This window comes from Cellulomonas sp. Marseille-Q8402 (genome assembly GCF_965119525.1).
Map to the genome: position 1 here is coordinate 676,632 of NZ_CBCPLX010000001.1, position 115,045 is coordinate 791,676.

At 75.8% G+C, this 115,045-nt stretch carries 98 protein-coding genes and 1 tRNA gene (2 of these 99 only partly in view); 47 read left to right on the plus strand and 52 right to left on the minus strand.

The genetic code is table 11. The features are described from left to right. On the minus strand, positions 1–22 hold the beginning of the coding sequence (locus ACWPWW_RS03235; RefSeq protein ID WP_454048906.1) for a DNA/RNA non-specific endonuclease. Its footprint begins 2,090 nt before the window's first position; 22 of the gene's 2,112 nt are visible here — the first part of the coding sequence; its start codon is at positions 20–22; the stop codon falls past the left edge of the window. A gap of 326 nt (positions 23–348) precedes the next feature. Here ACWPWW_RS03235 and ACWPWW_RS03240 point away from each other — a divergent pair, with 326 nt between their 5' ends. The 6 genes from ACWPWW_RS03240 (at position 349) to dhaK (ending at position 6,508) form a co-directional block, all read left to right on the plus strand. Beyond that, positions 349–2,181, plus strand: coding sequence for a hypothetical protein (locus ACWPWW_RS03240; RefSeq protein ID WP_454048907.1), 1,833 nt, complete (start codon positions 349–351; stop codon positions 2,179–2,181). Continuing rightward, on the plus strand, positions 2,178–3,056 hold the full coding sequence (locus ACWPWW_RS03245; RefSeq protein WP_454048908.1) for a hypothetical protein: 879 nt from the start codon (positions 2,178–2,180) through the stop codon (positions 3,054–3,056). Before ACWPWW_RS03240 ends, ACWPWW_RS03245 begins: the two co-directional genes overlap by 4 nt. Before the next feature lie 130 nt (positions 3,057–3,186). Then, positions 3,187–4,065, plus strand: coding sequence for a class II fructose-bisphosphate aldolase (locus ACWPWW_RS03250; protein WP_454048909.1), 879 nt, complete (start codon positions 3,187–3,189; stop codon positions 4,063–4,065). Beyond that, positions 4,062–4,853, plus strand: coding sequence for an HAD-IA family hydrolase (locus ACWPWW_RS03255; RefSeq protein ID WP_454048910.1), 792 nt, complete (start codon positions 4,062–4,064; stop codon positions 4,851–4,853). The genes ACWPWW_RS03250 and ACWPWW_RS03255 overlap by 4 nt, the downstream gene beginning before the upstream one ends. Next, positions 4,850–5,476: a dihydroxyacetone kinase subunit DhaL gene (gene dhaL, locus ACWPWW_RS03260; protein ID WP_454048911.1), complete on the plus strand. Its 627-nt coding sequence runs from the start codon at positions 4,850–4,852 to the stop codon at positions 5,474–5,476. Before ACWPWW_RS03255 ends, dhaL begins: the two co-directional genes overlap by 4 nt. A 36-nt stretch (positions 5,477–5,512) precedes the next feature. Beyond that, complete coding sequence (dhaK, locus tag ACWPWW_RS03265; RefSeq protein WP_454048912.1) at positions 5,513–6,508, plus strand: dihydroxyacetone kinase subunit DhaK; 996 nt, start codon at positions 5,513–5,515, stop codon at positions 6,506–6,508. A gap of 57 nt (positions 6,509–6,565) precedes the next feature. Here the strand turns inward: dhaK and ACWPWW_RS03270 are convergent, their stop codons facing one another. Further along, on the minus strand, positions 6,566–9,010 hold the full coding sequence (locus ACWPWW_RS03270) for a TIM-barrel domain-containing protein (RefSeq protein WP_454048913.1): 2,445 nt from the start codon (positions 9,008–9,010) through the stop codon (positions 6,566–6,568). Between the two features lie 131 nt (positions 9,011–9,141). On the opposite strand from ACWPWW_RS03270, the gene ACWPWW_RS03275 reads away from it, so the two are divergent. After that, a complete protein-coding gene (locus tag ACWPWW_RS03275) occupies positions 9,142–10,203 on the plus strand; it encodes a LacI family DNA-binding transcriptional regulator (protein WP_454048914.1) in 1,062 nt (353 codons plus the stop codon). 12 nt (positions 10,204–10,215) lie between these two features. Next, on the plus strand, positions 10,216–11,493 hold the full coding sequence (locus ACWPWW_RS03280; RefSeq protein ID WP_454048915.1) for an MFS transporter: 1,278 nt from the start codon (positions 10,216–10,218) through the stop codon (positions 11,491–11,493). A gap of 16 nt (positions 11,494–11,509) precedes the next feature. Here ACWPWW_RS03280 and ACWPWW_RS03285 read toward each other — a convergent pair whose 3' ends face one another. The 5 genes from ACWPWW_RS03285 to ACWPWW_RS03305 all read right to left on the minus strand — a co-directional run bounded on the left by ACWPWW_RS03285 (position 11,510) and on the right by ACWPWW_RS03305 (position 18,521). Further along, positions 11,510–12,199, minus strand: a complete 690-nt coding sequence (locus ACWPWW_RS03285) for a M23 family metallopeptidase (RefSeq protein ID WP_454048916.1) — start codon at positions 12,197–12,199, stop codon at positions 11,510–11,512. Between the two features lie 25 nt (positions 12,200–12,224). Next, positions 12,225–12,761, minus strand: coding sequence for an adenylyl-sulfate kinase (locus ACWPWW_RS03290; protein ID WP_454048917.1), 537 nt, complete (start codon positions 12,759–12,761; stop codon positions 12,225–12,227). Between the two features lie 87 nt (positions 12,762–12,848). Further along, the gene (locus ACWPWW_RS03295; protein WP_454048918.1) at positions 12,849–16,220 is read right to left on the minus strand and encodes an ATP-binding protein; all 3,372 of its coding nucleotides are present in this window, start codon (positions 16,218–16,220) and stop codon (positions 12,849–12,851) included. Continuing rightward, positions 16,217–17,053: a DUF4194 domain-containing protein gene (locus ACWPWW_RS03300; protein ID WP_454048919.1), complete on the minus strand. Its 837-nt coding sequence runs from the start codon at positions 17,051–17,053 to the stop codon at positions 16,217–16,219. Before ACWPWW_RS03300 ends, ACWPWW_RS03295 begins: the two co-directional genes overlap by 4 nt. Then, positions 17,046–18,521: a DUF3375 domain-containing protein gene (locus ACWPWW_RS03305; RefSeq protein WP_454048920.1), complete on the minus strand. Its 1,476-nt coding sequence runs from the start codon at positions 18,519–18,521 to the stop codon at positions 17,046–17,048. The genes ACWPWW_RS03300 and ACWPWW_RS03305 overlap by 8 nt, the downstream gene beginning before the upstream one ends. A gap of 80 nt (positions 18,522–18,601) precedes the next feature. On the opposite strand from ACWPWW_RS03305, the gene ACWPWW_RS03310 reads away from it, so the two are divergent. Next, entirely contained in the window at positions 18,602–19,423 is an 822-nt protein-coding gene (locus ACWPWW_RS03310; protein ID WP_454048921.1) for an SseB family protein, read from the plus strand. Between the two features lie 21 nt (positions 19,424–19,444). Here ACWPWW_RS03310 and ACWPWW_RS03315 read toward each other — a convergent pair whose 3' ends face one another. After that, the gene (locus ACWPWW_RS03315) at positions 19,445–20,677 is read right to left on the minus strand and encodes a GNAT family N-acetyltransferase (protein ID WP_454048922.1); all 1,233 of its coding nucleotides are present in this window, start codon (positions 20,675–20,677) and stop codon (positions 19,445–19,447) included. A gap of 421 nt (positions 20,678–21,098) precedes the next feature. Between ACWPWW_RS03315 and ACWPWW_RS03320 the strand changes: the two genes are divergently transcribed. After that, entirely contained in the window at positions 21,099–22,094 is a 996-nt protein-coding gene (locus ACWPWW_RS03320; RefSeq protein WP_454048923.1) for a ScyD/ScyE family protein, read from the plus strand. Positions 22,095–22,102: 8 nt separating this feature from the next. On the opposite strand, the gene ACWPWW_RS03325 is transcribed toward ACWPWW_RS03320, so the two are convergent. Further along, positions 22,103–22,489 (minus strand): VOC family protein, encoded by a 387-nt coding sequence (locus ACWPWW_RS03325; protein ID WP_454048924.1) that lies wholly within the window; start codon positions 22,487–22,489, stop codon positions 22,103–22,105. Between the two features lie 331 nt (positions 22,490–22,820). Continuing rightward, positions 22,821–22,903 (minus strand) — tRNA-Leu (locus tag ACWPWW_RS03330). 175 nt (positions 22,904–23,078) lie between these two features. Here ACWPWW_RS03330 and ACWPWW_RS03335 point away from each other — a divergent pair. Beyond that, positions 23,079–24,317: an AI-2E family transporter gene (locus tag ACWPWW_RS03335; protein ID WP_454048925.1), complete on the plus strand. Its 1,239-nt coding sequence runs from the start codon at positions 23,079–23,081 to the stop codon at positions 24,315–24,317. A gap of 56 nt (positions 24,318–24,373) precedes the next feature. Beyond that, positions 24,374–24,775, plus strand: a complete 402-nt coding sequence (locus tag ACWPWW_RS03340; RefSeq protein WP_454048926.1) for a RidA family protein — start codon at positions 24,374–24,376, stop codon at positions 24,773–24,775. Between the two features lie 101 nt (positions 24,776–24,876). Here the strand turns inward: ACWPWW_RS03340 and ACWPWW_RS03345 are convergent, their stop codons facing one another. The 4 genes from ACWPWW_RS03345 to ACWPWW_RS03360 are packed head-to-tail and all read right to left on the minus strand — an operon-like array spanning position 24,877 to position 32,165. After that, positions 24,877–25,788: a dihydrodipicolinate synthase family protein gene (locus ACWPWW_RS03345; RefSeq protein WP_454048927.1), complete on the minus strand. Its 912-nt coding sequence runs from the start codon at positions 25,786–25,788 to the stop codon at positions 24,877–24,879. A gap of 32 nt (positions 25,789–25,820) precedes the next feature. Then, complete coding sequence (locus tag ACWPWW_RS03350; protein ID WP_454048928.1) at positions 25,821–29,531, minus strand: PHP domain-containing protein; 3,711 nt, start codon at positions 29,529–29,531, stop codon at positions 25,821–25,823. After that, positions 29,524–31,149, minus strand: coding sequence for a DNA polymerase Y family protein (locus ACWPWW_RS03355; protein WP_454048929.1), 1,626 nt, complete (start codon positions 31,147–31,149; stop codon positions 29,524–29,526). Before ACWPWW_RS03355 ends, ACWPWW_RS03350 begins: the two co-directional genes overlap by 8 nt. Further along, on the minus strand, positions 31,146–32,165 hold the full coding sequence (locus ACWPWW_RS03360; RefSeq protein ID WP_454048930.1) for a hypothetical protein: 1,020 nt from the start codon (positions 32,163–32,165) through the stop codon (positions 31,146–31,148). The genes ACWPWW_RS03355 and ACWPWW_RS03360 overlap by 4 nt, the downstream gene beginning before the upstream one ends. 262 nt (positions 32,166–32,427) lie before the next feature. Here ACWPWW_RS03360 and ACWPWW_RS03365 point away from each other — a divergent pair, with 262 nt between their 5' ends. After that, entirely contained in the window at positions 32,428–32,964 is a 537-nt protein-coding gene (locus ACWPWW_RS03365) for a YbhB/YbcL family Raf kinase inhibitor-like protein (protein WP_454048931.1), read from the plus strand. 57 nt (positions 32,965–33,021) lie between these two features. On the opposite strand, the gene ACWPWW_RS03370 is transcribed toward ACWPWW_RS03365, so the two are convergent. After that, entirely contained in the window at positions 33,022–33,501 is a 480-nt protein-coding gene (locus tag ACWPWW_RS03370) for a GNAT family N-acetyltransferase (protein WP_454048932.1), read from the minus strand. Positions 33,502–33,599: 98 nt separating this feature from the next. Here ACWPWW_RS03370 and ACWPWW_RS03375 point away from each other — a divergent pair, with 98 nt between their 5' ends. From ACWPWW_RS03375 to ACWPWW_RS03400, 6 genes are all read left to right on the plus strand, one after another. Next, positions 33,600–34,181, plus strand: coding sequence for a YbaK/EbsC family protein (locus tag ACWPWW_RS03375; RefSeq protein WP_454048933.1), 582 nt, complete (start codon positions 33,600–33,602; stop codon positions 34,179–34,181). A 152-nt stretch (positions 34,182–34,333) separates the two neighbouring features. Continuing rightward, positions 34,334–35,389 (plus strand): iron-containing redox enzyme family protein, encoded by a 1,056-nt coding sequence (locus ACWPWW_RS03380; protein WP_454048934.1) that lies wholly within the window; start codon positions 34,334–34,336, stop codon positions 35,387–35,389. Further along, positions 35,386–36,393, plus strand: a complete 1,008-nt coding sequence (locus ACWPWW_RS03385; protein WP_454048935.1) for a glycosyltransferase — start codon at positions 35,386–35,388, stop codon at positions 36,391–36,393. Before ACWPWW_RS03380 ends, ACWPWW_RS03385 begins: the two co-directional genes overlap by 4 nt. Then, a complete protein-coding gene (locus ACWPWW_RS03390; RefSeq protein WP_454048936.1) occupies positions 36,390–36,683 on the plus strand; it encodes a CDGSH iron-sulfur domain-containing protein in 294 nt (97 codons plus the stop codon). The genes ACWPWW_RS03385 and ACWPWW_RS03390 overlap by 4 nt, the downstream gene beginning before the upstream one ends. Next, positions 36,680–37,423 carry an MBL fold metallo-hydrolase gene (locus ACWPWW_RS03395; protein WP_454048937.1) on the plus strand — a complete coding sequence of 248 codons (744 nt, stop codon included), beginning with the start codon at positions 36,680–36,682 and terminating at the stop codon, positions 37,421–37,423. Before ACWPWW_RS03390 ends, ACWPWW_RS03395 begins: the two co-directional genes overlap by 4 nt. Before the next feature lie 194 nt (positions 37,424–37,617). Further along, complete coding sequence (locus ACWPWW_RS03400; RefSeq protein ID WP_454050386.1) at positions 37,618–39,096, plus strand: phytoene desaturase family protein; 1,479 nt, start codon at positions 37,618–37,620, stop codon at positions 39,094–39,096. On the opposite strand, the gene ACWPWW_RS03405 is transcribed toward ACWPWW_RS03400, so the two are convergent. Further along, positions 39,086–40,129 carry an App1 family protein gene (locus tag ACWPWW_RS03405; protein WP_454048938.1) on the minus strand — a complete coding sequence of 348 codons (1,044 nt, stop codon included), beginning with the start codon at positions 40,127–40,129 and terminating at the stop codon, positions 39,086–39,088. The genes ACWPWW_RS03400 and ACWPWW_RS03405 overlap by 11 nt on opposite strands. A 167-nt stretch (positions 40,130–40,296) precedes the next feature. Here ACWPWW_RS03405 and ACWPWW_RS03410 point away from each other — a divergent pair, with 167 nt between their 5' ends. Then, positions 40,297–41,127: a DUF1684 domain-containing protein gene (locus ACWPWW_RS03410; RefSeq protein ID WP_454048939.1), complete on the plus strand. Its 831-nt coding sequence runs from the start codon at positions 40,297–40,299 to the stop codon at positions 41,125–41,127. A gap of 31 nt (positions 41,128–41,158) precedes the next feature. Here the strand turns inward: ACWPWW_RS03410 and ACWPWW_RS03415 are convergent, their stop codons facing one another. Then, positions 41,159–41,593 (minus strand): transferase, encoded by a 435-nt coding sequence (locus ACWPWW_RS03415; RefSeq protein WP_454048940.1) that lies wholly within the window; start codon positions 41,591–41,593, stop codon positions 41,159–41,161. A gap of 238 nt (positions 41,594–41,831) precedes the next feature. Between ACWPWW_RS03415 and ACWPWW_RS03420 the strand changes: the two genes are divergently transcribed. The 6 genes from ACWPWW_RS03420 (at position 41,832) to ACWPWW_RS03445 (ending at position 51,328) form a co-directional block, all read left to right on the plus strand. Then, complete coding sequence (locus tag ACWPWW_RS03420) at positions 41,832–42,593, plus strand: DeoR/GlpR family DNA-binding transcription regulator (RefSeq protein WP_454048941.1); 762 nt, start codon at positions 41,832–41,834, stop codon at positions 42,591–42,593. Positions 42,594–42,612: 19 nt separating this feature from the next. Next, entirely contained in the window at positions 42,613–43,653 is a 1,041-nt protein-coding gene (locus ACWPWW_RS03425) for a zinc-dependent dehydrogenase (protein WP_454048942.1), read from the plus strand. 99 nt (positions 43,654–43,752) lie between these two features. Further along, positions 43,753–45,378, plus strand: coding sequence for a PTS mannitol transporter subunit IICB (locus ACWPWW_RS03430; protein WP_454048943.1), 1,626 nt, complete (start codon positions 43,753–43,755; stop codon positions 45,376–45,378). Continuing rightward, complete coding sequence (locus ACWPWW_RS03435) at positions 45,375–45,812, plus strand: PTS sugar transporter subunit IIA (RefSeq protein ID WP_454048944.1); 438 nt, start codon at positions 45,375–45,377, stop codon at positions 45,810–45,812. Before ACWPWW_RS03430 ends, ACWPWW_RS03435 begins: the two co-directional genes overlap by 4 nt. Before the next feature lie 124 nt (positions 45,813–45,936). Then, the gene (locus ACWPWW_RS03440; protein WP_454048945.1) at positions 45,937–48,957 is read left to right on the plus strand and encodes a DEAD/DEAH box helicase; all 3,021 of its coding nucleotides are present in this window, start codon (positions 45,937–45,939) and stop codon (positions 48,955–48,957) included. 49 nt (positions 48,958–49,006) lie between these two features. Then, entirely contained in the window at positions 49,007–51,328 is a 2,322-nt protein-coding gene (locus tag ACWPWW_RS03445; protein ID WP_454048946.1) for a glycoside hydrolase family 65 protein, read from the plus strand. 82 nt (positions 51,329–51,410) lie between these two features. Here the strand turns inward: ACWPWW_RS03445 and ACWPWW_RS03450 are convergent, their stop codons facing one another. From ACWPWW_RS03450 to ACWPWW_RS03480, 7 genes are all read right to left on the minus strand, one after another. Continuing rightward, positions 51,411–52,175 (minus strand): L-rhamnose mutarotase, encoded by a 765-nt coding sequence (locus ACWPWW_RS03450; RefSeq protein WP_454048947.1) that lies wholly within the window; start codon positions 52,173–52,175, stop codon positions 51,411–51,413. A gap of 10 nt (positions 52,176–52,185) precedes the next feature. Next, positions 52,186–53,229: a rhamnose ABC transporter substrate-binding protein gene (gene rhaS, locus ACWPWW_RS03455; protein WP_454048948.1), complete on the minus strand. Its 1,044-nt coding sequence runs from the start codon at positions 53,227–53,229 to the stop codon at positions 52,186–52,188. 36 nt (positions 53,230–53,265) lie between these two features. Then, positions 53,266–54,318 carry an ABC transporter permease gene (locus ACWPWW_RS03460; protein WP_454048949.1) on the minus strand — a complete coding sequence of 351 codons (1,053 nt, stop codon included), beginning with the start codon at positions 54,316–54,318 and terminating at the stop codon, positions 53,266–53,268. After that, a complete protein-coding gene (locus ACWPWW_RS03465) occupies positions 54,315–55,346 on the minus strand; it encodes an ABC transporter permease (protein ID WP_454048950.1) in 1,032 nt (343 codons plus the stop codon). The genes ACWPWW_RS03460 and ACWPWW_RS03465 overlap by 4 nt, the downstream gene beginning before the upstream one ends. Continuing rightward, the gene (locus ACWPWW_RS03470; RefSeq protein WP_454048951.1) at positions 55,343–56,866 is read right to left on the minus strand and encodes a sugar ABC transporter ATP-binding protein; all 1,524 of its coding nucleotides are present in this window, start codon (positions 56,864–56,866) and stop codon (positions 55,343–55,345) included. Before ACWPWW_RS03470 ends, ACWPWW_RS03465 begins: the two co-directional genes overlap by 4 nt. Before the next feature lie 166 nt (positions 56,867–57,032). Beyond that, complete coding sequence (locus ACWPWW_RS03475) at positions 57,033–57,914, minus strand: LysR family transcriptional regulator ArgP (protein WP_454048952.1); 882 nt, start codon at positions 57,912–57,914, stop codon at positions 57,033–57,035. Positions 57,915–57,962: 48 nt separating this feature from the next. Further along, positions 57,963–59,396 carry an outer membrane protein assembly factor BamB family protein gene (locus ACWPWW_RS03480; RefSeq protein WP_454048953.1) on the minus strand — a complete coding sequence of 478 codons (1,434 nt, stop codon included), beginning with the start codon at positions 59,394–59,396 and terminating at the stop codon, positions 57,963–57,965. Between the two features lie 132 nt (positions 59,397–59,528). Between ACWPWW_RS03480 and ACWPWW_RS03485 the strand changes: the two genes are divergently transcribed. Then, positions 59,529–60,146, plus strand: coding sequence for a LysE/ArgO family amino acid transporter (locus tag ACWPWW_RS03485; protein WP_454048954.1), 618 nt, complete (start codon positions 59,529–59,531; stop codon positions 60,144–60,146). Here the strand turns inward: ACWPWW_RS03485 and ACWPWW_RS03490 are convergent. Beyond that, the gene (locus tag ACWPWW_RS03490) at positions 60,124–61,530 is read right to left on the minus strand and encodes an amino acid permease (RefSeq protein ID WP_454048955.1); all 1,407 of its coding nucleotides are present in this window, start codon (positions 61,528–61,530) and stop codon (positions 60,124–60,126) included. The genes ACWPWW_RS03485 and ACWPWW_RS03490 overlap by 23 nt on opposite strands. Before the next feature lie 101 nt (positions 61,531–61,631). Then, positions 61,632–63,401, minus strand: a complete 1,770-nt coding sequence (locus ACWPWW_RS03495; RefSeq protein WP_454048956.1) for a BCCT family transporter — start codon at positions 63,399–63,401, stop codon at positions 61,632–61,634. A gap of 109 nt (positions 63,402–63,510) precedes the next feature. Between ACWPWW_RS03495 and ACWPWW_RS03500 the strand changes: the two genes are divergently transcribed. Continuing rightward, on the plus strand, positions 63,511–63,732 hold the full coding sequence (locus ACWPWW_RS03500) for a DUF3072 domain-containing protein (RefSeq protein ID WP_454048957.1): 222 nt from the start codon (positions 63,511–63,513) through the stop codon (positions 63,730–63,732). Positions 63,733–63,753: 21 nt separating this feature from the next. Here ACWPWW_RS03500 and ACWPWW_RS03505 read toward each other — a convergent pair whose 3' ends face one another. The 10 genes from ACWPWW_RS03505 to ACWPWW_RS03550 all read right to left on the minus strand — a co-directional run bounded on the left by ACWPWW_RS03505 (position 63,754) and on the right by ACWPWW_RS03550 (position 76,382). Next, positions 63,754–65,796 (minus strand): beta-galactosidase, encoded by a 2,043-nt coding sequence (locus ACWPWW_RS03505; protein ID WP_454048958.1) that lies wholly within the window; start codon positions 65,794–65,796, stop codon positions 63,754–63,756. 10 nt (positions 65,797–65,806) lie between these two features. Then, positions 65,807–67,900 (minus strand): beta-galactosidase, encoded by a 2,094-nt coding sequence (locus ACWPWW_RS03510; protein WP_454048959.1) that lies wholly within the window; start codon positions 67,898–67,900, stop codon positions 65,807–65,809. Beyond that, positions 67,897–68,841, minus strand: coding sequence for a carbohydrate ABC transporter permease (locus ACWPWW_RS03515; protein WP_454048960.1), 945 nt, complete (start codon positions 68,839–68,841; stop codon positions 67,897–67,899). The genes ACWPWW_RS03510 and ACWPWW_RS03515 overlap by 4 nt, the downstream gene beginning before the upstream one ends. After that, on the minus strand, positions 68,838–69,791 hold the full coding sequence (locus ACWPWW_RS03520; RefSeq protein ID WP_454048961.1) for a carbohydrate ABC transporter permease: 954 nt from the start codon (positions 69,789–69,791) through the stop codon (positions 68,838–68,840). The genes ACWPWW_RS03515 and ACWPWW_RS03520 overlap by 4 nt, the downstream gene beginning before the upstream one ends. Positions 69,792–69,876: 85 nt before the next feature. After that, positions 69,877–71,241 (minus strand): ABC transporter substrate-binding protein, encoded by a 1,365-nt coding sequence (locus ACWPWW_RS03525; protein WP_454048962.1) that lies wholly within the window; start codon positions 71,239–71,241, stop codon positions 69,877–69,879. A 90-nt stretch (positions 71,242–71,331) separates the two neighbouring features. Then, positions 71,332–72,330, minus strand: coding sequence for a LacI family DNA-binding transcriptional regulator (locus ACWPWW_RS03530; protein ID WP_454048963.1), 999 nt, complete (start codon positions 72,328–72,330; stop codon positions 71,332–71,334). Between the two features lie 108 nt (positions 72,331–72,438). After that, a complete protein-coding gene (locus tag ACWPWW_RS03535; RefSeq protein WP_454048964.1) occupies positions 72,439–73,671 on the minus strand; it encodes an RNA polymerase sigma factor in 1,233 nt (410 codons plus the stop codon). Beyond that, positions 73,668–74,090 carry a YciI family protein gene (locus ACWPWW_RS03540; RefSeq protein WP_454048965.1) on the minus strand — a complete coding sequence of 141 codons (423 nt, stop codon included), beginning with the start codon at positions 74,088–74,090 and terminating at the stop codon, positions 73,668–73,670. The genes ACWPWW_RS03535 and ACWPWW_RS03540 overlap by 4 nt, the downstream gene beginning before the upstream one ends. Before the next feature lie 112 nt (positions 74,091–74,202). Beyond that, on the minus strand, positions 74,203–75,051 hold the full coding sequence (locus ACWPWW_RS03545) for a TrmH family RNA methyltransferase (protein ID WP_454048966.1): 849 nt from the start codon (positions 75,049–75,051) through the stop codon (positions 74,203–74,205). A gap of 35 nt (positions 75,052–75,086) precedes the next feature. Then, the gene (locus ACWPWW_RS03550) at positions 75,087–76,382 is read right to left on the minus strand and encodes an amidohydrolase (RefSeq protein ID WP_454048967.1); all 1,296 of its coding nucleotides are present in this window, start codon (positions 76,380–76,382) and stop codon (positions 75,087–75,089) included. A 150-nt stretch (positions 76,383–76,532) separates the two neighbouring features. Here ACWPWW_RS03550 and ACWPWW_RS03555 point away from each other — a divergent pair, with 150 nt between their 5' ends. Further along, positions 76,533–79,454 carry an AfsR/SARP family transcriptional regulator gene (locus ACWPWW_RS03555; protein WP_454048968.1) on the plus strand — a complete coding sequence of 974 codons (2,922 nt, stop codon included), beginning with the start codon at positions 76,533–76,535 and terminating at the stop codon, positions 79,452–79,454. Here the strand turns inward: ACWPWW_RS03555 and ACWPWW_RS03560 are convergent. From ACWPWW_RS03560 to ACWPWW_RS03595, 8 genes are all read right to left on the minus strand, one after another. Further along, positions 79,392–80,498, minus strand: coding sequence for a class I SAM-dependent methyltransferase (locus tag ACWPWW_RS03560; protein WP_454048969.1), 1,107 nt, complete (start codon positions 80,496–80,498; stop codon positions 79,392–79,394). The two genes, ACWPWW_RS03555 and ACWPWW_RS03560, sit on opposite strands and share 63 nt — an antisense overlap. 113 nt (positions 80,499–80,611) lie before the next feature. Further along, positions 80,612–81,892 (minus strand): MFS transporter, encoded by a 1,281-nt coding sequence (locus tag ACWPWW_RS03565; RefSeq protein ID WP_454050387.1) that lies wholly within the window; start codon positions 81,890–81,892, stop codon positions 80,612–80,614. A 62-nt stretch (positions 81,893–81,954) separates the two neighbouring features. After that, positions 81,955–83,874: an ABC transporter ATP-binding protein gene (locus ACWPWW_RS03570; RefSeq protein ID WP_454050388.1), complete on the minus strand. Its 1,920-nt coding sequence runs from the start codon at positions 83,872–83,874 to the stop codon at positions 81,955–81,957. A gap of 59 nt (positions 83,875–83,933) precedes the next feature. Beyond that, positions 83,934–85,667, minus strand: coding sequence for an ABC transporter ATP-binding protein (locus tag ACWPWW_RS03575; protein WP_454048970.1), 1,734 nt, complete (start codon positions 85,665–85,667; stop codon positions 83,934–83,936). Between the two features lie 71 nt (positions 85,668–85,738). Then, the gene (locus tag ACWPWW_RS03580; RefSeq protein ID WP_454048971.1) at positions 85,739–86,449 is read right to left on the minus strand and encodes a TetR/AcrR family transcriptional regulator; all 711 of its coding nucleotides are present in this window, start codon (positions 86,447–86,449) and stop codon (positions 85,739–85,741) included. A 276-nt stretch (positions 86,450–86,725) separates the two neighbouring features. Then, positions 86,726–87,943 (minus strand): SPFH domain-containing protein, encoded by a 1,218-nt coding sequence (locus ACWPWW_RS03585; protein WP_454048972.1) that lies wholly within the window; start codon positions 87,941–87,943, stop codon positions 86,726–86,728. A gap of 72 nt (positions 87,944–88,015) precedes the next feature. Continuing rightward, entirely contained in the window at positions 88,016–88,504 is a 489-nt protein-coding gene (locus tag ACWPWW_RS03590; RefSeq protein ID WP_454048973.1) for an NfeD family protein, read from the minus strand. Between the two features lie 129 nt (positions 88,505–88,633). Beyond that, on the minus strand, positions 88,634–89,419 hold the full coding sequence (locus tag ACWPWW_RS03595; RefSeq protein ID WP_454048974.1) for an ABC transporter ATP-binding protein: 786 nt from the start codon (positions 89,417–89,419) through the stop codon (positions 88,634–88,636). A 55-nt stretch (positions 89,420–89,474) separates the two neighbouring features. On the opposite strand from ACWPWW_RS03595, the gene ACWPWW_RS03600 reads away from it, so the two are divergent. Further along, a complete protein-coding gene (locus ACWPWW_RS03600; protein WP_454048975.1) occupies positions 89,475–90,290 on the plus strand; it encodes a hypothetical protein in 816 nt (271 codons plus the stop codon). Positions 90,291–90,336: 46 nt separating this feature from the next. On the opposite strand, the gene glgA is transcribed toward ACWPWW_RS03600, so the two are convergent. Continuing rightward, positions 90,337–91,566 (minus strand): glycogen synthase, encoded by a 1,230-nt coding sequence (glgA, locus tag ACWPWW_RS03605; protein WP_454048976.1) that lies wholly within the window; start codon positions 91,564–91,566, stop codon positions 90,337–90,339. 70 nt (positions 91,567–91,636) lie between these two features. Here glgA and glgC point away from each other — a divergent pair, with 70 nt between their 5' ends. Continuing rightward, on the plus strand, positions 91,637–92,878 hold the full coding sequence (gene glgC, locus ACWPWW_RS03610) for a glucose-1-phosphate adenylyltransferase (RefSeq protein WP_454048977.1): 1,242 nt from the start codon (positions 91,637–91,639) through the stop codon (positions 92,876–92,878). A gap of 97 nt (positions 92,879–92,975) precedes the next feature. Further along, complete coding sequence (gene serB, locus ACWPWW_RS03615) at positions 92,976–93,620, plus strand: phosphoserine phosphatase SerB (protein WP_454048978.1); 645 nt, start codon at positions 92,976–92,978, stop codon at positions 93,618–93,620. Positions 93,621–93,746: 126 nt separating this feature from the next. On the opposite strand, the gene ACWPWW_RS03620 is transcribed toward serB, so the two are convergent. The 3 genes from ACWPWW_RS03620 to fabG all read right to left on the minus strand — a co-directional run bounded on the left by ACWPWW_RS03620 (position 93,747) and on the right by fabG (position 95,859). Further along, a complete protein-coding gene (locus ACWPWW_RS03620; RefSeq protein ID WP_454048979.1) occupies positions 93,747–94,268 on the minus strand; it encodes a SixA phosphatase family protein in 522 nt (173 codons plus the stop codon). Positions 94,269–94,287: 19 nt separating this feature from the next. Further along, positions 94,288–95,055, minus strand: coding sequence for an enoyl-ACP reductase FabI (gene fabI, locus ACWPWW_RS03625; protein WP_454048980.1), 768 nt, complete (start codon positions 95,053–95,055; stop codon positions 94,288–94,290). 63 nt (positions 95,056–95,118) lie between these two features. Then, positions 95,119–95,859, minus strand: coding sequence for a 3-oxoacyl-ACP reductase FabG (gene fabG / locus ACWPWW_RS03630; protein ID WP_454048981.1), 741 nt, complete (start codon positions 95,857–95,859; stop codon positions 95,119–95,121). A 261-nt stretch (positions 95,860–96,120) separates the two neighbouring features. Between fabG and ACWPWW_RS03635 the strand changes: the two genes are divergently transcribed. From ACWPWW_RS03635 to ACWPWW_RS03645, 3 genes are read left to right on the plus strand one after another with little or no spacing between them, the layout of a single operon-like run. Continuing rightward, on the plus strand, positions 96,121–96,495 hold the full coding sequence (locus tag ACWPWW_RS03635; RefSeq protein WP_454048982.1) for a DUF3099 domain-containing protein: 375 nt from the start codon (positions 96,121–96,123) through the stop codon (positions 96,493–96,495). Continuing rightward, on the plus strand, positions 96,492–96,764 hold the full coding sequence (locus ACWPWW_RS03640; RefSeq protein WP_454048983.1) for a hypothetical protein: 273 nt from the start codon (positions 96,492–96,494) through the stop codon (positions 96,762–96,764). The genes ACWPWW_RS03635 and ACWPWW_RS03640 overlap by 4 nt, the downstream gene beginning before the upstream one ends. Continuing rightward, positions 96,761–97,648 carry an SURF1 family cytochrome oxidase biogenesis protein gene (locus ACWPWW_RS03645; RefSeq protein WP_454048984.1) on the plus strand — a complete coding sequence of 296 codons (888 nt, stop codon included), beginning with the start codon at positions 96,761–96,763 and terminating at the stop codon, positions 97,646–97,648. Before ACWPWW_RS03640 ends, ACWPWW_RS03645 begins: the two co-directional genes overlap by 4 nt. Positions 97,649–97,651: 3 nt before the next feature. Here the strand turns inward: ACWPWW_RS03645 and ACWPWW_RS03650 are convergent, their stop codons facing one another. Then, a complete protein-coding gene (locus ACWPWW_RS03650) occupies positions 97,652–99,157 on the minus strand; it encodes a PucR family transcriptional regulator (protein ID WP_454048985.1) in 1,506 nt (501 codons plus the stop codon). 67 nt (positions 99,158–99,224) lie between these two features. Here ACWPWW_RS03650 and ACWPWW_RS03655 point away from each other — a divergent pair, with 67 nt between their 5' ends. The 8 genes from ACWPWW_RS03655 to ACWPWW_RS03690 are packed head-to-tail and all read left to right on the plus strand — an operon-like array spanning position 99,225 to position 109,437. Continuing rightward, positions 99,225–100,322 (plus strand): DUF917 domain-containing protein, encoded by a 1,098-nt coding sequence (locus tag ACWPWW_RS03655; RefSeq protein WP_454048986.1) that lies wholly within the window; start codon positions 99,225–99,227, stop codon positions 100,320–100,322. Next, a complete protein-coding gene (locus tag ACWPWW_RS03660) occupies positions 100,319–101,911 on the plus strand; it encodes a hydantoinase/oxoprolinase N-terminal domain-containing protein (RefSeq protein WP_454048987.1) in 1,593 nt (530 codons plus the stop codon). The genes ACWPWW_RS03655 and ACWPWW_RS03660 overlap by 4 nt, the downstream gene beginning before the upstream one ends. Before the next feature lie 16 nt (positions 101,912–101,927). After that, a complete protein-coding gene (locus ACWPWW_RS03665; RefSeq protein ID WP_454048988.1) occupies positions 101,928–103,511 on the plus strand; it encodes an ABC transporter substrate-binding protein in 1,584 nt (527 codons plus the stop codon). A gap of 3 nt (positions 103,512–103,514) precedes the next feature. Beyond that, on the plus strand, positions 103,515–104,540 hold the full coding sequence (locus ACWPWW_RS03670; protein ID WP_454048989.1) for an ABC transporter permease: 1,026 nt from the start codon (positions 103,515–103,517) through the stop codon (positions 104,538–104,540). A gap of 1 nt (position 104,541) precedes the next feature. Further along, on the plus strand, positions 104,542–106,284 hold the full coding sequence (locus tag ACWPWW_RS03675; RefSeq protein WP_454048990.1) for a dipeptide/oligopeptide/nickel ABC transporter permease/ATP-binding protein: 1,743 nt from the start codon (positions 104,542–104,544) through the stop codon (positions 106,282–106,284). Beyond that, positions 106,281–107,069, plus strand: a complete 789-nt coding sequence (locus tag ACWPWW_RS03680; protein WP_454048991.1) for an ABC transporter ATP-binding protein — start codon at positions 106,281–106,283, stop codon at positions 107,067–107,069. Before ACWPWW_RS03675 ends, ACWPWW_RS03680 begins: the two co-directional genes overlap by 4 nt. Then, on the plus strand, positions 107,066–108,592 hold the full coding sequence (locus tag ACWPWW_RS03685; protein WP_454048992.1) for an amidohydrolase: 1,527 nt from the start codon (positions 107,066–107,068) through the stop codon (positions 108,590–108,592). Before ACWPWW_RS03680 ends, ACWPWW_RS03685 begins: the two co-directional genes overlap by 4 nt. After that, positions 108,592–109,437: an alpha/beta fold hydrolase gene (locus tag ACWPWW_RS03690; protein WP_454048993.1), complete on the plus strand. Its 846-nt coding sequence runs from the start codon at positions 108,592–108,594 to the stop codon at positions 109,435–109,437. Before ACWPWW_RS03685 ends, ACWPWW_RS03690 begins: the two co-directional genes overlap by 1 nt. An 18-nt stretch (positions 109,438–109,455) precedes the next feature. Here ACWPWW_RS03690 and ACWPWW_RS03695 read toward each other — a convergent pair whose 3' ends face one another. After that, complete coding sequence (locus ACWPWW_RS03695) at positions 109,456–111,054, minus strand: ABC-F family ATP-binding cassette domain-containing protein (RefSeq protein ID WP_454048994.1); 1,599 nt, start codon at positions 111,052–111,054, stop codon at positions 109,456–109,458. Between the two features lie 354 nt (positions 111,055–111,408). Between ACWPWW_RS03695 and ACWPWW_RS03700 the strand changes: the two genes are divergently transcribed. Genes ACWPWW_RS03700 through ypfJ form a run of 4 tightly spaced genes read left to right on the plus strand, consistent with a single transcriptional unit; the run spans position 111,409 to position 114,230 of the window. Further along, a complete protein-coding gene (locus ACWPWW_RS03700) occupies positions 111,409–111,948 on the plus strand; it encodes a biotin transporter BioY (RefSeq protein WP_454048995.1) in 540 nt (179 codons plus the stop codon). Continuing rightward, positions 111,945–112,673: an energy-coupling factor ABC transporter ATP-binding protein gene (locus ACWPWW_RS03705; protein WP_454048996.1), complete on the plus strand. Its 729-nt coding sequence runs from the start codon at positions 111,945–111,947 to the stop codon at positions 112,671–112,673. The genes ACWPWW_RS03700 and ACWPWW_RS03705 overlap by 4 nt, the downstream gene beginning before the upstream one ends. Continuing rightward, the gene (locus ACWPWW_RS03710) at positions 112,670–113,272 is read left to right on the plus strand and encodes a CbiQ family ECF transporter T component (RefSeq protein WP_454048997.1); all 603 of its coding nucleotides are present in this window, start codon (positions 112,670–112,672) and stop codon (positions 113,270–113,272) included. Before ACWPWW_RS03705 ends, ACWPWW_RS03710 begins: the two co-directional genes overlap by 4 nt. A 52-nt stretch (positions 113,273–113,324) precedes the next feature. Next, positions 113,325–114,230 (plus strand): KPN_02809 family neutral zinc metallopeptidase, encoded by a 906-nt coding sequence (gene ypfJ / locus ACWPWW_RS03715; protein ID WP_454048998.1) that lies wholly within the window; start codon positions 113,325–113,327, stop codon positions 114,228–114,230. A 211-nt stretch (positions 114,231–114,441) separates the two neighbouring features. On the opposite strand, the gene ACWPWW_RS03720 is transcribed toward ypfJ, so the two are convergent. Continuing rightward, a complete protein-coding gene (locus ACWPWW_RS03720; protein ID WP_454048999.1) occupies positions 114,442–114,813 on the minus strand; it encodes a metal-sulfur cluster assembly factor in 372 nt (123 codons plus the stop codon). Continuing rightward, positions 114,810–115,045, minus strand: partial view of a Fe-S cluster assembly sulfur transfer protein SufU gene (gene sufU, locus ACWPWW_RS03725; RefSeq protein WP_454049000.1) — the final stretch only. The gene runs 283 nt beyond the window's last position; only the last 236 of its 519 coding nucleotides appear in the window; the start codon falls outside the window, past its right edge; it ends in the stop codon at positions 114,810–114,812. The genes ACWPWW_RS03720 and sufU overlap by 4 nt, the downstream gene beginning before the upstream one ends.

Consider the following 115,045-nt stretch of genomic DNA (forward strand, 5'->3'; position numbering starts at 1 on the left):
CCGGTGCGGCGACGGTGCCCATGGCCTCGGCCCCCTCGAGCCGGTCGATCCCGGAAGGCCTGGAACGGCCTGGAACGGCCTCGAACGGACGACCTCGTGCGCGGTCGAGCACGGGCGGGTGGTCGGACGGGAGCGGGCGCCCTTGCCCGCCGGCCCCGTCCGACGTCTGTGTCGCGAAACGGACGAATCCGACGCTAGCAGCGCGCCTCGCCGGGCACCAGGACCCGCCCGGTCGAGCGGGCGGCACCTTGACGTGCACCACCGCCGGTGCTCCACTCGGAGGACCTGGAGCCTGGACGACGGAGTCCTGATGGCCGACGACGCACGCCCGTGCCGCACGGGTCTCCCGTGCCGTGGCACGGCGCCATGCCGCGGCACGGTCCCGTGCCCCGGCCGGTGCGGGTGAGCCACGTGGCGCGGGCCGTGGTGCTGATCGGCGTCGCCCGGACGGGTGGCCGGTTCCCCGAGCTGCCCGCCGTCCCGGGCGCGGTCGCGGTCGTCCGGGAGTGGGCCCGCGCGCAGGGGGTGCCGGACGACCTGGTGCGGACGTTCGCGGACACGGACGGCGGCAGCGTCACCGTCGGCGACGTGCTGGGCGGGGTCCGGGCGCTGGTCGACCGCGGTGACGTGGACCAGCTCGTCGTCTACTTCAGCGGGCACGGGATCAACACCGGCAACGCCGAGTTCTGGTTGCTGCCCGGCGCGCCCGAGGACGGCAGCCAGGCGGTCAACGTGTCGCTCACCTCCTGGTACGCCGAGCGGCTGCCCGTCCGGCACGTCGTCCTGGTGTCCGACGCCTGCCGGACCGCCGCGAGCACGGTGCAGGAGCTGAGCATCCAGGGTGCCGCCGTCGTGCCGAACCTGCCGCCGCGCGGGGCGGCCGCCGCCGTCGACGTGTTCTACGCCTGCGCGCTCGGCGACCCCGCGTACGAGGTCAAGGACCCCGCCACCTCGGGCGCGGCCTACCAGGCGCTGTTCACGACCGTCCTGGTCGCCGCGCTGCGCGGGGACCACCCGGCGCTGGTCACCGGCGGCGACGGGGCGGGCGGCGACGGCGTGGTGGGTGGCGGCACGGGCGGCGCCGGCGGCCCGGGGGGCACGGCGTTCGGGCTGGTGCAGCCGTGGCCGCTCAAGCGCGCGCTGCCCGGGCTGGTCGCCGAGCGGCTGACCGCGCTGCACGCGCCGCTCGACCTCAGCCAGACCCCGGACGCGCGGCTCTCGTCGGACCCGGCGGTGGCGTGGCTGTCCCGGCTCGAGCCGTGGCCCGCACCCGGCGCGGCGACCGAGGCCTACCTCCCGGACACGCCCGACGCCGGGGCGCGGCCCGACCGGACCACGCTGCCCGACCAGCCGACGCTGCCCGTCCTGCCCACGCTGCCCGCCGCCGCGGAGGCCGCGGACCGGCTCGCCGTGAGCCTCGCGGTCGGGGCGGCCGCACCCGCCGCACCGGTCACGGCGGGACCCGGCCTGGAGGTCGCGACGGTCGCCGCACCGGCCGTCGTCGTGCACGGCGACCGGGTGGTCGCGGTCGAGCAGGTGACGTCCGGTGCCGCCGTCGTCACGCTCGCCTCGGGCGGCTGCGCGGTGCTGCCCACCGTGCCCGGCCGGGTGACGCTCGCGACGGTCGAGGACGGCTCGCTCGTCGACTGCTCCCTGCCGCGCGACCCGTCCGCCAGGTCCGACGGGTCCCGTGACGGTCCCGGGCCGTCGGGTGGCACGGGACCGGTCGCCCGTCGCGCCCTCGCCGCGGCGTGGTCCCGGTTCGGCCTGAGCCGCGACGACGAGGACGACCCCGACGACCCCGACGTGGACGCCGACCCGCTCGCCGCGGTGTACCGGGTGTGGGAGCACCACGACCGCGGCCGTCGCGATGCCGTCACCGCGCTCGCCCGCCCGGGTGCGCCCGGGGCGGACCTGTTCGACGTGCTGCTGCTCGCCGGTGGCGCGGCACCCGACGGGGCCGGGCCGCGGTGGGGCACGGTGCTGACCCCGGTGCCGCTCCTCGCGCGCGGGTGGGCCCTGCTGGCCGCCGCGCCCGCGCCGGTCCGGGCCCGCGCGCTGGCGTTCCCGCCGCGGCGGCCGTCGCACTGGACCCTGTTCGCCGCCGCCGACGCCCCGCGGGTCGTCGCCGCCGTCGCCGATGCTGCTCGTCCTGCCGATCGAGCCGAGGAGTCGCCATGAGAACGCTGGTGCTGGTGCACGGCCGCGCCCAGGAGCACAAGGACCCGTCGGCGGTGAAGGACGAGTGGATGTCCGCGCTCGACGTGGGCGCGCACCACGTCGGGCGCCCGCTCGACCTGCCCGACGACCGCGTCCGCCTGCCGTACTACGGGCAGACGCTGTTCGACCTCGTGTCCGGCGATCCCGAGCGCGCCGCCGAGGTCGTGGTCCGGGGGTCGGAGGACGGGCCGAGCGCCGAGGACGCGTTCGTGCGGGAGGCCCTGCTGGAGATCGCCGAGCACGCCGGCATCACCGAGGCGGACGTGCTGGCGGAGGCCGGCGAGGACGTCGTCGAGCGAGGGCCGCTGAACTGGCGCTGGGTGCGCGCGACGCTCACCGCGCTCGACAAGCTGCCCAACGTGAGCGCCTGGTCCGTCGCGCTCGCCACCCGCGACGTCTACCAGTACCTGAACAACGTCCGGGTCCGGGACACGATCGAGGACGGCGTCCGGCACGCCCTCGACGGCAACGAGGAGTCGGTGGTCGTCGCGCACTCCCTCGGCACCGTGGTCGCCTACAACCTGCTGCGCCGGGAGGCCGCGACCCGGGGCTGGAAGGTGCCGCTCCTCGTCACGCTCGGGTCGCCGCTGGCCGTGACCACGATCGCGCGGACGCTGCGGCCGCTGACCCGGCCCGGGCCGACCGGCACCTGGTTCAACGCGTTCGACCCGCAGGACATCGTGGCGCTGCACCCGCTGACCGCGCCGTGGTTCGCCGTCGAGGGCATCGAGAACTACGGGAAGGTCGACAACCCGACGTCGAACCAGCACGGGATCTCCGGGTACCTGTCCGACCCGCGCGTCGCCGCCACGATCCTGGACGCTGTGCACGCCTGAGCCGGGCGACGACCCGCGGCGACGACGGGTGATCCTCGGGCGCAGCCCTGGTGGCGGGCGCTCCGACCGCCCTAGAATCCGGACATCTCGGACAGCACGCCAGGAAGGTCCGAGGCCGAGGGGATCAACGATGATCGCATCGACGGCGGCACTCGCCCGGCACGGCCGCGAGCACGGGTACGCGGTCCCGGCCGTGAACGTCCTCGACGACCTGAGCCTGCGCGCCGTGGTCGCCGCCGCGGTCAGCGCGTCGGCGCCGCTCATCGTCCAGCTGTCCGTCAAGACCGTGCGGTCCACCGGCACGGAGCTGCTGACCACGATGTTCCGGCTCGCCACCCGGGACGCGCCCGTGCCGGTCGCGCTGCACCTGGACCACTGCCCCGACCGGTCCGTCGTCGACGAGGTGGTCGCGGCCCGGTGGTCGTCCGTGCTGTTCGACGCCTCCGACCGCGACCTGGCCACCGCGGAGCGCGAGACGGCCGAGGTGGTGGCCCAGGCCCACGCCGCGGGGCTCGACGTCGAGTCGGAGATCGAGAACATCGTGGGGGTCGAGGACGGCGTCGGGTCCGACGTCGCCCTGCACGCCTACTCCGTCCGCGAGCTCGCCGAGGTCGCCGACCGCACCGGCGCCGACCTGATCGCCCCGCAGCTGGGCACCGCGCACGGCGAGTACCGCGCCCGCCCGGTGCTGCTGCCGGAGCGGGTGCGGGAGCTCGCCGCACTCACGGACCGGCCGATCGTGCTGCACGGCGGCACCGGCCTGGCGGCCGGGGACTTCGACGCGTTCATCCGCGCGGGGGTCTCCAAGATCAACATCTCCACCGCCGTGAAGGTCGCGTACATGCGCTCCGCCGCCGCCCACCTCGACGGCGCACGGGAACGCGACCGGTGGGACCCGCCCAGCATGTTCCGCGACGTGTCCGCCGCTGTGCAGGCCGCGATCGTCCCGCTGGTCGAGCAGTTCGGTGCCGCGGGCCAGGCCCGCGGCGTGGTGAGGGCCGCGCGGTGAGCCCGGGGCTGCTCCTCGACTGCGACGGCGTGCTCGCCGACACCGAGCGGGACGGCCACCTCCCCGCCTTCAACGCGACCTTCGCGGACGCCGGGCTGCCGGTGCGGTGGTCGCAGGAGGAGTACGGCCGGCTCCTGGCGATCGGCGGCGGCAAGGAGCGGCTGGCCACGCTGCTCTCCCCCGGCCTCGTCGCCGAGGCGGGGCTGCCCACCGACCCGGACGAGCAGCGGGAGGTCGTCGCCCGGTGGCACCGGGCCAAGACGGCGCGCTACACGGCGCTGGTCCGCTCCGGCGCGCTGCCCGGCAGGCCCGGGGTGGCCCGGCTGGTGGCGGAGGCCGACGCGGCCGGGTGGCGGCTCGCCGTGGCGTCCACCTCCGCGGAGGAGTCGGTGCGGGCGGTGCTCGAGCACGCCGTCGGCCCGGACCTGGCCGCGCGGTGCGCGGTGTTCGCCGGGGACGTCGTGCCGCACAAGAAGCCCGCACCGGACATCTACCTGCTGGCCCTGCGGGAGACGGGCCTCGACCCGCGGGACGTCGTCGTCGTCGAGGACAGCGCGAACGGGCTGCGGGCCGCGCTCGCCGCCGGGCTCACGACCGTCGTCACGGTGAGCAGCTACACCCGCGACGAGGACTTCACCGGGGCGGCGCTCGTCGTCAGCTCGCTCGGCGACCCGCCGGGCGAGCCGGCCGTCGTGCTCGCCGACCCGCACGACCTGGGCGTCGACGGCGCCGTCACCCTCGCCCACCTCCAGCGCCTGGTCGGCCCGCAGCAAGGAGCGACACCGTGACCGATGGCTCCGCCCGCGTCGAGCGGGTCGTCCGCACCGTGGCCGAGACCTGCGTCGAGAACGAGCAGTACTTCGGAGAGCTCGACTCCGTCGTGGGCGACGGCGACTTCGGGTTCTCGCTCGCCCGCGGGTTCGAGAACGTCCTGGCCGCCTGGGACGACTACGACCGCGCCGACGCCGGCACGTTCCTGCAGAAGGTCGCCGTCACGATGAGCGGGCGGATCGGCGGGACGTCGGGCCCGATCTGGGGCACCGCCTTCCTCCGTGCCGCGGGCGCGGTGAAGGGCAGGCCGGACGTGACCGGCGACGACGTCGTCACCATGCTCCGGGCCGCCGTCACGGGGATCCAAGCCCGCGGCGGCGCGTCGCTGGGCGAGAAGACCCTGCTCGACGCGCTCGTGCCGATGACCGACGCGATCGAGCAGCAGCTGGCCGCCGGCGCCGAGCCGGCCGAGGTCGCGAAGGCCGCCGCCACGGCCGCACGCGCCGCGGCGGAGGCGACCCGGCCGATGCAGGCCCGGCGTGGCCGGGCGTCCTACACCGGCGAGCGCAGCATCGGGTCGCTCGACCCGGGAGCCGTCGCCGTGGCGGTGCTCGCGGAGCGGGTCGCCACCACCTGGTGAGCGACCGAGGACCGGACCTCCCGGAAGGCGATCGAGATGAAGAAGTTCGTCAACGACCCCAAGACCTTCGTGCCCGACATGCTCACCGGCCTCGCGCTGGCCAACCCCGGCACGCTGCGCTACGTGCCGGAGTACAACCTGATCATGCGGGCCGACGCGCCGCGGCACGACAAGGTGTCGATCCTCCAGGGATCGGGGTCGGGCCACGAGCCGGCGCACGTCATGGTCGTCGGCAAGGGGATGCTCGACGGCGCGTGTCCCGGCGACGTGTTCGCCGCGCCGCCGATGGAGTACGTGCTGGAGTCGGCCAAGCTGCTCGCCTCCGACAAGGGCGTGCTGCTGCTCGTGAACAACTACACCGGCGACAAGATGGCGTTCGAGATGGCCTCGGAGCTCGCAGAGGCCGAGGGCCTGGCGGTGCGGACCCTGTTCATCGACGACGACGTCGCGGTGCAGGACTCGACGTGGACCGTCGGCCGGCGCGGCGTCGCGGGCAACTTCTTCGTCATGAAGGCCGTCGGCGCCGCCGCCGAGGCGGGTGCCGACCTCGACGAGCTGGTGCGGGTCGGCGAGCACGTGAACTCCGTGACGCGGACGATGGGCATCGCGCTCACCCCCTGCACCCCGCCCGCCAAGGGCTCGCCGCTGTTCGAGCTCGGCGAGGACGAGATGGAGGTCGGCGTCGGCATCCACGGCGAGCCGGGACGCCGACGCGCGCCGCTGGTGTCGGCGGACGAGATCGTCGACGAGCTGCTCGGCGCCGTCGTGCCGGACCTGCCGTACCGCTCGGGCGACGACGTCGCGCTGATGATCAACGGGCTGGGCGGGACGCCGATCAGCGAGCTGTACCTGCTGTACGGGATCGCGCACGCGAGGCTGGCCGCGCAGGGGATCACGGTGGGGCGCAGCTACGTCGGCGAGTACTGCACCTCGCTCGACATGGCGGGCGCGTCGCTGACGCTGGTGCGGCTCGACGACGAGATCCGCGGGTTGCTCGCGGCGCCGGCGGAGGTGGCGGTGCGGGTGTTCTGAGCCGGTCGCACCGGGGCGGGGCCGCCGCCGTGGAGGCGCGGCCCCGCTCCGGCCGCGTCAGCCGAGCAGCTCCAGGAGCGCGCCGAGCACCGTGCCCGGCAGCCCGAGCGCGTGCCAGGCGGCGGGGAGCAGCTCCGGCTCGGTGCTGCGGGCTGCGGCGAGCGCGCGGTTCTTCTGCGCGACGGGGATGCGCATCGGGTCCAGCAGATCCGCGACCTCCCGCGCGAGGTCCCGGCGCGGCACCTCGAGACCGGAGACCTCGAGGCGCAGCCCGGTCGCCAGATCCACCTCGCCGAGGTCGACGACGGCGCCGGCCGGGGGCACGTCGTCGCGGTTGCTGGTGCCCTCCGGGGCGGGCAGCGCCTCCACCGCGACGGCCGGCGAGCCCGCCCCCGGCGTGGCGGCGCTCGCCGGGGTGGGGACGAGCCCCACCAGCTCCACGCGCAGCCTCCGCCGCGTGCGGACGCCCGGGCCGGTCGGCGGGTCGACGGTGACCTCGACGTCGCCGGTGCCGGTCGCCGACCAGGAGATCCGGGTGGTCTGCGGCTCCGGCGCTGCACCGCCGTCGTCCTCGACCAGCGTGGCCTCGCCGGCGGTGCCCGGGTAGATCCGGACCGTGAGCGCCTCGGGGGCGTCGGACACGTCGGCCATCGGGTCGGTCGCGAGCGGCAGCACCGCCCCGGCACGGGCGAGCACCGGCACGCCGTCCAGCCGGCGGTGCAGCCGCACGCGCCGCCCGCCGCGGTACCGCCGGCCCGTGACGGCGTCGTACCAGTCACCGGCCGGCAGCCAGACGTCGGTCGCGGCGAGCCCGGAGCCGGGCTCGACCGGCGTGGTCACCGGCGCGACGAGCAGGTCCGGCCCGAGCAGGTACTGCCCCGGCACGTCGTAGGCCTCGGGCTGCTCGGGGTGGTCGTGGTACATCGGCCGCACCGGCCCGACGCCGTCGGTGTGCGCCGCCCACATCGCCGAGTACAGGTACGGGACGAGGGCGTGCCGAGCCCGCAGGGCGCGGGTCATCGCGCGCTCGGCGACCGGGTCGAACCGCCACGGCTCCTTGGCGACGAACTCGTCGCTCGAGGAGTGCAGCCGGTTCACCGGCGACAGGGCGCCGAGCTGGAACCACCGCACCATCAGCTCGGGGTCGAACGTCGCCCCGAAGTGCCCGCCGATGTCGTGGCTCCACCAGAAGTAGCCGACGTTGGCGGCGGTCGCGGTGAACTCCGGCTGGAACGCCAGCGACTCCCACGTGGCGTACGTGTCCCCGGAGAAGCCGATGGGCTGGCGGTGCGAGCCGAGCCCGGCGTACCGGGAGAACGTCAGCGGCCGGCGCCCGCCGCGCCCGGAGTCGCGGTAGTGCACGTCGTTGAGCATCCAGAGCGGGTCGAGGCCGGGGACCCGCGAGGTCTGCCCGGACTGCCAGTCGAGCCACCAGAGGTCGACGCCGATCTCCTCGTGCGGGTGGTGCAGCCGGCGCAGGTAGGACTCCGTGAACGCCGCGTCCGTGATGTCGAACGCGATCGGCAGCCCGTCCGCCGGGTCCAGCCCGAGGTCCCGCGCGACGTCCGCGTAGGCGTCCTCGTGGGCGCGCACGCCGTCCGCCGGGTGCACGTTGACCGCCACCCGGAGGCCGCGGCGGTGCAGCTCCGCGAGGAACGCGGCCGGGTCGGGGAACAGGTCGGTGTTCCAGGTGTAGCCGGTCCACCCGCTGCCCAGCGCCGGGTCGATGTCCACCAGGTGCCAGTCCATGTCGAGCACCGCGACCGACAACGGCACGCCCGCGGCGGCGAACCGGTCCATCAGCGCCAGGTACTCGGCCTCGTCGTAGCGGTGGAACCGGCTCCACCAGTTGCCGAGGGCCCAGCGCGGCACCAGCGGGCTCGGCCCGGTCAGCGTGAACCAGGCCCGGAGCGCCGCCCGGTGGTCCGTGCCGTAGCCGAGGAAGTACAGGTCCTGCCCGACGCCTGCCCGCGGCACGGGGCGGCCGGCGCCGTCCAGCGCGAGCGACGGCGAGTCGTCGACCACGGCGAACCCGTCGCGCGAGAGCAGCCCGGCCCCGAGGTCGGTGGCCCCGTCGACGTCGTCGAGCGTGCGCGCGGTCCCGCCGAGGTTGCTGCCGCCGACGCCCTCGGCGGGGTCACCGAACCGCCACTGCGTCCGGTGCCCGCCCTGCGCGCGGGTCCGCATCGTGACGCTCAGGCCCGACGGCGTGAACGGTCCGCCGTCGTACCGGACGTGCAGGTGCTCCGTCCACAGGTCGAGCCCGTCGTCGTCCCGGCGGACGGTGAGCTCCGGCACGGGCAGCCGGCGCCGCCGGACGAGCTGCGTCGGCCGGTCCTCGAAGTCCCCGTCCGCCTGGTGCTCCAGGCGCAGCAGCCTGCTGGTCAGCACCGTGATCCGGTAGCCCGGGCCGGTGACGACGGCCGCCGGGTCGGCGGACGCGACCTGCGCGCCCTCGTCTGCCGTCTCGGTCGTCTCGGTCGGGGCGGGCTGCTCGGTCAACGGGGGTCCTCGATCCGTGCGACGTCGGCGTCATTGCGGTTTACCGCTATACCTGGATGGCGGCGATGCTAATCTCGGCGTCGCCGACGGGTCAATCCGCCGTCCGCCGGCTGTGGACGACGGGAGCCGGCATGGCGACGATGCGCGACGTGGCCCAGGCCGCCGGCGTCAGCCCGATGACCGTGTCGAACGTGCTGAACGGCCGCCGCGCCCGCGTCTCCCCCGCCACCGTCAGCCTGGTCGAGGAGGCGATCGCCCGGCTCGGCTACGTCCCGAACGGGGCGGCGCGCGCGCTGTCCGCGCGCAGCTCCGGGATCGTCGCGCTCGTGTACCGCAGCGACGGCGGGGACGGCCCGGCGCTGGCGAACCCGCACGACTCGGTCCTCGTCGGAGAGGTCGAGCGCTGGGTGAGCCGCGCGGGCCGGCACCTGATGATCCACGCCGCGGAGGACGTCGTGACGACCGCGGGCAGCCTGCGCACCTGGAACGTCGACGGCGCGATCGTCCTCGGCGTGCTCGCGCACGAGGTCGCCGAGCTGCGCCGCCTCTCCGACGTGCCGATGGTCCTGGTCGACGCGACCGGCCACGACGCGATCGCCGCTGTCGGCGTGGACGACGTCGCGGGCGGGCGCCTCGCCGGCGCCCACCTGGCCGGGCTCGGGCACCGCCGGATGGCGTTCGTCGGGCCGGACGCCACCATCGGCGGCGTCGTCGAGGACCGGTACCGCGGCTGGCGTTCCGCCCTCGCGGAGCACGACGTGCCCGACGAGGTCGTGCTGCGCACCACCACCAGCTCGTTCGAGGCCGGCCTCGACGCAGCGGCGCGGCTGCTGGCCGCGCCGGAGCTGCCGACCGCCGTCTTCTGCACCGCCGACATCCTGGCGGTCGGCCTGCTCAAGGGCCTGCTCGGTGCCGGGGTCCGGGTGCCGGAGGACGTGTCGGTGATCGGGTTCGACGACCTGCCCGAGTGCCGGCACCTCACCCCGGCGCTGACCACCGTCCGCCAGGACGTGCGCGCGAAGGGCCGGTCCGCGGTCGAGCTGCTCACCCAGGTCCTGGGCGAGGACGCCGCCGCCGCACCGGCGACGGCGCGCCGCACCACGCTGCCGGTGGAGCTGGTCGAGCGCGAGACGGTCGCGCCGCCGCGCTGCCGTGAGCAGACGGCCCGGCCGCCCCGGGACCCGAGCGACTAGCATCTCGCCCTTGTGAGCCGCCTCGTCGAGACCGTCGTGCCCCGCCGCCTGGGCACCCCGTTCCGGTGGCTGCTCGCGTCGTCGTGGGTGAGCAACCTGGGCGACGGCATCGCCATCGCCGCGGCGCCGCTGCTCGTCGCGTCCCTGACCCACGACGCCCGCCTGGTCGCGCTGGCCGCCACGCTGCAGTGGCTGCCGCCGCTGCTGTTCGGCCTGCTGGCCGGCGCGCTCGCCGACCGGTGGGACCGGCGCAGGATCGTCCTGGTGGTCAACACGGTGCGCACCGTCGTCCTCGGTGCCCTCGCCGTGACGATCGGCACGGGGAACGAGTCCATCGCGATCGTCCTCGCCGCGATGTTCCTGCTCGGCACGGCGGAGGTGTTCGCCGACAACGCGACGCAGACCTTCCTGCCGATGCTCGTCGCCCGCGACGACCTGGTGGTGGCGAACGCCCGGGTGCAGACCGGCTTCATCACGGTGAACCAGCTGGCCGGCCCGCCGCTCGGCGCGGCGCTGTTCGCGGTCGGCGCGCTCTGGCCCTTCGCCGCGCAGGCCGTCGTCGTCGCCGCGGCGGCGCTGCTGGTCGCCCGGATGGTGCTGCCGGCCCGCGAGCCCGACCCCGGGCCCCGGCGCCACATCGGCCGGGACATCTCGGAGGGCTTCCGGTGGGCCATGCACCACGCCGCCGTGCGCACCCTGGTCCTCACGATCTTCATCTTCAACATCACGTTCGGCGCCGCGTGGTCGGTCCTGGTGCTGTACGCCACGCGGCGCCTGGGCCTGGGCGAGATCGGGTACGGCCTGCTGACCACCGTCATGGCGGCCGGCGGGCTCGCGGCGATCCCGGCCTACGGCTGGATCACCCGACGGATCTCCCTCGGGAACCTCATGCGCGTGGGGCTGGTCGTCGAGACGCTGACGCACCTCGGGCTCGCGCTGACCCGGCAGGCCTGGGTGGCGACCGGCATCTTCTTCGTGTTCGGCGCGCACGCCTTCATCTGGGGCACCACGTCCGTCACCATCCGGCAGCGCGCCGTGCCCGTCGCCCTGCAGGGCCGGGTCGGCAGCGTCAACACGGTGGGCGTGTTCGGCGGCCTGGTGATCGGCTCCGGGATCGGCGGCGTCCTCGCGGAGCGCTGGGGCGTGACGGCACCGTTCTGGTTCGCGGCGATCGGGTCCGCGCTGTTCGTGGTGCTCATCTGGGGCCAGCTGCGGCACGTGGCGCACGCCGACGAGGCGCCGGCCCCGCTGGACGAGGACGAGCCGCAGGACGCCCGCGACCCCGCGTGACGCGGTCGGGGTCCCGTCAGGGCGACGCGGCCACCCGCTCGACGACCGCGCCCTCCGGCGGCACCGCCTCGCGCCGCAGGACCGGCGCGGCCGGCCCGCGCACGCGCTCCCGGTAGGCGCGGAACAGCACCGGGACGCCGCGCGCCACGGCGAGGTCGGCGACGTCCATCGCCTGCAGGTGGAGGTGCGGCTGGGTGGAGTTCCCCGAGCTCCCGCACTCCGCGATCTGCTCGCCCGCCCGCACCCGCTGCCCGACGGCGACGCGCACCGAGCCGGCGCGCAGGTGCACGACGGCCACCACGGCGTCGCCCTCGGTGCGCGCGACGACGACGTGGTTCCCGGCGACGGCCCCGACGCCCCGCCGCAGCCGCGCGGCCTGGCCGAGCGCGTACGGCACGAGGGTCAGCGGCGATCGCCGGGCCGCGTGGTCCGGCTCGCCGTCGTGCACGGCGACCACCGTGCCGGCCAGCGGCGCGAGCACCGGCCGCCCGAACGCCACGAAGGCCTCCGGCGGCTCGGTGGCCAGCACGGCCCGCCACCCGGTCGACGTCGCCGAGCGGCCGCGGTCGTCGACGCCGACGAAGTCGATCGCGTAGGTGCTGCCCAGCAGGTGCGTCCCGTGGCTCGGGACCCGGCTGGCGGGGCTGTTCTCGACCCGCCACAGGCCGTCGAACGGCAGGTCGAGGACGACCGGGCGGGGCTCCACGCCACCGAGTGTCCCGGCGGGCGGCTCAGCGGTCCAGCGCCTGCTCCCACCCCGACGCCGCCGCGACGTCCCGGGCGACCTCGGCCACCGGCCGGCCGTCCGTCGGCACGCGTGCGACCCACGGTCCCGCCGCGCGGTCCAGGAGCTCCGCGGCGGCCGCGCTGCGGTCCAGGTGCGCGCGCAGCTCCGACCCGATCTCGCGCGGGCCGAGCCGGTCCCGCACCGTCCGCGCGGACGCGGTGAGCAGCACCCCGGTGACGGCGGCGCGCCCGCCCAGCGCCCGCGTGACCAGCTCCCGCTCGAGCACGCTGACGGTGTTCACGTAGACGAGGCGCCGGTAGCCGGCGGCCGCGTAGGTCGCCCAGACGGCGCGCAGGTTCGCCTCGGTCAGCGCGCTGCCGTGGGGGTCGGACGGCGGCTTCGGGTAGGCGGCGCACAGGTTGTCGCCGTCGACGAGGCAGTGCGCGAGGCCGTCGCGCGCCCACACCGCCGAGAGCTCGAACGCGACGGACGACTTGCCGGAGCCGGAGCGGCCGGCGACGAGCAGCACCTGAGGTTCCACCCCCGGGAGTCTGGCGCGGTTCGGCGCCCCGGTCACGCGCGGCGCGCGGGCCGCCGCCGCCGCGACCTCGGGCGGTCGCGAGCGACGCTAGCCCGCCGGGACGCCGTCCGGCACGCCGGCGACCGCCTTGGTGCGCGACCGGCCGGTGTCGTCCTTGAGCACCACGTACTTGACGTCCACGTGCGGCTCGAGGGCGCTGAACTTGTCGTTCGGCGCACCGATGACCAGCTGGAAGCCCAGGCCGCGCCAGGCCCCGACGGCCCGGCCCGTGAACCGGGCGTCGGCCTTGATCAGCGCCTCGTCCAGGAACACCGGCGCGTACCGCGGCCGCGCGGCACCGGCGTCGCCCAGCTGGTACCGCAGCGCCGCACCGACGATGAACGCCACCAGCTCCTGCGACTCGCCACCGGACTTCTCGCCGATGTGGTCGTAGAGCGCCACGTGGTTCCCGTCGAGGTCGACCTTCTCGGCGCTGAGGCGCACGTGCCGGCGGACGTCCACCAGGTCGGCGAAGTCGGGCGCGGTCCGGCGGATCCGGTCGATCACCGAGGCCATCCGGTGGTAGCGGCGCTCGCGCTCGGCGTCGGTGGCCTCGGTGGCCAGCACCTCCTGCAGGTCGCGCAGCTCCTTGCGGAACCGGGCGACGACGGTCGACTGCGTGTCGCGGGCGTCGATGCGCAGCCGGTGGTGGTCATCCGCGAACGGCAGGTCCGCGAGGATGTCGTTGACCGGCCGGATGCGCTCCTTGATCTCCCGCACCGACCGGCCGAGCGCGTGGTGCAGGTCCGTGAGGTCGTTGCCCGACAGCCGCAGCAGGCTCTTGCGCCAGTCGGCCTCGAGCTCGTGCAGCCCGCTCGTCTCCAGGGCGGTGAGGATGCGCTCGAAGTCCGCGTAGGCGGCGTCGGGGTCGGTGCCGAGGTTCGGGTCGGGCCAGCGCTCGACGAACGTCTCGAAGGTGCGGGCCAGCGCGGTCCGGGCGCCGTCGACGGTGCGCTCGGCGGCCTGGCGGTCGGCGCGCAGGATCTCGTTGGCGCGGGCCACCGTGTCGTCGAACGCGGCGAGTGCGTCGACGGGCGCGACGTCGGACGCGGCGGACGGCGTGCCGCCGCCGAGCAACGCGTCGAGGTACGCCTGCTGGTCCTCCCCCACGACCGTGCCGGAGTCCTGCGCGTCGTCGATCGCCTGCTGCGCCACGTCGACCTGGTCGGTGATCGAGGACCACCGCGCCCCGAGGCCCTCGGCGGCGCCCTTCGTCCGGCCGACCTCCTCGGTCAGCGAGCGGATCGTGGCCTCGAGCTCCGCGGTGCGCGCCTGCAGCCGCGTGACCTCGGGGTTGCCGGCGGTGACGTCGTCGACCACCTGGCGCCAGCGGGCCTGCTCGGCCTCGACGGCGGCCACGTCGACCTGGTCCCAGCCGATGGCGTCGATCTGCTCGTAGGCGCGCAGCTCGACGTCGTGGTCGTCGAGGTGCCGGTCGGCGGCGACGACCTTCCGCTCGGCGGCGGCGAGGCGCTCCTCGGCGCGGGCGATCTGCTCGTCCAGGTCGGCCAGGCGCCGGGTGTTGGTGAACCCGAGCACGTTCGCGCGGCCCTGCCCGCCGTGCGCGCCGCGGCGGCCCTCGGACACCTGCCCGGACCGGGTCAGGGCCTTCGGGTGCTGCGACAGCTCACCGGCGGTGTCGACGCAGACGTACGCGAACCTGCTGGCGAGCTCGCTGCGCAGCCAGCCCGTGAACGGCCCGCCGCGGAAGTCGAGCCGCCCGGGCAGCGTCCGGGGGTCCAGCGCGACGTCGGACCCCAGGCCGGTGGGCACGCCCTCGAACCGGATGCGGCGCGCGGTGGGCACGGTGTCGATCGCCTTGCGGAAGGCGCCGAGGTGCGCGGAGTCGATCAGCAGGAGCGTCGCGAACCCGCCGAGCGCCTGGTTGAACGCCTCCCGCCACGGCTCGTGCTCGGTCCGGACCTCGACCAGCTCGGCGACGAACGGCAGCTGCTCCGGAGTCAGGCCGGCGGCCTCGGCCAGCGCGGCGCGGGCCCGGTGCAGGTCGCCGGGGATGTTGTCCTGCCGCCGGGCGACGGCGGCACGGTCGGCCCGCAGGTCCGCCAGGTCCAGGCCGGCGGCCTTCTTCTCGGACATCGCGGCGCCGAACGCCTCGCGCGCCGCCGACTTGGCGTCGGTGTCCCGCTGCATCGCCTGGCCGCGCTCGGCCAGCTCGTCGAACTCGGCCTCCGTGCGGACGGCGACGCCGAGCGCCGTGCGGAGCAGGTCGTCCAGCCGGGCGCGGGCGCGCTGCACGCGGTCCAGCTTCTCCTGGGTCGCGGACAGCTCGCGCTGGGCGGTGGCGAGCCGGTCGCCGCCGGAGGACCACAGGGTCTCCCGGACGCCCTCGAGCTCCGACCTCGCGGCGGTGATCCGGCTCGCGGTCTCGACCGCCTTGCGCTCGGCCTGCTGGTGACCGCGCTGCAGCTCGGACTCGACGGCGCGCAGCAGCTCCAGCCGGTGCTCGTGCCGCCACAGGGCCGCCGCCGAGCTGCCGTCGTCGAACGCGCCGACCCGGTCGATCACCTCGAGCCGGGCGAGCGCCTCGTCGGCCGCGGCCCGGTGCGCCCGGATCGGCTCCAGGGCCTTCACCTGCCGGCGGGCCGTGATCATCTGCTCACGGGTGCCGGTGAGCTTGTCGAACTGCTCGACGACGGCGTCGGCGGTGGCGAACGTGCTCGGCTCCTCCAGCACCATCGCCTTGTAGAGGGCGTCGACGGTGGTGATCTGCTGGCCGGCCTGGATGCGGCCGAGCAGGGCGACGGCCTTGGTGCCGTCGCCCGTCGCGCCGATGCCCAGGGTGGAGTGCAGCCGTGCGGTGAACTCGCGGTCGGTGTCGAACGGCGTCAGCCCGGCGGCGACCAGCGCGGACCGGCCGAACCGGTCGGCGGCCGCGGCCTCGAGGTCCCGCAGGTCGACCGGGCCGTCGCAGGTCGCGCGGACCGCGACCACGTCCTCCAGCGTCCGCGCGGCTGCCGGGACGTACCAGGCGCGCACGCCGGTGAACTCGCGCCCGGCCTGGTCGGCCCAGGTCATCGCGATCGCCGACCACGTGTCCCGGCCGTCCCCGCGCAGCACCCGCTCGCGGGTGCCCTCGTCCGTGCGCGACTCGTCGAGCTTGCCGCGGGCGTAGGACAGGATGTTCCGCTGGTCCTTGCCGCGCGGGCGGCCGACGACGCCGCCGTTGGACGCGCCGTTGAACGGGGTGGTGTGCGGCATCAGCAGCGCGATGTACGCGTCCATCAGCGTGGACTTGCCCGACCCGGAACCGCCCGAGAGCAGCGTGGCCGTCGACGCCAGCCGCACCCGGTGGTGGCCGTCGTAGCCGCCCCAGTTGACCAGCTGCAGGTCGCGGGCGACCCACTGCTGGCCCGTCGACGCGGCGGGGACCAGGCCGAAGAGCGTGTCGACCATCGTCATCGTGCGACCTCCTCGGCCTGGTCGGTGCGTGCTGCGTCGTCGGCGAGCCCCGCGTCGTCCGCGAGCGCCGCCGCCTCCTCGAGCGTCGGGCCGAGGTCCTCGGCGGCTTCGGGACCGGGCTCGGCGTCCTGCGCGGGGCCGCCCGCTTCGTCCTCGTCGGTCAGGACGGGCTGCCGGCCGGTGCGGACCTGCTCGCGCAGCCACTCCCGGAGCTCGCCGAGCCGCTCGTTGCTGAGCACGACCTCGACCAGCGGGGTGACCCGGAACCGGCCCTCGGACTCCTCGTCGACCAGCCCCTCCTTGGCGAGGCGGGCGACGGCGGTGCGGATCTCGCGCTGCCGGGCGGCGATGTTCGTGTCGTCGGGGTCGAAGTAGGTGAGCGCGGTCTGCTCGATCTCCTCGACGTCGACGCGCACCGAGGTCTCCCCCGCGCCCTGGCTGCGCTGGAACACCGAGCGCAGGTGCACCAGGACGAGCGTCTCCGCGCGGCTGTAGGCCTCGTCGCGCAGCAGGACGGGCACGTCGAGCTCGGCGGACCGGACCTGCTTCTTGTAGGCGACGCCGCGCTCGTGGTCGACCACCAGGTGCACGAACAGGTCGTGCAGGCGGGACTCGATCACCTGCTGGTTGTCGAGCAGGGTGCGCCACTGCGCGGCGTTCTTGTCGGCGAGCAGGAACCGGCGCTGCAGCAGCCGGACCAGCACGCGCCGGACGTCGGCGTCGAGAGTGCCGGAGTCGCCCGCGAACAGCTCGGCCGGGTCCTCCTCCATGGAGACGGGGGCGATGAACGCCTCGACGTCCTCCCCGGGAGCGGTCGCCGTCGGCTCAGTCATCGTCCTCGTCCTTCGTCACTGTCGTCACGCCCCCGAACGCGAACCGGCGGCGGGTGCCGTCCGGCCGGACCGCGTCCACGTAGGCGACCTCGTCCATCTCGACCATGCCGCGCTGGTGCGCGATCTCGAGCAGCCCCAGCAGGTCCACCGGGCGCCGGAGCACGTCCGGCGCGGCGTTGAACGCGGCCGCCACGTCCACCGCCGCGTGCCCCCCGGCGTACCGGGCCAGGTGCCGGCCGAGGTCGGCGTAGTGCGGCCCGCCCCACGCGAGCGCCTCGTCCTGCGGGCCGTCGGCGTCGTCCTCGTCCCACGCGGTGAGCGGGCTGGGCGGCTGCGACGGCCGCAGGTCGCCCGCGGTCTGCCGGAGGTGGTCGACCTCCGCGACCGGGAGCCGGCGCAGCGGGTCGACGGCCTGGCCGCGCCGCGCGTCGGGCACCCAGGCCTGCAGCCCGGTCATCACGTCACGGAGCAGGTCGTCGACCTGCCGGTCGCGCAGCGGGTCGTGGTTCCGCACCTGGGCGGTGATGACGTACGACGCCTCGCGCTGGGCGGTGAACACCTGCTCCAGGCCCTGCTCGATGCGCCGACCGATCTCCTGCAGCTCGACGCGCTGCTGCGCGGGCAGCCGCCGCGTGAAGCGGTGCCGCAGCACGACGTCGAGCTGGTTGGCGAGGTGGTCCAGCCGGTCGGGGTCGCCGATGAGCCGCAGCGCGCCCGCGAACGCGCGGCCCTCCGCCGTGGACTCCATCACGTGCTCGCCGCGCTCCAGGTACTCGCGGAGCACCGCTCCCGTCGGCCGCTCGTCCTGCCGCAGCGCCGTGACGACGTCGCGCTGCATCGACTTGATCGACTCCGCGACCCGCGCGAAGTCCGCCGGCAGCTCCCGCACCAGGTGCAGGACGTTCTCGGCCTCCTCGAGCAGCTGCTCCTCGCCGACCTGCTCGACGGTGCCGGTCCGCTGGATCCGGTCGAGCTCGGCCTTGAGCCGGGCGATCTCCGCGTCGAGCCGCGCCATCCGCATCAGCACGTCGGGGTCGGCGTCCTCGGCGAGCCGGCCGACCGCGTCCAGCAGCGTCCGCACGCGGGACTGCGACACCTTCGACCGGACGCCGCCCGCGCGGCCCGCGACCTCCAGCGCGCCGACGGCGTGCGCCGACAGCCGGTAGACCTCGACGTCGTCGTCCTGCACCTGGCGGACCAGCCAGCCGGCGTCCGCCCACTGCCGGCACAGGTCCCGCGCCGTGCCGACGGGGAGGTCGTCGTCGTAGCCGGCCGCGCGCAGCTGGTCGAGGGCGTCGCCGACCTCGGTGTGCGCGTCGGCGACCGGCACCTGCGGGCGCTCGGCGGTGAACACCACCGACAGCAGGGACACGACCAGGGGCGCGTACCGCTTGTGCAGCAGGTCCAGCATCGGGTTCTGGAACGCCCGGACGGCGCCCAGGTACGCCCCTTCGGCACGAGTGATCATCGCCGGACAGCGTAGGTGAGCCGGAGGGCCGCCCGTGACACCGGCCCGGACGACCGCGGCGGGCGCCTAGGGTGCTGCGCATGGGGCTGTTCAGCAGAGGCGGGCGGGCGAGCGACCCGGGGACGGCCGGCACGCCCGGCACCGGCGTCCGGAACGACCGGGTCCGTGCGGGCCTGGCCACGTGGGCCGAGCAGAAGGACGGCCGTACCTTCGCGGACGTGCTCCGGCGCTGCGTGACGGGCGAGCTGCTGCTCGACGTCACCGGCTCCACGATCGCCGATCCCGCACACGGCTTCCAGAGCGGCGACACCCTCGCGATCACCTCGCAGACCGACGACACCGGCAAGCGCCTGCTGGTGGCCTACACCGGCCACGACGAGCTGGCGCGCCACCGCGGGGAGCCCGGCGCCTCGCTGGTCCAGCCGGCAGCCGCCGTCCTGGCCCAGGCGGCGCGCGAGCACGAGGGGATCGTCGTCGACGGCGGCGCACCCGGCGCGTTCATCGCCTACGCGGCCGAGATCCACCAGCAGCTCACCGCGGACCCCGAGGCGGTCGCCCGCGCGGCCGAGGCCACGGTGTCGCGCGCGCTGCCGTTCGACGCGTACCTCGCCGTGCTCGCCGACGCCCCGGTGTTCGTCCCGTTCGAGGTCCGGCGGGACGCGTCCGGCGCCGAGACCGGCGTCGTGGTCCCGGCCGCGACCGGGCCCGACGGGCAGCCGTACGCCGTGGTCGGCACGGCACCGGCGGAGATCTGGGCGTGGAGCCCGCGGTCCGGTGCGCAGCGGACCACCTGGGGGCACGTCGTCCGGGCGGTGGCGCAGGACGGGCAGGCAGGCGTCGTGGTGAACCCCGCGGGTCCGGCGGTCACCGTCCCTGCGGGGGCGATGGCGCCCCGGGGCTGAGCCCGTCGGCGCCGGTGGAGATCAGGCCACGGCGTAGCCGAGCGCGGCCAGCTGCTCCACCTGCTCCGCGCATCCCGGGACGAGGGGCGCCACCAGGCTGCGCGCGCCGATCCCGAACCGCTGCGCCACCGGCGCCGCCCGGACCGCGGTGCGCGCGACCAGCCCGCGGGTCGAGATCAGCAGGTCGACGTGCGTGCGGCGGTCCGGGTACAGCTGCGCGCCGACCTCGTAGCGCGCGTCGAAGGCGGGGTCGAGGCACGCGGCATCGGTCGACCCGAAGACGTGCGCCGCCTCGGCGAGCCGGCCCAGCGCGCCCGGGCTGAACCTGCGGTGCTCCTCCGCGAAGCTGTCCAGGAAGCCGAAGTACGCGCCGCCGGACCGCAGGCTGTACCCCGCCCACACCGTCATCCCGCCCGCGACGAGCCGCAGGACCAGGGCGTCACCGTCACGACGGAAGCCCGCGAGGACCTCCCGGAACCACCGCTGCGCGAGCGGGTCGAGGGCCAGGGCGGCACCGCCCTGCTCCGGGTCGCCCTTCCAGCCCGCGGCCTGCAGCGCCACGAACTCGTCGTCGAAGCCGGGGTCGGCGCTCACGTCGTGCAGCTCGACCGGGCCGCCGGCCTCGCGGGCCAGCGCGCGCAGCCGGCGCCGGACGTCCTTCCGCCGGCCGGACCCCATGTGCGCGCACGCCAGCGGCGGGTCCACCACGACACCGCCCCCGCCCGGGACCAGGCTCTCGACACGCTCCGCCCCGACGCCCGCGCGCGTCGCGTACGCGGACTCGACGCGGCCGCGCTCGTGCACCAGCATCGACCCGCGGTCCACGACCTCGGCCAGCGCGTCGGCGAGCGCACCGTCCGCCGGGAAGTACTGCAGCTGCACCAGACCGGGCAGCCCCAGCCCGCGCAGGCCGTGCAGCATCGCGTCGAGGGCCTCGACCTCGCGCCCCGCGAGCACCAGCGGGTGGTGCCGGTCCGCGTGCGTCGTCATGAACGTGCCGCCGGTCGTCGCCGCCCGGACGGGCACGCGCGCCGCGACCGCCTTGGTGGTCACCGCCAGGACGGCCAGCCACTCCTCGCCGTCCTGGACCACGACCAGGCGGAGGTCGGCCGCCTCCCGGCCACGGTCCCGCGCCGGCACGAGGAACCGGGGGTCCAGGTACACGTTGGGTTCGGCGGCCTTCTCCGCGAGGTGCCGCCACGCACGCACGTCGGCGTCGGTCACCTCGGTCAGGGCGATGAGCCGGGTGTGCACGGTGTCCTCCGGGGCTGCAGTGCCTGTGGGGCATCGGTCGCGGTCACCGTAGTGTCCGGTTTGCACACGTTTGGTCCGGTTTCCGGGTGAACTGGCACCCGGCTTCAGCGCGGCGCACCCGGGCGGGCGACCCGGGTCGGCCCCGGGCCGGCGTTCTTGCAGGCCAACCGCCGTTCCCGGCACCACGGACCTCCCCGCCGGCCCCGCTCGGCGCGCGCACGGTTCCCCCGATCCGGCGTCGCCCGGACGGCGGTGTCGGCCCCCGTCAGGGGCCGCGGCGCCCGGTGACGCCGGGGCCGGTGACGCCGCGACGCGCGGGACTAGCGTCGGGCGGTGTGGCAGGACGTCCCGGTCGACCGGACCGCCTGGCCCGGCGACCGCACCCGTTCGACCCGACCTCGATGACGAGGGGAGGGATCCGATGGGTCCCCGACGACAGATCCTGGCGCTGCTGAGCGCCCTCCTCCTGACGCTGACCCCGGCCGTCGCCGCGTCCGCGTCCCACCCCCGCGGGCCCGACGTCGGCCTGCTCGCCTCCGGGCTCTCCGGCGGTGCCGGCAGCACCGTCGGCCCCGACGGCGCGCTGTACGTCGCCGAACCGCTGGCCGGCGAGATCTCCCGCGTCGACCGGCGCACCGGCGCGGTCGCCACGTACGTCTCCGGCCTGCCGGTCCAGGTGCCCGGCACGCCCGGCGGCGTCGTGGACGTCGTCTTCCTCGGCGGCACCGCCTACGCCCTGGTCACGCTCGTGGGACCCGACGTCGGCGGCACCAGCACCGTCGGCGTGTACCGGGTCGACGGCCCGGCCTCCGCGACCCCCGTGGCCGACATCGGCGCCTTCTCGCTGGCGAACCCGCCGACCACCGACTTCTTCGTCCCGACCGGCGTGCAGTACGCGATCGAGGCCTACCGCGGCGGGTTCCTGGTGACCGACGGGCACCACAACCGCGTCCTGCGCGTGACGACCGGTGGCGAGATCACCCAGGTCGCCACACTCGGCAACGTGGTCCCGACCGGCCTCGAGACGTCCGGCCGCGCCGTCTGGTTCGCCGAGGCGGGCCCGGTGCCGCACGACCCGAGCACCGGCAAGGTGATGCGGCTCGACGTGCGGTCCGGCACGACCGCCGACGTCGCCGTCGGCGGCCGGCTGCTGGTCGACGTGGAGCTCGGCGGCAGCACCCTGTACGCGCTCGCGCAGGGCGTCTTCACCCCGGGCAGCCCCGAGGGCTCGCCCGCGGACCCCGGCACCGGCGAGCTGCTGCGCGTCACGCGCGACGGCGGGTTCCGGGTGGTCGCCGACGGGCTCGACCGGCCGACGTCGGTCGAGATCGTGCGCAGCTCGGCCCACGTCGTCACGCTCGACGGGGAGGTGTGGACGGTCGCCCTCGACGGGCGGCACGGCCACGGGAGGGGCTGAGGCGCAGGTCAGCCGTCGGTCCCGGCCCAGTGCGGGTTGGTCATGACGCCCAGCACGTTGCCGAACGGGTCCACGACCGCCGCGGTGCGCCAGCCCTCGCTCCGCGTCGTCGGCGGCTCGTGGATCCGCGCGCCGCGCTCGACCAGGGCGCCCACCGCGGCGTCCACGTCCTCGACAGCCCAGTAGGTGTACTGCCCGCCGGGGGTGCGCTCCAGCGCCCCGGGCACGTACTTCGCGTCGATGATGCCGAACTCGTCGCCGTCCCGGCCGAGCCGCCACTCCACGTACCCGTCGCGGACGAAGTACGGCTCGATGCCGAAGACCTCCTCGTACCAGGCCCGCGCCGCGTCGAGGTCCGCCGCCTGGAAGCTCGACGTCGCCATCCCCTGGAGCATGTCCGTCCTCCTCGTCGAGGTCGCCCTGCGGCCCGCACGGCCCGGACGCGTGCCCCCCATGCTCCCGGCCGCACCCCGGCGGGTCCAGGCCCGCCGCCGTGCCACGGCCGCGCGCGGTCGGGAGCGGTCGCGCGCGGTCGGGCACGGTCGCCGCGCCCGCCGAGGTCGTCACACGTGCACGAGGTCGTCCCGCAGGACTGACGACCTCGTGCACGTGTGACGACCTCGCGGCGGCCTGTGCCGGTGGCCGGTGCCGGTGCCGGTGCCGGGGAACGACGAAGGCCTCGATCCTGGCGGGGATCGAGGCCTTCGTCGTCGCTGTCTCAACGAGTGTCCGGAGGGGGACTTGAACCCCCACGCCCGTTAGGGCACTAGCACCTCAAGCTAGCGCGTCTGCCATTCCGCCACCCGGACAAGGTGTGTTCCGGACCGGTCCCGTGAGCGCATTCCTGCGCCCCGACGACCCGTCAGGTGCGGAAGAGAACTTAGCACGGAGTGGCGGCCGAGCACGCATCCGCAGGTGAGAGCACACTGGCCCTGGCTCCCTCGGACGGACGTCGGGGCCGCGACGGTCACGAGCGCTGCGGAGGTGGGACGCACCATGGCGGAGCAGGGCGGGACCGACCGGTACGGGACGGGCCGACCGAGCGTGCCCAGCGGATCCGCGCCACGACGGGTCGCCGGGCAGCGGCGCTCGACCCCCGGCGCCGGAGCCGACGACGGCGTGCCGCGCTGGCTGCGCACCTCCGCGGGGGTCACGTGGCGGCTCCTCGTGCTGCTCGCCGGGGTCGCGCTGGTGTTCTTCGCCACAGCGCAGGTGCAGCTGCTGTTCGTCGCGGTGTTCATCGCGTTCGTGTTCACGGCGGTGCTGCGCCCGGTCGTCGACCTCTACACGAAGGTGATGCCGCGTGCGCTGGCGACGGCGCTGGGGCTGCTGACCGGCTTCCTGGTGCTGGCCGGGATGGTGTTCTACGTCGGCTACTCCGTGGCCAACCAGTGGCAGGCGCTGTCCCGGCAGTTCGGGGACGGCATCGACCAGATCGTGGAGTTCCTCGAGGACGGCCCGCTGCCGTTCTCGATCAGCAACGAGCAGATCGCCGAGTGGATCGACACCGGCCGGCAGTGGGTGCAGGAGCACGCCGGCGACCTGGCGGGCCAGGTGGCGGAGTCCGCGGGCTCGGTGGTCGAGGTGTTCACGGCGCTCGCGCTGGCCGTGTTCTGCGCGGTGTTCTTCCTCGCGCGCGGCCAGGAGATGTGGACCTGGTTCGTCAACCAGCTGCCCAGCGGCGCCCGGGACAGCTGGAAGACGGCGGGCGGCGCCGGCTGGTACACCTTCTCCGGCTACACCCGGGGCATCGTCATCATCGCCGTCACCGACGGGTTCCTGGCGTTCCTCCTGCTCTCGATCATCGGGGTGCCGCTGGCCGCTCCCCTGGCGGTGCTGGTGCTGATCGGCGCGTTCATCCCGCTGATCGGGGCGCCCGCGGCCATGGTCGTCGCGATGATCGTCGCCCTGGCCGCCAACGGGCCGATCCAGGCGGCGGTCGTCGGCCTGGGGATCGCGCTGATCGGGCAGTTCGAGGGCCACGTGCTCCAGCCCCTGGTGATGGGCAAGCAGGTGTCGCTCCATCCCGTGGTGGTCGGTCTCGCCGTCGCCGGCGGCACGCTGACCGCCGGCATCCTCGGCGCCGTGATCGCGGTGCCGCTCGTGTCGGTGGTCTGGGCCATCTACTCGCGGTTCCACCAGACCGACCCGCCGATGGAGCCGGAGGAGGCGGCGGACGAGGTCCGTCCCGTGGACGAGGACGAGCCGGCCGCCGACGCGTGAGGTCCGCACGGCGCAGACCCTGTCCCGTGTCGGCGGGCGGTGGGACGGTGGATGTCATGGAGATCACCCGTCTGCAGCCTGCCGGGCTCGTCGTGAGCCCCGCCTTCAGCCACGTCGCCGTCGTCCCCGCGGGCGCGACGACTCTCTACGTCGGCGGCCAGAACGGCGTCGACGCCACCGGAGCCGTCGTCTCGGACGACGTCGCCGAGCAGTCCGTGCGCGCGGTCGAGAACGCCCGCACCGCCCTGGCCGCGGTCGGCGCCTCGGTCGGCGACGTCGTCCAGTGGACCGTGCTCATCGCGGAGGACGCCGACCTGCGCGCCGCCTACGGGGCCGTCGCGCCGCTGCTCGCCGGTGCGGGCACGCCGCCGCTGGTCACCGCCGCCCGGGTCGCCGGCCTCGGCGTACCGGGGGCGCTGATCGAGGTGAGCGCGATCGCGGCCGTGCTGCCGGACTGACCCGTGGTCGGCGCCGGGTCCGCGCCGTGAGCGCCGGTCAGGCCGGGCCGGTCAGCGCCGGTCAGCGCCGGTCAGCGCCGGTCAGCGCCGGTCAGCGCCGGTCAGCGTCCGTCGGCGGCGGGAGCGGTGCCGAGCGTGTGGACCGCCTCCCCGAGCGCCCGGACGCCGGCGGCGTCGACGGGCCGGAGCGGGGCGGGCAGCTGACCCAGGTCGATGCCGCGGACCCCGGCGAGCGCGTGCACGGCCCGGGGTCCACCGAGGCGCGCGACGAGCTCGGCGACCGGGCCCAGCCGGGCCATCAGCGTGCGGGCCTGATCGGCGTGGCCCGCCGCGGCGGCCTCGGCCACGGCGACGTACCAGCCCGGCAGCACGCTGGCGAGGCCGGAGTGCCAGGTGCGCGCGCCGGCGAGCAGCCCCTCGACCCCCAGCACGTCGCCGCTGCAGCCGAGCTCGACGTGCGCGGGCACCGCGGCACCGAGCGCGCGCACCCGCGACCGCAGCTCGTCGGCGTCGCTCCCCCGGTCCTTGACGCCGCCGACGCCGGGGACCTGCGCCGCCCTGGCCAGGGTCTCGACGCCGAACCGGTAGCTCGTGCTCACGGGGTTGTGGTAGATCCACACCGGGACGTGCGCGAGGTCGGCGACCTCCTCCACCAGCCCGAGGACCTCGTCGTCCGTGAGCGGCAGGTACGCGAGGGTCGGCAGCAGCACGGCCGCGGCACCGGCGCGCTCGGCCACGATGGTGTGGTCCACGACCTCGTCGGTGGTGAACGCCCCGACACCTGCGACCACGGGCACGCGGCCGTCCGCCGCCGCGACCGCCGCCTCGACGACCAGCCGGCGCTCGCCCGCGGTCAGGTACGGGTAGCCGCCGGTGCTGCCGAGCACGGCGACCCCGGAGGCACCGGCGGCGACGGCGTCGTCGACGAGGCGCTCGAGCGGGTCGGTGTGCACCTCGCCCTGGGGGCCGCGCGGGGTGGGCAGGTAGGCGACGAGCGGGCCGAGGAGGGGCATCGTCGCAGTGTAGGCACCCGGTGCCGGTGATCTCACTGGAAGTCCCGCGAGGTCGTGGCGATCCGGAGCGACAGCGGGGTCAGGTGCTCCGCGATGAGGTTGGTCGCCCCGTCGGCCCGCTCCAGGCGACCGCGCACGACGAGGGCGCGGGAGGTGCGGGCGACCTTCCGGAACCGCTGCCACAGCCCCGTGCTGCACACGATGTTGAGCAGCCCGGTCTCGTCCTCCAGCGACAGGAAGGTCACGCCGCCCGCGGTGCCGGGACGCTGCCGGTGGGTGACCACCCCGGCGACGGCGACCCGGCGCCCGGCCTCGTGCCGGAACGCCTGCTCGACCCGCAGCACGCCGGAGGCGTCCAGGCCCTCGCGCACGTACTGGGTCGGGTAGGAGTCGACGCTGACGCCGGTGGCCCAGACGTCGGCGACGGCGAGCTCGACCTGGCTCATGCCGGGCAGGGTCGGCGCCTGCACGCCGACGGAGACGCCGGGCAGGGTGTCGGGGCCCTCCTGCGCGAGCGCACCGGCCGCCCACAGCGCCTCGCGCCGGGTGACGCCGAGCGACTCGAGCGCCCCGCCGGTGGCGAGGGCCTCGAGCTGGGCGGTGCTGAGGTCCACCCGGCGCACGAGGTCGCGCAGGTCGGCGAACGGGCCGTGGGCGTCCCGCTCGGCGACGACGCGCTCCGCGACCTTCTCCCCCACGCTCCGGACGGAGGCGAGGCCGACCCGCACGGCGAGCGACCGGGCCGGCTGGTCGGGCGTCGCGGGGTGGGTCGGCGCGGTGCCGGACCCGTCGGCGCTCCCCCACACGGCCGCGCCGCCGTTCCGCGCCACCAGGTGCGCGCCGGCGGCGTGCCCCGGCGGCCGCAGCGGCGGCACCGGCGCGGTGCCGGACGGCCGCGGGGTCAGCGGCGGCTCGCCGCCCGGCGGCTCGGGGGCGACCCGCTCGACGACGGCCTGCACCCCGGAGCGCTGGACGTCGGGCCGCAGCACCTCGATGCCGTGCCGGCGGGCGTCCGCGACGAGCGACTGCGGCGAGTAGAACCCCATCGGCTGCGCGGCGAGCAGCCCGGCGTAGAAGGCGGCGGGGTGGTGCACCTTGAGCCACGAGCTCGCGTAGACGAGGAACGCGAACGAGTAGGCGTGCGACTCGGGGAACCCGAAGTCGGCGAACGCCTTGAGCTTGTCGTAGACCTCCTCGCGGACGGCCTCGGGCACGCCGTTGCGGGTCATGCCGTCCATGAGGCGCGCGCGCAGGGCCTCCATCTTCTCGACGCTGCGCTTGGAGCCCATGGCGCGGCGGAGCTGGTCGGCCTCGGCGGGCGTGAAGTCGGCGACGTCGATGGCCATCTGCATGAGCTGCTCCTGGAACAGCGGGACGCCGAGGGTGCGGGCCAGGGACTTCTCGAGCAGGGGGTGCGGGTAGGTGATGGGCTGCCGCCCCTGGTACCGCTCGATGTACGGGTGCACGGACCCGCCCTGGATGGGACCGGGGCGGATGAGCGCGACCTCGACGACGATCGCGTAGAAGTTCCGGGGCTGCAGGCGCGGCAGGGTGCCCATCTGGGCGCGCGACTCCACCTGGAACACCCCGACCGTGTCGGCGGCGCACAGCAGGTCGTAGACCAGCGGGTCCTCGTCGGGCAGGCCGTGCAGCTCGAGGTGCGGGCCGCCGTGCTGCTCGACCTGGTCGAACGCGAGCCGCAGCGCGGTGAGCATCCCGAGGCCCAGCAGGTCGAACTTCACGAGCCCGGCGTCGGCGCAGTCGTCCTTGTCCCACTGCAGGACGGTGCGGCCCTCCATGCGGGCCCACTCGACGGGGCACACCTCGATGACCGGGCGGTCGCACATGACCATGCCCCCGGAGTGGATGCCGAGGTGCCGGGGCAGCCGCAGGAACCGGTCGGCCAGGTCGATGACCTGGTCGGGGATCTCCTCCAGGTCGCTCGCCGGCGGCGGGCGGTGCGCGGGGACGACGTCGTGCCGGTCGGCGGTGGGCTCGCCGGCGCGGCCGTCGGTGTCGTCGTGGCCGACGGGCCGGCGGGGCGCGGGCGCCCTCGCGGGTGCCGGCGCGGGCTGCGGCGGCTCGTGGTTCCAGCCCCAGACGACGCCCTCCGGGTCGCGCTGCTGCGCGGCGAACGGGGTGACCGGCGGCGTCGGCCGGGTGGAGGTCGACCGGTCCGGGGCCGGCTGCGTCGGCGGGGTCGCCGTGATCGCCGGGCGGCCGTCGCCGGACCCGTGGTTCAGCCCGGACCACCAGGGGTGCCGGGGCTCCGGGCCGCGCAGGGTCCCCCACCGCTCGATGGACTTGCTCCACGCGTCCTGCTGCCCGACGTCGTAGCCGAGCGAGCGGGCGGCGTCGCGGACGGCGGAGCGCGCGCGGTAGGTGATGACGTTGGCGACCTGCGCCGCGTGGGTGCGCCCGTGCTTGGCGTAGACGTACTGGATGACCTCCTCGCGGCGGCCGGACTCGATGTCGACGTCGATGTCCGGCGGCCCGTCGCGCTCGGGTGCCAGGAACCGCTCGAACAGCAGGCCGTGCTTCACGGCGTCGACGGCGGTGACCTTGAGGGCGTAGCAGACGGCGGAGTTGGCGGCCGACCCGCGCCCCTGGGCGAGGATGCCGTTGCGGTGGCAGAAGTCGACCAGGTCGTAGACGACGAGGAAGTAGCCCGGGAACCCGAGCTGCTCGATGACCCGGAGCTCGTGCTCGAGCTGGGCGTAGGCGCCGGGCACGCGCTCGGCGCCGGGCGGGCCGTAGCACTCGAGCGCCCCGCGCCGGACGAGCTCGCGCAGCCAGGTGGCCTCGGTGTGCCCGGGCGGGACCGGGTACGGCGGCAGCTGCGGGGCGACCAGGTGCAGGTCGAACGCGGACTCGGCGCCGAGCGCGGCGGCGTTCGCGACGGCGTGCGGGTGCCGGCGGTGCCGGCGCAGCATCTCGGCCGCCGACGCCAGGTGCGCGGTCGGGGCGCCGGGCAGCCAGCCGTCGAGGTCCTCCATCGACGACCGGGCGCGGACGGCGGCCAGCGCCATCGCCAGGTCGGCGTCCCGCGGGGTGGCGTAGTGCACGTTGCCGGTGGCGACCAGCGGCAGGCCCGCACCCGCGGCGAGCGCGGCGAGGGCGTCGGCGGTCTCGGAGTCGAACGGGCTGCCGGTGTGCGTGACCTCGACGGCGACGTTGTCCCGGCCGAACAGCGCGACGAGCCGGTCCAGCTCGGTGCGTGCGCGGTCGACGCCCCCGGTGGTGACGCCGGGGTGCCGGCCGCCGTCGGTGAGCGCGCTGCGCACGGGGCCCTTGCGGCAGCCGGTCAGCACGAGCCAGCGGCCGGCCGCCTGCTCGGCGAGCTGCTCGAGGGTGTACCGGGCCGCGCCCTTGGTGCCGGTGGCCAGGTGGGCCTCGGCGATGCTCCGGGACAGCGCGCGGTACCCGTCGGGACCCCGGGCGATGACGGGCAGGTGCACGGCGCGGGGGTCGGGCACGCCGGTCGGCAGGTCGAGCACGTCGGGGCCGCCGACCCCGGGGACGGGCAGGTGCAGCTCGGCGCCGAACACGGTGGGCAGGCCGATCTCGCGCGCGGCCTCGGAGAACCGGACCACGCCGTACAGGCCGTCGTGGTCGGTGAGCCCGAGGGCCGTGAGCCCGAGCCGGTACGCCTCGGCGGCGAGCTCCTCGGGCTGGCTGGCGCCGTCGAGGAAGCTGAACGCCGAGTGCGCGTGCAGCTCCGCGTAGCGGGGGGTGTCAGTCATAGACGGCCTCGCAGGTCCAGCCGTCGGGGTGGCAGGCGAGCAGGAGCGCCCGGCCGTCGCCGAGCGTCACCTGCAGGTGCACGAGCAGCCGGGCGTCGTCGGGCGACCACCAGCGCTCCGCGAGCGGCCACGGCCCGGCCCAGCCCGCGACGTCGTGGTCGACGGCGGGGCGACGGTCGGTCGGGGGCGTCCGCACCCGTGCGGGGACGCCGCTCATGGCGAGCCGGTCGTCGAACCGGACGGGCCGGCCGCCGCCGTCGAGGACCTCGACCGGCGTGGGCCGGGCGGGGACGGTGGCGGGTGCGGGGGCCGGCAGGTGGCCGGGCCAGGGCCGGTCGAGCGGCCGCGGCGCGGCGGCCTGCGCGCCCCAGGGCTGCAGGTGGACCTGGTCGCGGACGTCCCGGCCGCCCTGGAGCGCGGCGGTCAGCACGCCGTCGCCGCCGAGCAGCCCCTGCACGCGGTCGAGCGCCCGGTGCGCGCGCAGGTCGCCGCCGGACGGGCCGCCCCACAGCCGGCCCTGCTCGGCACCGGCGGGCGCGACGTCCTCGGCGGTGATCCCGAGCGCGATCAGGCCGACGGGCTCGGCCTGCTCGTCGGGGTCGGCGCCGGCGCCCTTCTCCGCTGCCGCGGCGGTGAGCCAGCCCTCGAGCTGCCAGCGGATGCGGTCGGTGATCCGCGCGGCGGACAGGCCCCCGAGCCCGCCCATGTCGGTGCGCCAGGCTCGGGTGAGCTCGGTGCCCTCGTCGGTGCGGGCGGTGATGCGCAGGCGGGCGCAGGTGACGGAGTGCTCGGTGAGCAGGGCGTGCAGCTCCTCCGCGAGGCGGCGCCCGGCGAACGTGGCGACGTCCACCCGGTGCGCGGGCGGGTCGAGCTCCGTGGCGACCTCGAGGTCGGTCTCGGGGCGACGGCGCGCGGGCGGGCGCAGGTCCTCGCCGCGCACGAGCGTCCACGCCCAGGACCCCCAGGTGCCGAACCGGGCGTGCACGTCCCCCGCGTCGAGGGCGGCGAGGTCGCCGAGGGTGCGCAGGCCGAGGCGGCGCAGCAGGTCGACGAGGTCGCCCACGGCGCGGACCGCGTCGTCGGTGACGGCGGCGGGCGCCACGTCGTCGACCGGGCGGGGCGCGAGGAACGCACGGGAGCCGCCGGGCGGCACGACGTCGTCGGTCCGGGCGGCGAGGATCGCGGCGAGCAGCCCGTCGGCGGTGCCCACCTGGCACTCGTGGCCGGTGCGCTCGGCCACCGCGGAGACGAGCTTCTCGGCCAGCGCCTCCTCGGTGCCGTGGAACCGCGCCGCGCCGCCCGCGGGGAGCAGCAGCAGGCCGGGGCGGGCGACCTCGATCCCGGGGACGACGGTCTCGGTGGCCGCGGCGACGGGCTCGAACAGCCGGGCGTCGCGGTCGTCGTCGGTGGGCAGCAGGACCAGCTCGGGGCACGCTCCCTGCGCCTGGCGGCGGCGCATCCCGCGGCGCACGCCCTGGGCGCGGGCGAGCGCGGACACCGCGGTGAGCCGTGCGCCGGACTGCACGGCGGCGGGCAGGTGCGGCGGCACCTCGGCGGCGCGCACGGCGGCGACGACCGGCCAGTCCGGCACCCAGACGACGGTGGTGCGGGTGCTCATCCGACCAGCCTCAGGCCGGCCGCCGGCACCGCGGCCGGGGTCGCAGCGGACGGGGCGGCGGGCCGCTCGGCCCCGGGGATGCCGTACAGGTCGGTCCCGACCTCGAGCGGGAGCACGACGCGCAGGTCCTGCGCCTGGCCCGCGCTGCCCCGCCCGGTGCGGGTGACGTGCAGCTCGTGCGCGCGCAGCCGGCCGTCGCCCTCCCCGACACCGGTCCAGCGGCCGCCCTCGACGGTCAGCACGGTGCCCGCGCCGGACCACGGGGCGGTGGACAGCAGCACGGAGCCGCGGTCGCGGGCGCGCGCCATCAGCCGGCGACGGTCCGCGTCGGCCAGGTGCGTGCCCGGTCCCACCACCACGACGTCGATGCCGTCGAGCAGCGCGGCGACGACGGTCGGCGCGTCCACGCCGGGCCGCGGCACCACGGCGAGCCGGTCCAGGGCCACGCCGGCCTGCGCTGCGGCGAGCAGCCCGAGGCTGGGCTGCCCCACGACGGCCGCCCACGCCTCCCGCGCGGTGCAGGCGGCCGCGATCATCGCCAGCACCAGGGAGGTGGAGCCCAGCACCGCGGTGGTGCTGCCGCGACGCAGCCCGTCGGGCAGCAGCGGGGTCAGGGCGGGCGGGACCGCCAGCGGCGGGCGGTCGGTCAGCAGCAGCGGGCCGCGCGACCGTGACGCGACCGACGCGACCGACGCGACCGACGGCGCGGCCGGGGCCGCCAGCGCCGACGGCCCGGACGCGGCGCGCTCCGATGCGGGGAGGTCGGGCACCGCGACCGGTCCCGGCCGCTCGGCGGCAGCGGGCGGTGCGGTCCGGGGGCCGGGGGCCGTGGCAGCCGCGAGCGCCGCCGTGCCGTCCACCGCCGTGCCGTCCAGCACCGGCCGTCCAGCACCGGCACCCCTCGACCGCTCGCGTGCGGCACCGTCGGCGGGCCGTGCGAGACTGCGCGCGCCGGTGCGCAGCTCGGCATGCGCCAGGGCGGCCCGGGCACGGGCGATCCGGTCCTCGTCGCTCACCGGCCCCACCCCCCTCGTCCTGCCGATCGACCCGACCCGAGCGGTCGACGTTGTTCGAACACGTGTTCGATTGTGCCAGTAGACGCCGACACTCCGGGACACGTCAATCCGGCTTCACCCGGCCCTGGGGACGACTCCCGGCGTGTCCCGGCCGACCCGCCGGACGTCCTGCGCGCACCACGTCGCGGAGGCATGATGGCGGCGCAGCACAGCCGCCCCTGGGCGTCCCCCGGACGCCCAGGGCACCGCCAGGAGGAGGACCATGACCGTCTCGCTGACCCGCCCCGTCGCCCCGGAGCCGTACGCGCTGCTCCCGTCCGTCGCGGGCTTCGACCTCGCGAGCGCCGACGTCGTCCACGGCGAGCCGCTGGGCTCGGCCTTCGTCGCGGACGGCGAGAACCTCTCGCCCGCGCTCGAGTGGTCGGGCTTCCCCGAGGGCACCCGCTCGTTCGTCGTGAGCTGCTTCGACCCCGACGCCCCGACCCCCGCCGGCTTCTGGCACTGGACGCTCGTGGACGTGCCGGTGAGCACCACGTCGCTCCCCCGCGGCGCCGGCTCCCCCGACGGCGGGCTGCTGCCGCCGGGCGCGTTCCAGGTCCGCAACGACGGCGGGTCGACCGGCTACACCGGTGCCGCGCCGCCGCCCGGCGACCACCCGCACCGGTACGTGTTCGCGGTGCACGCGCTGGACGTCGAGCACCTGGACGTCCCCGCCGAGGCGACGCCGACGGCCGTGGCCTTCACGGCCCTGTTCCACACGCTCGCGCGCGCCACGATCACGCCGACCTACGCGCGCTGACCCGCAGGTCCCGCAAGTCCCGCAGGTCCCCTGATACCGCGGGTCTCGTCGGCCGTGCTAGCCCCGCCGACCCTCGGCAGCGAGGTCCAGCACCATCCCGGTCGCCCCGGGCGCCACGTCCCGGAAGCCCAGCGACTCGTAGAGCGCCCGGCCGGGCGGGTCCGCGACGAGCGTGACGTACGCGCCCTCGGGCGCCCGGGTCCGGATGTCCTCGAGCAGCCGGGTCAGCACCCGGCGCCCGAGCCCGCGGCGCTGGTGCTCCGGGTCGACCGCCATGTCGGCGACCAGGAAGTACCAGCCGCCGTCCCCCACGACCCGGCCCATCGCGACCACGCGGCCCTCGGCGGTCCGGACGTGGCACCACGACCAGCTGCCCGCGAGCGCGCCGTCGGCCTGGTCGGGCCGACGGGGGCTGAGGCCCGAGTCGCGCCGCACCCGCAGGTAGTCCTCGCGGGGCGGTGCGGCGGGCACCAGCACGTAGGGGTCGGCGGCGAACGGGTCGTGGGGCGCGGGCTCGGGCACTGGCGCGGAGGTCACGCGCCCATCCTGCCTGCCGGGCACTCCCGCCAGCCCGGCACACGAGCACGCCCGCCACCCTCGTGCAGCGCCGCCGCCGCCGTGGGTAGCCTGCGGACATGCCCGCTGCGCCCCTGACCCTCGGCACCCTGACCTGGCTGCGCGCCGTCGACCACCTCGACCTGCTGGCCGAGCCGACCGCGGCGGCGCTGTCCGGCTGGGCGGCCGTCGTGCCCGAGGTCGCCGACGCCGTGCTCGTCACCGAGATCGACCCCGACCTCGCCGACACGGCGGCGATGACCGAGGCGTACGACCTGCCCCTGGCCGTCTCCGCCAACTGCGTGCTGGTGTCGGGCCGGCGGGCCGGTGACGAGCGGGGCGCCGCGGCCGTCGTGCGCGCCACCACCCGGGCCGACGTGAACAACGCCGTGAAGCGGCTGCTCGACGTCCGGAAGGCATCGTTCCTGCCGGTGGAGCGCGCCGTCGAGGAGTCCGGCATGGAGTACGGGGGCATCACCCCGCTGGGCCTGCCCTCGGGCTACCGCGTGCTGCTGGACGCCGACGTCGCCACGGCGGACGGGGCGGCCGGCGGCACGGTCGTCATCGGGTCGGGCCTGCGGCGGTCGAAGATCGCCCTGCCCGGCGCCCTGCTGGCGACGGCTCCCGGGGTCGAGGTCGTCGAGGGCGTGGCGCTGGCCTGACGGGGTCCGCTCGACGCGCGGACGCGACCCTGCGCGTCTAGCGTGACCAGCACGGGAGCACCGGCGGTCCGCACCAGGGCGCCCGGTACCCGGGCCTCGAGCAGCCGGGGCCGTGCACCGCCGCGAGACCCGCGGCGCGAGGAAGGTCACCGATGCGCGCACCCACCCCCCGCGGCCCGCTGAGCGAGCTCCTGCTCGCCGGTCTGATCGCGGGCTCCGTCGACCCGGCGCTGCCGGACGCGGCCGCCCGGGCAGCCGCCGCGACGGACGACCTGCTCACCGACGAGGACGTGCAGATCGCGCTCACGGCGCTGTACGAGCTGCACCACCAGGGCCTCGACGGGGTCGACGACCGGCTCGAGTGGGACACCACGCTGCTGCGCACCCGCGCCGTCCTCGAGGAGCGGTTCGAGGCCCAGCTGCGCGCCCAGGTGACGCTGCCCGAGGACCTCGTGCCGACCCTCGAGGAGAACGCCCGGACGGAGGGCGTCGGCCCCGCCGTGGCGCGCGCCCTGTTCGACCTGACCGGCCGCGACGACGGGCCCAGCCTGTCCGCGTACGTCGCCCGCAAGGCCACGGACGAGCAGCTGCACGAGCTGCTGGTGCACCGGTCGGTCTACCAGCTGAAGGAGGCCGACCCGCACACGTGGGCCGTCCCGCGCCTGCTCGGCGCGCCGAAGGCGGCGCTGGTCGAGATCCAGGCGGACGAGTACGGCGGCGGTCGCCCGGAGCGGATGCACGCGGCGCTGTTCGCCCGGACGATGCGCGGCCTCGGGCTGGACGGCACCTACGGCCGGTACGTCGACGAGGTGCCCGCGCTGACCCTGTCGTCGGTGAACATGATGATGATGTTCGGGCTGCAGCGCCGGCTGCGGGGCTGCGTCGTCGGGCACCTGGCCGCCTTCGAGATGACGTCCTCGCGGCCGAACCAGCTGTACGGCAACGGCTTCCGCCGCCACGGGTACGACTCGGACGTCACCTGGTACTTCGACGAGCACGTCGAGGCCGACGCGGTGCACGAGCAGATCGCCGGCCGGGACATGGCGGGCGCCCTGGTGGAGCAGCAGCCCGCGCTGCGCGACGACGTGCTGTTCGGGGCCGCCGCGTGCCTCGCCGTCGACGGCCGCGTCGGCGCGCACCTGATCGAGCGCTGGTCCGCGGGTGCCACCGCGCTGCGCCGGCCGCTGGCGGTGGGGAGCCGGGCGTGATCGTCCCCGACGCGGAGTACGTCCTCCCGCTGCGGTGGGCGGACGACCGCGGCCTGGGCGAGCTGGTCGCGTACCTGGACCGGTTGTCGGCGTGGCTGCCGGTGACGGTCGTCGACGGCTCCGCCCCGGAGCGGTTCGCGGCGCACGCCCGGGCCCTCCCGCCGGCGGTGCGGCACGTGCGCCCCGACGTGATCCCGGGGCGCAACGGCAAGGTCGCGGGCGTCCTCACCGGCCTGCGCCTGGCGACGGAGGACCGGGTCGTGCTCGCGGACGACGACGTCCGCTACGACCTGCCGATCCTGCGGGCGGTGCTCGACCTGCTCGCGTCCGCGGACGTCGTCCGGCCGCAGAACGTGTTCGAGCCGCTCCCCTGGCACGCCCGCTGGGACTCCGCCCGCAGCCTGGTCAACCGCGCGATCGGCTCCGACTACCCCGGCACGCTGGCCCTGCGGCGCACCGCCCTCGGCCCGGAGGGCTACGACGGCGACGTGCTGTTCGAGAACCTCGAGCTGCTCCGCACCGTGCGGGCGCGCGGGGGCCGCGAGCGGCGGGCCGACGACGTGTACGTCGCGCGCCGCCCGCCCACCGTGGGCCACTTCCTGCGCCAGCGTCCGCGCCAGGCGTACGACAGCCTCGCGCAGCCCGCGCGGTTCGCGGCCGAGCTCGCGGTGCTGCCGCTGCTCGCGGTCGCGGCCCGGCGCGGCGCAGGTGCGCTCCTGCTGCTGGTGGCCGCGGTGTGCGCCCTCGCCGAGCGCGGCCGGCGCCGGGCCGGCGGCGCGGCCCGGTTCCCCGTGAGCGCGACCCTGGTCGCCCCGGCGTGGCTGCTGGAGCGCGGGACGTGCGCCTGGCTCGCCCTCGCGCTGCGGGCCCGCGGCGGCATCCGCTACGGCGACGCCCGGCTGCTCCGCGCCGCGACGCCGGAGCGGGTGCTCCGCGCCCACGTCACGGCCGCACCGCCGTCGACCCCCGACCGCCGGACCCACCTCCTCCAGGAGCCCGCATGAGCACCGACCCGAACCCCGTCGTCCTCACCCCCTGCCCGGACGGGCCGATCCTGGTGCGCGGGGAGGTGGAGATCCGGGACGCCGCCGGGCAGGTGGTGCCGCGCCGCCGCGCGACCGTCGCCCTGTGCCGGTGCGGCGCGTCGGCGATCAAGCCGTTCTGCGACGGGTCGCACAAGGCCATCGGGTTCCGCACCGACGACGAGGTGCCCCGCCCTCCGGAGCCGGTCCCCGCGTCCCGCACGGCGGCGGTCCCCGACCCGGTCCGCACCACGCACGGGAGCCGGTCATGAGGATCTCCGTCCCCGCGCCGGGCGTCGCCCGGCTGGAGCACGCCTACGTCAACTGCTACGTGATCGCGGACGAGCGCGGCGCCACCGTCGTGGACGCGGGACTGCCGCGGATGTGGCCGATGCTCCCGCGCGCGCTGGCCGCCGTGGACCGGGCGCCCGCGGACGTGCGGGCCGTGGTGCTGACGCACGCGCACTTCGACCACGTCGGCTTCGCGCGGCGTGCCGCGCGCGAGCTGGGCGTCGACGTGTGGGTGCACCGCGACGACGCGCACCTCGCGGCCCACCCGTACCGGTACGCGCACGAGAACCCGCGCGCCCTGTACCCGGTCAAGCACCCGCGCGCGGCCGTGATCCTCGCCGCGATGGTGGCTGCCGGGGCCGCGCGCGTGCCGGGCGTGCGGGTCCCGCGGACGCTGGTGCCGGGGCCGCGGCTGAAGGTGCCGGGGCGCCCGGACGTGATCGCCTGCCCGGGGCACACCTCCGGGCACGTGGCGCTGCACCTGCCCGACCGCGGCGTGCTGCTGTCCGGCGACGCCCTGGTGACGCTCGACCCGTACACCGCCCGCACCGGCCCGCGGATCGTCGCCGGGGCGGCGACCGCCGACAGCGCGCTGAACCTCGCGTCCCTCGACGCGCTCGCCGCCACCGGCGCCGAGATCGTCCTGCCGGGGCACGGCGAGCCCTGGACGGGTGGTGCCGTCGAGGCGGTGCGGCGGGCCCGGGCAGCGGGTGCGTCCTGACGTCACCCGTGCGGTCGCGAGCCGACGCGCCTACGGTCGAGGGCGTGACCTCGCGATCCGCCGACCAGCCCCGGCCCGAGCAGCGCGGCGGCTCCGCCGCCCGGCACAGCGCGGCGGGCCGCCCGAGCAGCGCGCCCGTCCGCCGGGGGTCCGCCGAGCGCGCACCGACCGCCGGCACGTCCGGGACGGGTGAGGTGGACGCGGTCGTCGTCGGCGCGGGGCCCAACGGCCTCGCCGCCGCGGTGACCCTGGCCCGCGCCGGCCTGGAGGTCGTGGTGCTGGAGGCGCAGGACACCGTGGGCGGCGGCTCCCGCACCCTCGACCTGGGTCTGGCACCCGGGGTGCGGCACGACATCTGCTCGGCGGTGCACCCGATGGCGTGGGCGTCGCCGTTCTTCCGCTCGCTCCGGCTGCACGAGCGGCTGGAGCTGCTGACGCCCGAGGTGTCGTTCGCCCAGCCGCTGGACGGCGGGCGCGCCGCGATCGCGTACCACGACCTCGAGCGCACCGCCGCGGGCCTCGGCGCCGACGGGGACGCCTGGCGCCGCCTGTTCGGGCCGCTGGCGGCGCAGTGGCGGGACGTGGTGTCCCTGCTGCTCGGCGACCACCGCAGCGTCCCGGCGGGGGCCACGCCGCGGTCGGCCGTCACCGCCGCGCGGTTCGCGCTCGGCGCGCTGCGCAACGGCACGTCGGTGGTGCCGTCGCCCCTGCGCACCGAGGAGGCCGCGGCCCTGCTCACCGGTGTCGCCGGGCACGCGATCACGCCGCTCCCCTCCCTGTCCGCCGCCGGCACGGCGATGCTGCTGACCACGCTGTCGCACGCCGAGCACGGCTGGCCCGTCGTGCGGGGCGGGTCGCAGGCGATCGTCGACGCGATGCTCGCGGACCTGGTGCGCCTGGGCGGCCGGGTCGTCACCGGGCACCCGGTGTCCCGCCGCGCCGACCTGCCGCCGGCCCGCGCGTACCTGTTCGACACCGGGCCCCGCGCGGTCGCCCAGGTGTTCGGCGACGCGATGCCGCCGCGGCTGCTCCGCGCCTACGTCGGCTTCCGGTACGGCAACGCCGCCGCCAAGGTGGACCTGGTCGTGGACCGCCCGATCCCGTGGACGCACCCCGAGGTGCACCGCGCGGGCACCGTGCACCTCGGCGGGAACCGCGACCAGGTCGTCGAGGCGGAGGGCACCGTCGGGCGGGGCCGGCACGCGGAGCACCCGCTGACCCTGGTGTCCGAGCCGGCGTCGCTGGACACCGGCCGGGTCGCGGGCGGGCTGCGGCCCGTCTGGGCGTACGCGCACGTGCCCGCGGGCTCCGACGTCGACCCGACGGAGAGCGTCGTGCGGCAGATCGAGCGGTTCGCGCCCGGGTTCCGTGACACCGTCGTCGCGTCGCAGGGCACCCCCGCGGCCCGGCTCGCGGACCACGACGCCAACCTGGTCGGCGGCGACATCTCCGGCGGGGCGATCTCGGTGTGGAGCATGGGCACCCGCCCGACTCCGCGGCTGGACCCGTACGCCACCGGGGCGCCGGGGGTCTACCTCTGCTCCGCCTCCGCCCCGCCCGGGCCGGGCGTGCACGGGCTGTCGGGCTGGTACGCGGCGCGGCGTGCGCTGCGGCAGGTCTTCGGCCGGGCGGACGTCCTCGAGCCGGTCCGACCTCCTGGCGTCAGCCGATGACGCCCGCCGCGGCGAGCTGGTCCGCGAGCGCGCGACCGTCCGGAGCGTGCGCCGTGACCACCGCCGAGCGGTCCAGGTCGTCGACGGCGCGCCGCGTGGCCGGCGTCGGCCCGGGCAGACCGTTCTGCGCCACCTGCTCGCTCACGGACAGCTCGCGCACCGCGATCGCCGCGACCCGGCCCGGGTGCTCGGCGGCGAACGTCTCGTAGACCTGGGGGTCGTGCTGGCCGTTGTCGCCGACCAGGATCCAGCGCAGCTGCGGCAGCTCCTCGGCGAGGCGGCGCAGGGTGGCGGCCTTGTGGTCGCGACCGGAGCGGAACAGCGCGGTGCCGGTCGGTCCGAGGTCGGTCAGGAGCAGCGACCCCTGGGGCAGGCCGACCCGGTGCAGGAACCGCGCGAGCGCGCTGGCGGTGTTCCACGCGCCGGTCGACAGGTAGAAGACGGGTGCGTCCGGGTGCGCCGCGGTCAGCCGGCCGTAGAGCTCCGGCATGCCGGGGACCGGCTTGCGGCGCGCCTCGGACCGGACCAGGAAGTTCCAGGCGGCCAGGTGCGGCCGCGGCACCATCGTGACCAGCACCGTGTCGTCGATGTCGCTGACGATCCCGTGCGTCGCGGCGGGGTCGACCACCTGCACGGGCGCGGGGACGTCCTGGTCGCCGTCGACCGACAGGTAGACCGTCTGCCACCCGGACGGGAGCCGGACGTCCACCGGGACGTCGACGTACCCGGAGCGGTCGGTGCGCGCCACCTGCAGCTCGACGCCGTCCGCCCCCGGGGCGGTGCGGATCCGGACGTCGGCGTCGGGCAGCTCGGCGGAGAAGAGGTTCCGCCACCCGCGACGCGCCACGCTGCCGGGCGTCGGCGCGTCGGGCGCGGTCAGCAGCACCCGGGCGCGGACACGCACCCCGTCGACGGTCCCGTACGACGGGTACGCGACGACGCGCGGCGTGTAGCCGCGGCGGGCCAGGAGGCGGGCGACCGCGCGGTTGACGCGGTCCTCGGTGCGGGCGGCGAGCTCGGCGAACGTCGGCATCGCCCCAGTATCCCGAGGCACCCGGCCGCGCGCGCGGGCAGCACCCCGCGCGCGGCGGACACCTCGTCTCATCCCGTTCCGTCCTGCCCCGCGGCCGGCGGCGGGTGGCTACGGTGGCGGCTGCGGCGCGGGTCCTGACGCCGCAGCCCCTGCCCCAGAGGAGTCCCGTGCCCGCTCCCGACCGCCCCGCTCCCGACGCCGAGGTCGCGGGGGTGCCGGTCGACTGGTCGGCGTGGCGCGCGGCCCGGGACGCCGAGCTGGCGGACCCGTACGGGTGGCTCAGCCTCACCGCGCTGCACTGGCTCACCGCGGAGCCGACGGCCTACGACGACCTGCCGGGTCGCTGGTGGGCGGACACGACCGGGATCCACGTCGAGCCGGCAGCGGGCTCCGCCCCGACGCTGGACGGCACCCCGGTCACCGGGGCCAGCACCGTGTGGACCACGGCGGGCGGACCGGCCGGCGAGCTGCGGGACGGCGAGCGGCGGCTGGAGCCGGTCGGCCGCGGACCGCTCCACCGCGGCGTGCGCGTCCGGGACCCGCACGCCGCGGGCGTGCGCGCCTTCGACGGCATCCCGCACTTCGCGCACGACCCGGCGTGGCGGGTCGTCGGGACGTTCCGGCGGGCGGCCGACGGCACCGTCGAGGAGACGGGGTCGGTCGCGGGCGGCCTCCGCCACCGGCGCGACGTCGCCGGGCACGTCCGGTTCGTGCACGAGGGTGCCGAGCACGTGCTCCAGGTCGCGGGCGGAGACGAGCCGGCGATCTGGTTCCGGGACGCGACCAACGGCCGCGAGACGGCGGCGTTCCGGCTGCTGGTCGTGGAGCTGCCGGTGGACGGCCCGGCCCCGGCCGACGGCGAGGTCGTGCTCGACCTCAACCGCGCGCAGAACGCACCGTGCGCGTTCAGCGACCACGGCACGTGCCCGCTGCCGCCCGCGGGCAACGTCCTGCCGTTCGCGGTGCGCGCGGGCGAGCGCAGGCCCGCCGGGCGGTGACCCGGCAGGCCGCGGTCGGGTCGGCGGTCGGTCAGGCCGCGACGCGGCGGTCCAGCCGCCGGCCGTTCCGGTCGACGCGGCGGCCCTGGCCGGGGACGACGGCCCCCGGCTCGACGCGCGTCTCCGGCTCGACCACGGCGCGGGGCTCGAGGCGGGCCTCGGCCCCGACCTCCGCGCGCACGCCGACGGTCGCGCCGGCACCCACGCTGGCCCCGCGGGCGAGGTGCACGTGCGAGCCGACCGTGGCGGCCACCTCCACGCGTGCGCCGGGCTCCACCCAGCAGTGCTGCCCGATGCGGGCGCGTGCCTCCACGCGTGCACCGGGGTCCACCCACGCCGAGTCCGCGACGTAGGCGGTGTCGTCGACGACGGCTCCCTTGGCCACCAGACCGCCGCCGTTGCCGTGGCGCTGGTAGCGGACGACGGAGCCGTCCTCCTGCTCGAGGTCTTCGTATCGCTTCTTCATCCTGCCTTCCCAACGTCCGGCAATCCCGACATGTTCCCCGGATCACGAGTCTGCGCGCGGGACTGCCGTCTGGCGACCGCACCTGCGTTTGCCCCCGGAACCATGTTTGCTTCGGTCTGGGTTTACCCGTTTCTGTTGACTTGCGTGGGTGACCCGCGCCACAGTGGGCGGTGCCGGGCAGCGAGGCCCGGAGCGGTCGTCGTGACCGCCGGAGCTGGAGAACCTGGACGCCGTCGTCATGTACCCGCCGGAGCGCCACACGCTGATCCTCACGACCGCGCGCGCCGCCGGCCGGGTCGAGGTGCAGCAGCTCGCCGCGGAGCTGGACGTGACGCCCGAGACGGTGCGCCGCGACCTCACCGCCCTGGAGCGGATGGGGCTGCTCCGCCGCGTGCACGGCGGCGCCGTCCCCGTCGAGCGGATCGGCTACGAGCCGGCGCTGGCCCAGCGGGAGAACGTGATGGCGGCGGAGAAGGAGCGGATCGCGAAGGCCGCCCTGGAGGAGCTGCCCGACGGCGGCTCCGTCCTGCTCGACGCGGGCTCCACGACGGTCCGCCTGGCCGGGATGCTGCCGCCCGACCGCGAGCTGATCGTCGTCACGCACGCGCTGCCGGTCGCCTCGGCGCTCGCCGCGCTCCCCCTCGTCACGCTGCACCTGATCGGCGGCACCGTCCGCCGGCGCACCCTCGCCGCCGTGGGGACCTGGGCCGAGCAGGCACTGGCCGACGTCCGCGTCGACGTGGCGTTCCTCGGCACGAACGGGCTGACGGTCGAGGACGGGCTGTCGACGCCCGACCTCGCGGAGGCCGCGGTCAAGCGGGCGATCGTCGCCGCCGCGGCCCGGACCGTCGTGCTCACCGACCACTCCAAGATCGGCCGCACCGAGCTCGCCGTGGTGGCGCCGCTCAGCCGGGTCGACGCCGTCGTCACCGACAGCGGCGTCGCCCCGGAGCTCGCGGACGAGATCGAGACCGCAGGCCCGCGCGTCGTGCGGGCCTGAGAACCGCTGAAGGAGAGAGATGAAGGTCTTCCGCTTCTACGCCCCCGGCGACGTGCGCCTCGAGGAGGCGCCCGAGCCCTCGGCCGGTGACGGCGAGGTCAAGATCCGGGTGCGTGCCTGCTCGATGTGCGGGACGGACGTGAAGATCTCGACGTCCGGGCACCAGCGCATCGTCCCGCCGCGCGTCATGGGGCACGAGATCGCCGGCGAGGTCGTCGAGGTCGGCGCCGGCGTCGAGGGCTGGGCACCCGGCGACCGCGTCCAGGTGATCGCCGCGATCCCCTGCGGCGAGTGCGAGTTCTGTCGCGCCGGGGCGATGACCATCTGCCCGAACCAGGTGTCGATGGGCTACGACTTCGACGGCGGGTTCGCGCCGTACATGATCGTGCCGCCGGCCGTGCTGAAGGTCGACGGGCTGAACCGGATCCCCGAGGGCGTGTCGTTCGCGGAGGCCTCCGTCGCCGAGCCGTTCGCCTGCGCGATCAACGCGCAGGAGATCATCGACGTGCACAAGGGCGACACCGTCGTCGTGGTCGGCTCCGGCCCGATCGGCTGCCTGCACGTGCGGCTCGCCCGCGCCCGGGGCGCCGAGCAGGTCATCTTGGTCGAGCTGAGCCGCGAGCGCCTCGACCTGGCCGCTGCGGTGGTCCAGCCCGACGTCGCGATCTGCGCCGCCGAGGTCGACCCCGTCGTCGCGGTCAAGGAGGCGACCGGCGGTCGCGGCCCCTCGGTGGTCATCACCGCCGCCGCGTCGGGCGCCGCGCAGGAGCAGGCGCTGCAGATGCTCGCCCCGCAGGGCCGGCTCAGCCTGTTCGGCGGGCTGCCCAAGGACCGCCCCACCATCACCTTCGACTCCAACCTCGTGCACTACCGCGAGCTCGCGGTGTTCGGGGCCAACGGGTCCAGCCCGGAGCACAACCGCCAGGCGCTGGCGCACATCGCCGACGGGTCCGTCCCCGTCGCCGACCTCATCACCCACCGGCTGCCGCTCGACCAGGTCGCCGAGGGCATCGACGTCGTCCGCACCGGTGCGGGCATCAAGGTCACCATCGAGCCGTGACGGTCCCCCGTCACCCGTTCCACGAAGGAGCAGGTCAATGCCGATCCACTCCCTGCCGGGCCGCCGCGCCCGGCACGCCTCCCGGTCGGGGGCGTGACCATGTCCGCGACCACGGCCGCAGCGGCCACCACGCCCGGACCGTCCCGGGGCAAGCAGGCCCAGGTCCGCGTCCAGCGGTTCGGGGCGTTCCTGTCCGCGATGATCATGCCCAACCTCCCGGCGTTCCTGGCCTGGGGCCTGATCACCTCCCTCTTCATCGCCGTCGGCTGGCTGCCGAACGGCATCCTCGGCGGGTTCGGCAACGCCGACGAGCCGGGCAGCTGGCAGGGCGCGGCGACCGCGCTGGCCCTGGCCGAGGACGGCACGACCTTCCAGCAGTACGTCGGCCTGGTCGGCCCGATGGTGACGTACCTGCTCCCGATCCTGATCGCCAACGCCGGCGGCCGGATGATCTACAAGGAGCGCGGCGGCGTCGTCGCGTCCATCGTCGCGATCGGCATGATCACCGGCAGCACCGTGCCGATGTTCCTCGGCGCGATGATCGTCGGCCCGCTGTCCGCGTGGGTGATGAAGAAGGTCGACTCGATCTGGGCCGGCAAGATCCGGCCGGGCTTCGAGATGCTCGTCGACATGTTCAGCGCCGGCATCCTGGGCGCGGCCATGGCCGTCGGGGCGTTCTTCGGGTTCGCGCCGATCATCACGCAGGTGTCGGAGTGGCTCGGCAGCCTGGTGTCGACGATGGCGGACGCGCACCTGCTGCCGCTGATGGCCGTCGTGGTCGAGCCCGCCAAGGTGCTGTTCCTGAACAACGCCATCGGCAACGGCGTCCTGGTGCCGCTCGGCGCCCAGGAGGTCGTCGAGCAGGGCAAGTCGCTGCTGTTCCTGGTCGAGTCCAACCCCGGCCCGGGCCTCGGCATCCTGCTGGCGTACACGGTCTTCGGGGTCGGTGCGGCGCGCTCGTCCGCCCCCGGCGCCGCGGTCGTGCAGTTCTTCGGCGGCATCCACGAGGTCTACTTCCCGTTCGTGCTGATGAAGCCCACCCTGATCATCGCCGCCATCCTCGGCGGTGCGACCGGCATCGCGACGAACGTGGTGTTCGGCAGCGGCCTGCGCGGCCCGGCGGCGCCCGGGTCGATCATCGCGGTGTACGCCGCGACCCCGCGCGACTCGTTCGTCGGGGTGACCCTCTCGGTGGTGCTGGCGTGCGTCGTGACGTTCCTGGTGGCCGCGGTCATCCTGCGGGCGTCCCGCAAGCGCGACCTGGCCGCGGGCGGCGGCGACCTGGCCGCCGCCATCGCCCAGACCGAGGCGAACAAGGGCAAGTCGTCCTCGGCGCTCGACGCGATGTCCGCGTCCGTGGGCGCCGGCACCGCCACCACGGGCGGCGCGGGCCCGACGGACGGGGTGGCCGCCGAGGTCCGCCCGCTGCGCTCCGTCGTGTTCGCGTGCGACGCCGGCATGGGGTCGTCCGCGATGGGCGCCAGCATCCTGCGGGACAAGCTGAAGAAGGCCGGCCGGCCGGACATCACCGTGGTCAACAAGGCGGTCGCGAACCTGGAGGACGACGTGGACCTGGTCATCACCCAGCGCGAGCTGACCGACCGGGCCCGGCACAGCGCCCCGTCGGCGCGGCACGTGTCGGTCGACAACTTCCTGTCCAGCCCCGTCTACGACGACGTCGTGCGCGAGGCGCAGCAGCAGACCCCCGAGAGGAGCCCGTCATGACCGACCTGCTGGACGCGGACCTGATCGTCCCCGCGGGCCGGGCCACCACCAAGGAGGAGGCGATCCGCGAGGCGGGTGGCCTGCTGGTCACCTCCGGCGCGGTGGACCCGGAGTACGTGGACGCGATGCTCGACCGCGAGCGCACCATCTCCACCTACATGGGCAGCTACCTCGCCATCCCGCACGGGACGAACGAGGCCAAGGGCGAGATCCGGCGCTCGGCCATCAGCCTGGTCCGGTACGAGGCGCCGGTCGACTGGGACGGCCACCCCGTCCGGGTCGTGGTCGGCATCGCGGGCGTCGGCGGCGAGCACCTGTCGCTGCTGTCCCGGATCGCGCTGGTGTTCACCGACGACGAGCGGGTGCAGCGCGTCCTGGCCGCGGACACCCGCGAGGCCCTGACGTCGATCCTGCGCGAGGTCGAGCCCGTCTGACGGCCCGCTGTCGAGCGCGGCGAGCGCGCATCCCGCGGGGTGCGCGCTCGCCGCGTGGTGTGCGCGCACGACGGCACGCCTGGCTGTCGGAGCGGTGTCGGAGGGGTGTGGCACGATCGTCCGCGTGCCAGTGGAGCGTCCGGATCCCGCCCCCGGCGACTGGCACCAGGTGCTCGGCGGGCTGCTCGCCTGGGGCGACGCCGCCGAGCCGCCCGCCCGCTCCCGCCGCGCCGCGCTGCAGCTGGAGCTGCGCGAGCTGACGCCCCACACCCGCGAGCGCTGGAACGGGCCCGTGTCCCGCACCGCGGCCGCGCGCCGGGCGGGCGAGGACCCCGGCGGCGCGGTGGCGCTCGGCGCCCGCCCGGTGGTGCGGTCCGCGACGGGCTGGACCCGGGGCAACGTGACGTGGGCGAACATCCCGCACATGCAGGCCCGGCTCGACCTGGACCCGGACCAGCACCGCTGGTTCTGCCAGCTCGGGGCGCTGCACCGCGCGGCCGGGCCGCCCACGCCCGGCGCCGACGCCGCGTGGATGTACCTGGACGAGTTCGTGAACCCCGTGCTGTGGGAGCTGCTGCGCCAGGGCCGGGACCTCGGCATCGCCCTGGTCGGCTCCGGTGCCGGGGCGGACGTGCGGGTCGCGGACGCCGCCTGGCTGGGGCTCGACGTCGCCCGGGCGGACGACGGCGTGCGGGTCAGCGCCCGGCTCACGCTGGACGGGACCCCCGCCCCCGTGGCGCACGCGCACGCCATCGGCACGCACGGCCTCTACGTCGTCGACCCCGCGCACCCCCGGCGGGTCGTGCTGGCCCCGACCACCGAGCCGCTGGGGCCGCACCAGCTGGCGCTGCTCGGGCAGCACGCCGGCCGGACCGTCGCCGACGCGCTGCGGACGGGCGTGCTGGTGCCGGCCGCCGACTCCGAGGACTTCGTGCGCGACCACCTGCCGGCCCTGCGCGCGGGGCTGGACGTCGCCAGCGCCGACGGGACCGTGCCGCTGCCGCCGCCGGCCCCGCCGACGCTCGTGCTCACGGTCCGGCACTCCCCCGGCCACGCCGTCGACCTCAGCTGGCGCTGGGACGGGCACGCCCGGTCTGGCCCGGCTCCGGACCCGCGGCACCTCGTCCCGGGCGACCTGCTGCCGGGCGGGTGGCCCGAGGACGGGCTCCCCGCCCCGGTCACCCTCCGCGACGCCGACGCGGCCGACTTCGTCACCACCGCGCTGCCGCGCGTCGCCGCCCGGCCCGGCGTGCGCGTCGACACCGTCGGCACCGCGCCGGACTACCGCCTGCTGGAGGGCGCGCCGGTCCTGACGCTGACGGCGCAGCCGAGCGAGAAGACGGACTGGTTCGACCTCGGCGTCACGGTGACCATCGACGGCCGCACCGTCCCGTTCGGCCCGCTGTTCGCCGCGCTGGCGAAGGGCCGGCGCCGGATGCGGCTGGTCGACCACACGTACCTCTCGCTCGACCACCCCGCGCTCGAGCCGCTCGCCGCCCTGGTCGCCGAGGCCCGCGAGCTCGCCGAGTGGGAGACCGGGCTGCGGGTCAGCCGGCACCAGACGAGCCTGTGGGCGGACCTCGCCGAGCTGGCCGACGAGGCCGTGCCGCCGGACGGCTGGCGCGACCTGCTGACCGAGGCCGCCGGCGACGCCCCGCGCCCGGTGCCGCTCCCCCGCGGGCTGCGCGCCGACCTCCGCCCGTACCAGGCCGAGGGCTTCGCCTGGCTGGCGTTCCTGTGGCGGCACCGGCTCGGAGGGATCCTGGCCGACGACATGGGGCTCGGCAAGACGCTGCAGTGCCTCGCGCTGCTGCAGCACATCGCCGAGGAGCGCCCCGCCGACGAGCCGCAGCGCCCGTTCCTGGTGGTCGCGCCGACCTCCGTGACCCCGAACTGGGTGGCCGAGGCCGCGCGGTTCACGCCGGGCCTGGTCGTGCGCCGGGTGACCGGCACGGAGGCCGCGGGCGGCGCCACCGTCGCGGAGCAGGCCGCGGGCGCCGACGTCGTCGTCACCAGCTACGCCCTGCTGCGGCTCGACGCCGCGGCGTACCGGGCCACGGGCTGGGCCGGGCTGGTGCTGGACGAGGCGCAGCAGGTGAAGAACCCGTCGGCGCGGGTGCACCGCGCGGCCCGCGACCTGGACGTGCCCTTCGCGCTCGCGCTGACCGGGACGCCGGTGGAGAACTCGCTGACCGACCTGCACGCCCTGCTCGCGCTGGTCGCGCCCGGGCTGCTGCCGCCCGCCGCCACGTTCGCCCTGCAGTACGTCCGGCCGATCGAGGACGCGCGCGCCGGGATCAGCGGGGGTGCGGGGGCCGGCGACCTGCCGGAGTCGGCGGGGCGGCTGCGCGCCGCCCGGCTCGCGCGGCTGCGCCGCCGGGTCCGGCCGTTCCTGCTGCGCCGCACCAAGGACCTGGTCGCCGCCGACCTGCCCGAGAAGCAGGAGCAGACCCTCACCGTCGAGCTCGCCCCGGCGCACCGCGACGTGTACGACCTCTACCTGCAGCGGGAGCGGCAGAAGCTGCTCGGCCTGATCGAGGACCTCGACCGGCAGCGGTTCATCGTGTACCGCTCGCTGACGCTGCTGCGGATGCTCGCGCTGGACGCGTCCCTGATCGACCCCGCGCACGCCGGGATCCCGTCCGCCAAGCTCGACGCCCTGCTCGAGCAGCTCGACGACGTCGCGGCCGAGGGGCACCGGGCGCTGGTGTTCAGCCAGTTCACCTCGTACCTCGCCAGGGCCGCGGAGCGGCTCGACGCCGCCGGCATCCCGTACGTGTACCTGGACGGGTCGACGACGCGCCGGGCGGAGGTGGTCGAGTCGTTCCGCTCCGGCGACGCGCCGGTGTTCCTGATCAGCCTCAAGGCCGGCGGCGTCGGGCTGAACCTGACCGAGGCCGACTACGTGTTCCTCCTCGACCCGTGGTGGAACCCCGCGGCGGAGCAGCAGGCGGTCGACCGCGCGCACCGCATCGGGCAGGAGCGGCGGGTGATGGTGTACCGGCTGATCGCCGCGGGCACGATCGAGGAGAAGGTCGTCGCGCTGCAGGCCCGGAAGGCGGCGCTGGTCGACGCCGTGCTGGACGACGGGGACCTGTTCAGCACCGCCCTGACCGCCGACGACCTGCGCGGGCTCCTCGGCTGACGCCGGCCTCGGCAGGACCGGACGCCCGGCCTGTGGTGGAGTGTCTCCCGTGCCGCACCTCGACACCCCCTGGTCCGTCCTCGAGTCGGGTCTCGACCTGCACCAGCCCGAGGCGGCCGCGACCGTCCTGACCCTGGCCAACGGCTACGTGGGCGTGCGGGGCGTCCCCGACGAGCGCGAGCGGGGCGCCGGTCCGGGGACCCTGGTCGCCGGCGTGTGGGAGGAGTTCGACCACCAGTACGCCGAGCGGGCGTACGGCTACCCCACGGTCGAGGAGCGGCTGCTCCCGGTGGTCGACGCGTGGGCCGTCGGCTGGTCCGTCGACGGGCACCCGCTGGAGGGCCACCCGGACGACGCGCCCCGCGGCACCCTCACCGAGCACGACCGGGTCCTGGACCTGCGCCGGGGGCACCTGGACCGCGCGTCGCGGTGGACCGCGCCGTCCGGCGGGACGGTCGCGGTGACGAGCAGGCGGTTCGTGTCCCTGGTCCGGCGCGAGCTGGTCGCCACCCGGTGGCGGGTGCAGGCCCACGACCCCGTCACCCTCGTCGCCCGCCCGGTCCCCGGCTGCCGGCACCGGGACGAGGTCGAGCCCGGGTCCGAGCGCGAGCCCGGGGTCCGCACGCTCTCCTGCCGGCACGACCCCGGCGGCTCCGCGGTGCACCAGCGGGCCGTGCGCTCCGGGCGGGAGCTGGTGGTGCGCACCGCCCACCGGGTGGCCGCGTCCGACGGCGTCGAGCCGGCCTGGCGGCCGGGCCCCGACGGCGCGACGCTCGTCGCGGACCTCGCGGCGGGCGACTGGGTCGAGCTCACGGTCCTGGCCGTCCACGCCGCCGGGACGGACGCCGACGCCCTGCACGGGCACGCCGACGTCGTGCTGCGCGCCGTCGAGGACGCCGGCTGGGACGCCCTCGTCCGCGAGCACGAGGACGAGCTGGCGGCGGTCTGGGAGCGCGGCGACGTGGTCGTCGACGGCGACGACGAGATGCAGCAGGCCGTCCGGTACGCGCTGCTCCAGGTGGTGCAGGCGTCCGCCCGCGTCCGCGGCGCCGGCGTCCGCGCCAAGGGCCTGTCCGGCGTCGGGTACGAGGGCCACACGTTCTGGGACTCCGAGGCGTTCGTGCTGCCCGTGCTCGACCACGTGCTGCCCGGCGCGGCCGCGGACCACCTGGCGTGGCGGCACGCGACGCTGCCGCTGGCCCGCGAGCGCGCGGCGGAGCTCGGGCTGCCGGGCGTGACGTTCCCCTGGCGCACCATCAGCGGCCGTGAGTGCTCCGGCTACTGGCCCGCGGGCACCGCGGCGTTCCACGTCAACGCGGACATCGCGTACGCCGCGGCCCGGCACGTGGCGGTCACGGGCGACGAGGTGTTCGCCCGGGACGTCGCCGCCGACCTGGTCGTCGAGACCGCCCGGCTCTGGGCCGGGCGGGGCCACCACACGCCCGAGGGCTTCCGCATCGACGGCGTCACCGGCCCGGACGAGTACACCGCGGTCGTCGACAACAACGCGTTCACCAACCTGATGGCCCGGGAGAACCTCCGCGCGGCGGCGGCCGTGTGCGAGCGGCACCCCGAGGCCGCCGGCCGGCTGGGGGTGACCGGCCCGGAGCGCGAGGCGTGGCGGCGGGCCGCCGACCGGATGATGATCCCGTACGCCGGCGACCTGGGCGTGACCGAGCAGCACGAGGGGTTCACCCGGCACGCGCACTGGGACTTCGGCACCGCGGAGACCGCGCGGTACCCGCTGCACGACCACGTGCCCTTCGTCGAGCTGTACCGCCGGCAGGTGCTCAAGCAGGCGGACCTGGTGCTCGCCCTGCACCTGGTCGGCGACGGCTTCGACGTCGAGCAGAAGCGTCGCGACTTCGGCTACTACGAGTCGATGACGGTGCGGGACTCGTCCCTGTCCGCCCCGGCGCAGGCGGTCGTCGCGGCCGAGGTGGGGCACCTGGACCTGGCCTACGCCTACGCACGGGAGTGCGCGCTGATCGACCTGTCCGACCTGCGCGCCTCCACCGAGGAGGGCCTGCACGTCGCGTCGCTGGCCGGGGCGTGGACGGCGCTCGTCGCCGGGCTCGGCGGGCTGCGGCACGACCACGGCGCGCTGCACCTGGCACCGCGGCTGCCGCGGCGGCTGACCCGCCTGGCGTTCACCGTGCTGCAGGGCGGGGCGCGCGCCCGGGTCGACGTCCGCGCGGACGAGGTCACGTACCGCCTGGTGGCGGGCGACGACGTGCGGCTCACCCACCACGGGCACCCGGTGCACCTGACGGCCGAGCGCCCCGAGCAGGTCCGCCCGGTCCCCCCCACGACCGAGCACCCGGCCCCGCCGCAGCCGCCGGGGCGCCGTCCCGTGTTCGACGAGACCTGACCCGCGGCGACCGGCGTCGGCCCCACCTGGCCAGCGGCCTCGCACGCGCGGGTGCGCGCCGGTCGCCTCCCGGGGACGGTTCTCACCCCGGCGGCGCAGCGTCCCGGGCCGGAGGTGCCACGCCCGTCACCCTGCCCTCGCCGTCGGTCGTGTACCGGCCCCGCGACAGCTCGACCAGCACGAGCCGGTTGCCGAACGGGTCCGCCACCACCGCCACCCGCCCCACGGGCAGGTCCCGTGGCGGCTCGACCAGCCGCCCGCCCGCGGCGGCGAACCGCTCGGCAGCCGCCGCGACGTCGTCGACCAGCCAGTCGGGCTCGTAGCGCAGCCCGGTGGTCAGCACCAGCTCGGTCCCGCCCTCCCGCAGCCCGAGCCCCGCCTGGCCCCGCGCGTCGTCCCGCCACAGGAGCCGGTGCCCGAGCGCGCCGACGTAGCAGGCGATCCCCGCGTCGAGGTCCGGCACGGGGACCGTGACCGCGTCGACGGCCCGCAGCACGGCCCCCGTCGACGTCAGCCCGGCCGCGCGCAGCTGGTCGTCGAGGTCGAACACCTGGGGCAGGTACGCGAACCCCTCGTCGGGACTGCCCTCCCCGGCGAACAGCGTGGCCATCTCGGCCTGCCACCGGGCGTTCACGTCGGTGGCGGCGATCCGGGCCTGCGCGAGGTCCATGTCGTCGGCCTCGACGTACCCGACGAGCGTCCCGGTCTCGCTCAGGAACAGCGCGTACCGGCGCCAGCCGGCGTCCCGCAGCGCGACGAGCATCTCCGGCCACACGGCGGCGTGCCGGCGGCGGTAGGCGTCCAGGTGCCTCGGGTCGACCTGGGACAGGAAGCAGTAGCGGGGCATCGTCCCGCCCTCAGAAGTCGAACTCCCCGATGTTGTCGGCGTTGAACCGGTACGGGTCGCCGAGCAGCACCGTCGCGTCCTCGCCGACCGTGAACTCGCCGAGGTCGCCGGCCTCGAACGTGTCGCCGTCCTCGCCGGTGATCGTGCCCTCGACCAGGGCGTCGGCCGCGTACGCCGCGAGGTAGCCGAGGTCCTCCGGGTTCCAGAGCGCGAACTCGGTGACCGTGCCGTCCTCGACGTACTCGCGCATCTGGTTGGGCGTGCCCAGACCGGTGAGCGCCACCCGGCCCTTGGCGTCCGACGTCGACAGGTAGCGCGCCGCAGCGGCGATGCCGACGGTGGTCGGCGAGATGATGCCCTTGAGGTCCGGGTGCGACTGGAGCAGCGCGGCCGTCTTGTCGAACGACGTCTGGTCGTCGTCGTTGCCGTAGACCGTGTCCACCAGGGTGATGTCCGGGTGGCTCTCGAGCTCGGTCTCCATCAGCTCGATCCACGCGTTCTGGTTGGTCGCGTTGGCGCTGGCGGACAGGATGGCGATCTCCCCCGCGTCGCCGATCTGCTCCGCGATCATGTCGACCTGGACCTTCGCGATGCCCTCGGCCGTCGCCTGGTTGACGAAGAGGTCGCGGCACTCGGGGTCGGTGTCGGAGTCGAAGGTGACGACCTTGGTGCCCGCACCGCGGGCCTCGTCGAGGGCGTCGCACAGCGCCTGCGGGTCGTTCGCCGACACGACGAGGGCCGAGGTGCCCTGCTGGGCCGCGGTGTTGATGAACGGCACCTGCGCGTCGGGCGTGGCCGTGTCCGGCCCGACCTCGGAGAACGAGCCGCCGAACTCCTCGGTCGCGGCCTGCCCGCCGCGGGTGCTGGTGTCGAAGTACGGGTTGCCGAGGTTCTTCGGCAGGAACACGACGGAGACGTCCCCGCCCCCGCCGGAGCCGGTGTCGCCTCCGGTCGACCCGCTGTCGTCGTCGCCGGACGAGCACCCCGCCACGGCGAGCGCGGCGCTCAGGGTCAGCGCGGCCAGCACGGCCGGCCGCTTGGTGGTGAGCTTCATCGTTCTTCCTCCCTGCGGGTGGGTGGTGCGGGGGTGTCAGATCGAGGTCGGTCGCGGGGCGGGCCGGCGGGCGCCTGCGGCGGCCGGTGGTGGGGAGCGGCGCCGGCGCACGCGCCGCCCCAGCCAGCCGCCGACGCTGCCGGAGATGACGGACAGCACCAGCAGCGCGCCGATGATGATGTTGATGACGTTGACGGTGACGCTCTCCAGGCGCAGGGCGCTGGAGATGACGCCGATCAGCAGCACGCCGGCGAGCACGCCGTGCAGCGCGCCGCGGCCGCCGAAGATCGACACCCCGCCCAGCAGCACGGCGGCGACGACCTGCAGCTCCATCCCCGTGGCGTTGTCGCCGCGCGCGCTGCCGTAGCGGAGCGTGAAGAACACCCCGGCGAACGCCGAGACCGTCCCGCTGAGCACGAACAGGACCAGCTTGGTGCGCGCGACGGCGACCCCGGAGAAGTGCGCGGCGTCCGGGCTGAGGCCGATGTCGTAGACACCGCGGCCGAACGTCGTGCCGTGCAGGAGGACCGCGAACACGACCGACAGCACGACGACCGGCACCAGCACGAGCGGGAGCTGGGAGTCCCCGATCCGCGCGGTCGCGAGGTCGGTCCAGCGGTCCGGGAAGTCGGTGACGGCCCGGGTGCCGAGCAGCCCGACGGCGACGCCGCGGTACAGCGCGAGGGTGCCGATGGTCACCGCGAGCGACGGCAGGCCGCCGTACGCGACCAGCGCGCCGTTCAGCGCCCCGCAGACCGCGCCGACGGCCAGGGCGACCGCGGCCGCGGACGGCACCGGCAGCCCGGCGTCGACCAGCAGCCCCACGGTGACGCTGCTCAGCCCGACCACGCTGGCCACCGACAGGTCGATCTCCCCGGTGATGATCACCAGCGTCATCGGCAGGGCGATCAGCAGGACCGGCGCGGTGTCGAGGACCAGGTACGGCAGCGTCAGCGGGCTGCTGAAGCTCGGCACGGCGGCGGTGGCGTACAGCACGACCAGGACCAGCAGCGCGACGACCGCCGACTCCCGGGTGAGCAGGACCCGCTGCCAGAGCGGCCGCGCGTGGGCGGGGTAGGTGCGGGTCACCGGGCCTCCCTCGCCCGGACGAGCCGGCGGGCGGTGCGGACCGCGAGCACCCGGTCGAGCACGATGGCGCCGAGGATCAGCAGCCCCACCACCGCCTGCTGCCAGAAGTCGGAGATGCCGAGGACCGGCAGCGCCCGGTTGATCGTGACCAGCAGGACGGCGCCGATGGCGGCGCCCCACACGGTGCCGCTGCCGCCGAAGATGGCGACGCCGCCGATCACCGCGGCCGCCACGGCCTGCAGCTCCAGCCCGAGCCCGGCGCCCGAGCTGATGGTGCCGTAGCGCGCCGCGAACAGGACGCCGCCCAGGCCCGCGAGCGCCCCGCAGAGCACGAACGCGCCGATCACCCGGCGCCGGACGGGGAGACCGAGCAGGACGGCGGCGTCGGGCTCGGACCCGATCGCGTAGACCTCCCGCCCGCCGCGGGCCGTGCGCAGGTAGTACCCGACGACGACGAGCACCACGGCGGCGATGACGGCGAGCACCGGGACCCCGAGCACGGAGCGCGTGCCCAGCGCGAGGAACCCGCGGGGCAGGTCCGACGCGTTGACCCGGTCGCTGCCGGCCCAGGTCAGGACGATGCCGCGGTAGATGTAGAGCGTGCCGAGCGTGATGACCAGCGCCGGGACCCGGCCCAGCGCCACCAGCAGCCCGTTGACCAGCCCGAGGACCGCGCCCGCCGCCAGGCCGACGACGAACGCGACGACGACGGGCAGGTCCGGTGCGGCGATGAACAGCCGGCCCGTGAGGTAGGCGCAGAGCGCGAGCGTCGACCCGACGGACAGGTCGACGTTGCGCGTGATGATGACGACCGCCTGGCCGATCGCGAGCAGGACCAGGATCGACGGCGTCAGCAGCAGGTCGCGCCAGCTGTTGGCGCTGAGCAGGAACGAGCCGGTGCGGATCGTGGCGGCCGCGACCACCAGCACCAGCACGATCGCGATGGCGAGCTCCCGCGACCGCAGCACCGTGCGCACCGCGCGGCGGGTCGGGGAGAGCCGGCTGGGCTCGACGAGCTGCTCGGTCACGGCTGGTGCTCCAGGGTCGCGGTGGCGGCGTGCATGACCGCCTCCGCGGTGGCCTCGGCCCGCGGCAGGTCGGCGGTCACGCGACCCTCGGCGACCACGAGCACGCGGTCGGCCATCCCGAGCACCTCGGGCAGCTCGGACGAGATCATCAGCACCGCCATGCCCCGCCCGGCCAGCTCGGACAGCAGCCGGTGCACCTCGGCCTTGGTGCCGACGTCGATGCCGCGGGTCGGCTCGTCGATGATCAGCAGCGTCGGCTCGGTCGCCAGCCACTTGGCGATGACGACCTTCTGCTGGTTGCCGCCGCTCATCGTGCTGCCGCGCATGTCCAGCGCGCTGGTCCGGACCTCGAGCCGGGCGGCCCACGGCTGCGCGGCCAGGTTCTCCCGCGCACCGGTCAGCAGCCCCCACCGGGAGATGCGCGACCGGATCACCGCGGTGACGTTCCGGGCGACCGTCGACCCGGTGACCAGGCCCTGCTGCCGGCGGTCCTCCGGGACCAGGGCGATGCCGGCGCGGACCGCCGCGCGGGGGTCGGCCGGCGGCACGGGCGTCCCGCGCAGGCGCACGCTGCCGGACTCGTAGGCGTCGACCCCGAACACCGCGCGCGCGATCTCGCTGCGCCCCGCACCCACCAGCCCGGCGAGCGCGACGACCTCCCCGGCGCGCACCGTGAACGACACGTCCCGGAACACCCCGGCCCGGGTCAGCCCCTCGACCTCCAGCACGACGTCCCCGACCCGGGCCGCGGTCTTCGGGAACAGGTCGTCGACGGTGCGGCCGACCATCTGCGTGACGATCTCGCCCACCGACGTGCTCGCCGTCGGGGACGTGGCGACGTACTCGCCGTCGCGCAGCACCGTCACCGTGTCGCACAGCTCGAACACCTCGTCGAACCGGTGCGAGATGAACACCAGGGCCCGGCCCTCGTCGCGCAGGCTGCGCGCGACCTGGAACAGCCGGCGGACCTCGACGCCGGACAGCGCGGCGGTGGGCTCGTCCATCACGAGCACCGCGGCCTGCAGGGAGATCGCCTTCGCGATCTCGATGATCTGCTGGTCGGCGATCGACAGCCCCTCGGCCGGCCGCAGCGGGTCCAGGTCGACGCCGAGCCGCGCGAACAGGGCCGCGCTCTGCTCCCGCATCGCGGCCCGGTCGATCCGCCGGCCGCGCCGGAGCGGCTGCCGGCCCATGGCGATGTTCTCCATGACGCTGAGGTCGGGGAACAGCGTCGGCTCCTGGTAGATCACCGCGACGCCCGCGGCCCTCGCCTCGGCGGTCGACCCGAAGTCGACCTCGACGCCGCCGAGCCGCACCGTGCCGCCGTCGCGACGGTAGAGGCCGGACAGGATCTTGACCAGCGTCGACTTGCCGGCGCCGTTCTCGCCGACGAGCGCGTGGATGGACCCGGCCTCGACCCGCAGCGAGGCGGAGCGCAGCGCGACGACCGGCCCGAAGGCCTTGCGGACCTCCACCAGCTCCAGCGCGGGCACCCCGGGTGCGCCGGTGCTCGACGTCATGCGACCTCCTGGCGACGACACTGTCGTGAGGCGTGCGCTAAAACGATTCAACCTGCTGTGCGAGCACACTAGGCCCGGGCGCCGGGCCCCGTCAACGACAACGGCACGACCCGCCGGCACGGCTGCCGGGCCCGCGGTCCGCCCAGGTCGCGGCGGCGCCGGCGGCTCAGCGCAGGTACTCGGCGGCGGCCGCGCGGACCGCCTCGCCGACGCGCTCCAGCGCCGCGGTGCGCACCGTCCACTGCTGCCAGTGCAGCACCACGTCCACGTACCGCCCCGGGTCGATGTCGACGAGCGTGCCGTCGCGCTCCCCCGCCCGCGCGTCGGCCTCCGGCAGCATCCCCCAGCCCAGGCCCAGCCGGACGGCGAGCACGAAGTCCGCCGACGACGGCACGTGGTGCCGCGGCGGCAGCGCCGGGTCGGCACCCCGCCCCCGCAGGTAGCGGTCCTGCAGGTCGTCCTTCCGGTCGAACACCACCAGGGGCGCCGTCGCCAGCGCCGCGGGCGTCGGCCCGTCGGGCAGCTGCTCGGCCAGGCGCCCGGCGGCCATCATCGGCCGGTAGCGCAGCACGCCCAGCCGGTGCGACGTGCAGCCCTGCACCGGCACCGCCGCCGTCGTGATCGCGGCGACCACCGTGCCGTCGCGCAGCAGGTCCGCGGAGTGGTCCTGGTCCTCCCGGTGCAGGTCGAGCATGATCTCGTCGGCCAGCGGGGCGAGCGCCGGCAGCACCCAGGTGCCGAGCGAGTCCGAGTTGACCGCGATCGGCAGCCGGGGCCGGCCCGTCCCGCCGGGAGTCACCGCGGCGCGCGCCTCCGCGGCCAGGCCGAGCACCTGCCGCGCGAGCCGCAGGTACACGGCCCCGGCCTCCGTGACGCCCGCCGGCCGGGTGCGCCGGACCAGCACCTGGCCGACCGCGGTCTCGAGGGCGCGGATGCGCTGGCTCACCGCCGACTGCGTGAGGTGCAGCGCGTCGGCGGCGGCCTCGAACGACCCGGCGTCGACGACGGCGAGCAGGGCGCGGAGCTGCGGGAGGTCGACCTCGGCCATGAGCGCGACCCTACCGACCCGCGCGCCGCGAGCCGTGGGACCGGCCGATCACCGCAGGACGACGACCTGGTCCCCGCTGCGCCCGTACAGGCCGCCGGCCTGGGTCCACACGAGGTCGACGCCGTCCGGCAGCGGGGTCGTCCAGGCCCGGCGCCCGTCGCCCAGCGCGTAGGCGGCGAGGACGCGGTCGCCCGTGTCACGGACGCGCTCGGTGCGCAGCAGCGCGGTGCCGTCGGTCATCAGCCGGCCCGCGTCGCCGGGCTCGCCGGGCGTCGACCAGGTCCGCTCCCCGGTCGCGACGTCCACCGCCCACACCTCGGTGCTGGTGCTGCCGTAGAGCACGCCGTCCAGCAGCAGGTGGTTGGTCGCCACGCTGCCGCTGCCCCCGCGCTCCCAGACCACCGCTCCGGTCCGCCCGTCGACGGCGCGGAGCAGGCCCAGCGGCGAGCCGTCGAGCACCCGGACCAGGACCAGGTCACCGGCGCTGCCGTCGTCGGGCACCATCTGCAACGCCTGGCCCTCGGCCTCGGCCGTCCCGGTCCCGTCCGCCCCGAGCAGCCGGGTGCGGCTGCTGCCCTGCACGTCGACGAGCTGGTCGCCCCGGACCACGAACAGCGCCGGGCCGCTCGCCTCGAGGTCCCCGGACGCGGGGTCGAGCGACCACGTCCGGGTCAGCCCGCCGACCAGCAGGTGCCCGCCGACCGCCTGGAGCACCGGCCCGGACCCGCCCGCGGACCCTGCCGGGTCGGGCACGGCGGAGCGCCAGCGCAGCTCGCCGGTGCGGGCGTCGGTCGCGACCAGCTCGACGGACCCGGTGCCGGTCGTGGCCACGACGACGCTGCTCCCGACCGCGAGCGCGACCGAGCCGAGCGGCAGCGGCTCGCTCTGCCGCACCGACCGGTCGGCCAGGTCCACGCGGACCAGCCGCGTCGGCTCCGCACCCACGGCGTCGGGCGCACCCGCGTCCGCGACCGTGCACCAGAGCAGGCGGGCCGGCTGCTCGCCGCTGCTGCACGCCGGGACGACCGCGTGCCCGGACTCCGACGGCGGGCCGGCGACGGCGAGCCGCCACACCTCCGTGCCGCTGCCCGGGTCGAGGCCGACGACCTCGGTCGGCTCGCCCGGGTCGGGCTGGACGGCGCCGACCCACAGCCCGTCCTGCGCGCGGATGCCCTCCTCCAGCACCTCCGCCGCGCCGGGGCCACCCCAGGTCGTGGCCTCGAGCGGCGCCGTGATCGTCTCGTCGATCACTCCGGGCGTGGCCCGCAGCCGCTCCGCCAGGGCCTCGGCCCGCGAACCGTCCAGCGCCTGCCACGCCGTGAGGCCGACCACCACCGCGACGGGGACGGGCCACCACCGGCGCACCCGCACGAGCCGGGCACGGCGCGCGGCCGCCTCGCCCGCCGCGTCCTCGGCACCGCCGGCACCACCGCGGTCCGTGACGTCGACGAGCTCGACCTCCGCCATGCGGTCGGCGCGCATGGGACGACGGTAGGCCGCGGCGCGCCGCCGGGCGCGCGGGATGCCGAGGCCCGCAGCCCGCATCAGTGTTGCTGATCGAACATCAAGAACGTGCGTTGGACTGATGCGCTGGTGCCTGTCTACCGTCGTGCCGTGCCTGCACCTCTGCTCTCCGCGCTCACCGGGCTCGCGTTCGGCCTGTCCCTCATCGTCGCCATCGGCGCCCAGAACGCGTTCGTGCTCCGCGTGGGTCTGCGCCGCAGGCACGTGCTCCCCGTGGTGGCCGTGTGCGCGGTCTCGGACGCGCTGCTGATCGCCGCGGGCGTCGCCGGCCTCGGCACGCTGGTCGACCGCGCCCCGGTCGTCCTGACCGTCGCCCGGGTCGGCGGTGCGGCGTTCCTCCTCGGCTACGCCGTGGTGGCGGCCCGCCGCGCGCTGCGCCCGGGCGCCGCGCTGACCCCGGACGACGGTGAGGCGCCCGCGCGCGTCTGGCCGGTCGTCGCGACGTGCCTGGCGCTGACCTGGCTGAACCCGCACGTCTACCTGGACACCGTCGTGCTGCTCGGGTCGGTCGCCGGGACGCACGGGGCCGAGCGGTGGTGGTTCGGGGGCGGCGCGGTGGTCGGCAGCCTCGTGTGGTTCACGGCGCTCGGCTACGGCGCGCGCCTGCTCCGGCCGCTGTTCGCGCGGCCCGGCGCGTGGCGGGTGCTGGACGGGGTGATCGCGGTGGTGATGACCCTGATCGCCGTCAGCCTGCTGCGCGGGCTGTGACGCGGCGCCGTCGCACCAGGGCGGTGACGCCGTAGACGCCCACGACCACGACCACCAGGCCGGCGGTGGACAGCAGCTGCCCCCGCGCCGTGCCGTCGGCCAGCATCAGGACCACGAGGCCGGCCAGGGCGGCGAGCGTCGCCCACGTCAGCCACGGGTACGCCCACATGCGCAGCGGGAGCTCCTCGCCCCGCGCCCGCGCCTCGGCCTCCAGCCGGGGGCGCAGCCGCAGCTGCGCCACCGCGACCAGCACCCAGACGACCAGCAGCGCCGCCCCGACGGCGTTGAGCAGGAGGCCGAGGAGGGTGTCGGGCAGCGCCCGGTTCAGCACCACGGCGACCACGCCGAACGCCACCGACACCAGCACGGCCACCCACGGGACGTCCCGGCGCGACACCCGGCGCAGGACCGCGGGGCCGTCGCCGCGCCCGGCCAGCGAGTACGCCATGCGGGACGTGGCGTAGACGTTGGCGTTGAACGCCGAGAGCAGCGCGACCACGACCACGACCTCCATCAGCCGCGCCGCGCCGGGCAGGCCGGCGACGTCGAGCACGGCGACGAACGGGCTGTCCCGGAGCACCGGCGCGTCCCACGGCAGCACCAGCACCATCAGCGCGACCGAGCCGATGTAGAACAGCAGGATCCGCCACAGGATCGTGCGGGTCGCCCGGCCCACCGCGTGCTGCGGGTCGCGCGCCTCGGCCGCGGCGATCGTCACGATCTCGATCCCGCCGAACGCGAAGACGACCACCAGCAGCCCGGCCGCCACGCCGCCGGACCCCGCGGGCGCGAACCCCCCGTGGCCGAGCAGGTTCGTGGTGCCGACCGGATCCGTGCCGGGCAGGAGACCGAGCACGAGCAGCACGCCCACCACGAGGAACGCCACGATCGCGACGACCTTGACCAGGGCGAACCAGAACTCGAGCTCGCCGAACCGGCGCACCCCCGCCAGGTTCACCGCCGCGAACACCGCCACCACGGCCAGCGCGACGCCCCACTGCGGCACCCCGGGGAACCAGCCGGCGACGATCTGCGCGACCCCGGTGATCTCGGCACCGAGCACCATGATCAGCGTGAACCAGTAGACCCACCCGAGCGTGAACCCGGCCCACCGGCCGAGCGCCGCCTCGGCGTACACGGAGAACGACCCGCTGGCCGGCATCGACGACGCCATCTCCGCGAGCATCCGCATCACCAGCACCACCAGTGCGCCGGCGACCGCGTACGAGACCAGCACCGCCGGCCCGGCGGTCGCGATGCCGACACCGCTGCCGAGGAACAGCCCCGCGCCGATCGCGGACCCGAGGCCCATCATCGTCAGGTGCCGGGTGCGCAGGCCGTGGCCGAGCCGGTCGGCGGGCGGGGCACCGGACGCGGTGGGCACGGCCGGGGCGGCGGACGGGGGGCGGGCGGGACGGACGTCATGGCGCGGTGGTGCTCCGGAGCAGGGTGCGGGGACCCGGTCACGCTACCCGCCCCCGGGCGTCACTCGCCGCGGCGGCCGGGCCGGCGGAGGTGGGGGCGGCGGGCGGGCGGGCCGGTGCGTGCGGGGGCCGACGGTGCCGACGGTGCCGAGGGTGCCTCGCCGTCGAGCTGGTCGAGGTGCGCGTCGACGTGCTGCCCGACCTCGGCGGCCAGCTGCGCGGAGACCTGCGCGGTGAGCGCCTCCCGCGCGCGGCGCCGCTCGGCCCGCAGCACCGCGGTGTGCTCCGCGTGCAGGGCCCGGGACGTGGCCACGACCATGCCGATCATGACGACGCTGAACGGGAGCGCGATCAGCACCGCAGCCGTCTGCAGCGCGGACAGCCCGCCGGCGAGCAGCAGGGCGATCGCGAGCACGCCGCCCAGCGCGGACCACACGATCCGCAGCGGCGTCCGCGGGTGCGGGTCGCCCCCTGCGGCCAGCATCGACACGACGAGGGCGCCGGAGTCGGCCGAGGTGATGAAGAACAGCGCGATCAGGATGATCGCGCCCGCGGACAGGACCGTGCCGCCGGGCAGGCCCGTCAGCACGTCGAACAGCGCGTTCTCGGGCACGACCTCACCGCCCGGGCCCACCAGCCCGCCCTCGCCGAACAGCTGCCGGTGCAGGGCGGTGCCGCCGAGCACGGAGAACCACAGGAAGCAGACGATCGTGGGGACCAGCAGCACGCCGCCCACGAACTCCCGCACGGTGCGCCCGCGGGAGATCCGGGCGATGAACACGCCGACGAACGGCGACCAGGAGATCCACCAGCCCCAGTAGAACGTGGTCCACGAGGCCTGCCACGCCTCGCCCTCCGCGCCGGCGTAGGCCGAGACGTTGAACATCAGCGGGACGACGCCCGCCAGGTACGCGCCGATGGACTGGACGAACTCCCGCAGCAGGAACAGCGTGGGGCCGAGCAGCAGCACCGCGACGAGCAGCACGCCCGCGAACGACACGTTGATGTTGGACAGCCACTTCAGCCCGCGGTCGAGGCCGGAGACCACCGAGAGGGTGGCCAACCCGCTGATGACCACGATCAGCACCACCTGCAGGCCGACGGAGGACGGCACGATGCCGATGTGGTCGAGCCCCGCCGTGATCTGCAGCACCCCGAGCCCGAGGGACGTCGCCACGCCGAAGATCGTGCCGACGACCGCGGTGATGTCGATCGCGTCGCCCAGCCGGCCGCGCACCCGGTCCCCGAGCAGCGGCTCGAGCGCCCACCGGATCGACACCGGCCGGCCCTTGCGGTGCACCGTGTACGCCAGCGCCAGGCCGACCACGACGTAGATGGCCCAGGCGCTCAGGCCCCAGTGCAGGTAGGTCTGCGTCATCGCGGTCTGCGCGAGCTGCTCCGGCGTGCCCGACACGCCGGGCTTCGGGTTCGCGTAGTGGCTGAGCGGCTCGGCGACGCCCCAGAAGACCAGCCCGATGCCCATCCCTGTCGCGAACAGCATGCCGAACCACGTGCCGAGGCGGTACTCCGGCACGTCGTCGTCCTGCCCCAGCGTGATGTCGCCCCAGCGGCCGACGCCGAGCCAGACGGCGAAGGCCACGAACCCCGCGACGATCAGCACGTAGTACCAGCCGAAGGCGCTGATCACGTCGGACTGCACGCGCTCGACGACCGTGCCGGCGGCGGCCGGGAACGCGATCGTCAGCCCGGAGACGACGAGCACGACGGCCGCGGACCCCCAGAACACGGCGCGCGAGGTCCCCCAGGGGCCTCGGCCCGTGGTGGGGCGGTCGGTCGTCGGCACGCTCGGCGGAGCGGTCGGGGTCGTCACAGGCACCTCGTGGATCGGGTCGGGACGTGGGTCGCGATCGGACGGCGATCCAGCCTGGCACGCGGGCGCCCACCGTGCAGCCCGCCGGGACCCCACCTAGCGTGGCCGCATGAGCGACACGACTCCCGGACCCGGCACCGACCCCACCACCGACGCGACGAAGGACCCGGCCGACTGGACCACCGGCGACGAGCCGATGACCGGGCCGCAGCGGTCCTACCTGCACACGCTCGCCCGCGAGGCCGGCGAGGAGGTGCCGGACGACATCACCAAGGCCCAGGCCTCCGAGCTGATCGACCGCCTCCAGGGCACGACCGGCCGCGGCGCCTGACGCTGCCGGCCACGACCGGGGCTACCGACGCAGCACCACCACCCCGTGCGCCGGGACGGCGGCGGTCCCCTCGTGCTGCCGGCCGGTCAGCAGGTCGGTGCCCCCGGACTCGACGGTCGCGTCCGCGGCGGTGTGGTTGATCGCGAACACGTACTCGGCCGCCGCCGACCGGCGCACCACGACCTCGACCCCCGGGGTCGCCGCGACCGGGGCCGTGAGGCCCGCGGCGTCGCACAGCGCGCCGACCACGGACCGGGTGCCGGCGTGGTCCAGGTCGGTGCTGACGTACCAGGCACCGCCCGCGCCGCGCGGGGCGCGGGTCACGGCCGCGTAGCCCGCCGACGGGCCGTCGGCGTACCGCGCGCGGACCACGGCGTCGGACGCCGCGACCGGCTCGGACCACAGCGTCCCGGTCGCCCCGTCCGCGAGCTCGCCCTGGACCCGCACCGTCTGCCCGGGGAGCAGCGGCCGGAGCTCCTCCGCGCGCACCCCCAGCAGGTCGGTGAACGCGCCCGGGTACCCGCCGAGCCGGATGTGGTCGTGCTCGTCGACGGTCCCCGAGAAGTAGGTGACCAGCACCTCGGCCCCGGACGCGGCGGCCTGCTCCAGCGCCTCGACGTCCGCGTCCGTCACGAGGTGCAGCATCGGCGCGAGCACCGCCCGGTACCCCGTCAGGTCCGTGCCGCGCGGCACCACGTCGACGCCGATGTTCGCCTCCCACAGCGCCCGGTACCAGCGCTCGGCGGTCTCCCGGTACCGGAGCAGCGCGCTCGGGTGCGCGTCCAGCTCGGCGGCCCACCCCGACTCGTAGTCGACGACCAGCGCCACCGGTGAGGTCAGCGTCGACCCGGTGACCTCGGCCAGCCGCCGCAGGTCCGCGCCCAGCCCCACGACGCCCTCCCACAGGCCCGAGTCGGTCCCGGCGTGCGGCAGCATCGCGGAGTGGTACTTCTCGGCCCCCGCGCGGGCCGCCCGCCACTGGAAGAACAGCACCCCGTCCGCGCCGCGGGCGACGTGCGTGAGGCTCTCCCGGCGGAGCTGGTGCACCGGCTTGGCCGCGTTCACGGGCTGCCAGCTCACGGCGCTGGTCGAGGACTCCATGAGCAGCCACGGCTGCCGCCCGGCGAGCCCGCGCACGTGGTCGGCGCAGAACGCCAGCGCGACGTGCCCGTCCGGGTCGGCCGCCTGCACGTAGTAGTCGTTCGACACGAGGTCCAGGTCGTCGGTCCAGGTGGCGTAGTCCATGTCGGAGAAGTGGCCCATCACCATGAAGTTGGTGGTCACCGGCACGTCCGGCGTGTACCGGCGCAGCACCGCCGTCTCGGCACGGAGCTGGTCCCGCAGCGCGTCGGAGCAGAACCGCGCGAAGTCCAGCTGCTGGGTCGGGTTGCTGAACGACGGCGCCACGCGCGGCGGCCGGATCTCCTCCCACGTCCCGTACCGCTGGCTCCAGAAGTCGGTGCCCCAGGCGGCGTTGAGCGCGTCCAGGTCCTCGTAGCGGGCACGGAGCCAGGCCCGGAAGCCCTGCGCGTCCAGCTCGCCGTAGCTGCGCCCGTTGTGGCAGCCGAGCTCGTTCGACACGTGCCACAGCGCGAGCGCCGGGTGCTGCCCGTACCGCTCGGCCATCCGCTCGACCAGCCGCAGGGAGTGCGTGCGGTAGACCTCCGCGCTGGGCGACCACGCCTGCCGGCCACCCTGGTCCAGCACGTGCCCCTGCCGGTCGACCGGCAGGATCTCCGGGTGCGCGCTGGTCAGCCAGGCCGGGGGCGAGGCGGTCGCGGTGGCGAGGTCGACGGCGATCCCGTGCTCGTGCAGCAGGTCCAGCACCCGGTCCAGCCAGCCGAAGTCCCAGGTGTCCGGCGTGGGCTGCAGCCGCGCCCAGGAGAACACGCCGACCGTGACCAGGTTGACGCCGGCCTCCCGCATCAGGGCGACGTCCTCCTGCCACACCTCCTCCGGCCACTGCTCCGGGTTGTAGTCGCCCCCGAAGGCGATCGGCCCGTCGGGCCCCTCGCGCGCGGTGCGCTCGTGCAGGCCCTCCGGCCACCGGATCCAGCGCTGCATGGGTCCCCCCTCAGTCCTCGACCAGGACGCGCACGTCCCAGGCCCCGAGCTCGATCGCGTCGCCGGCGGCGAGCGCGGTCCCGGTGAGCGCGTCGGTCACCGCGACCGGCACGACGAACGTCGCCGGCTGCCACGACCAGCAGTGCACGAACCGCAGCCGGGCACCGGCCCCGGACGTGGCGGACAGCACGGTGACCGGCTGCGCGGCCGCGGCACGCCACGGGTCGTCGCCGTCGGGCACGAGCCAGGCGAGCAGCGCCCGGGCGAACGCGTCGTCCGGCACCGTGCCCACCGTCGTCACCCGCCCGGAGCCGTGCGCCGCCGTGGTGACGGCCGCCCACCGCCCGTGGTGCGGGTGCTCGTACCCGGCGAGCACGTCGGCGCCCTCCGCGACCAGCCCGTCCACCCACCCGGTCGCCCGCGCGTCCGCCGGCAGCTCCAGCCCGCGGCCGGCGGACCGCACGGCGACCGGCGCGCCGAGGTTGCTGATCTCCTGGTAGGACGCGCCGGCGGCGTCGGCCAGCCGGGCGGGCTTGCGGTCGAGCCGCGCGCGCGCCTCGTGGTCCGCGTACGCCGTGCGCGGGCCGAGCACCAGGTGACCGCCCGCCTCGGCGTACGCGCGGAGCCGGTCGAGCAGCGCGTCCGGCGCGACGTACAGCGCGGGGACCAGCAGCACGGGCAGCTCGCGGGCCAGCACGGCCGGGTCGGTGCCGTCGAGCAGCTGGACGTCGTGCAGCACGCGCACGCCGACCCCGGCGTCGAACGCCCCGCGCGCGAACGCCTCCACGATGTGCTCGTACGACCGGGGGTCCGGCTCCGCGCCGACCGCCAGCGACGGCTGGAACGCCAGCCCCCACTTCGAGGCGTTCGAGTACAGCAGACCGACCTGCGCGTCCGGGGTGAGCCCGTCGACGACCTCGCCGGCCGTCCGCAGCTCCGCCCCCAGCGCGGCGAGCTGCTCGTACACCCGGCCCGGCCGCTGGTCGTGCGGCAGCACACCGCCCCAGTAGGTCTCCGCCCCGTGGTGCAGCGTGTGCCAGTGCCAGTACTCGATCATCCGCGCGCCGCGGGCGACCATCGCCCACGCCACCTGGCGCCACTGGCCGTCGTACGCCGGGAAGTTGGTCGACGGCCCCGCGATCGCCGCCGCGTTGGTCTCGGTGACCAGGAACGGCGCCTGCTTCGAGGAGTACATCCGGTCGGCGCTGTGCAGCACGCTCCAGACGCCGGAGGTCGCCCAGCCCTGCGGCGCGGTCGAGGTGGACGGCAGCTCCAGCGCGTCCTGCATCGCGTAGTACGGGTTCCCCGCCGTGACGTCGAGCGCCGCCGTGAGGCCGGGGTCGTCCACGCCGGGGCGGGAGTACGCGATGCAGGTGGTGACCAGCTGGTCGTCCCGGGCGTGCTCCCGGACGATCCCGGCCTGCCAGGCGATGAACTCGCTCACCAGCCGGGCCTGGAACCGCCGCCAGGCGAGGTCGTACTGCGGTGCGGAGTTGTTGTCGGGCGTCCAGAGGTCGGCCCAGGTGGACAGCCGGTGCGACCAGTACGTCAGCCCCCACTCGCGGTTCAGCGTCCCGACGTCGCCGTACGTGTGCCGCAGGTCGTCCACGAACGACTGGAACACGCCGTGGTTGTGCAGCAGCTCCAGGCCGGGCTCGTTGTCGACCTGGAACCCGATGACACCCGGGTGGTCCGCGTACCGGCCGGCCACCGCGCGGATCACGCGCTCGGCGTGGAACCGGAACGCCGCGTGCGTGAGGTCGACCTCCTGCCGGGCGCCCCAGCCGATCCGCTGCCCCGTACGCCGCTCGCCGGCGATCTCGGGGTACTTGCGCGCGAGCCAGGGCGGCACCGCGTAGGTCGGGGTGCCCAGCACGGTGCTGATCCCCCGCCGGTGCGCGCCGTCGAGGACCGGCTGCAGCCAGTCGAGCTCGAACCGGCCGTCCTCGGGCTCCCAGGTCGACCAGACCGACTCGCCCACCCGGATCACGGTGAACCCGGCGGCGGCCATCAGGTCGAGGTCCTCCTCCAGCCGGGGGCTCGGCTGGTACTCGTGGTAGTACGCCGCCCCGAACAGGACGGGGTGCGGGAGCGCGGCCGTCACTGCTTCACCCCGCCCGCCGTCAGCCCCGACTGCCAGTACCGCTGCAGGAACAGGAACGCCACGACCAGCGGGATGATCGACACCATCGACCCGGTGATCACCATCGAGAACAGCGCCTGCGACCCGGATCCCGACTGCGAGGTGGCCTGCCACTGCGCCAGGCCGACCGTCAGCGGGAAGTACTTCGCGGTGTTCAGCATGATCAGCGGCAGGAAGTAGTTGTTCCACGTCGCGACCAGCTGGAACAGCAGCACCGTGACGAACCCCGGTGCGAGCAGCCGGAGCACCACCCGGCCGAAGATCCGGCCCTCCCCCGCGCCGTCCACCCGAGCGGCCTCGAGCAGCGTGTGGTCGACGGCGCCGTCCGCGTACACCCGCATGAGGTAGACGCCGAACGGGCTGACCAGCGACGGCAGGATCACCGCCCACGGCGTGTCCGTGATCTGCGCCTTGGCGAACAGCAGGTAGGTGGGGATGGCGAGCGCGGTCGCCGGGATCATGATCGCCCCGAGGATCACCGAGAACAGCAGGTTCCCGCCGGGGAAGTGCAGCTTGGCGAACGCGTAGCCCGCCATCGTGGCGAGGACCGCGGCGCCGACCCCGCTGACGACGGCGTACACGATGCTGTTGCGGAGCCAGGTGGCGTAGATGCCGTTCTGGAAGGTGAACACGTCGCGCAGGTTGTCGACCAGGTGGAAGTCGTCCGCGAACCACAGCCCGAAGCTGGAGAACAGGTCGGCGTTCGACTTCGTGGACGCGATGAGGATCCACACCAGCGGCAGCAGGAAGTACGCGACGCACACCAGCATCGCGACCGTGATCACGGTGCTCGGCCGGCCGCCGACCGGGCGGCGTCGGCGGCGGGCGGCGGCGGGCGAGGCCGGGGGGCCGACGACGTCGGCACCGGCGGCGGGCCGGGCGGCCAGGGGTTGCGAGGTCATGAGCGGCGCTCCCGTCGCTGCGAGCTCAGCTGCACCACGTAGGACACGATCATGATCACGAACCCGAGCAGGAACGCGATCGCCGCGGCGTAGTTGATCTCCTGGTTCACGAAGGCCAGGTTGTAGGCGTAGATGTTCGGCGTGTAGGCCGTGCCGATCACGTTCGGCGCGAGGTTGCTCAGCAGGTTCGGCTCGTTGAACAGCTGGAACGAGCCGATCACCGAGAAGATCAGCGTCAGCAGCAGCGCCGGGCGGATCGCCGGGAGCTTGATCGACCAGGCGATCCGGGCCTCGCCCGCGCCGTCGATCCGGGCCGCCTCGTACTGCTCGGTCGGGATGGACCGCAGCGCCGCGTACAGGATGATCATGTTGTAGCCGACGAATCCCCAGGTGACGATGTTCGCGATCGACCCGAGCATCCAGTCCGCGCTGAGGAACGGCGGTGCCGGGACGTCCAGGGCGTCGGCCAGCTGGGCGAACGGCCCGAAGTCCGGTCCGTACAGGTAGCCCCACATCAGCGCCGCGATGACGCTCGGCACCGCGTACGGCACGAAGATGCTGAGCCGGACGAACCGCTGCAGCCGCAGCCGGCCCGAGTCCAGGACCAGCGCGAACAGCACCGACAGCACCAGCATGATCGGCACCTGGATGAAGAAGAACCGGACCATGCGGAGCACGCCGGAGATGAAGGCCTGGTCCTGCAGGGCCTCGACGTAGTTCTCCAGCCCGACGAAGGCGTTGCCGCCGATCAGCTGCTCGCGGAAGAACGACAGGTATCCCGAGTAGACGAGCGGCGTGACGATCATCGCCAGGAAGATCACGAAGAACGGGGCCACGAAGAGGTAGGCCGCGCGCATCTCCGGCCGCCTCAGGGACCTGCGGTGCCCGGATGCCGCCGGGGCCGGCGGTCGGGCGGCGCCCGGGGGCGCGGTGGTGGTGCTGGTGGACATGGGTCCGCCTCCTGTCCGGTGGGGGCGGGCGGGCCGGCGCGCGACGCGCCGTGGCGGTCGCCGGGACCGGCCCGCCCGCGGCGGGTCACTCGACGGTGAAGCCCTGGTCCTCCGCGTAGGAGACGAGGTCGGCCTCCCACGCCTCCAGCGCCGGCTGGAGCTCGGTGCGGTCGGCGAACGCCTTGCCGACGGTCTCCTCGTAGGACGAGTAGACGTAGTCCATGAACGGCAGCCACCCGAAGTCCGGGGTCACCGTCTCGGAGATGTCGGCGAAGATCTGGTTGACCTGCTCGCCGCCGTAGAACGCGGACTCCTGGTCGATGAACGTCGGGTTCTCCAGGACCGGGTCGTAGGCCGGGAACAGGAACTGCTCGGTCGCGAACTTCAGCGCCGGCTCCTCCGCCGTGTTGATCCAGGTCGCGAGCTCGGCCGCGGCGATGGGGTTCTCCGAGGACGCCAGCACGGCGTCGGTCGACCCGCCCCAGTTGCTCGAGACCTCCTCGCCCTCCTCCCACTGCGGGATCGTGGTCGCGCGCCACAGCCCGGACGTGTTCCCCGCGGTGCCCTGGAGGAACACCGGGCCCCACGCGGCCGCCTGCCACGACGCGTACTTGCCGTTCGCCAGGCCCTGGTACCACTGGTCGGTGAAGTCGGGGTCGGTCGAGATCAGGTCGTCCTGGACCAGCGTGTTCCACAGGTCGATGACCTTCGCGACCTCCGGCGTGTCGAGGTCGATGGTCACCGTCTCGGCGCCGTCGTACGCGAACGGCCGGGCGCCGGCCTGCCACAGCAGGCTGACGAACTGCCCGCCGTCGTTGCCCGGGAAGTTGGTCAGGTAGGACTCGGGGTTCGCGGCCCGGTAGGTGCGCGCGGCCTCGACGAACTCGTCCCAGGTGGCGGGCGGCTCGACGCCGGCCGCGGTGAACAGGTCCTCCCGGTAGAGGTTCCCGAGCGGGCCGACGTCCTGGGGGATCCCGTAGACCGCGCCGTCGTCGGACACCTGGTCCCAGATCCACGCGGCGTAGTCGTCCTCGAGGTCCGCCGCGCCGTACGGCGCGAGGTCCAGCAGGTTGTCGCCGAGCCGGAACGAGGACAGGTGCTGGAACTCGATCTGCGCCACGTCCGGGGCGCCCTGCCCGGACTCGAGCGCCGTGCGGAGCTTCTGGTAGTGCGGGGCGCCCTGGCCGACGTTCACCACCTCGACGCTGATGTCGGGGTACTCGGCCTCGAAGAGGTCGACCTGGTTCTGGATGTCGGGCACCCAGGTCCAGAACAGCAGGTCGGTCGGCGTCGAGAGCGCCTCGTCGATCTGCTCCTGGGTGACGGCCTCGGCGGTGCTGCCGCCGTCTCCGCCTCCGTCGTCCCCGCCGCCGGAGCAGGCGGTGAGGACCAGCGCGCCGCCCGCGAGGGCCGCGGCGAGGGTGAGGGACTTGCTGCTGCGTCGGTACATCGTCGGACCAACTTCCTGTCGAGAGCTGAAGCGGGATCGCCTGGGTCTGTACAGGGGTGGAGCTGTCGTGCGCGGGAAGGTCCGGGACCGCTACGGGGCCGGCCCGGTGCTGGACCGCACCACCAGCTCGACCGGCAGCCGGACCGTGGCGCCGTCGCCACCGCCCCGACCCTCGACCGCGGCGACGAGCCCGGTCACCGCGCGGCGCGCGCCGACGGCGAACTCCTGGCGCACCGTCGTCAGCGGGATCACCTGGTAGCCGGCGTCCGGGCTGTCGTCGAAGCCCACGACCGACACGTCGGCGGGCACCGCGCGGCCGGACTCCAGCACCGCGCGCATCGCGCCGACGGCCATCTGGTCGTTGGCGGTGAACACCGCCGTCACCGCGGGGTCGGCTGCCAGGGCACGCCCCAGCTCGTACCCGGACCGCGCCGTCCAGTCGCCCACGAGCGGCTCCGGCACGTCGCGCCCGGCGGCCGACAGCGCGCGCCGCCAGCCGTCGACGCGCCGGACCGCCGCACCCTGGTCCGCCGGGCCGGCCAGGTGGTGCACCGTCCGGTGCCCGAGCCGGAGCAGGTGGTCGACCGCCAGGCGGGCGCCCATCTCCTGGTCCACCGTCACGGTCGGCCAGCCCGCCGGGCCGACCGCCTCTCCCACGTTGACCGCCGGGATCCCCCGCAGCACGTCGGGCGACAGCCCGTGGTCGACGTACGGGTTGGCCAGGATCAGCCCGTCGACCCCCTGGTCGACCAGCCGGCCGATCGCGCGCTCGAAGTCGGCGGAGGAGGCGACGGCGGAGGCCTGGGCCGAGGCCACGACGACCGAGTACCCGAGCTCCCACGCGGTCGACTCGATCGCGAACAGCTGCGCGGACGGGCCGTAGTCGACCGACCCGGGCATCGCCACCCCCAGCACCCGCGACTGCTGGGTCACCAGCGCCCGGGCGGCCGCGTTCGGCCGGTAGCCCAGGGCCGTGATGGCCGCCGCGACCCGCAGGCGGGTGGCGGCGCTGACGTTCGGGTCGTTGTTCACGACGCGGGACACCGTCTTCTGGGAGACGCCCGCGGCCCGCGCGACGTCGGTCGCCACCGCTCGCCCAACCTCGGGTGCCTGCACAGCGCCGTCCCCCGTCGTTCGTCCGCCCTGACGTCGATGACTACGTAGTCAACGCACGGGGGCGGTCGCGGTCAAGGGCTGTTACCGAAGCGTGACGGTTCCGTCGCCGGCGCTCCCGGGCGGGTCACCGGCCGCCCGCCCGGCCCGGGCGCGGGCCGCCTGGCGGACCAGGTGGTCGCGCTCGGCCAGGTCCGTCGCCCGGTGCGCGGCCTCCGCGTACGCCGCGGCGGCCGCGGGCAGGTCACCGTCCAGCTCGTGCAGGTGCGCGCGGACCGCGTGCCACCGGTGCCGCTCCCCCAGCACCGCGCGCAGCCGCTCCGTCTCCCGCAGCCCGGCGGCCGGGCCGACCGCGTGCCCCACCGCCACCGCACGTCCCAGCACGGCCGCCGGGTCCTGGCGCACCGGGTCGTCGCTGAGCGCGACCAGGTCGTCGTACCAGGCCAGCACCTGCGGCCAGTCCGTCTCCGCGGCGGCGGCCGCGTCGTCGTGCAGCGCGGCGATCGCGGCCTCGATCTGGTACCGGCCCGGGCGCTGCTCCGTCAGCGCCGCCTGCAGCACCCGGACGCCCTCGGCGATCTCGCGGGTGTCCCAGCGGCTGCGGTCCTGCCGGTCGAGCGTCACCAGCCGCCCCTGCGCGTCGTACCGCGCGGGCAGCCGCGCGTGGTTGAGCAGCATCAGCGCGAGCAGCCCCCGCGCCTCCGGCTCGTCCGTCGCGAGGGTCAGCTGCCGTGCGAGCCGGATCGCCTCGCCCGCGAGGTCCACCCGGCCCGCGTGCCCCGCGGCGTACACCAGGTACAGCACCCGCAGGACCACGGCCAGGTCGCCCGGCCGGTCCAGGCGCCGACCGCGCAGCGTCCGCTTGGCCCGGCTGATCCGCTGCGCCATCGTCGGCTCGGGCACGAAGAACGCGTCGGCGACCTCCCGCGTCGTCAGGCCCGCGACGGCGCGCAGGGTCAGCGCCACCTGCGACGCCGGAGCCAGGTCCGGGTGGCAGCAGCAGAACAGCAGGAGCAGCGTGTCGTCGCCCTCCTCCGCGGCACCCCGGACCGGCTCGGCGTCGACCGCCCCCTCCCGCCGGCGCCGGGCCACCTCGCTGCGGCGGACGTCGACCAGCCGCCGGGTCGCGACCGTCGTCAGCCAGGCCCGCGCGTCGCGCGGCGGGTGCGACGGCCAGACCCGCAGCGCCTCGACCAGGGCCTCCTGCAGCGCGTCCTCGGCGGCGTCGAAGTCCTCGCCGCGCCGGACCAGGGCCGCGAGCACCCGGGGGACGAGGGCGCGCAGGGCGCCCTCGTCCAGCCCGGGGCCCTCGGTCATGCCGGCCCGTCGTCGCCCGCCGGCGCGCCCGACATGACCTCGCGCACGTCGATCCACTCGTACAGCGGCGTCCCGCCCTGCCCGGGCTCCGAGGACACGTACGCGGCGATCTCCAGCGCCCGCTCGTGCGACTCGACGTCCACCATGTACCAGCCGGCGACCAGGTCGCTCGTCTCCGGGTGCGGGCCGTCGGTCGTCACCGGGGCGGCGTCCGGGCCGCCGTAGCGGACCCAGGTGCGCGCCGGGGTCAGCGCCTGGGCGTCGACGAGCTCGCCGCTCGCCGTGAGCATCTCGCCGACGTGCTCGAGGAACGCCATGTGCGCCTCCACGTCGGCGGGGTCCCACTGGTCCAGCGGCGGGGACGGGCGGTGCTGCTCGGGGCCGCCGCGGTAGTGCTTGAGGAGCAGGTACTTGGGCATGGTCGTCTCCTGGGTGCCGGGGCCGCGCCTCTCGCGACCCGCACCTGGAGAGCGGAGCGGGCCGGGCGTCCTCGACATCGAACCACCGGCGCGTGCCGGCCGTACCCGGAACTCAGGCCCGGACGCGCGTGGCCCAGAACGCGACGGCGCCCGCCGCGGCCACGTTGAGCGAGTCCACCCCGCCCGCCATCGGGATCCGCACCGTCAGGTCCGCCGCCGCGACCGTCGCCGGCTTCAGGCCGTCGCCCTCCGCGCCGAGCACCAGCGCCAGCCGCTCCGGCGGGTCGGCCTCGAGGACGTCGAGGCCGATCGCGTCGTCCGACAGCGCCAGCGCGGCGGTGACGAACCCCGCGTCCCGCAGCACGTCGATCCCGCCGGGCCACGGGTCGACGCGGGTCCACGGCACCTGGAACACCGTGCCCATCGACACCCGCACCGAGCGCCGGTACAGCGGGTCGGCGCACCGGGGGGTGACCAGCACCGCGTCCACGCCGATCGCGGCGGCCGACCGGAACGCCGCGCCGACGTTCGTGTGGTCCACGACGTCCTCCAGCACCGCCACCCGCCGCGCGCCCGCGCCGCCCCGGGCCCCGGCCAGCACGTCCGCGACGGACGGTAGCGGCGGCCGGTGCATCGAGGCCAGCGCCCCGCGGTGCACGTGGAAGCCGGTGATCGCCTCCAGCACCGCCGGCTCCGCGACGTAGACCCGCACCGGCTCGCCGTCCGGGTCCCGGGCCTCGAGCATCGCCGTCAGGTCGGGCAGCCAGCGCGGCGACACCAGCACCGAGCGCGGCCGGTGCCCGGCGGCCAGCGCCCGGCCGAGCACCGTCGAGCTCTCCGCGATGTACAGGCCCTTCTCGGGCTCGTGCCGCGAGCGCAGCGCGACGTCGGTGAGGGAGACGTAGTCGGCGAGCCGCTCGTCGTCGGGGTCGGTCAGGTGGACGATGTCGAGCGCGGGCACGCGGTCATTCTCCCCCGGCCGGCGGGCCCGCCGGCTCAGCCCAGGAACTCCAGCGCGGCGGCCACCAGCAGCCGGCGACCGGCGGCGATGGTCGGCTCGTCCAGCGGCAGGAACTGCGCGGTGTGGTTCCCCGGCACGGTCGGCGCGAACCCGGTCGTGTAGTCCGCGGGGAACCGGGCCGGGTCCATCCCGCCCCAGAACCAGAACGCGTACGGCACCGGGTCCCCCTCGTACCGGCCCTTCGGCAGCCCGTACTCGGAGAAGTCCTCGGAGCCCATCAGCGGCTCGGCCAGCCGGATCGCGCCGTCGGGCACGACCGCCGCCTGCGCCGCCATCACGCGGTCCACCACGTCGGCCGTGTTGACCGTCGCCGGCGGGTTCTCCCGCAGGCCGATCGTCGGCGGCTGCGGGCACCCGGCGGCGTCCGCCTCGGCCTCCACGATCCGCCGCACCGCCGCGATCGCGCGCTCCATGGAGGCGTCGGACCGGGCGCGCAGGTTCACGGTGAACGTCGCGGTGTCCGGGATGATGTTCGACTTCGTGCCCGCGTGGAACGTGCCGACGGTGACGACGAGCGGGTCCTCGGGCGACGTCTCGCGGGCGACGATCGTCTGCAGCCGCGTGATGGCGTACGCCGCCGTGAGGATCGGGTCGATCGTCGCGAACGGCCGCGAGCCGTGCCCGCCGCGCCCGTGGATCGTGACGTCGAGCGTGCAGGCGGCGGCCATCAGCAGCCCGCGCGCGTGGTTCGCCACCCCGGCGGGCAGCGGGCCGACGTGCTGACCGAGCGCGACGTCCGGCTTCGGGAAGCGGGTGAACAGGCCGTCGGCGAGCATCGCACCCGCCCCGCTCGCGGTCTCCTCCGCGGGCTGCCCGACCACCATCAGCGTGCCCCGCCAGGCGTCCCGGGCGGCGGCCAGGGTGTCGACCGCGGCCGCGAGCGCCGTCACGTGCATGTCGTGCCCGCACGCGTGCATCGTCGGCACGACCTCGCCCGCGGGGTTCACGTCGGTGTGCCGGCTCTGGTACTCCGCGCCCGACTCCTCCAGCACCGGGAGCCCGTCCATGTCGGCGCGCAGCATCACGACCGGGCCGTCCCCGTTGCGCAGCAGCCCGACCACGCCGGTGCCGCCGACGCCCTCGGTGACCTCGAGCCCCGACGCCCGCAGCTCGGCCGCGAGCGCGGCGGCGGTGCGGTGCTCCCGCCCCGACAGCTCCGGGTGCGCGTGCAGGTCCCGGTACAGCTCGCGCCAGTGCGCGGCCCGCGGGTCGGCGGCGTCCAGCACCCGGGAGGCGCGCGTGCGGTCGGCGGTCGGTGCGGCGGTGCTCATGCGGCAGAGGGTCCTTCCGGTACGGGCGACGACTCAGCGCACCGTACCCCGCCGGCCCCACCTCGGCGCCGGCACCCCCCTGCCGCCGGGGCCGGTCGCACCCCTACAGTCAGCCCTATGCGGTACGGGGTCCTGGGTCCCGTGGAACTCGTGACCGCGGTCGGGGCAGAACCCGTCCGCGGTTCCCGTCAACGCGCCCTGCTGGCCGTCCTGCTCGCGCACCGCGGCGCGATGGTGCCGCGCGAGCGCCTCATCGCCGCGCTCTGGCCCGACGGCCCGCCGCCCAGCTCCGAGCACACGCTGCACAGCCACGCGTCGCGGATCCGCGCCCTGGTGGGGCCGGACCTGCGGGCCGTGCCCGGCGGCTACCGGCTGGACCCGGAGGACCTGGACGCCGACCGCTTCGACCGCGCGGTCCGGGACGCGGCGCGCGGGGTGCCGGGGACGGCCGCGGACGTGCTCACCGCCGCCCTCGCGCTCTGGCGCGGGCCGGCGTTCGGCTCCGAGGCGGACCTGCCCGAGGTGCAGGCCGAGGCCGAGCGGCTGGACGCCACCCGGCGCAGCGCGCACGAGGCGCTGGCCCGGGCGCTCGTCGAGGACGACCCGGAGCGCGCCGCCGAGGCCGCCGAGCGGGCGCTGGACGGCGATCCCTACCGCGAGGGCGCCTGGGCGCTGCTGGTCCGCGCCCGCACCGGCGAGGGCCGGCCCGGTGAGGCGGTGCAGGTCTACCTGCGGGCCGCGGCGGCGCTCGACGAGATCGGGCTGCTGCCGTCGCACGACCTGCGCAGCGCGCACCAGGCGGCGCTCGCCCTCGGGCGGCCGTCGCCGACCTGGGGTGAGCCGCCGACGCCGGCACGCGCCACGGCGACGGGGCACCGCAACGGCCGGACCCGGGCCGGGACCGCGCACGCCGCCGCGCGCGACCGCAGCACGCCGCCGCGCCCGGTGGCGCCGCTCCCCCGGCACCGCACGTCGTTCGTCGGGCGCGACGCCGAGCTCGCCGCCGTGACCTCGCTGCTGGCGCGGACGGCGCTGGTGAGCCTCGTCGGCCCGGGGGGCGTCGGCAAGACCCGGCTCGCCCTGGAGGCCGCCGAGCGTGCCGCAGCCGACCGGGAGCCACGGTTCGTCGAGCTCGGCGCCGTGCGCGACGCGGGCGCGGTGCCCGCCGCCGTGGCCGCCGCGCTCGACGCCGACCCCGAGATCGCCCCGGCGCACGCGCTCGCCCGGGCCGCCGCGCAGGACGTGCTGCTGGTCCTGGACAACTGCGAGCACCTGGCCGGCGCGGTCGCCGAGTGCGTGGACCTGCTGCTGTCCGAGCCGGGGCCGCTGCGGGTGCTCGCGACCAGCCGCACGCCGCTCGGGCTGTCCGGCGAGCACGTGGTGCTCGTCGAGCCGCTGCCCGCGACCGGCCCGGAGTCGCCGGCCGCCCGGCTGTTCCGCGACCGGGCCCGTGCCGCGTCGGGCCGCGAGCCGGTCACCGACGGGCGCGCCGGCGCCGCACCGGCGACGGACCCGGTCGAGCGGATCGTCGCCCGGCTGGACGGGCTGCCGCTGGCCGTGGAGATGGCCGCGGCCCGCACCGCGACCCTCAGCGTGCCGGACGTCGCCGACCTGCTGGACGCCCGGCTCGACAGCCTGGTGTCGCCCCGGCGTGACGGACCCGTGCGGCACCGCTCGCTCGCCGCGCTCGTCGCCTGGTCCCGCGAGCTGCTCCCGCCCGAGGCCCGGGCGGCGCTGGACGGCTGGCCCGTGTTCGCGACCGCCTGCCCGCCCGACCTCGCCGCGACGGTGCTCGACGTCCCGGCCCGGACCGCGGAGCAGCTCGCCTCCGCCTCGCTGCTGGTCCGGGACGACGCCCGCGGCCGTACCCGCTACCGGATGCTGCAGACGGTGCGCGCCGTCGTCGGCCCGCCGGACGAGGCGGTGCGCGCCCGGCACGCCGCCGTGCTGCTCGACGTGGCCCGCGACGCCGACCGGGCCCTGCGCGGCCCCGGCGAGACCGACGCCCGGGCCCGGCTCACCGCGCTGCTGCCCGACCTGCGGCTGGCGCACGCCTGGGCCGCCACCCACGACCCCGACCTGGCGGTGCGCCTGACCCGCGCGCTGCACCTGCACGCGGTCGACGCGCTGCGCACCGACGTGCTCGCCTGGCCGGTGCCGGGCCGGGAGTCCGCGCCGCCGGTGCTCGCGGCCCTCGCGGCCCGCGCCCTGCTGCAGGGCCACCACGCCGGCGCACGCCGCCGCGCCGACCGGGCGCTCGCCACCGCCACCGACCCCGCCGACCGCCTGCACGCCCTCGAGGTCCTCGCGGACCTCGCGCTGTTCGAGGGCCGCACGGACGACGCGGTCGCGCTCGGCGCCCGGATCGCCACGGAGGCGCAGCACGCCTCCGACCCGCACTACCGGGTCATCGGCCTGACCTACGCCGCCCTGGTCGCCGCGTACCGGGACCGCCCGCTGACGGCGAGCACCGCGCTCGCGGCCGTGCGCCGGGCGGTGCACCCGGGCTACGCCGCGCCGTCCGACCGCGGCTGGCTCGCGTTCAGCACGGGCGAGGTGCTCGCCCGGACCGACCCGCGCGCCGCCCTCGCCGCGCTCGCCGAGGCGCGGGACCTGGCCGACCGCACCGGCAACCGCTACCTGTCCGGGGTGGCCCGCACGGCCACCGTCGCGGCCGTCGCCCGCCGGCCCGACCCCGCCGGCGCCCTCGACGAGCTGCTCGACCTCGCCCGCGCGTGGGCGCCGACCGGCGACCGGACCCACCTGCGCACCGCGCTGCGCAACGTCGTGCCGCTGCTGCTGCGGCTGGACCGCCCCGCCGACGCGGCGCTGCTGCTCGGCGCCGTCACGGCGCCCGACCTGCCCCAGGCCTACGGGCTCGAGGCCGAGGCGCTCGCGCAGGCCCGCGCCGAGCTCGCGCGTCGCCTGGGCCGGCGCCCGCTCGCCGCGCTGCTCGTGCAGGGGGCGGCCGACGACCTGCCCGTCGCGGCCGCCCGGCTGGCGGAGTCCTCAGGCGTGCAGGCGGTAGAACCGGAACAGGTCGTGCTCGACGGGCAGGACCTCCAGCGCTGAGAACCCCGCCGCGCGGGCGTACCGCTCCAGCGTCGCCGGGCGCATCACCGTCCCGGTGCCCGCGCTCGGGTCGTGCGAGAGCCCGTCCGGCAGGCACACCTGCAGCGAGAAGCCGTAGAACCACCGGTCCATCGGGCCCGCCGGGGCCGTGAACTCCTCGGCGACCCGCTCGTCGGCCACCAGCACCCAGCCTCCCGGGGCGAGCAGCACCCGGGCCGCGCGCAGCACCGCCACCGGGTCGGCCATGTCGTGCACGCACTCGAAGGCGGTCACGACGTCGAACCGGCCGGCCGCCGGACCGGCTGCGACGTCCGCCGCGTCGGACCCCACGAACCGCGTGCGGTCCGCCACGCCGTGCTCGACCGCGTGCCGCCGCGCTGCAGCCGTCGACGGCTCGTCCACGTCGATCCCGGTCACGTGCACGCCGGCGTACGCCAGCGCCAGCCCGATCGACGACCAGCCCTCCCCGCACCCGAGGTCGGCCACCCGGGCCCCGGCCCGCAGCCGGGCGTCCAGGTCCGGCAGCGCGGCGGCGACGAGCGGGGCGAGCCCGTGCAGGAAGAACGGCCGGTTGATCGCCGCCTGCCCCTCCCGGGCGTCGGTGCCGAGCCGCTCCCAGGACACCCCGCCGCCCGACCGGTAGGCCGCGTGCAGCTCGTCCACGACCCGCCCGCTCGCGGCGTGCAGCCGGCCCAGCGGGGCGAGGTAGGCGGCCGACTCCCCGTCCGTCAGCACCTCGGCCGCGCCGGGGGTCAGGGCGAACGCCCCGTCCGCGACGGTCGCGTAGCCCGCCGCGCCCTGGTGCTCCAGCCACTCCCGCACGTAGCGCGGGTGCGTCCCGGTCAGTGCGGCGAGCTGGTCCGGCGTGCACGGCCCGTGGTCCGCGAGCGCCCGGTACCAGCCGAGCCGGTCGCCGGCGTGCACCGCCGCCAGCTCCTGCGCGCCGAGGCTCGCCGCGAGCAGCCGGTCGGCGACCTCGGCGGTGGTCGCGCCCACCGGCTCGAGCAGGTCGGACGGCCGGGTCGTGCTCGTGGTGCTGGTCATGGGGTCCTCCGGGTCCCGCCGTCGGCGTGGGTGCCGTCGGTCGTGGGACCAGGGAAGCCCCGGTGCCTCGCAGCCACCTCGCACGGACCTCGCAGCCGTCGTCGCAGCCGTCGTCAGCCGGCCGCGTCGTCCGCGCGCGCGTCGTGCCGGGCCGCCTCGTCCCCTGCCGCCTCGTCGCCCGCTGCGAGCGCGACCCCGGGCCGCTCCTGGCGCCACGCCCGCGCGCCCGCGAGCGCCGCGACGCCGCCGACCACCGCCAGCACCGGGACCACCAGGAACGCCGTGTGCGCCCCCACCGCGTCGGCCAGCGCGCCGAGGACGAACGGGGCGACGCCGATGGCCAACCCGCCGCCCACGGTGGCGCGCGCCTGGGCCGCGTCGGTGGCGCCGCCGGAGGCGCCCAGCAGCAGCGCGATGCCGAGCGGGTACTGCGCCCCGTACCCGAGCCCCGCCAGGAACAGCCCGGCGAGCGCGACCGGTGCGGTGGTCGCCGTCCAGAGCACGGCCCACCCGGCGATCGCGACGCCGAACGCGCCCCCGAGCAGCCGGGCGGGCGAGACCCGCAGCGACAGCGGCCCGACGACGAACCGGATGACCGTCATCCCCGCGACCAGCCCGGCGGTGGTCGCCGTGGCGATCCCCGCACCGGCGCCGGTGCGATCCCGCACCAGGTCGGTCGCCCAGTACGTCGTGGCGTTCTCGAGGGCGAGGGCGGCCACGATCGTCACGAGGAACCAGCGGGAGGCCCGCACGGCCCCGGCCACGCCGTCGGCCCCGGCGGGACCCGCCACCGCGCCGCCCGACCGGGCCAGCACCCCGGTGAGGGGCAGCCGCCGGACGAGCACCGCGGTCGCCAGCGCGAGCACCGCCGTCACGGCCACCGCGGGACGCCAGCCCCACCCCGCGGCGACGCACGCGCCGACGGCCAGCGGGCCGACCAGGCCGACGCCCGACCCCACGCCGTTCGCCTCCGTCACCGCGGCGGACGCCGACCGTCCGTGGTGCCCGGCGAGGCCCGCCTGCGCGGCGCTGATGGCCATGTTGCCGCCGACGGCGACCACGACCATGCCCGCCAGCGTCACCGCGAGCACCTGCCCGGTCGTGAGCAGCGCGATCCCCGCGGCGATCACCACCGACGCACCCACCAGGGTCGTCCGCCGGCCGAGCCGGAGCACCGCGCGCGGGGTCAGCGCCGCGGCGCCCAGCGCCCCGACCGCCATCGCCGTGCCGTGCAGCCCCGCCTGCGCGTTCGACACCCCCAGCTCCTCCGCGAGCAGCGGCACGCTGGGGTTGAACGAGTAGAGCAGCCACCCCCAGGTGACGAACACCCCGTACATGCTGACGGTGAACCGGTCCCGGTGGAGCCGCGGCGTCCCGGCCGCGGTGCGCGTCATCACGCGCCCGACCCTAGCGGCGCGCGGCCGCCGCCGACCGGGCCCTCCGGCCCGCGTGCGGGTCAGTCCGCCACGGCGACCGCGGCGGCGAACTGGCTGGCGTACAGCCGCGCGTACGCGCCGCCGGCGGCCAGCAGCTCGTCGTGCGAGCCCTGCTCCACGATCGAGCCGTGCTCCATCACCAGGATCACGTCGGCGTCGCGGATGGTCGACAGCCGGTGCGCGATGACGAACGACGTCCGCCCGGACCGCAGCGCGTTCATCGCCTGCTGCACCAGCACCTCGGTGCGGGTGTCGACCGACGAGGTGGCCTCGTCCAGCACCAGGATCGCCGGGTCGGCCAGGAACGCCCGGGCGATGGTGAGCAGCTGCTTCTCGCCCGCCGACAGGTTCGCGGCCTCGTCGTCCACCACGGTGTCGTACCCGTCGGGCAGCGCCCGGACGAACTGGTCGACGTGCGTGGCGACGGCGGCCTCGACCAGGCGCGCCTCGTCGACGTGCTCGACCCCGTAGGCGATGTTGTCGCGGATCGTGCCGCCGAACAGCCAGGTGTCCTGCAGCACCATGCCGACCCGCGAGCGCAGGTCGTCCCGGGTCAGCTCGCGCGCGTCCAGGCCGTCGAGCGTGATCCGCCCGCCGTCGATCTCGTAGAACCGCATCAGCAGGTTGACGAGCGTGGTCTTGCCGGCGCCGGTCGGCCCGACGATCGCGACCGTCTGCCCCGGCTCCGCGACCAGCGACAGGCCGTCGATCAGCGGCTGGTCCCCGACGTACCGGAACGACACGTCCTCGAACACCACCCGGCCCTCGACGCGGGCCGGCAGCCGGGCGGGCCGGGCCGGGTCGGGCTCCTGCTCCGGGGAGTCGAGCAGCTCGAAGACGCGCTCGGCCGACGCGACGCCGGACTGCAGCAGGTTCATCATCGACGCGATCTGCGTGATGGGCTGCGTGAACTGCCGGGAGTACTGGATGAAGGCCTGCACGTCGCCGAGCGTCAGCGTCCCCGACGCCACCCGCAGCCCGCCGACCACCGCGACCACCACGTAGTTGAGGTTCGCGATGAACCCCATCGCCGGCTGGATGATCCCGGAGATGAACTGCGCCTTGAACGACGCCGCGTACAGCTCGTCGTTCTGGTCGTGGAACTGGCGGACCGCCTGCTCCTGCCGGCCGAACACCTTCACCAGGGCGTGCCCGGTGTACATCTCCTCGATGTGGGCGTTCAGCGAGCCGGTCCACCGCCACTGCGCCACGAACTGCGGCTGGGACCGCTTGGCGATCATCGCCGTGACGACGACGGACAGCGGGACGGTGACCAGCGCGACGACCGCCAGGAGCGGCGAGATCCAGAACATCATCCCGAGCACCCCGACCACGGTCAGCACGGCCGTGATCAGCTGCGACAGCGTCTGCTGCAGCGTCTGCGCCACGTTGTCGATGTCGTTGGTGACGCGGCTCAGCACCTCGCCCCGCGGCTGGCCGTCGAAGTACTTCAGCGGGAGGCGCGCGAGCTTGGCCTCGACCTCGCCCCGGAGCCGGTGGACGACCCGCTGCACGACGCCGGTGGTGATCAGGCCCTGCAGCCAGCTGAAGAGCGCGGACACCACGTAGATGGCGACGACGGCGAGCAGCAGCTCCCGCAGCCGGGAGAAGTCGACCCCCTGCCCCGGGACGACGTCCATGCCGCCGAGCATGTCGGCGAGGCGGTCCTGGCCGTCGGCCCGGAGCCCCTCGACCGCCTGCTCGCGGGTGACGCCCGCCGGCAGCTGCCCGCCGACGACGCCGTCAAAGATCACGTTCGTCGCGTCGCCGAGCACCTTCGGGCCGGTGACCGCGAGCGCGACCGACGCGGTGCCCAGCAGCACCACCGCGGCCAGCCGCCACCGCTCCGGGCGCAGCACGGTCAGCAGGCGCCGGCCGGACTCCCGGAAGTCCAGCGACTTCTCGCCGGGCATGCCCATGCCGCCCATCGGGCCGCCCATGCCGCCGGCGCGAGGACGCCGGACCGGGGCCGGTGCTGCGGGGGCCTTCTCCTGCGCGCTCACGCCGCCTCCTCCACGCTGATCTGGGACAGCACGATCTCCTGGTAGGTCCGGCAGGTCGCCATCAGCTCCGCGTGCGTGCCGGTGCCGACCACCCGCCCCTCGTCGAGCACGACGATCCGGTCGGCGTCCCGGATGGTGGCCACGCGCTGGGCCACCACGACGACCGCCGACCGCCGGGTCTCCGGCACCAGCGCGGCCCGGAGCGCGGCGTCGGTCGCGAAGTCGAGGGCCGAGAAGGAGTCGTCGAAGAGGTAGATCGCCGGCTTGCGGACCAGCGCCCGCGCGATCGCCAGCCGCTGGCGCTGACCGCCGGACACGTTGGTGCCGCCCTGCGCGATGGGGGCGTCGAGCCCCTCGGGCATCTCCTCGACGAAGGACCGCGCCTGCGCGACCTCGAGCGCGTGCCAGAGCTCCTCGTCGGTGGCGTCCGGGTCGCCGTACCGGAGGTTGGACGCCACCGTCCCGCTGAACAGGTAGGGCCGCTGCGGCACCAGCCCGACCAGCCTCCACAGGTCCTGCGGCGCCAGGTCGCGGACGTCGACCCCGTCCACCGTCACGGTGCCCGCGGTCGCGTCGAACAGCCGCGGCACCAGGCTGATCAGCGTGGTCTTGCCGGACCCCGTCGAGCCGATCACGGCCGTCGTCCGCCCGGGCTCGGCCACCAGGTCGACGCCGTGCAGCACGGGCCGCTCCGCACCCGGGTAGCGCATCTCGACGTCCCGGAGCTCGAGCCGGCCGCGCGGCTGCGGCAGCCGGACGGGCTCGGCGGGCGGGACGACGGAGCTCTCGGTGTCCAGCACCGCGGTGATGCGCTCGGCCGAGACCACGGCCCGCGGGACCATCACGAACATCATCGTCGACATCATGACGGCCATCAGGATGTACATGATGTAGCTGAGGAACGCCGTGAGGGCGCCGATCTGCATCTCCCCCGCGTCGATCCGGCCCGCGCCGAGCCACAGCACGCCGACGCTCGTCACGTTCATGATCAGCATGACGACCGGGAACATCAGCGACATCAGCCGGCCGACCCGCAGCGAGGTGTCGAACAGCGCGTCGTTGGCCCGGCCGAACCGCTCGGCCTCGCGGCGCTCGCGCACGAACGCGCGGATGACGCGCAGGCCGGTGATCTGCTCGCGCATCACGCGGTTGATCGCGTCGATCCGCGCCTGCATCGTCCGGAAGTACGGCACCATCTTGCGCACGATCAGGCCGACGACGACCCCGAGCGCGGGGACGGCGACGACCAGCAGCCCGGACAGCGCGACGTCCTCCTGCAGCGCGAGCACCACGCCGCCGACCAGCATGATCGGCGCCATCACCATGACGGTGAAGGTCAGCAGCACGACCATCTGCACCTGCTGGACGTCGTTGGTGGTGCGGGTGATCAGGGACGGCGCGCCGAACTGCCCGACCTCCCGGGCCGAGAACTCCTGCACGTGCGTGAACAGCGCGCCGCGCAGGTCCCGCCCGAACGACATCGCGACCCGCGCGCCGAAGTAGACCGCGAGGACGGCGCACGCCACCTGCAGCAGGCTGATGCCCAGCATGAGCAGGCCGATCCGCAGGATGTAGCCGGTGTCGCCCACGGCGACGCCCTTGTCGATGATGTCGGCGTTGAGGCTGGGCAGGTAGAGGGTCGCGATGGTCTGCGCGACCTGGAGCAGCAGCACGAAGCCGACCTGCGCGCGGTAGGGCCGCAGCAGGTCGCGGAGCAGGCGGAGCAGCATGGGTCTCCCGGAGAGAGGCGAGGGTGCCGGGGCGGGCGGGTGCGGCGTCCGGAGGGAAGGACGTCGGGAGGTCAGGGGCGGGCGACCCCGTGCAGCAGGACCTCGACGAGGTCCTCGACCGGGATCTGCTCCTCGTCGGGCAGGACCGGCGGGCCCTGCCCCATCAGCGTGGCGAGCAGCAGGTGCGCGAGCCGCTCCGGCTCGACGCGCAGCTCGGCGCGGTGGGGCTCGAGGCGACGGGCGACCGCCGCGCGGACCTCGGTCATGGCGCGGAGCCGCGCGTCACGGCCGTGCGGCGCGTGCAGGCGGTGCTGCGCGTCGCCGGGCTGCTCGTCCGCGCGCGGCGCGTGCCCCGGCACCGGGCGGCCGAACACGTCGGCGCCCCGCGCGGCCCGGACGGCCGCAGCACGCCGGCCCTCCTCCGTCGCGAGCATCGCGTGCACGGCCAGCATGACGCGGCGCACCCGGCGGCCACCCGCGGCGATCAGCTGCGCGACCTGGACCAGCTCGGCCGCCAGGTCGGCGGCGACGGGGAGCTCGTCCAGCTCGGTGACCCGGGACGTCGGGTCGAGCGCCCGCTCCGCGGCGGCGGTCAGCAGCTCGACCTTGTCGTCGAACGCGCGGAACAGCGTGCCCTCGGCGACCCCCGCGGCGAGCGCGATCTGCCGCGTGGAGACCTGCGACCCGTGCTGCTCAAGCAGCGGCACCGTGGCGTGCGCGATGGACGCGCGCCGCTCGTCGCGGCTCATCGGGCGTGCGCGCCCGGACCTGGCCTCGTCCACGCCGGCGATCCTAAGTGAGTGAGCGCTCACTCGTCCACTCCCGGGTGCGGTGCGCGCCGAAGGTGCAGAAACCCCCGGGCGACCGGGCGATATCGCCGCAGTTTGTGCACCCTCACCGGCCGCCCGGGCACGGACTCGGGCGGCGGCCCGGGCACGGGCACAGGCACGGGCACGGACTCGGGCGTGGGCCCGGCTCGCGCACGACGACGCCCGCCGCACCGGGAGGGTGCGACGGGCGTCGTCGTGGTCGGGGCCCGCGGGTCCGCGCCGGCCGGGTCAGCGCGCGGGCGGTGCGTCGTCCTGCGGAGGTGCGTCGTCCTGCGGCGGCGCTGCGGGCGCCGGCGGCACCGGAGGAACCGGCGGCTGGGTGCGCCGGGGGGTACCGGGCTGCGGGCGCTGCCCGGCCTCGGCGACCGGGTCGAACGGCCGGCCGCTGAACGTCCCCGCGCTGGTCGCGTCCGCCGTCGCGGCCTCGGACTCGCGACGGGCCTCGGCGAGCGCCTCCTTCGGGTCGGTGAGGGCGATCGGCGGGAGGTCGTCGGCGCTCAGCGGCGAGGACCCCGCGGGCCGGCTCGGCGCCGCGTCACCCGCACCCGCGCCGGGGAACCCGCCCGCGAAGCCCTGCACGAACTGGCCGAGCGCGCCGGTCAGCTCGGACGGCACGATCCACACCTTGTTCGCGGGCGTCGCGGCGAGCTTCGGCAGCGCCTGCAGGTACTGGTAGGCCAGCAGCTTGGGGTCGGCGTCGCCGCGGTGGACGGCGTCGAACACCTGGAGGATGGCCCGCGACTCGCCCTCGGCGGTGAGGATGGCCGCCTGGGCCGCGCCCTCGGCCCGGAGGATCGCCGCCTGCTTCTCGCCCTCGGCGGTGAGGATCTGCGACTGCTTGACGCCCTCGGCCGTGAGGATCGCGGCGCGGCGGTCGCGCTCGGCGCGCATCTGCTGCTCCATCGCGCCCTGCACGGACTGCGGCGGGTCGATGCTCTTGAGCTCCACGCGGTTGACGCGGATGCCCCACTTCCCGGTCGCCTCGTCGAGGACGCCGCGGAGCTGGCCGTTGATCTGGTCGCGGCTGGTCAGCGTCTGCTCGAGGTCCATCGAGCCGATGACGTTGCGGAGCGTCGTGACGGTGAGCTGCTCGATGCCGGTGATGTAGTTGGCGATCTCGTAGACCGCCGACTTGGGCTCCGTCACCTGGAAGTAGATGACGGTGTCGATGCTCACCACGAGGTTGTCCGACGTGATGACGGGCTGCGGCGGGAACGAGACCACCTGCTCGCGCAGGTCGACGCCGGCGCGGACCCGGTCCACGAACGGCACGATCAGGTGCAGCCCGGCGTCCAGCGTGCGGTGGTACCGGCCGAGGCGCTCCACCAGCAGCGCGACGGTCTGCGGCACGATCCGCACCGCCCGCGCCAGGGTCACCACGACGAAGATCACGAGGATGGCGAGGAACACCCATCCCACGATGGTGCCGACGTTCGGGTCGTCCACTGCGTCTCCTCCCTGCTCGGCCCGGGTCGGGCCGACGTGCTGCGACGGCGACCGGTCGGCCGCCGTCGTCCGTCAGATGGGGGCGGGCGCGCCGGGCACGCCGGGCGCACCGGTGCCGGGAGCCGCGGGGCGGTCGGCCGCGGCGACCACGGCGGTGGCGCCGTCGATCCGCGCGACGCGCACCTCGGCGCCCGCGGGGAACGTCGCGCCGTCGTCGGCGGTCCGGGCGGACCAGACCTCGCCGGCCAGCTTCACGCGGCCGCCCACGACGTCCGTGGGGGCGACGACGACGGCGACCCGGCCGACCAGCGCGGCCGAGTTGGTCTCGACCAGCTCGCCGCGGCTGCGCAGCCGGCGCAGCAGGAACGGGCGCAGCGCGAACAGCAGCAGCAGCGCGGTCGCCGCGGCGACGACGATCTGCACCGCGAGCGGGGCGTCGAGCGCGGCGGCGACGGTTCCCGCGAGGGCACCGCCGGCGAGCATGAGGAAGATGAGGTCGAGCGTGAACATCTCGGCCACGCCGAGCAGCAGCGCGCCGCCCAGCCACCAGAGCCAGTCCATGTCGGCCCCTCCCGGTCAGGGCGCCCGGCAGGCGGGCGCCGTCGTCCGCGGCGGCCGCGAGAACGACCGCGCACGACCGATCCTAGACGATCTCTTGACCGATCCCAGGCCGAACGGGGGTGCCGGTGGTCATGACCGGCCGCGCGCCGTCCAGCGGTCGTCCGTCTTGTCGACCTGCAGCGGCGTGCCGAACGCGGCGCTGAGGTTGTCCGAGGTCAGCACCTCGTCGACGGGCCCGGCGGCGTGCACCCTGCCGTCCGCGAGCAGCAGCAGGTGCGTGAAGCCCGGCGGGATCTCCTCGACGTGGTGGGTCACGAGCACCAGCACGGGCGAGCGGCGGTCGGCCGCCAGCTCCGACAGCGCGGCGACCAGCTCCTCGCGCCCGCCCAGGTCCAGGCCGGCCGCCGGCTCGTCGAGCAGCAGCAGCTCGGGGTCGCTCATCAGCGCCCGGGCGATCTGCACGCGCTTGCGCTCGCCCTCGCTGAGGGTGCCGTACCGGCGGTCGGCGAACCGGGCGACGCCGAAGGCGGTCATCAGGTCGGTGGCGCGGGACTCGTCGACCGACTCGTAGGCCTCGCGCCAGCGGCCGGTGACGCCGTAGGCGGCGGTGAGCACCACGTCGCGCACCACCTCGCCCGCGGGGATCCGGTCGGCGAGCGCCGCGCTCGCCAGGCCGATCCGCGGGCGGAGCTCGAAGACGTCGACCCGCCCCAGCCGCGAGCCCAGCAGGTCGGCCGTGCCGGACGTCGGGTGCATGCGGCCGGACGCCACCTGGAGCACCGTGGTCTTGCCCGCGCCGTTGCGGCCGAGCACCACCCAGCGCTCGCCCTCGCGGACCGTCCAGGACAGCCCGTCGAGGATCGTCGTGGTGCCGCGGCGGATGGTCACGTCCTGCAGGTGGAGCACGTCGGTCATGGACACCAGACCCTAGCCGTCCGGAGCGACGGGGACGTGGACGTACGTTGGTGGCGTGGACCGCACTCCCCTCGCCCTCCCGCGCTCCGTGCTGCTGGCCCTCTGGCTCGCCGACACCGGCGCGGGCCCGGACCCCGTCCGGCGCACCCTGACCGCCGTCCAGGGCGACGACGAGCCGCACCGGGTCGTCGTCCCCGGGGCCCGGGTGCCCGGGCTCGCCGACGGGTCCGCCACCCTCGCCGACCTCGTCGCCGCCTGGGCGAGCGGCCCGCGCACCGTCGCGGCCGTGCTGCCGGCGCCCGGGGACCCGGCCGGCGCCCCGGCCGTCGTCGCCGGCGCCGCGCAGTCCGCCGGCGAGGCCGTCCTGGTCAGCACCGCCGACGGCGACTACGCGGCCGTCCCCGAGGTCGAGCAGTTCGGCAGCGCCCTCGAGGCGGGGTACCTCGTGACCTGGCGGGTGCACGCCGTGCCGGCGTGGCGGCAGGCGCTGGTCGGGCACGTCGGCACGCTGCCCGAGGCCGAGCGCGAGCTCGCCACCGCGCTGACCCGGGCCACCGAGGCGCTCACCTCGCTCGACGTCGCGCGCTGGCGCCCGGACGCGGCCGAGCAGATCGCCGCGCTGCGCTCGACACCCGACGCCCGCGGGGTGCTGCCCCCCGGGCTGGAACCACGGCGGGTCCGGGTGATCGGGAGCGCGCTGCGGCTGCGCGCCATCGTGGACCTCGCGACGTCCGACGACGGCGCGGCGGTGAACCTGTGGCAGGCGGACCAGCGGTCGACCGCGCTGCGGGACGTCGACCGGGCGGCTCGCCGCGCGCTGGCCGTGGCCACGCACCCCGGCGCCGACGCCCCGGACCCCCGCCGGGCCTGACCGGCTCGACACGCACCCGGACGGGCCCGGGCGCGTGTCGAGCCGGTCAGCGCAGCACGGAGCGGTACACCTCGAGCGTGCGGTCGGCGATGGCGTCCCAGGAGAAGTGCTCCTCGACCCGCGTGCGGGACGCCACGCCCCAGGCGCGTGCCCGGTCGGTGTCGGAGACGGCCTCGGCGAGGGCGGCACCCAGGTCGGCGACGAACGCGTCGGGGTCGACCGGCGTGCCGGTGCCGTCCTGCACCTGCTCGATGGGCACCAGCCAGCCCGTGGTGCCGGCGTCGACGACCTCGGGGATGCCGCCGGTGGCCGTGCCGACCACGGGCAGCCCGACCGCCATCGCCTCGAGGTTCACGATGCCCAGCGGCTCGTAGACCGACGGGCAGGCGAACACCGTGCCGGTGGCGAGCACCGACACGAGCTCCTCGCGCGGCAGCATCCGGTCGATCCACACGACGCCGTCCCGCCGGGCGCGCAGCTGCTCGACCAGGCCCGTGACCTCGGCCAGGATCTCGGGGGTGTCCGGGGCGCCCGCGCACAGCACCAGCTGCACCTCGGCCGGCAGCGTCTCCGCGGCGCGGAGGAGGTACGGCAGGCCCTTCTGCCGGGTGATCCGCCCGACGAACACCACCGCCGGCCGGTCCGGGTCGATGCCGTTGGCGACGGCGACGGCACGCGCGGCGGACCACTCGTCGTCGGTCTCGGGGCGGCGCCAGCCCGACAGGTCGATGCCGTTGTGCACGACGTGCACGCGCTCAGGGTCGATCGCCGGGTAGGACCGCAGGATGTCGGCGCGCATCCCGGCGCTGACCGCGATCACCGCCGCGGCCGACTCGAACGCCGTGCGCTCCGCCCACGAGGACAGGGCGTACCCGCCGCCGAGCTGCTCGGCCTTCCACGGCCGCAGCGGCTCCAGGCTGTGCGCGGACACCACGTGCGGGACGCCGTGCAGCAGCCCGGCCAGGTGGCCCGCGAGGTTCGCGTACCAGGTGTGCGAGTGCACCAGGTCGGCCGGCGGGCCCTCGCCCCGCCCGACGCCGTCCACGATCGCGAGGTCCACGCCGAAGGTGGCCAGCGCGGGGTTGGCCTCGGCCAGCGCGCCGGGGACGTCGTAGCCCGTGACGCCGGGCTGGTCGCGCTCGTCGCGGGGTCCGTCGAAGCAGTGCACCCGCACGTCGACGCTGCGCCGCAGCACGGCGGCGAGCTCCGCGACGTGCACGCCGGCACCGCCGTAGACGTGCGGCGGGTACTCCCGGGTCAGCAGGTCGACTCTCACCTGCGACACGCTAGCGCGGAACCTCGAGTTCGCCTCGCCGTGAACCGGGTCGGGGCACTACGGTCGGGGCATGGCAGCGCCGCGCATCCTGGCAATCGTCCTCGCAGGTGGAGAGGGGAAGCGGCTCATGCCGCTCACCGCCGCCCGCGCCAAGCCGGCCGTGCCGTTCGGGGGCATCTACCGCCTCGTCGACTTCGCCCTGTCGAACCTCGTCAACTCGCGGTACCTGCACATCGTCGTGCTGACCCAGTACAAGTCGCACAGCCTCGACCGGCACGTCTCGAAGACCTGGCGCATGTCCACCCTGCTGGGCAACTACGTCTCCCCCGTCCCCGCGCAGCAGCGGGTCGGCAAGCACTGGTACCTCGGCAGCGCCGACGCGATCTACCAGTGCCTCAACATCCTCGACGACGAGCGGCCCGACATCGTGGTGGTGGTCGGCGCCGACCACGTGTACCGCATGGACTTCTCGCAGATGGTCGACCAGCACATCGCCACCGGTGCCGAGATGACCGTCGCCGGCATCCGGCAGCCCATCGGCATGGCCGACCAGTTCGGCGTCATCGAGACCGATCCCGACGACCAGACCAAGATCACCGCGTTCCGCGAGAAGCCGTCCGACCCGATCGGGCTCCCGGACTCCCCGCAGGAGATCCTCGCGTCGATGGGCAACTACGTCGTCAACACCGACGCCCTGATCCGCGCCGTCACCGAGGACGCCGAGAACCCCACGTCCCGGCACGACATGGGCGGCGACCTGGTGCCCGCGTTCGTCGAGCGCGGGACCGCCGCGGTCTACGACTTCATCCACAACGACGTGCCCGGCTCGACCGACCGCGACCGCCAGTACTGGCGGGACGTCGGGACGCTCGACTCGTACTACGACGCCAACCAGGACCTCATCTCCATCGAGCCGGTCTTCAACCTGTACAACGACGAGTGGCCCGTCTACACCGGCTACACCGGGCTCCCGCCCGCGAAGTTCGTGCACGCCGGCGCCGGCCGCCTCGGCCACGCCGCCGACTCGATCGTCTCCCCCGGCGTCATCGTCTCCGGGGCGACGGTGTCGGGCTCGGTGCTGTCACCCGGAACCTACCTGCACTCGTGGGCGCAGGTCACGGACTCGGTGCTGATGGACGGCGTCATCGTGAACCGGTACGCGCAGGTGCACCGGGCGATCCTCGACAAGAACGTCGTGGTGCAGGAGCGGGCGCGCGTGGGCATCGACCGCGAGCAGGACCTGGCGCGCGGGTTCACCGTCACGGAGTCGGGCATCACCGTCGTGCCGAAGGGCGCGGTCGTCGAGCTCTGAGCGCGGCCGTCGCCGCGCACGCCGGGCGTCCCGTGCGCCGCGTCCCGTCCGTGGACGCGGCGCACGGCCTCGTCCGCCGCGTCGGTAGCCTGCTCGGGTGAGCCAGCCCCGTGCGCCCCGCCTCGTCGTCATGGACGTCGACTCGACGCTGATCACCCAGGAGGTGGTCGAGCTGCTGGCCGGCCACGCCGGGTCGCGCGCCGAGGTCGCCGCGATCACCGAGCGGGCCATGCGGGGGGAGCTCGACTTCACGGAGTCGCTGCGCGCCCGGGTCGCCACGCTCGCGGGCCTGCCGGTGTCGGTGTTCGACGACGTGCTGGCGGAGGTGGTCGTCACCCCGGGCGCCGTCGAGCTGCTCGCGGAGCTCGACCGGCGCGGCTGGCCGGTCGGGCTCGTGTCGGGCGGGTTCGAGGAGGTCGTGGCCCCGCTGGCCGCGCGCCTCGGCATCACGCGTTTCCGCGCCAACGCCCTGGAGGTCGAGCACGGTGCGCTGACCGGGCGGGTCGCCGGCGAGGTCGTCGATCGGGCGGTCAAGGCACGCACCCTGCGGGAGTACGCCGCGGCGGCGGGCGTCCCGATGGAGCGCACCGTGGCGATCGGCGACGGAGCGAACGACCTCGACATGATCGGCGCCGCCGGGTACGGCATCGCCTTCAACGCCAAGCCGGTGGTCTGCGAGCACGCCGACGCGGTCGTCCGCGACCGCCTCGACGACGTCCTCGCCCTGCCCCCGTTCGCCTGACCTGCCGCTGCGCGGGTCGCGAGGTCGTCACTCCGTGTCGAGGTCGTCAGTCCTGCGGGACGACCTCGACATCGTGTGACGACCTCGGCGCAGCAGGCGTGGAGGCGGGCGCGGAGCGGCCCCGGGTCAGGCCGGTGTGACGACGCGCAGGAGGCGGGCCGAGTCGGGCTCGAGCTGCGACCAGGGGGTCGGGACCTCCAGCACGCTGTACGCGGCCGTGGGCACGCCGACCCGGACGCGGGCGACCGCGGCGTCGTCCGAGCCGGGGCCGGCGAGCGCCGCGGCGGTCTGGGAGACGGTGGGCTCGTGGCCGACGACGAGCACGGTGCCGGCGGACTCGTCGACCTCCCGCAGCAGCGCCAGCAGCGACCGCACCCCGGCGTCGTAGAGCGCGTCGCTGACCCGGGCGACCTCGGGCGGCAGGTCGAGCCCGGCGCGCACGCGGTCCCACGTCTGCCGGGTGCGCACGGCCGAGGACACCAGCACCAGGTCCGGCTGCACGCCCGCGGCACGCAGGCCCACGCCGACCTCGGTCGCCTGGGTGCGGCCGGCCAGGGCGAGCGGGCGCATCGCGTCGTCGAGGGAGGCCGGGTGCTCCGCCTTGGCGTGGCGGAGCAGGACGAGCTGGTGCGCGGGACCGTGGATCACGCGCACCAGCGTCGCACGGCTACTGGCCCATGGCGTGCACGCCGCCGTCGACGTGCACCATCTCCCCCGTGGTCTTGGGGAACCAGTCGGACAGCAGGGCGGCGACGGCGCGGGCGGTGGGCTCCGGGTCGTGCACGTCCCAGCCGAGGGGCGCGCGGCCGTCCCAGCCGCCCTCCATCGACTCGAAGCCGGGGATGGACTTCGCGGCCGTGGTGCGGATCGGGCCGGCGGAGACCACGTTGACGCGGATGCCCGACGGGCCGAGGTCGCGGGCCAGGTAGCGGGAGGTCGACTCGAAGGCGGCCTTCGCGACGCCCATCCAGTCGTAGACGGGCCAGGCGAACCGGGCGTCGAACGTGAGCCCGACGATGGAGCCGCCGCTGGTGAGCAGCGGCCGGGTCGCCGTGGCGAGCGACTTCAGCGAGAACGCGGAGACCTCGAGGGCCGTCGCGACGTCCGCCCACTCGGCCGCGAGGAAGTTGCCGCCCATGACGGACTGCGGCGCGAAGCCGATCGAGTGCACGACGCCGTCGAGGTGGTCGACGTGCTCGCGGACGCGCTCGGGCAGCGCGGCGAGGTCCTCGTTGTCGGTGACGTCGAGCTGCACGACCGGCGCCTCCTTCGGCAGCCGGCGGGCGATCGCCTGCGTCAGGCGGAACTGGCGCCCGAACGAGCTCAGCACGACCTCGGCGCCCTCCTCCTGCGCGAGGCGCGCCACGTGGAACGCGATCGAGCCGTCGGTGAGGACGCCGGTGACGAGGAGCTTCTTGCCGTCGAGGAGACCCATGGTGGTTCCGATCTGTGCGAGGTGCTGAGAGGAGGAGGTCGGTGCTGCAGGTGCCGTCGGCCGTCAGTGGCCCATGCCGAGGCCGCCGTCGACGGGCAGCACGGCGCCGGAGATGTAGCCGGCGGCCGGCGAGGCGAGGAACTCGACGGCGGCGGCGATCTCGTCGACCCCGCCGAACCGGCCCGCCGGGATCGAGGACAGGTAGGCGTCCTGCCGGTCCTGCGGCAGCTCCGCGGTCATCGCGGTCTCGATGAAGCCCGGCGCGACGACGTTCGCGGTGATGCCGCGGCCGCCGAGCTCGCGGGTGATCGAGCGGGCCATGCCGACCAGGCCGGCCTTGGTGGCGGTGTAGTTGACCTGGCCGGCGTTGCCGTAGAGGCCGACGGTCGAGCCGATCATCACGATCCGGCCGCGGCGCAGCCGGATCATGCCCTTGGAGGCGCGGCGCACGCAGCGGAAGACGCCCGTGAGGTTCACGTCGACGACCTGCTCGAAGTCCTCGTCGGTCATCCGCATCAGCAGGCCGTCGCGCGTCATGCCGGCGTTGGCCACCAGGACCTCGACGGGGCCGTGCTGGGCCTCGACCTCGGCGAAGGCGGCGTCGACCGCGGCGGTGTCGGTCACGTCGCCGGTGACGGTCAGGACGCCGTCGGGCGCGCCGCCGCTGCGGGCCAGCGTGGCGACCTTGTCGCCGTTGGCGAGGAACCGCTCGGCGATCGCGCGGCCGATGCCGCGGTTGGCGCCCGTCACCAGCACGCTGCGCGGCTCCGGGCGGGGGGTCGTGGTCTGTGAGGTCTCGGACACGGAAGTCGACGCTAGCCGACGGCCGCCGGGCGGCGGTGCACCGGCGCGGCACAGGATGGCTGCCCCGGCTTGTCCGGTTCGCACAACGCCGGCCCGCGCGAGGCGCTCCCCGCTAGCCGTCCGTCGACGCCCCGACGCTACCGAGTGGATGGTTCCGACGGACACGCCGTCGGCGTGTCCGTCGGAACCGTCCACCCACGGGCACGGGAACCGGTCGCCCCCGCCGACGAGCACATCGCCCCGCGGCGCCTACGATCAGGTGTGAGCAGGAAGAGCCCGGACCCGGCGCAGAGCATCACGAGCGCGCCCGAGCCGCTCGCCGCCGACCAGGCGCGGCGTGCGCGGCGCTACCTGATCCAGATGGGCATCCGCGTCGTGTGCTTCCTGCTGGCCGCGCTGCTCTGGCAGCACGTGCCGCTGTGGGTCGGGCTGACGCTCATCGTCGGCGCGGTGGTCCTGCCGTACATCGCGGTGCTGTTCGCGAACGCTGGGCGCGAGCGGCAGTCCCTGGCGCCGCCGTACGCGGTGCTGCCGCCGGAGCTCGACGCCGCTCCCCCGGCCCGCCCGGACCTCACCCAGGACGCCCCCGGCCGGCCGAGCCCGACCGACGACCCGCCGACCGGAGGAACCCGATGACCGCCCCCACGCCCGACGCGGTGTCCGAGCTGGTGTGCAGCGCCCGGGGCTGCCGCGGCGACGCGACCTGGGGCGTGCTGTGGAACAACCCCCGGCTGCACACCCCGGAGCGCCGCAAGGTGTGGCTGGCGTGCGACGCGCACCGCGAGCACCTCGAGGAGTACCTGCGGGTGCGCGCGTTCTGGCAGGCCACGGTGCCCGTCGCCGACCTGCCGCGGACGGAGCTCGGGGAGCGCCCCGGCCTGCCCGGCCTCCCGGGGCTGCGATGACCCTGCGCGGCAACCCCGCCCTGCGCCGCGCCGTCGGCCTGGTCCTGCTGGGCCTGGCGATGGCGGTCGCGTGCGTGTACCTGGGGCGCTGGCAGTGGCACCGGCACGTGGCGCGCGACGCGGCGATCCAGCTGGTGAACCAGAACTACTCCGCCGACCCCGTCCCGCTGGCCGAGCTGCTGCCCGCGCCGGGCGCCGACCTCGACCCGGACGACGTCTGGCGGCAGGCCACGGTGACCGGCACCTACGACGCCGACGCCACGGTGCTGCTGCGCAACCGGCCGGTGGACAGCCAGCCGGGGTTCCACGTGCTGGTGCCGCTGCGGCTCGGCGACGGCACCGACAGCGCCGGCAGCGCCGTGCTGGTCGTCGACCGCGGCTGGGTGGCGTGGGACGACGACGCGAGCGGCGAGGTCTCCGTCCCGGCGCCGCCGGCCGGCGAGGTCACCGTCACGGTGCACCTGCGCCCGGACGAGCCCGCCAGCGAGCGCGGTGCCCCCGACGCCCAGGTGCAGGCGATCAACGTCGAGCAGGTCCTGGCCGCGGGCGGGGCCGACGAGGGAGTCGCGTCGTTCGGCGGCTACGGCGCCGCGGTGGACGAGGACCCCGCCGCGCCGACCGCGCTGGGCACCCTGCCGACGCCGAGCACCGACCCGGGTTCGCACCTGTCCTACGCGTTCCAGTGGTGGACGTTCGCGCTGGGCTCCGTCGCGGCGCTCACCTGGCTGGCGCGGCGCGAGCTGATCGAGGCCGTGCCGGCGGAGGGCGAGGCCGAGGGCACGGCCGGCGACCCGGCCCCGGCGACCGCGCGCGCGCCGCGGGCCCGCCGCCGCCCGTCCGACGAGGAGACCGAGGACGCCCTCATCGACTCCCAGACCGGCTGAGCGCTACCCGCCGGCGACCAGCCGCAGCCGGCAGGCCAGCTCGAGGGCGAACCGGGTGTCCGGGTCGTCCAGGTCCAGCCCGAGCGTCTTCTCGATGCGGCGCACCCGGTAGTTCACCGCGTTCGGGTGCAGGGTCAGCAGCGTCGCGGCCCGCGCGAGCGAGTTGCGGGTGCTGAGGTAGGCCAGCAGCGTCCGCACGGCGGTGTCGGCGGGCTCGGTGCCGAGCGCGTCGAGCGGGGCGAGCAGGTCGTCCAGCAGGGTGCGGCTCAGCGGCGACGCGTGGAAGTCCAGGAGCACCCGGCGCAGCCCGGTGACGTCGGTGACCTCGACGGCGCCGAGCCGGCCCGCGGCGACGGCGGAGTCGGCGGCGATCCGCGCCTCGCCCGCGGACTGCCGCAGCCCGGCGGCGCCGCTGAGCGGGGTGCCGAGGCCGACGGTGAACGTCCAGCCCTCCCCCGCGAGCGCCGGGCCGTCGGCGCGCAGCCGGTCGACGACCTCGCGGAGCCGGCGCTGGTGGTCGGGCGCGCCGAGCTCCTCCGAGGCGACGACGACCAGGTCGTCGTGGAACGTCGCGACGTGCCAGGTCTCGGCGCGCGCCTCGACCAGCTGCAGCGCCCGCAGCTCCAGCGCGGCGCCCAGGGACGCGGGCGCGCGGCGCAGCGGGTCCGGCCGCCACCGCGGCACGACCCAGGCGACGGCGTGCGACAGCCCGACCGGCAGGCCGGCCCGCGCCGCCTCGACGCCGATCGTGTCGATGCGCGCGTTGTCGGCGAGCAGCAGCTCGACCACGAGGTCGGCACGGGACCGCACGGGGCCGTACCGGTCCTGCGTCTCGCGCGCCACCGCCCGGGACAGCATCGCGGCGACGACGGGCACCGTGAGCGCCACCGCGGGGTCGGAGCGGTCCGCGACCAGGCGCCCGAGGGGCACCTCGCCGATGCAGACGGCGTCCGCGTCGGTCCACCGGACGCCCGGCGCCTCGTCGAGCAGCAGCCGCACCCCGAGCGCGGTGCCGGCCGCGTCGAGCACCGCCGCGCGGACGTCCGGCGGGTCGGTCGCCAGCACCCGGGCGACCGCCTCGACGGCGTGCTCGGCGCGCGCGAGGGAGCCCGCCGCCCCGCGGCGCACGAGGCGGTCGGTGAACACCGCGAGCGCGGTGGGGTCGGCGCTGGTGCCCAGCACCGGGAGGGCGCCGCGGGCCGCGAGCGTCCGGGCGGTCTCGGGCAGGGCGTCGAGCCCGGGCAGCACCAGGGCGGCGACCTCGGCCGCGATCGCCCGCCGGACGGCGATGTCGACCTGGTACGCCCGGACCGGCGCGCCCGCGTCGGTGCTGACGACGACCAGGTGGCCGGCGGACGCGCTGCCCAGGTCGTCGAGCCGCCGCGTCTCGACACCCAGGACGGGGACGCCCACCGGGTTCCCGGCGAGCAGGTCGACCCCGAACCCGTCGGACTGGGCGATCAGCTCGTCGAGCGCAACACGATCGACACGTGCCTGGGCTGCGGGCACAGTCCCTCCCCGATCTCTGGTCCGGCGGCACATTGTGGCACGTCAGGGCGATTTCTACTGTCGAGCCATGCCCCGCAGCACCCAGCCCCTGAGGCTCCTCGAACCCGACGACGTCGCGCCGCTCGCTGCCGGTGCGGCGGTGTTCGGCACCGGCGGCGGCGGCGCCGTGCACACGGTGCAGCTGTCCGTCCGCGCGGCCGTCGCCACCCACGGCCCCGTCCCCCTGGTGCGGGTCGCCGACCTGACGGAGGACGACGTCGTGATCAACATGTCCGCGATGGGTGCGCCGTCGGTGGGCATCGAGATGCTCGGCGCGGCCGCGCAGGCGCAGACGCTGGTCCGCGAGGTCGAGCAGCTGGTGGGCCGGCGCGTGACCACCCTGATGGCGGCCGAGATCGGCGGCAGCAACGGGGTCGCGCCGGTCGGCTGGGCCGCGGCCCTCGGGCTGCAGGTGCTGGACGCCGACGGGATGGGCCGGGCGTTCCCGCAAGCCACGATGATCGCGATGAACGTCGCCGGGCTGCCGAGCGAGTTCGCGGTGATGGCGGACGTGGTCGGCAACGTGACCGTCCTGCGCACGGTGGACATCGCCTGGCTGGAGCGGCACGCCCGCGCGTTCACGGTCGCGGCCGGCGGCATCGCGCTCGGCGCGCACTACCTGCTCACCCACGCCACCGCCCCGGGCGCCGTCATCGAGGGCACGGTGAGCCGCGCCGTCGAGGTCGGCCGTCGCCTGCTCGGCGCCGCGGACCCGGTCGCGGAGGTGGCGGACGAGCTCGGGGCGGACGTGCTGGTGGCCGGCAAGGTCGTCGACATCGACCGCCTCACCGACGGCGGCTTCACCCGCGGCTCCGTGACCGTGCAGGGCGTCGGCGACGACCGCGGACGGCTGCTCCGGGTCGAGATCCAGAACGAGAACCTGGTGGTCATCGAGGACGGCGCCGTGCTGGTGAGCGTCCCGGACCTGGTCACGATCGTCGACTCGGAGACGGGCGAGGCCATCTCCACCGAGATGCTGCGGTTCGGGCAGCGGGTCAGCGTGCTGGCCTGGGCGTGCGACCCGTTGTGGCGGACCCCGCGCGGCATCGAGCTGGCCGGGCCGCGGGCGTTCGGCTACGACCTGGACTACGTGCCGTTCGACGGCCGCCAGGTGGTGACGGCGTGACCGCCCCCGGCACGGTCACGGGCGACCTCTCCGTCGGCATCGACGTCGGCGGCACCAACACCGACGCCGTCGTCCTCGACGACGCCGGCACCGTGCTCGCCTGGACCAAGCAGGCCACGACCGACGACGTGACCGGCGGCGTCCGCGCGGCCCTGGCCGGCGTGCTGCGCGACCTCGGCCCGCGCCGCGCCGAGGTGTCCCGGGTGATGCTCGGCACCACGCACGCCACCAACGCCATCGTGCGGCGGCGCGACCTCGGCCGGGTCGCCGTCGTGCGGCTCGGTGCGCCCGCCACGACCGACTACCCCTCGCTGGCGGGCTGGCCGGCGGACCTGCGGGACACCGTCCTCGCGGGCGCGCTGCTGGCCGGCGGGGGTCACCTCCTGGACGGCTACCCGCTGTCCCCGCTCGACCCCGACGGCGTGCGCCGGTTCCTCGACGGGATCGCGGGCGGGTTCGACGCGGTCGCGGTGTGCGGCATCTTCAGCCCGTCGTTCCCCGAGCAGGAGCTCGAGATCGCGGCGCTGGTGGCCGACCACGTCGGGCCCGACGTCCCCGTCTCGCTCAGCCACGAGGTCGGCGAGCTCGGCCTGCTGGAGCGGGAGAACGCCACCGTGCTCAACGCCGCGCTGCACCGGGTGGCCGGCGAGGTCACCGACGCGCTGCTCGTCGCGGTCGCCGACGAGCAGCTGGACGCGGCGACGTTCTTCGCCCAGAACGACGGCACGCTGATGGCGGTCGAGTACGCCGCCCGGTACCCGGTGCTGACCATCGGCTCCGGCCCGGCCAACTCGATCCGCGGCGCGGCCCGGCTGTCCGGGGCGGACGCCGCGATCGTGGTCGACGTCGGCGGCACGACCAGCGACCTCGGCGTCCTCGTCGACCGGTTCCCGCGCGAGTCGACCCTCCCCCGTGAGATCGGCGGGGTGCGGACCAACTTCCGGATGCCCGACGTGCTCAGCCTCGCGCTGGGCGGCGGCACGGTCGTCGACCTGGCGCGGGGCGTGCCGCTCACCGACTCGGTCGGGCACCGGATCCGTACCGAGGGCCTGCTGTTCGGCGGTGGCACCGCGACGCTGACGGACGCGGCCGCCGTCGTCCGGCCCGGGACGGTCGAGGGCCGGGAGCTGCCCGCGCTCGACCGGAGCACCCGGGACGCGCTCGCCGCGGCGCTGGCGGCGGCGCACGACCGGATCGAGTCCGCCGTCGAGCGGATGTCGCTCGGCCGCACGGACCTGCCGCTCGTCGTGGTCGGCGGCGGCGCGTTCCTGGTGCCCGACGTCGTCGCGGGCGCCGGCGAGGTGCTGCGGCCCGAGCGCGGCAACGTCGCGAACGCCGTCGGCGCGGCCATCGCCCTGGCCGGCGGTCGCGCGGACCAGCTGTGCGACCACGCCGACCGCGCCGAGGCCATCGCGGCCGCCGGCCGGCAGGCGGTCGAGCGCGCGATCCAGGCCGGCGCCGACCCGCGGACGGTCGAGGTCGTCGACGTGCTCGAGACCCCCGTCTCCTACGCCACCCGTCCCACGCTCAAGGTCGCGGTCAAGGCCGCCGGCCCGCTCGCCCGTCTCTCCTCCCCCCTGTCCGCCTGACCCGAAGGGCACGTCCATGACGAGCAGAACCCGGGGCGTCCTCGCCCCGACCGCGGCGCTGGCGACCGTCGTCGCGCTGGCCGCGTGCAGCGGCGGCACCACCGACGACGGCGCCACCGGCGAGTCCACCCCCGTCTCCGGCGGCACCTTCACCCTCGCGGTGAACGACGACCCCGGCAGCCTGTCGCCGCTCACCGGCGTCTCGCTGGTGCAGCGCGGGCTGGTGCCCTTCGGCTACGAGTCCCTGGCGTACATCACCGAGGACGGCGAGACGATCCCGTGGCTCGCGGAGAGCTGGGAGGAGACCGGCACCTCGATCACGTACACGCTCAAGGACGGCATCACCTGCGCGGACGGCACCCCGTTCACCGCCGAGACCGCGGCCGCCAACTTCGCGTACCAGGCGGACGCCGCGAACGGCACGTTCTGGTTCGGGTCGAACGTGACGGCGGACATGACCGCCACGGCCGACGGCAGCACGCTGACCATCACCTCGGCCACCCCCAACCCGTTCCTGGCCCAGACCACCGGCGCCGTCGAGATGGTGTGCCAGGCCGGCCTCGACGACCCGGCGACGCTGACCGACGCCACCAACGGCACCGCGCTCTACGCCCTGTCCGACCTCCAGGCCGGGTCGACGTACACCTACAGCAAGCGTGACGGCTACACCTGGGGCCCCGACGGCGTCACCAGCGACACGGCCGGCCTGCCCGACGACATCGTCGCCCGCGTCATCACCGACGAGGCCACCGCCGCCAACCTGCTGCTCTCCGGGGAGCTGAACGCCGCCTCGGTGATCGGCGCGGACCGCACCCGCATCGAGGCCGCTGGCCTGGAGTCGGTCGGCGTGCTGAACCCGATCGGCCAGATGCTGTTCAACGAGCGCGCCGACCGGCCGACGTCCGACGAGCGGGTCCGGCGGGCCCTCTCGCTCGCGCTGGACCGCGAGACCGTCGGCGAGCTGGTCACCGACGGGCACTACCAGGAGTCGGTGTCGCTGGTGAACAAGACGCCGCTCACCTGCGTCGCCGACGGGCCGCTCTGGGAGCTGCCGGAGACCGACGTCGAGGAGGCCGCCGCGCTGCTCGACGAGGCCGGCTACCCCGAGGGTGCCGACGGCGCGCGCGACCTGACGATCCGGTTCATCTACGACGCCGGCACGCCGTCGCACGGGGCCGCCGCGGAGGAGGTCCAGGCGGAGTGGGACGCCCTCGGGATCACCACCGAGCTGGTCGCCGAGGACTCGACCGGCTGGGCGACCGACCTCTACCAGACCTACGACTGGGACACCGGGTTCGTGCAGCTGGCGCCGGGGAGCCCCGTCGTGCTGAGCCTGTTCTTCCTCGGCGCGCACAGCGAGGAGGGCGGCTACAACTTCATGGCCGTCGACAACCCCGCCTACGACGCGCTGGCCGAGCAGGCGCTGGTCGCGCCCGACGCCGGCACGGCCTGCGGGCTCTGGCTCCAGGCCGAGAAGGAGCTGATCGACCGGGTCGACACCGTGCCCGTCGCCGACACGGTCTCCCCGACCTACCTCAGCGGCGTGACGCTGGAGATGCCGGGCAGCATCATGCCGACCACGGTGCGGATGCAGGGCTGAGGCATGACGATCCCCCCGGTCACCGCCGTCGCCACCCCGCCCCTCCCCGCGGTCCGGGGGGACCGTCCCCGGCTGCTCGCCGACCACCCGCGGCTCGCCTTCGTCCTGGCGCGGCTGGCCCGCGCGCTGGTCTCGCTGGTGATCGTCCTGCTCGCGTCGTTCTTCCTGGTGCACCTGGTGCCGGGCGACCCGGTCCGCGCCGCGCTGGGCCCCACGGTCTCCCCGGAGACCGTGGAGGCGCTGCGCCTGCAGCTCGGCCTGGACCGGCCGCTCGGCGAGCAGCTCCGGTCGTACGTCGGCGGCCTGCTCACCGGCGACCTCGGGACGTCGGTGACCTCGCAGCGACCCGTCGTGACGATCCTCGGCGAGCGGCTGCCGGCGACCCTGGTCCTGGCCGGGCTGTCGTTCGTGGTCGCGGCGGTCGGGGCCTTCCCCGTGGGGGTGGCGACCGCGGTGTCCGCCCGCGGCGGCCGGCACCGGACGCTGGACCTGGCGGTGTCGGCCGTCCTCGGCGTGCTGGTCGCGGTGCCCGGCTTCCTGCTGGCGGTGCTGCTCGTCTCCTGGTTCGGCGTCTCGCTCGGGGTGCTGCCGCCGGCCGGGTGGGGCACGCCGCAGCACGTGGTGCTCCCGGTGGCCGCCCTGGCCGCGGGCCCGCTCGCCTACCTGGCCCGGATCGTGCACGTGGAGATGCTCCGGGTGCTCGACGAGCCGTACCTGACCACGGCCCGCAGCAAGCGGCTGCCGGCGCGGGTGCTCTACCTGCGGCACGCGCTGCCGAACATCGTCGGCGCCGCCCTGACCGCCGGCGGGGTCGTCCTGGTCGGCCTGGTCGCCGGCACGGTGCTGGTGGAGACGGTGTTCGTCGTCCCCGGCATCGGCTCGACGATCGTGTCCTCGATCAGCGCGAAGGACTACCCGCTGATCCAGGGCCTCGTGCTGGTCTACGCCGTCCTGGTGCTGGCGGCGAACCTCCTGGTCGACCTGGCGCTCGCCACGCTCGACCCCCGTTCGACGATCGCGGAGGCCTGACGTGCGACCCCTTGCCCGGACCCTGGCGACGCCCCGTGGCGCGGCCGTCGCCCTCGGCCTGCTGCTGCTCGTGCTCGCCACCGTGCTCGGCCCCGTGCTGCTCGGCGACGCCGCGGACGCGCGGGACATCGGCGCCCGGCAGCAGGGCGCGAGCCTGGCGCACCCGTTCGGCACCGACGACCTGGGCCGCGACCTGCTCGCCCGGGTCGTCGTCGCCACCCGGCTGTCGGTGCTGCTGGCGCTCGGCGCGACGGCCCTGTCGGTCGTGGGCGGCGCGGTGGCCGGCGTCGTGGCCGCGGTGCTCCCCCCGCCCGTCCGGCGGGCCGTGAACGCCCTGATCGACATCCTGCTGTCGTTCCCGTGGCTGCTGCTGGCGCTGTTCTTCTCCGTCATCTGGGGCACCACCGCGACCGGTGCGATGCTCGCGGTCGGGTTCGCGGGCGTGCCGGTGTTCGCCCGGCTGGTCAGCACGCTGGCGTCGTCGGTCGCCGCGCACGACTACGTGCACGCGGCGCGGATGCTCGGCTCCGGCCCCCTGCGGACCGCGCGCCGGCACGTGCTGCCCAACGTGCTGCCGCCGCTGCTGGTCAACACCGCGGCGCACGCGTCGGTGACGCTGCTGTCGTTCGCCGCCCTGTCGTTCCTCGGGCTCGGCGTCCAGGCACCCGGGTACGACTGGGGCCGGCTGCTCAACGAGGGCGCCCGGCGCATCTACGTCGACCCGATGGCCGCCATCGGCCCCGGGCTGGCGATCGTGCTGACCGGCGTGCTGCTGGCGCTGCTCGGCGAGGTGCTGAGCGAGGGCGGGCGCCGCCGGCGCGGGCGTGCCGTGCGGCCCCCGCGCGCCGCGTCCGGACCTGCCCCGGCCGTCCCCGACGACGTCCCGGTGGTCGACGTCGCCGGGCTGCGCGTCGCGTTCGCCGGCGAGGACGGCACGGTCGTCGAGCGGGTCCACGGCGTCGACCTGCACGTCGCGCCGGGCGAGGTCGTCGGCCTGGTCGGCGAGTCCGGGTCCGGCAAGTCCGTCACCGCGATGGCCGTCGCCGGCCTGCTCGGCTCCGACGCGCGGGTCGAGGCCGACCGGCTGACGTTCCGCGGCATCGACATGACGCGACCGCCGTCGCCCGCCGAGCGGACCCGGCTCGGCCGGGAGCAGACGATGGTGTTCCAGGACCCGCTGAGCTCGCTCAACCCGGCGCTGACCATCGGGCGCCAGCTGCGGGAGGTCGCCGAGACCCACGCCCGGACCGGCCGCGACGAGGCGCAGCGGCGCGCCCTGGCCGCCCTCGAGCGCGTGCGCGTCCCGGAGCCGGCGCGCCGCCTGCGCCAGCTCCCGCACGAGCTGTCGGGCGGCATGCGCCAGCGGGTGATGATCGCCACCGGGCTGATGGTGACGCCGCGGCTGATCATCGCCGACGAGCCGACGACCGCCCTGGACGTCACGGTCCAGCGGCAGGTGCTCCGCACGCTCCGCGAGGCGCAGCGCAGCACCGGCGCGGCCATCCTGCTCATCTCGCACGACATCGCGCTGGTCAGCGGGTTCTGCGACCGCGTGGTCGTCATGCGGTCGGGGCGGGTCGTCGAGGAGCTCGACCCGCGGCGCTGGGCCGAGGCCCGGCACCCGTACACCCGCGGCCTGATCGCGTGCGTGCCCGACATGACGACCGACCGGACGCGGCCGCTGCCGGTGGTGGAGCCCGAGGCGGCGCCGTCCGCCACGACCCCGGTGGAGGTGCCCGCGTGACCGAGCTCGAGTTCCGGCGGGTCACCGTCGCGTACGGCCACGGCAGCCGCGCCCAGGTGGCGGTGGACCAGGTGGACCTGACCGTCCGCGCCGGCACCACGCACGGCCTGGTGGGCGAGTCCGGCTCCGGCAAGTCCACGTTGGCCCGCGCGGCCGTCGGCCTGGCCCCCACCAGCGCCGGCCAGATCCTGCTCGGCGGTGTCGACGTCACCGGCCCGTCGCGCTACGCCCGGCGCACCCGCAAGCGGGTGCAGATGGTGTTCCAGGACCCGATGAGCGCCCTGGACCCGCGCGTGCCCGTCGGCGCGTCCGTCGCCGAGGGGCTGCTGGCCACCGGCCGGCGGCTGCCGCGCGCGGACCGGGAGGCGCGGGTGCGCGACCTGCTCGCCCGCGTGCAGATCGACCCGGCGCGCGCCGGCGAGCTGCCCGCGGCGTTCTCCGGCGGCCAGCGGCAGCGGCTCACCATCGCCCGCGCGCTGGCCGCCGAGCCCGCGGTCCTGGTGGCCGACGAGATCACCTCCGCGCTCGACGTGTCCGTGCAGGGCGTGGTGCTGAACCTGCTGCGCGAGCTGCAGCGCGAGCTCGACCTGACGGTGCTGTTCATCTCCCACAACCTCGCGGTGGTCCGGTACGTCAGCGACGAGGTCACCGTGCTGCGCGGCGGCCGGGTGGTCGAGCACGGCGCCACCGAGGCGGTGCTGGCCCACCCCGCCGACCCCTACACCCGCGAGCTGCTGCGGGCGGTCCCCGTGATGGGCCGCCCCTTCGACCTGGAGGACGCATGACCGCCACCGGCCCGACCACGCTGCTCCGGCACGCCCGCCTGCTCGGCGCGTCGGGGACGTCCGACGTGCTGGTCGCGGGCGGCCGCGTGGCGCGGGTCGCGCCGGGTGGGTCGTCGCCGTCGCCGGGTGGTGCCGCCGTCGTGGACCTGGCCGGCCGGACCCTGATGCCCGGCCTGTGGGACGCGCACGTGCACCTGACCCAGTGGGTCGTCCGCCGCGAGCGCCTGGACCTCACCCCGGCGACGAGCGGGGCCGCGACCCTGGACCTGGTGCGCGCGGCGTCGCCGACGTGGCCGGGCGAGCTGCTGGTCGGCTACGGGTTCCGCGACGCGCTGTGGCCGGACGTCCCCACGCGCGCGGCGCTCGACCAGGTGGCCGCCGGCCGGCCCGTCGTGCTGATCAGCCTGGACCTGCACTGCGGGTGGCTGAGCGCGGCGGCCGCGGCGCTGCTCGGCGTGCAGCGGGGTCCGGACGGGATGCTGCGCGAGGGACCGTGGATCGCCGCCCTGGACGTGCTGGACGGGTTCACCCGGCCCGCCGACGCGGCCTACCGGGAGGCGGCGCTGGCGGCGGCGCGGCGCGGGGTGGTCGGCGTCGTCGAGCTGGAGAACGCCGACAACGCGACCGACTGGCCCCGCCGGGTGGCCGCGGGCGTGGACGCGCTGCGCGTCGAGGCCTCCGTCTGGCCGGACCGGCTCGACCAGGTCGTCGCGCGCGGGCTGCGGTCCGGCGACGTGCTCGACCCGACGGGGCTGGTGACCATGGGCCCGCTGAAGGTCGTGGTCGACGGGTCGCTCAACACCCGGACCGCGTGGTGCTGGGACCCCTACCCCGGCCTGGCCGCCGACCACCCGCACCCGTGCGGGCTCCCGGCCGTCGCGCCGGAGGAGCTGGACGGGCTGCTCGCCACCGCGACCGCCCACGGCATCCGGGCGACGGTGCACGCGATCGGCGACCGGGCCGCCGCGCGGGTGCTCGACGCGTTCGAGCGGCTCGGGCCGCTCGAGCACCCGGGGACCATCGAGCACGCCCAGCTGGTGACCCGCGCCGACGTCGCGCGGTTCGCCCGCCTCGGGCTCGTCGCGAGCGTGCAGCCCGAGCACGCCGTCGACGACCGCGACGTCGCGGACCGGTACTGGCCGGGGCGCACCGACCGGGCGTTCGCGTACGGCTCGCTGCACGCCGCCGGGGTGCCGCTGCGCCTCGGCTCCGACGCGCCGGTGTCCCCCCTGGACCCCTGGCACGCCGTCGCCGCCGCGGTCCGGCGCACCCGGGACGAGCAGCCGCCGTGGCACCCCGAGCAGCAGCTGCCGCTGGACGTGGCGCTGGCGGCGTCCGTGCGCGGCCCGCTCCGCGTGGGCGCCGGTGACCTCGCCGACCTCGTCGTCCTGGACGCGGACCCGCTGACCGCGGCCCCCGAGGTGCTGCGCGCCATGCCGGTGGCGGCCACCGCCGTGGCCGGCCGGTGGACCTGGAACGCGCTCGACGACGCGCTGGACGACGACCGGGAAGGAGCGGCCTGATGCCCGTCACGACCGTGGACGACGTGCGGATCCACTACGAGGTCACGGGCCCTGCCGACGGCGAGCCGCTCGTGCTCGTCGGCGGCGGCGGGACCCAGCTGATCGAGTGGCGGGACGGGTTCTGCGACCTGCTGGTCGCCGAGGGGTTCCGCGTCGTCCGGTTCGACCACCGGGACACCGGGCTGTCCCAGCGGTTCGGCGCGGAGGACGCCGTGGACGGCGGCTACAGCGTGCAGGAGATGGCGCTCGACGTGCTGCGCGTCCTGGACGCCCTCGGGCTGGGCTCGGCGCACCTCGCGGGGCACTCGATGGGCGGGATCATGGGCCAGTACCTGGTGCTGAGCCACCCCGGCCGCGTCCGCAGCCTGGCGCTGCTCGGCACGATCCCGGGGACCGACCCGGCGTACCTGGTCGGCCCGCAGCCCGCGGCCGGCGACCTGGTGCCCCAGCCCCGGCTGACGGTCACCGAGGCCGTCGAGCAGTTCGTCGGCACCCAGCGGGCGATGCACGCCCCGGCGTTCCGGTTCGACGAGGAGGCCGAGCGCGCCCACGCCGAGCACCAGCTGGCCCGGGGCTACGAGCCCAACGGCTTCTGGCGGCACTGGTCGGCGCTGCTGCGGGCGGACGACCGGCTGGACCGCCTCCGCGGGGTGCGGGTCCCGACCACGGTCGTGCACGGGTCGGCGGACGCGACCCTCCGGCCGCTCGCGGCGGAGCTGACGGCCGCCGCGATCCCCGGCGCCGAGCTGCACGTCGTCGAGGGCATGGGGCACCGCATCGAGCAGGAGCTCTGGCCGTTCTACGCCCGGGTCATCGCCGACAACGCCCGCCGCGCGCGTCCCTGACCGCCGGCCCGGCGCGGGTCAGGCCAGGGTGACCAGGTCCAGGTAGGCGGGGTTCCACAGGTCCTCGTCGCCGTCGGGCAGCAGCACGACGCGCTCGGGCTGCAGCGCCTCGACCGCGCCCTCGTCGTGGCTGACCAGGACGACGGCGCCGGTGTACCCGCGCAGCGCGGCCAGGATCTCCTCGCGGCTGGCCGGGTCCAGGTTGTTGGTGGGCTCGTCGAGCAGCAGCACGTTGGCGGACGACACCACGAGCGCCGCGAGCGCCAGGCGGGTCTTCTCGCCGCCGGAGAGCACGCCCGCCGGCTTGTCCGCGTCGTCGCCCGAGAACAGGAACGAGCCGAGCACCGACCGGACCTGGGTGTCGGTGAGGTCCGGCGCGGACGAGCGCAGGTTCTCCACCACCGTGCGGTCCATGTCGAGCGTCTCGTGCTCCTGGGCGTAGTACCCGAGCTTGAGGCCGTGCCCCGCGCGGACCTCGCCGGTGTCGGACTCCTGCAGGCCGGCGAGCATCCGCAGCAGCGTCGTCTTGCCGGCGCCGTTCAGCCCGAGCACGACCACGCGCGAGCCGCGGTCGATCGCCAGGTCGACGCCCGCGAACACCTCCTGCGACCCGTAGGACTTCGACAGGTCCGCCGCGGTGAGCGGGGTCTTGCCGCAGGGCGCGGGCTCGGGGAACCGCAGCCTGGCGACCTTGTCGGACGCGCGGACCTCGTCGAGGCCCGCGAGCATCCGCTCGGCGCGGCGCGCCATGTTCTGCGCGGCGACGGCCTTCGTGGCCTTCGCACGCATCTTGTCGGCCTGGGCCAGCAGCACGGACGCCTTCTTCTCGGCGTTCGCGCGCTCGCGCCGGCGGCTCTTCTCGTCCGTCTCGCGCTGCTGCACGTACGCGTCCCAGCCCAGGTTGTACTGGTCGAGCTCGCCGCGGTTGGCGTCCAGGTGGAACACCTTGTTCACGGTCGCGCGCAGCAGCTCGACGTCGTGGCTGATCACGATGAAGCCGCCCGGGTACACCTTGAGGTAGTCGCGCAGCCAGGAGATCGAGTCGGCGTCGAGGTGGTTGGTCGGCTCGTCGAGCAGCAGGGTGCCCGAGCCGGAGAACAGGATCCGGGCGAGCTCGACGCGGCGGCGCTGGCCGCCGGACAGGGTGCCGAGGGGCTGGCCGAGGACGCGGTCGTCCAGGCCCAGGTTCGACGTGATCCGGTGCGCCTCGCTCTCGGCGGCGTACCCGCCGCCCGCGGTGAACCGGGCCTCGAGCCGCGAGTACCGCTCCATCGCCGCCTCGCGGGTCTCGTCGTCGGCCGACGCCATCGCCTGCTCGGTCTCGCGCATGGCCGCCACGACCTCGTCCAGGCCGCGGGCCGACAGCACCCGGTGCATCGCGAGCGTCGACAGGTCGCCGGACCGCGGGTCCTGCGGCAGGTAGCCGACGTCGTCGCTCCGGGAGATCTGCCCGCCGCTGGGCTGGCTCTCCCCCGCGAGCGTCTTGGTCAGCGTGGTCTTCCCCGCGCCGTTGCGCCCGACCAGGCCGATCCGGTCCCCCGGTGCCACGCGGAAGGTCGCCGCCGAGAGGAGCACGCGCGCTCCCACGCGCAGCTCGACGCCCTGGGCTGTGATCACTGGTGTTCCCTCGTCCCTCTGCCGTGCACGCACGCGGAATGGCTGACTGCCGCGCGCCCCGTCGCCGGCCCGGCACAAACGCCGACCAGTCTACGAGGCCCAGCGCCCGGTCCCCGACCGGAATTCCCGCACGTGGCGGATCCCACCCCGGCCGTGCGCTACCCGGGTGCGGAATCCTCCAGCGGCGCGGGGACGGCGTTGGTCGGGTCGGCGGGTCACCGCCGGGTCCCCGGCGGCTAGCGTGACCGCCATGCCCGACCTGCCCGCGCAGCCCGCCTCCCCCACGACGACGTCGCCGCCCCCGCCTCGCCGGGCCTGCCGGTCCCCGTCGCCCGTACCTCCGTCGCCACCGACGTGGCCCTGGTCGCCACGTTCGCCGCCTTCGTCGCCGTGTGCGCCGTGCTGCCGGCGATCCCGACGGGCGGCGCCGTGCCGATCACGCTGCAGACGTTCGGCGTGGTGCTGACCGGCCTGGTGCTCGGCCCGCGGCGCGGGTTCCTCGCGCTGCTGCTCTACGTCGCGGTGGGGCTCGCGGGCGTGCCGGTGTTCTCGGGCGCGGTCGGCGGCGTCGGTGTGCTGGCGGGGCCGTCGGCGGGCTACCTGCTCGCGTTCCCGCTCGCCGCCGCGGTCGCCGGCGGGCTGGGCCTGCTCGCCCGGCGGACCGTCCCGCGGTGGCGGGTGCCCGCCCTGTTCGGGGCCGCGGCCGCGGCGACGCTGCTGACGGTGCACCCGCTCGGCATCGCCGTCATGGGCTGGCGGCTGGGTCTGTCCGCGTCCGAGGCGGTCGCCGCCGGCGCGGTGTTCCTGCCGGGCGACGTGATCAAGAACGTGCTGGCCGCGGTCGTGGCGGCGGCGGCCCTGCGCGCGTTCCCCGACCTGCTGCGCGGCCGGTGATCGAGCTCGACGCCGCGGTCGTCACCGCCTACGCGCCCGGCGCTCCCCACCGCGGCGCGGAGCGGGTGGTCACGCTGCTCGGCCCGGTCACCTGCACCCTCGGCGAGCAGCGGGTCGCGGTCGTCGGGGCCAACGGGTCGGGCAAGTCGACCTTCGCCCGGCTGCTGAACGGGCTGACGCTGCCGTCGGCGGGCACCGTCCGGGTCGACGGCCTCGACACCGCACGCGACGGCGCCGCGGTCCGGCGCCGGGTCGGGTTCCTGTTCACGGACCCCGACGCGCAGGTCGTGATGCCGACGCCGGTCGAGGACGTCGCGCTCTCCCTGCGCCGGCTCGGCGTGCCGGCCCGCGAGCGGGACGCGCGCGCCCGGGAGGCCCTGGCGCGCGTCGGGCTCGCGGAGCGCGCCGACCTGCCGGTCCGGGCGCTGTCCGGCGGCCAGCGCCAGCTGCTCGCCCTCGCCGCCGTGCTGGCGACCGAGCCCGCGGTGCTGGTCTGCGACGAGCCGACCACCCTGCTGGACCTGCGCTGGCGGCGGGTCGTCGACGCCCTGCTGGCCGGTCTGCCGCAGCAGGTGGTCCAGGTGACCCACGACCTCGATGCCGCCGCCCGCGCGGACCGGGTGCTCGTCGTTGACGGCGGCCGGGTGGTGCACGACGGCGCGCCCGGCCCCGCGCTCGACGCCTACCGGGCGCTGATGGCCGCACCCGCGGACGATCGCGCGTGACGCTGCTCGGCGCGCACCGCACCGCGCGGACCCCGCTGGACCGGGCGCCCGTCGGGGCCAAGCTCGCGGCCCTCGCCCTGCTCGGCGTCGCGGTCGTCGCCACCCGCGGCGTGCCGGCCTCGCTCGGGCTGCTGCTCGTCGCGCTCGGGGCCGCCGTGGTCGCCGCCCTGCCACCCCGTCCGACGCTGCGCGGCCTGCTGCCGGTGCTGGCCACGGCGGTCCTGGCCGGCGCCTACCAGGCGTGGGCGCGCGGCTGGGCACCCGCGTTCGAGGTCGTCGCGGACCTGCTCACGCTGGTCGTCGCCGCCGCGGTCGTCACCACCACGACGCCCGCGGACCGGCTGCTCGACGCCCTGGCCCGGGCAGCGCGCCCGCTGCGGCACGTCGGCGTCCCGCCGGACCTCGTCGCCCTCGCGGTGGCGCTCGTGCTCCGCACGGTGCCCGAGATCGCGCGCACCGTGCACGAGGTCCGCGACGCCGCCCGCGCCCGGGGGCTGGAACGCGACCCGCGGGTGTGGCTGACGCCGGCGGTGCTGCGCGTCGTCGGCCGGGCCCGGGACCTGGGCGAGGCCCTGGCGGCGCGCGGGATCGTCGACTGACCGCCCGCGGCCTCGACGGGCGGGCCGCCGCACGCGGAGCTACGTTCCCCGCATGACGTTCCAGGACGGTGGCCGGTTCGAGGGCGGGCGCGTGACGTCCCGCCGCGGTGGCGGGCGGGGCCGGGGCATCGCCGTCGGCGGCGGCCTCGGCACGCTGGTGCTGGTGGTCGTGGTGACGCTGCTCGGCGGCAACCCGGCGCAGCTGCTCTCCGGCGGCACCGGGGACGGCGGTGGCACCGCCGGCGAGCAGGTCGGCACCATCGGCGAGTGCTCCGCCGAGCAGGCCAACGCCGAGCGCGAGTGCCGCCTCTCCGCCACGGTGCAGGCCCTCGACGCGTACTGGGCGCGGGCGCTGCCCGCCGCCGGGCTCGACGTCCCCGCGGGCGACGTGCCGCCGGGCGTCGTCGAGTTCCAGTCCGCGACCGACACCGGCTGCGGCGCCGCCTCGGCCGCGACCGGCCCGTTCTACTGCCCGCCCGACCGCACGATCTACCTGGACCTGACCTTCTACGACCTGCTCTCGTCGCAGTACGGCGCCGAGGACGGCCCGCTCGCCGAGATGTACGTCGTCGCGCACGAGTACGGGCACCACGTCCAGCAGCTGACCGGGGTCTTCGACCGCGCGGACCGGTCCGGGACGGGCGACGACTCCGACTCGGTCCGCGTCGAGCTGCAGGCCGACTGCTACGCCGGCCTGTGGGCGGGCGACGCCGCCACGACCGTCGACCCCGACACCGGGGTGACGTTCCTGGAGCCGATCAGCAGCCAGCAGCTCGCGGACGCCCTCTCCGCCGCCGCCGCGGTCGGCGACGACCACATCCAGCAGCAGACCTCCGGCGGCGTCGACCCGGACACCTGGACGCACGGGTCCAGCGAGCAGCGCCAGCGCTGGTTCACCACCGGCTACGAGCAGGGCACCCTGGCCGCCTGCGACACCTTCGCCGCCCCGACCCTCTGACCCACCCCACTCACCCCACCCGCGCCCCGCCCCGGCCCCGCCCCGCCCTCGCCCCCGCCCCCGCCCCCCACCCGATCGTGCGCCGAGGTAGTGCGAGAACGCCGAGGTAGTGCGCCATCGCGCACTACCTCGGCGGGAACGCACTACCTCGGCGGCCGTCCGGACGAGGGCGGGCCGGCGCGGGCGAGGGCGGGGCGGGCGACGGGGCTCGTCAGATGTTGAAGCCGAGGGCGCGCATCATGGCGCGGCCGTCGTCGGTGATCTTCTCCGGGCCCCACGGCGGCATCCAGACCCAGTTGATCCGGAACGAGTCGACCAGGCCCTCGAGCGACGAGCCGGCCTGGTCCTCGATGACGTCCGTCAGCGGGCACGCGGCCGAGGTCAGCGTCATGTCGATGGTGACGTTCCGGCCCTGGTCCACGGCGATGCCGTAGACGAGGCCGAGATCGACGACGTTGATGCCGAGCTCCGGGTCGATGACGTCCCGCAGCGCCTCCTCGATGTCCGCGACGTTGGCGGGCGCCGTGCTGGGCGTGCCCCCGGCACCGTCCGCCGGCTGGTCGGACACGGTCGTGTCGCTCATCGCCCCTCCTCGTGGGTCGTCTGCTGGGTCGTGCTCTGCTGCGCCGTGGCCTGCGCCACGGCGTCCTTCATCGCCGCCCACCCGAGCAGCGCGCACTTGATGCGCGCCGGGTAACGGGCCACGCCGACGAACGCCACGGCGTCCTCGAGGGCGTCGTCCAGCCGGTCGTCCTCGAACTTCGCGGGGAGCACCCCGCGGGAGTCCATCAGCTCGCGGAAGTCGTCCGAGAGCG

Coding starts and splice junctions, on each gene's coding strand:
- ACWPWW_RS03245 (WP_454048908.1), top strand. CDS start 2,178: ATGAGAACGCTGGTGCTGGTGCACGGCCGCGCCCAGGAGCACAAGGAC.
- ACWPWW_RS03250 (WP_454048909.1), top strand. CDS start 3,187: ATGATCGCATCGACGGCGGCACTCGCCCGGCACGGCCGCGAGCACGGG.
- dhaK (WP_454048912.1), top strand. CDS start 5,513: ATGAAGAAGTTCGTCAACGACCCCAAGACCTTCGTGCCCGACATGCTC.
- ACWPWW_RS03275 (WP_454048914.1), top strand. CDS start 9,142: ATGGCGACGATGCGCGACGTGGCCCAGGCCGCCGGCGTCAGCCCGATG.
- ACWPWW_RS03295 (WP_454048918.1), bottom strand. CDS start 16,220: ATGACGATGGTCGACACGCTCTTCGGCCTGGTCCCCGCCGCGTCGACG.
- ACWPWW_RS03300 (WP_454048919.1), bottom strand. CDS start 17,053: ATGACTGAGCCGACGGCGACCGCTCCCGGGGAGGACGTCGAGGCGTTC.
- ACWPWW_RS03305 (WP_454048920.1), bottom strand. CDS start 18,521: ATGATCACTCGTGCCGAAGGGGCGTACCTGGGCGCCGTCCGGGCGTTC.
- ACWPWW_RS03310 (WP_454048921.1), top strand. CDS start 18,602: ATGGGGCTGTTCAGCAGAGGCGGGCGGGCGAGCGACCCGGGGACGGCC.
- ACWPWW_RS03320 (WP_454048923.1), top strand. CDS start 21,099: ATGGGTCCCCGACGACAGATCCTGGCGCTGCTGAGCGCCCTCCTCCTG.
- ACWPWW_RS03325 (WP_454048924.1), bottom strand. CDS start 22,489: ATGCTCCAGGGGATGGCGACGTCGAGCTTCCAGGCGGCGGACCTCGAC.
- ACWPWW_RS03340 (WP_454048926.1), top strand. CDS start 24,374: ATGGAGATCACCCGTCTGCAGCCTGCCGGGCTCGTCGTGAGCCCCGCC.
- ACWPWW_RS03345 (WP_454048927.1), bottom strand. CDS start 25,788: ATGCCCCTCCTCGGCCCGCTCGTCGCCTACCTGCCCACCCCGCGCGGC.
- ACWPWW_RS03350 (WP_454048928.1), bottom strand. CDS start 29,531: ATGACTGACACCCCCCGCTACGCGGAGCTGCACGCGCACTCGGCGTTC.
- ACWPWW_RS03355 (WP_454048929.1), bottom strand. CDS start 31,149: ATGAGCACCCGCACCACCGTCGTCTGGGTGCCGGACTGGCCGGTCGTC.
- ACWPWW_RS03365 (WP_454048931.1), top strand. CDS start 32,428: ATGACCGTCTCGCTGACCCGCCCCGTCGCCCCGGAGCCGTACGCGCTG.
- ACWPWW_RS03375 (WP_454048933.1), top strand. CDS start 33,600: ATGCCCGCTGCGCCCCTGACCCTCGGCACCCTGACCTGGCTGCGCGCC.
- ACWPWW_RS03380 (WP_454048934.1), top strand. CDS start 34,334: ATGCGCGCACCCACCCCCCGCGGCCCGCTGAGCGAGCTCCTGCTCGCC.
- ACWPWW_RS03390 (WP_454048936.1), top strand. CDS start 36,390: ATGAGCACCGACCCGAACCCCGTCGTCCTCACCCCCTGCCCGGACGGG.
- ACWPWW_RS03395 (WP_454048937.1), top strand. CDS start 36,680: ATGAGGATCTCCGTCCCCGCGCCGGGCGTCGCCCGGCTGGAGCACGCC.
- ACWPWW_RS03405 (WP_454048938.1), bottom strand. CDS start 40,129: ATGCCGACGTTCGCCGAGCTCGCCGCCCGCACCGAGGACCGCGTCAAC.
- ACWPWW_RS03415 (WP_454048940.1), bottom strand. CDS start 41,593: ATGAAGAAGCGATACGAAGACCTCGAGCAGGAGGACGGCTCCGTCGTC.
- ACWPWW_RS03420 (WP_454048941.1), top strand. CDS start 41,832: ATGTACCCGCCGGAGCGCCACACGCTGATCCTCACGACCGCGCGCGCC.
- ACWPWW_RS03425 (WP_454048942.1), top strand. CDS start 42,613: ATGAAGGTCTTCCGCTTCTACGCCCCCGGCGACGTGCGCCTCGAGGAG.
- ACWPWW_RS03430 (WP_454048943.1), top strand. CDS start 43,753: ATGTCCGCGACCACGGCCGCAGCGGCCACCACGCCCGGACCGTCCCGG.
- ACWPWW_RS03435 (WP_454048944.1), top strand. CDS start 45,375: ATGACCGACCTGCTGGACGCGGACCTGATCGTCCCCGCGGGCCGGGCC.
- ACWPWW_RS03450 (WP_454048947.1), bottom strand. CDS start 52,175: ATGCCCCGCTACTGCTTCCTGTCCCAGGTCGACCCGAGGCACCTGGAC.
- rhaS (WP_454048948.1), bottom strand. CDS start 53,229: ATGAAGCTCACCACCAAGCGGCCGGCCGTGCTGGCCGCGCTGACCCTG.
- ACWPWW_RS03470 (WP_454048951.1), bottom strand. CDS start 56,866: ATGACGTCGAGCACCGGCGCACCCGGGGTGCCCGCGCTGGAGCTGGTG.
- ACWPWW_RS03475 (WP_454048952.1), bottom strand. CDS start 57,914: ATGGCCGAGGTCGACCTCCCGCAGCTCCGCGCCCTGCTCGCCGTCGTC.
- ACWPWW_RS03480 (WP_454048953.1), bottom strand. CDS start 59,396: ATGCGCGCCGACCGCATGGCGGAGGTCGAGCTCGTCGACGTCACGGAC.
- ACWPWW_RS03500 (WP_454048957.1), top strand. CDS start 63,511: ATGAGCGACACGACTCCCGGACCCGGCACCGACCCCACCACCGACGCG.
- ACWPWW_RS03505 (WP_454048958.1), bottom strand. CDS start 65,796: ATGCAGCGCTGGATCCGGTGGCCGGAGGGCCTGCACGAGCGCACCGCG.
- ACWPWW_RS03515 (WP_454048960.1), bottom strand. CDS start 68,841: ATGACCTCGCAACCCCTGGCCGCCCGGCCCGCCGCCGGTGCCGACGTC.
- ACWPWW_RS03520 (WP_454048961.1), bottom strand. CDS start 69,791: ATGTCCACCAGCACCACCACCGCGCCCCCGGGCGCCGCCCGACCGCCG.
- ACWPWW_RS03525 (WP_454048962.1), bottom strand. CDS start 71,241: ATGTACCGACGCAGCAGCAAGTCCCTCACCCTCGCCGCGGCCCTCGCG.
- ACWPWW_RS03535 (WP_454048964.1), bottom strand. CDS start 73,671: ATGACCGAGGGCCCCGGGCTGGACGAGGGCGCCCTGCGCGCCCTCGTC.
- ACWPWW_RS03540 (WP_454048965.1), bottom strand. CDS start 74,090: ATGCCCAAGTACCTGCTCCTCAAGCACTACCGCGGCGGCCCCGAGCAG.
- ACWPWW_RS03550 (WP_454048967.1), bottom strand. CDS start 76,382: ATGAGCACCGCCGCACCGACCGCCGACCGCACGCGCGCCTCCCGGGTG.
- ACWPWW_RS03560 (WP_454048969.1), bottom strand. CDS start 80,498: ATGACCAGCACCACGAGCACGACCCGGCCGTCCGACCTGCTCGAGCCG.
- ACWPWW_RS03565 (WP_454050387.1), bottom strand. CDS start 81,892: ATGACGCGCACCGCGGCCGGGACGCCGCGGCTCCACCGGGACCGGTTC.
- ACWPWW_RS03570 (WP_454050388.1), bottom strand. CDS start 83,874: ATGGGCGGCCCGATGGGCGGCATGGGCATGCCCGGCGAGAAGTCGCTG.
- ACWPWW_RS03575 (WP_454048970.1), bottom strand. CDS start 85,667: ATGCTGCTCCGCCTGCTCCGCGACCTGCTGCGGCCCTACCGCGCGCAG.
- ACWPWW_RS03590 (WP_454048973.1), bottom strand. CDS start 88,504: ATGGACTGGCTCTGGTGGCTGGGCGGCGCGCTGCTGCTCGGCGTGGCC.
- ACWPWW_RS03595 (WP_454048974.1), bottom strand. CDS start 89,419: ATGACCGACGTGCTCCACCTGCAGGACGTGACCATCCGCCGCGGCACC.
- glgC (WP_454048977.1), top strand. CDS start 91,637: ATGGCAGCGCCGCGCATCCTGGCAATCGTCCTCGCAGGTGGAGAGGGG.
- fabI (WP_454048980.1), bottom strand. CDS start 95,055: ATGGGTCTCCTCGACGGCAAGAAGCTCCTCGTCACCGGCGTCCTCACC.
- ACWPWW_RS03640 (WP_454048983.1), top strand. CDS start 96,492: ATGACCGCCCCCACGCCCGACGCGGTGTCCGAGCTGGTGTGCAGCGCC.
- ACWPWW_RS03645 (WP_454048984.1), top strand. CDS start 96,761: ATGACCCTGCGCGGCAACCCCGCCCTGCGCCGCGCCGTCGGCCTGGTC.
- ACWPWW_RS03655 (WP_454048986.1), top strand. CDS start 99,225: ATGCCCCGCAGCACCCAGCCCCTGAGGCTCCTCGAACCCGACGACGTC.
- ACWPWW_RS03665 (WP_454048988.1), top strand. CDS start 101,928: ATGACGAGCAGAACCCGGGGCGTCCTCGCCCCGACCGCGGCGCTGGCG.
- ACWPWW_RS03670 (WP_454048989.1), top strand. CDS start 103,515: ATGACGATCCCCCCGGTCACCGCCGTCGCCACCCCGCCCCTCCCCGCG.
- ACWPWW_RS03685 (WP_454048992.1), top strand. CDS start 107,066: ATGACCGCCACCGGCCCGACCACGCTGCTCCGGCACGCCCGCCTGCTC.
- ACWPWW_RS03690 (WP_454048993.1), top strand. CDS start 108,592: ATGCCCGTCACGACCGTGGACGACGTGCGGATCCACTACGAGGTCACG.
- ypfJ (WP_454048998.1), top strand. CDS start 113,325: ATGACGTTCCAGGACGGTGGCCGGTTCGAGGGCGGGCGCGTGACGTCC.
- ACWPWW_RS03720 (WP_454048999.1), bottom strand. CDS start 114,813: ATGAGCGACACGACCGTGTCCGACCAGCCGGCGGACGGTGCCGGGGGC.